This window comes from Blautia sp. HCP3S3_C12 (genome assembly GCF_052064155.1).
Taxonomy (GTDB): Bacteria; Bacillota; Clostridia; order Lachnospirales; family Lachnospiraceae; genus Blautia_A.
Window position 1 is genome coordinate 1 of record NZ_JBQHWC010000008.1, and the last position, 115,343, is coordinate 115,343.

Consider the following 115,343-nt stretch of genomic DNA (forward strand, 5'->3'; position numbering starts at 1 on the left):
TTACCACTGGAAATACAAAATGGATGATATTGAAGAGACTGAGTCTGCATCTGTTTAATATGGTACTTATTAAATGGTCGATGTACTAGATAGAAATGTGCTGCTCTTCAATATGATGTTTCTTTGCATAGCCGGTAAGAATCAGAGTGAGTGCGCCGTCTCCGGTAATATTGCAGGCAGTTCCGAAGCTGTCCTGAAGTGCAAAAATCGTGAGCATTAAAGCAGTGGCGTAATCTCCGAATTTCAGTATACCGGTGAGAAGTCCGAGAGAGGCCATGACAGTTCCACCGGGAACTCCGGGAGCACCTATGGCAAAAACTCCCAGAAGAATGCAGAAAAGAGCCATAGTCCCGGGCGCCGGTACAGCACCATACAGGATTTTGGAAATTGTCATGCAGAAAAAAACTTCTGTCAGCACAGAGCCACAGAGATGAATGTTGGCAAATAAAGGAATACCAAACTGAACCATATCCTTTCTCAGGGGCTTAGCTTTTCCAGCACACTGAAGTGCTACGGCAAGGGTGGCTGCTGAGGACATGGTGCCTATTGCAGTAAGATAGGCGGGAACATAGTGGCGTATAACTTTCAGAGGATTTTCTCTGGCATAGATTCCGGCAGCAGTATACAGGAGAAACAGCCAGATAAAATGACCCAGTAATACAATGACAATAACTTTCAGGAATACAGGAAGCTGTCTGGTAATAGTTCCTTCGTAAGCCAGAGAACAGAAGGTCAGTCCAATGAACAGAGGAAGGATCGGAATAAGGATCCGGGATACCAGGGAAAGAACAATATTCTGAAATTCCTTCAGCAGGGAAGTCATCAGCTGTGCTTTGGTCCATGCAGAAGCCAGACCCAGCATAACAGCCAGAACCAGAGCACTCATGACAGGCATGATCTGTGGAATAGAAAGCTGAAAAATCACATCAGGAAGACTTCTCAGGCTGTCTGCACTGGAGCGGATAGATAAATGTGGAATCAGCAGGTAGCCTGAAGCTGTAGAGAATAAAGCTGCCCCTATGGAAGAAAAATAGGCGATAAAGACAGCAATCCCCAACATGCGGGAAGCATTGTTACCAAGCTGGGTTATGGATGGGGCGATAAAACCGATAATGATCAGAGGAACACAGAAATTGATCAACTGCCCCAGAATATATTTCAGAGTTACGATAACATTTAATGCAGTCGTGGTGAAGGCGGATTCAGAGTTGAAATTTAAAAGCAGGCCGAATCCCATACCCAAGGCTACACTAACCAGAAGCTTAAATGGCAGACTATATAAAAATTTGCTTTTTTTCATAAAAATACCTCCTTTTAAGACAATTATAATATGAAATCGAAAAATCTACAATGGCTGATTGATACTTGCAAGTTTTTGCCAAATCGTGTATATTAAAGGATAGTATAGCATTGAAAAATGCAAAAGGAGGATTACTTACTTATGAAAAAATCACTTTTGCTGGTTCTGGTATTGGGCCTGGCTTTTGCAGCTTCCGGCTGTGGATTTGATCCTACCATTGATTCCAGTGTTATGATCGTAAAAGTTACCCCTACACCGGAGGTGACCCCTACACCGGAAGTGACACCTACACCGGAGGCAACTCCCATACCGGAGGTGACCACAGAGCAGACTGCCAGTGGGGTAAAGGTTGAGGTGAAAAACGGTACCTATTATGCAGCTTCTGAATTGAATCTTCGCTCAGATGCAAGTGCAGATGCAGAACTGGTGACAAGTGTAGCAGCTGGTACAACCTTAAACAGCACGGGGGTATGTGAGAATGGATGGATTCGTGTAGATTACAATGGACAGGTATGTTATGCAAGCGGTGACTTTGTAACAACTACAGCACCTGAAGGAACTCAGGACGGATCAGCAGACCAGGCAGCAGCACAGGATGAGTACGCAGAGCAGTAATCAATAAAAAACAAAATTATAAAATAAAAAGAGGAAGCGCATTGTGACGGAATGCGTTTCCTCTTTTTTAATCCAAACAAACAAGTAGGGAAGCGGATGATTTTATCCTCTTGACTTGGAACAACCGGATTATTGTGGGTAAACCAGCCTGTCCGGTTTGATATCGTAAAGTACTTCTTTCAGAAACTTTCCGGCCAGATATTTTGCCATTGGAAGATTCATATCCAGATAATTACCGCAATCTTTTGCAGCGGCACCGGGGACTTCTCCCTCAAAATCACGGATGAACTCAAAGGTCTCGGTCATCAGGGGTACAATATCACTGGATTCATAGTCTCCAATTAGCAGGAGATAATTGCCGGTGCGGCATCCCATTGGTCCCCAGTAAAGCATTTTTGACCCGAATTCTGGGTGGTTCCTGAGAAATGTGGCAGCCAGATGCTCGATGGTATGAAGCTCTGCTGTATTCATGACAGGCTCTTGGTTTGGGGAGGTCATACGGATATCAAAGGTAGTGACCACGCTGTCACCTGCTTTATCCTTGCGGGAGACATAAATACCGGGCTGTAATTTAATATGATCTATGGTGAAACTTGTTATTTTTTCCATTTGGATTCCTCACTTTCCTATATGATACGATGGTCACAGGCGATATGCCTGTTTTGTCGCTTTTTATTGTAGCAGTCCCTGGGATTTATTTCAAGAGCCTACTTTTTGACTCTAACATCATTATATACGCATGAAAAATATGTGAAAAGAGTTGTTTTTTTTTAATGATACGTTATAATGCAATAAGGAAGCCTGGCGATTTCACAGTAAAACCGGGTATGAAAAAATAGTAAGAATCGGAGGTATAGATTTATGAAGAGAAAATTACTGGCAGCACTTTGTATTACAGCTATGTCAGCAGGACTGCTTGCAGGCTGCGGAAGCAGTGAAAAGGCAGAAGATACATCAAAATCACAGGAAACATCTGCAGAAGATACTTCTGAGCAGGAAAGTAAAACGGATACAAAAACAGAATCCGGGACATCAGACAGTGATGAGGCTGTAAGCGAGAAGGAAGCAGAAGAGGCAGGCTTCTCCGATGGTTCAGAAAGCGAATCAGCAGACAGTTCAGATACTGAAAGCAAGGATGCAGATAAGGAGAGCGCAGATGCTGCGCAGGGAGTACTTCTGGATACCTCAAAAGAGCTTACAGGAACACATCATGCAGAGATAGAGGTCAAGGATTACGGTACCATTGAGGTAGAGCTGGATGCAGATTCTGCACCTGTTACAGTGACAAATTTTGTAAAGCTTGCCCAGGATGGATTTTATGACGGACTTACTTTCCATCGTATTATTGAGGGATTTATGATCCAGGGCGGAGACCCTAATGGAGATGGAACCGGTGGATCTGATGAGAACATCAAGGGAGAATTCAGCAACAATGGCGTGGAAAATAATATTTCCCATACAAGAGGAACTATTTCCATGGCAAGAGCCCAGGACCCGGACAGTGGAAGCTCTCAGTTCTTTATTGTACAGGCAGACAGCACCTTCCTGGATGGGGATTATGCCGGATTCGGACATGTAACAGAGGGTATGGATATTGTGGATAAGATTTGTGAGGATGCAAAACCTACAGATGATAATGGAACCATTTCAAAAGAGGAGCAGCCTGTGATCGAGAAAGTTACGATTATAGACTGATGGAGAATTTGAAAATGCTTGAGGGAAAAACTGTATTACTGGGTGTGACGGGCAGCATTGCGGCATATAAGATCGCCAGTCTGGCCAGCGCATTAAAGAAGCGTCATGCAGATGTGCATGTACTGATGACAGAAAACGCTACAAATTTTATCAATCCCATTACTTTTGAAACTCTCACAGGAAATAAATGCCTGGTAGACACCTTTGACCGGAATTTTCAGTTTCAGGTAGAGCATATATCCATTGCAAAGAAGGCAGACCTAGTGATGATCGCACCGGCAAGCGCAAATGTGATTGGCAAGCTGGCTCATGGGATTGCAGATGATATGCTTACCACCACGATCATGGCATGTAAATGTAAGAAATTCATTTCACCAGCCATGAATACAAATATGTTTAAAAACCCTGTTGTACAGGATAACCTTAAAATTCTGGAGCATTATGGATATGAAGTGATCGCACCGGCAAACGGATATCTGGCATGTGGTGATACAGGTGCGGGCAAGATGCCTGAACCAGAGACATTGCTTGCTTATATTGAAAGAGAAACTGCCTGTGAAAAGGATCTGAAGGGTAAAAAAATTTTGGTAACAGCAGGTCCGACACAGGAGGCAATTGACCCTGTGCGATATATCACGAATCATTCTTCCGGAAAAATGGGATATGCAATTGCGAAAATTGCCATGCTTCGTGGCGCAGATGTTACGCTGGTGAGTGGATGCACTGCTATCGAGCCGCCAATGTTTGTAAATCTGGTACCTGTTGTGACTGCAAAGGATATGTATGAAGCAGTGACTTCTATCAGTAATGAACAGGATATTATCATTAAAGCGGCGGCAGTTGCGGATTATCGCCCTGCAAATGTCAGCGACGAGAAAGTCAAGAAGAGAGAGGGACAGATGTCCATAGAATTGGAGAGAACAGATGATATTCTGAAATATCTGGGAGAACATAAGCCAACGGGACAGTTTTTGTGTGGATTTTCCATGGAAACCCAAAATGTGATCGAGAATTCCAGAGCAAAGCTGGTAAAGAAAAACTTGGATATGGTTGCAGCAAACAATGTAAAAGTAGAGGGTGCCGGATTCCAGGGAGACACAAATGTACTAACATTGATCACCCGGGAAGAGGAAATTTCACTTCCTCTTATGACAAAAGAAGGTGCGGCTGGCAGACTTCTGGATAAAATTCTGGTTATGACAGCGGGCAGCAAATAAAGAAAAGGATAGAAAGGGAGGCTGTTGCACAAAAGAGATTTGCGGCAGTCTCTTTTCATGTTATATAATTTATAGTAAATTGTAAAAAAGATAAGGAAATGACAGAATGATTTTAGCAATTGATATAGGAAATACGAACATTGTAGTTGGATGTATAGATGAAGAAAAGATTTATTTTACAGAGCGGCTTTCGACAGTGCACACAAAGACAGAGCTGGAGTATGCGGTAGATCTTAAAACTGTACTGGATATTTATCATATAAAACGGACAGACATTGAGGGGTGCATTATTTCTTCTGTTGTGCCTCAGATTACAGATATTGCAAAACTGGCAGCAGAGAAAATTCTGAAAAAAGAGGTTATGGTGCTGGGGCCTGGTGTAAAGACTGGTTTGAATATTGTGATGGATAATCCGGGACAGCTGGGAGCTGATCTGGTGGCTGATGCGGTGGCAGGACTGGCTAGCTATCCGGTTCCTCTTGTGGTGATCGATATGGGCACTGCTACTACAATATCAGTGGTGAACAGCAAGAAACAATATGTAGGTGGTATGATCATGCCAGGTGTGGGAATTTCTTTGGATGCGCTCACTGCCAGAGCTTCCCAGCTTAGTGGAATCAGCATCGATGCACCCAGACATATTATCGGAAAAAATACAATTGAGTGTATGAAAAGTGGGGTGCTTTATAGCAATGCGGCGGCTTTGGACGGAATTATTGACCGCATAGAAGAAGAACTTGGAGAAAAAACAACTGTGATTGCTACCGGCGGTCTGGCAAAGAAGATTGTGCCTCACTGCAGAAAGGAAATCATCCTGGATGAAGAACTGCTTCTCAAGGGCTTGATGTTGATTTACAGGAAAAATAAATAATTCGGGTAAAGTAAAAAAGAGGAATTGACGAAAATGGAAGAACAGCAACATATTTTCACGAACAAAATGCTCCGAACCCTGTTGATACCGGTTATTTTTGAACAGGTACTGAATTCCCTGATGGGAACTGTGGATACCATGATGGTCAGCAATGTAGGCTCTGCTGCAATATCCGCGGTATCTCTGGTGGATTCCATCAATGTATTGGTGATCCAGGCGTTCTCGGCGCTGGCAGCAGGCGGTGCAATCCTCTGTTCACAGTACATAGGTCAGAAAAATCATGAAATGGCAAATAAATCAGCAAGACAGGTATTATTTATCATTACTGCCATATCCGTAGCAGTGACTGCTCTGTGCCTGCTGTTTCGTGTGCTGCTGTTAAAACTGATATTCGGAAAAGTAGAAGCAGATGTTATGACTGCCTCTCAGGTGTATTTCTTCTATACGGCATTATCCTTCCCATTTATAGCACTTTATGATGCGGGAGCATCCATATTCCGGTCCCAGGGAAATACCAGAGGGCCAATGACAGTATCGGTTATTTCAAATGTGATTAATATCGGCGGAAATGCGGCGCTGATCTGGGGATTCAATATGGGAGTGGCAGGAGCTGCCATCGCAACTCTTGCATCCAGAGTCTTCTGTGCTGTAGTGGTACTCTGGCAGCTTCGTATGGACAGACAGCCTATTGTAGTCAGAAATTACAGACAGATCCGTCCGGATGGAAAAATGATTAGAAGAGTTCTGGCTCTGGGAATCCCGTCCGGCATAGAAAACAGCATGTTTCAGCTTGGAAAGCTGGCAATACAGTCTTCCGTATCTACACTGGGGACGGTAGCCATTGCAGCTCAGGCAATGACGAATATCCTTGAGAACCTTAACGGTATTGCAGCTATCGGTGTAGGAATCGGTCTGATGACTGTAGTAGGACAGTGTCTGGGAGCGGGCAGAAAGGATGAGGCAGTTTACTATATTAAGAAATTAAGTGTTCTGGCAGAAATCATTGTTGTTGCAAGCTGTCTTTTGGTGTTTGCCTTAACCATTCCGGTCACAAAGCTGGGTGGTATGGAACCGGAAAGTGCAAGAATGTGTTTCCATATGATATCCTGGATAACGGTTGTCAAACCTATTGTATGGACTCTGGCATTTATCCCTGCCTATGGCCTCAGAGCAGCCGGAGATGTAAAATTTTCTATGATCACATCCTGTATCACTATGTGGACATTCCGTTTTTGTCTTTGTGTATATCTGATCCGTTTCAGAGGCTTCGGCCCAATGGCTGTATGGATTGGAATGTTTACTGACTGGACAGTGCGGGGAATCGTATTTTCTCTTCGCTTCCACAGCAGGAAATGGCTGAAGCATAAGGTAGTATAACAAGGCGGTATAACCATGAAATGCGTTGACTTTTACTGCTCAAAATTATATAATGATTCTCGGAAATAATTCTGGAAAAGCATTACAGGAAGTCAGGTGAAATTCCTGCGCAAGTCCGTTACTGTAACAGCCAGATACTGTCTGCTTTTCATTGTAGAGAGGAAATATGATCTGCGGCAACCAGAGGATATTTCGGGAAAAGAACTTTCAGGAGGGATTTTGTTGCACACAGAAATCCCTCCTTTTTATGTATAGCAATGCTGTGGAGTAATCTGCAGACAGAATGTGACAACAATGCAGCAAGGGAGGCGTCATGAAAAACGGACTGGAAGATTACTACGTGATACGTGGCAATAAAAAAATGAGGTTTGGCTATACAACAGGCTCCTGCGCAGCAGCTGCATGTAAGGGTGCTGCAGAGATCCTGCTGGGTGGTGTCATGCAGAAGGCTGTCACCTTGATGACTCCTAAGGGAATCCTGCTTACACTGGAACTGAAAGATATCCGAATTGAAGAGGATAGAGTGACCTGTGCAATTCAGAAGGATGCAGGAGATGATCCAGATACTACCAATGGAATTCTGGTCTATGCCACAGTGCAGAAGACAAAAGAACCGGGAATCATCCTTGACGGAGGCATTGGCGTGGGAAGGGTAACAAAAGCCGGACTTTCCCAGAAAATCGGGGAAGCAGCTATTAATCCTGTGCCAAAGGCCATGATTTTGCGTGAAGCCACAGAAATCGCTGAGAAATATGATTATGAGGGTGGTCTGAAAATCATCATTTCCGTTCCTGAAGGTGTGGAAATTGCAAAGAAAACCTTTAATCCACGTCTGGGAATTGTGGGAGGAATCTCCATTCTGGGAACTTCCGGGATTGTAGAACCTATGAGCGAAGCTGCTCTTGTACAGAGCATCAATGTAGAGATGAAGCAGCATTTTTTCCAGGGAGAAGAATATCTTCTGGTAACACCGGGAAATTACGGGGCAGATTATCTGCGGGAGCATATGGATCTCCCTTATGAAAAAAATATTAAATGCAGCAATTATGTAGGTGAGACCATTGACATGGCAATTGATATGGGAGTTAAGGGAATCCTTTTCATTGCTCATATCGGAAAGTTTGTAAAAGTTGCAGCAGGAATCATGAATACCCATTCCCACAGTGCAGATGCCAGGATGGAAGTGCTGGCATCCAATGCGATCCGGGCAGGAGCATCGTTGGAGTGTGCAAAGGAAATCCTGAATGCATCTACTACAGATGAAGCAATAGACATTCTGGAAAAATATCAGATACTTCAGAAGACCATGAAAGAGATCCTGGACAGGATCCAGTTTTATTTAAATCACAGATCCTATGAGCAGATCCTTCTGGGGGCAGTGATTTTTAATAATACTTATGGGTATCTGGGGCAGACTGCAGATGCAGAGAAGCTGATAAAGCTGATTAATGCACAGAATGATGAGGCACAGTAAAGATCCTATCGCAAAGGCGATTTTAACCGAATCAAGTAAGTCCCCTGCTTCAATTGCGAAAAGCAATAAGCAGTGGGTGGGGACTTGCTTGTATCAGGAGGAGTGCAAGCTCCTTCTGATAAACTGCGGAGCAGTTATTCGGTTATGAGCAAGTAGCGAAGCGGATTGCGAATATCCGCTTGAATGGATTTTGACTCACAACTGTGAAAGTATTGAACAGTTGAAATAAATTTATAATAAGGAGAATGATAGATTATGGTACATTTCGTAGGAGCAGGTCCGGGAGCACCGGATCTTATCACAGTAAGAGGAAAACAGTATCTGGAGGAAGCAGATGTGGTGATCTATGCAGGATCACTGGTAAATCCAAAGCTTCTGGAATATACAAAGGACATCTGCACTATCCACAACAGTGCAAAAATGACACTGGAGGAAGTGATCCATGTGATCGAGAAGGCGGAAGCAGAGGGAAAGACAACTGTCCGCCTTCATACCGGAGATCCATGTATTTACGGTGCGATCCGTGAACAGATGGATATTCTGGATGAGAAAAATATCGCTTATGATTACTGTCCGGGTGTCAGTGCATTCTGCGGTGCTGCAAGTGCCCTGAATCTGGAATATACTCTGCCGGATATTTCCCAGAGTGTGATCATTACACGAATGGAAGGCAGAACTCCGGTTCCGTCCAAGGAAAGCATTCAGTCATTTGCGGCTCATCAGGCAACTATGGTTGTATTCTTAAGTACAGGAATGCTGGAAGAACTGAGCAGACGTCTTATTGAAGGCGGTTACACAGCAGAAACACCTGCAGCCATTGTATATAAGGCAACCTGGCCGGAACAGAAGACCTTCGTCTGCACAGTGGGAACACTGGCAAAAACGGCTGCAGAAAATAATATTACAAAAACTGCTCTGATGATCATCGGAGATACAGTTGTAGCAGCACACTATGACCGCTCCAAGCTGTATGATCCGGAGTTTACTACAGAATTTCGTGAAGCTGTGAAATCAAAAACACATCACTCATAGAATCTGGTAACCTTAAGGAATTGCTATCGTTTATGAGATTACTGTAAACAGGAGAAAGAGAAGGAATATAACAGTGAAGGTTGCACTTATATGCTTCAGCCTTACCGGTCAGCAGACCGGGGAGAGATTATGCCGGGGTCTGGAAGCTGCCGGTATGACAGCAGAACTGGATAAAAAAAGTAAATATCTTCCGGATTCTATTCAGATCAGTACCTCTGCATGGGCAGGAGAGAAATTTTCTGATTCAGATGCACTGATCTTTATCGGTGCCACCGGAATTGCCGTCCGCAGCATTGCGCCTTATGTAGCGTCAAAGAAGTCAGACCCTGCGGTGCTGGTCGTAGATGAGTGTGGAAAGTTTGTCATTTCCCTTCTGTCAGGACATCTGGGCGGTGCCAATGAACTGGCGCTAAAAACAGCAGAAATTCTGGATGCTATACCAGTGGTCACAACAGCCACAGACCTGCATCGTCGTTTTGCAGTAGATGTTTTTGCAAAGAAAAACAATTGCAATATCTTTAACATGAAAGCAGCAAAGGAAGTCTCTGCTGCACTTCTGGCAGGAAAGAAAGTTGGATTTTACAGTGAGTTTCCGACGGACGGCGAACTGCCAGAGGGGCTGATCCGGTGTGACGAATATGGGAATCCTGTCAACAGTACGGATGACAGATCAGAAGAGGAAACACAGAAAAGCTCTGATTTTGATGGAACAGGGACAGACTGTACGAATATAGACTGCGGAGTTGCGGTTACTGTACATACTTCCTGTAATCCTTTTATTTCTACCACACAGGTAGTTCCGAAATGTCTGACTCTGGGCATGGGCTGCAGGAAAGACAAGGATGCCCGTGGAATCGCAGAGGAAGCGCAGAAGGTGCTGGACAGATCAGGATTTTATAAAGAAGCATTTGAGCAGATTGCAAGTATCGATCTGAAGAAAGAAGAACAGGGAATCCTGTCATTGTCACAGGACTGGCAGATTCCTTTTGTGACTTATACAGAAGAAGAACTGAAACAGGTGCCTGGAGAATTTACTCCCTCACCTTTTGTAAAAAAGATCACAGGTGTGGACAATGTCTGTGAGAGAAGTGCAGTCCTTGCCAGTGGAAATGGCAGGCTGCTGCAGAGAAAAACAGGAGAAAATGGTGTGACCACAGCAGTGGCTGCCAGGGAATGGAGGATACATTTTGAGTAAAATATATGTAATCGGAATCGGACCGGGAGCTTATGACCAGATGACAGGAAAAGCGATCCGCGCCATGAATGAAAGTGATGCGATCATCGGATATACCGTATATGTAGACCTGGTGAAGGAATATTTTCCGGGAAAAGAATTTATGACTACACCAATGAAAAAGGAAGTGGACCGCTGTGTACTTGCTTTTGAAGAGGCAAAGAAAGGCAAAACTGTTTCCATGATCTGCAGCGGTGATGCAGGAGTTTACGGTATGGCAGGTCTGATGTATGAGGTTGGTGTCAATTATCCGGAAACAGAACTGGAGATCATCCCGGGTGTGACAGCTGCAACAGGTGGAGCTGCTGTTCTGGGTGCACCTCTGATCCATGACTTCTGTCTGATCAGCTTAAGCGACCTTCTCACACCATGGGAAAAGATAGAGGCAAGACTTCTGGCAGCAGCCCAGGCAGATTTTGTTGTATGTCTTTACAATCCGTCAAGTAAAAAACGTCATGATTATCTGCAGAAAGCCTGTGATCTGATGATGAAATACAAATCACCGGATTCCATCTGCGGAACCGTTTCCAATATTGCAAGAGAAGGCGAAGAAGCTCATGTAATGACATTAAAGGAACTGAGAGATACACAGGTGGATATGTTTACCACAGTATTTATCGGTAATTCTCAGACAAAGGAAATCAACAATAAGATGGTAACACCGAGGGGATATAGGAATGTATAAAGTTCTTGTTTTTGCGGGAACAACAGAAGGATACGAGATCTGCCGGTTTCTGGCAGATCATAAGATAGAGACAAAGGGATTTGTTGCCACAGAATATGGCAGCAAATCTCTTACAGAAAGTGAATTCCTCACTGTGCAGACCGGAAGACTGGATGCAACGGCCATGGAGGAGACCTTTTTACAGGAGAAACCGGAAATGGTGCTGGATGCCACTCATCCTTATGCTGCTGAGGTGACTGTAAATATCAGGACAGCCTGTGAGAATACGCAGACAGCATATTACAGGGTGCTGAGAGAAGCAGGAGAACATGAGGACAGGGCAGTATATGTGGACAGTGTTCAGGCTGCTGCAGATTATCTGGATCAGATCCAGGGAAATGTACTGCTGACAACAGGAAGCAAGGAGCTGGCCGGCTTTACAGGCATGAAGGATTATCAGAACCGTCTTTATGCAAGAGTCCTTTCTCTGCCCAATGTGATGAAAGCCTGTGCAGAGCTGGGATTTGAGGGAAAACATCTGATAGGAATGCAGGGGCCTTTTTCCAGAGAGCTGAATGCTGCAATGCTCAGACAGTATGACTGCAGATATCTGGTCACAAAGGATACAGGAAAAGCAGGGGGATTTCAGGATAAGATCGATGCTGCCCTGGAATGTGATGCAGTTCCTGTGATCATCGGGCGTCCTCTGAAGGAGGAAGGCATGTCTGTGAGAGAATGTAAGAGATTTCTTACAGAGCATTTCGGTTTAGCCCACAGACCGCACATTACATTGCTGGGAATTGGAATGGGAAGTCAAAAACTTCTCACTGTCCAGGGTAAGAACAGCCTGGATCAGGCGGATCTTCTGATCGGTGCCAGGAGGATGGTGGATTCTGTGAAACGTCCGGGACAGGATGTGTTCGTGGAATACAGAAGCCAGGAGATCAGGGATTATATTGATGCACACCCGGAGTATGACAATATTGTGATCGTCCTTTCCGGAGATGTGGGATTCTACAGCGGGGCCAGAAAACTTCTGGAAGTACTGTGTCAGGACAGTGCGGATCTGAGAGTACAGAGAAAGAACAGATCAGAGAAGGGTGAGGAAGAACGGGATAGTTCAGCACAAAATAATACAGAGATAGAGATTCAGTGCGGGATTTCCTCAGTTGTATATTTTATGTCCCAAATAGGATTGTCCTGGGATGATGCCAAAATCGTCAGTGCACATGGAAGAGGCTGTAATCTTATCTCACATATCTGTAATACAGAGAAAGTTTTTTCCATACTCGGAACTTCAGACGGTGTAGCAGTTCTGGCAGAGAAACTGGTAAAATACGGGATGGGTGATGTGATTCTTTATGTGGGAGAAAATCTGTCCTATGAAAATGAGAAGATTTTTGCAAAGCCTGCCAGCGAACTGACAGAATATAAGGGTGATCCTTTGTCCGTCATCTGTGCAGTAAATGAAAATGCAGGAACACGTCTGGAGACGCATGGGATTAGAGATGAAGAATTTATCAGAGGCAAAGCGCCTATGACAAAGGAAGAGGTGCGTACGGTATCCCTTTCCAAACTGCGATTGACTGCTGATTCCGTCTGCTATGATGTGGGCGCAGGAACAGGCTCACTGTCAGTAGAGATGGCACTTCGTGCTCATCAGGGACAGGTCTGGGCAATCGAGAAAAAGGAAGATGCAGTTGAACTGATCCAACGGAATAAGTTGAAATTTGCAGCGGATAATCTGGAGATCGTGGAAGGACTTGCACCGGAGGCTCTGAAAGATCTTCCGACACCAACCCATGCTTTTATCGGAGGCTCGTCAGGAAATCTGAAAGAGATCGTGAAGCTGCTGGTTGAAAAGAACCCTCAGGTCCGGATCGTGATCAACTGTATCACTCTTGAGACTGTGTCTGAAGCATTGGAAACAGCGAAAGAGTTTGGATTTGAAGAAAATGAAATCGTGCAGTTAAGTGCGGCACGTTCAAAGGCAATCGGACGTTATCATATGATGATGGGTGAGAATCCTATTTATATTATTACACTTCAGAATCCCGGGAAATAACAAATGATGCAGATATCAGGGATTACAAATTAACAGTTAAGGAAATACAGATTAACAGTTAATAGATTGGAATGCCCTGAAATTGTTGAAAAAATATAGGACAGAAACAGAGGAGAACAGGGATGGATATTCCAAGAATACTTCTTGCGGCAGGATCCAGCGGCAGTGGCAAAACACTGATCACCTGCGGACTTCTGCAGGCACTGGTCAATCGAAAAATGAAAGTGGCATCTTTTAAATGCGGACCGGATTATATAGATCCCATGTTTCATTCCAGAGTCATCGGGACGAAATCCCGTAATCTGGACACCTTTTTTACAGATGCCCAGACAACCCGATACCTGCTTGGGAAAAATGCAGCAGACTGTGATATTGCAGTGATGGAAGGTGTTATGGGCTATTATGACGGCGTGGGTGGAATATCCACGAAAGCAAGCGCCTATGATCTGGCAGATACCACAGATACTCCGGTCATCCTTGTGGTAAACAGCAGAGGGATGAGTATTTCCCTGGCAGCTTATATTAAAGGTTTTATGGAGTACAAAGAGAACAGTCATATCAAAGGCGTGATTTTTAACCAGATGTCCCCCATGCTTTATCCCAGAATGAAGAAGCTGGTGGAAGAACAGCTTGAGGTGGAGGTTCTTGGATATGTGCCAAAGGTAGAGGACTGCGTGATCGAGAGCCGTCATCTGGGTCTTGTGCTTCCTGAGGAGATTTCTGATCTGAAGGAACGTTTGCAGAAGCTTGCCGGAATATTGGAAGATACACTGGAGATTGACAGGATTCTTGCACTTGCCAGGCATGCAGAGGAGCTGCAGGTGCCGGAATCGCTGGTACAGAAAGACGAGACATATGGATATTGTCTGCCACAGAAGCTGCGTATCGGAGTGGCAAAGGATGAAGCCTTTTGTTTCTTTTATGAAGACAATTTCCGTCTCCTGCAGGAAATGGGTGCAGAGCTGGTTGATTTCTCACCAATTCATGATGAACATCTTCCTGCAGATCTGGATGGGCTTCTTCTCTATGGCGGTTATCCGGAATTAAATGGAGAGGCACTGGAACGCAATACATCCATGAAAGAGGAGATTGCACAGGCAGTTAAACAGGGTATGCCATGTATGGCAGAATGCGGAGGCTTTATGTATCTTCATGAGCAGATGGAGGATATGAATGGAGTGTTCCGGAAAACCTGCGGAGTGATCCCCGGAAAATGTTTCCGTACTCCCAGACTGACCAGATTTGGATATATCACATTAACTGCCGGGAAGCCTGTTTTCGGCAGAAGTGCAGAGGAGATCGGTGAGATTCCGGCTCATGAATTCCACTATTTTGATTCTGATAATTGCGGAAGTGACTTCCATGCGGCGAAGCCTTTAAGTAAAAGAGGCTGGGACTGTATACATAGCAGCAGTAATCTGCTGGCAGGATATCCTCATATCTATTATTATGGAAATCCCCAGATTCCCAGGGCTTTTCTCATGAAATGTCTGGAATATCATAACAAGGAGTTTTAAAAATATGTTATATTACAGTATGCCTGCTCTTGCTGCAGGCTTCATACTTGATCTTATGATAGGAGATCCCAGATGGCTGTATCATCCGGTATGTCTGATCGGAAATCTGATCGCATTTCTGGAAAAAATACTCCGAAAGATTTTTCCGAAAACAGATAAGGGCGAACTGGCTGCAGGTACAGTGGAAGTGATCCTTGTCTGTCTGTTAAGCGGTGGAATCCCATTTCTGATCCTGCACATTCTCTATGGAATTTCAGTATGGGCGGGATTTGCACTGGAAACCTTCTGGTGTTATCAGCTTCTGGCAACGAAATCTCTGAAAACAGAGAGCATGAAAGTCTATGACAGACTGAAAAACGGAACTTTGGATGAGGCCCGTTATGCAGTATCCATGATCGTAGGCCGTGATACCCAGTCGCTGACAGAGGAGGGGGTTACAAAGGCGGCAGTAGAAACTGTGGCAGAGAATGCTTCAGACGGTGTTATAGCACCGATGTTCTATATGGCAATCGGCGGAGTGTGGCTGATGTTTCTTTACAAAGGAATCAATACCATGGATTCCATGCTGGGTTATAAGAATGATAAATATCTGTATTTTGGTCGCTGCGCTGCAAAGCTGGATGATGTGGCCAATTATATTCCAGCCAGACTTTCAGGATGGCTGATGGTGGCAGCCTCTGCATTTGTAAAAATGGATGTGAAAAATGCAGCGAAGATCTACCGCAGAGACAGAAGAAATCACGCCAGCCCCAATTCTGCACAGACAGAGGCAGCAATGGCAGGTGCGCTGGAGGTACAGCTTGCAGGCAATGCTTACTATTTCGGAAAGCTTTATGAAAAACCAACCATCGGAGATGGAATCCGCCCTGTGGAGGTGGAGGATATCAGACGTTCCAACCGCCTGCTTTATGCAACAGCGATCCTGGGGGCTGTGATATTCCTTCTGATCGGAAGCGCGGTGCGATATTGTTTCTTTTTATAATTCCGGTAACGTGGATTGCTGAATAGTTGTTAATATAAAACATGTATAGTAAGACAGGAGACAACTGATGACAAAACATATACATGGCGGTGATGTTTATAAATATGATCACTGTCTGGATTTCTCTGCAAACTGTAATCCGCTGGGAACACCGCAGAGTGTAAAGCAGGCGATCATAGACAGTGTAGAGGACCTGAGTGATTATCCCCGTGTAGGATGCGGACCTCTGAAAGAGGCAATCGCAGATTATGAACATACAAAAAAAGAATATCTGATCTGCGGGAATGGAGCCGCAGACCTTATTTTTTCCCTCAGCAGGGCATTGAATCCAAAGAAGGCCCTTCTTCCTGCTCCTACCTTTGCGGAGTATGAACAGGCACTGATCAGTGTTGGCTGCGAAATCAGCAGATATTATCTGAAAGAGGAAAATGATTTCTGTATACAGAAAGATTATCCGGATGTTCTGAAAAGAGAAAAGCCGGATATTATTTTCCTGTGTAATCCCAATAATCCTACAGGGATCACCATACCTCAGGACCTTCTGGAAGAAATTCTGGAAACCTGTGCCATGCAGGGAATATTTATGGTAGTAGATGAGTGCTTCCTGGATTTTGTAAAAGATCCGGAGAAACATACGCTGAAGGAAAAACTGGCAAAATATCCGGGACTTTTTATTCTTAAGGCATTTACCAAAAGATATGCGATCCCCGGTGTGCGGCTGGGCTATGGATTCTGTTCGGACGGGGAAGTACTTGACCGGATGGAGGCAGTCACCCAGCCCTGGAATGTGTCTACCATGGCACAGCAGGCAGGAATGGCAGCACTGAAGGAAGCAGAATATGTGGAAGCAGGACGGCAGATCATTTTCTGTGAATCTGCATGGATGAAGGAAAAGATGAGACAGCTTGGGCTGACGGTATATCCTTCTGAAGCAAATTATATATTCTTTTACGGACCTGAGGATCTCTTTGAAAGATGTGTTGCAAAGGGAATCCTGATCCGGGACTGCAGTAACTATCCGGGGCTGAAAAAGGGATATTACCGTGTGGCAGTGAAGCTGCATGAACAGAATAAAAAGCTGATAGAGGTACTGGAAGAAGTGCTTTCATAAGTATTTATACAGGAGAAAAGGGGAAACAAAAAATGGCAAAAGCAATTATGGTGCAGGGGACAATGTCCAATGCAGGAAAAAGCCTTCTGGCAGCAGGGCTTTGCAGGATTTTTAAACAGGATGGATACAGGGTGGCACCCTTTAAATCCCAGAATATGGCACTGAACTCTTTTATTACAGAAGAGGGGCTGGAGATGGGCAGAGCTCAGGTGATGCAGGCGGAGGCAGCCGGAATTAAGCCTTCTGTGCTGATGAACCCCATTCTTCTGAAGCCTACCAATGATGTAGGCTCCCAGGTGATCGTAAACGGAGAAGTCCTGGGAACCATGAGTGCCAGAGACTATTTTAAATATAAGAAAAAGCTGGTGCCGGATATTATGAAAGCTTATGATAAACTGGCATCAGAAAATGATATCATTGTGATCGAGGGGGCCGGAAGCCCGGCGGAGATTAATCTGAAAACAGAAGATATCGTAAATATGGGAATGGCAAAGATGGCAAAGGCACCGGTGCTTTTGGTGGGAGATATTGACAGAGGTGGTGTTTTTGCACAGCTGATCGGTACAGTGGAGCTTCTGGAAGAGGATGAAAGAGAGATGGTAAAGGGTCTGATCATCAACAAATTCCGCGGCGACAAGACCATCCTTGATCCGGGAGTGCAGATGCTGGAGGAGAGAAGCCATATCCCTGTAGTGGGAGTGGCTCCGTATCTGGATATTCAGGTGGAGGATGAGGACAGCCTCACAGAAAGATTTGACAGAAAACAGGAAGTGGATCTTATTGATATTGCGGTGATCCGGGTACCAAGGATCTCCAATTTCACAGATTTTAATCCACTGGAAAGTATCCCGGGAGTTTCCCTGAGATATGTGCAGCATGTCAGTGAACTGAAAAATCCGGATATGATCATCCTTCCAGGAACAAAAAATACAATGGAAGATCTGCTGTGGATGCGGGCTAATGGTCTGGAAGCTGCAGTTTTGAAGGAAGCTGCAAAGGGTAAGATCATTTTTGGAATCTGTGGCGGTTATCAGATGTTGGGTGAGACCTTAAGTGACCCTCATCATGTGGAAGCCGGAGGAACCATCAAGGGAATGGGACTGCTTCCTATGGATACTGTTTTTGCGGAAAAGAAAACCAGAACCAGAGTTTCCGGCAGATTTCTGGAACTTGAGGGAGAGCTGCAGGCACTTTCCGGCGCAGAACTGGAGGGTTACGAGATCCATATGGGAGAAACTGTGTTAAAAGGCGAGGCCGGACACAGTGTATCCATTGAAGATCAGGTGTCAGGAGAGTGTAAGGAAGACGGTGCATACTGTAAAAATGTCTGTGGAACCTATGTCCATGGAGTTTTTGACAGGGAAGATGTGGCAGAGGCTGTTGTACGTGTCCTGGGTGAGAAAAAGGGAATCGATGTATCTCAGATGACAGGAATCGATTTTGCAGCATTTAAAGAAACCCAGTATGATATTCTGGCAGCAGAACTGAGAAAACATCTGGATATGAAGAAAATCTACGAAATTCTGGAGCAGGGAATCTGATCCGGAACTGTATGGTGAAAATCCAGATAAACCAATGAGTGATAGATGTAACTATTGTATACGGGAATTTATGGAATTTGGGAGATAAGGAATGAAAGTAGAACTGGAAAATGTAAAACCAATGGATATAGAGAAACGCAGCTTTGAGATCATCACAGAGGAACTTGGAGATAAAAAGCTGGTTCCCGGAACAGAGCTGATCGTAAAAAGATGTATTCACACAAGCGCAGACTTTGATTATGCAGAGAACCTCTGTTTCTCTGAGAATGCAGTTGAGAAAGCAATTGCTGCTATCAAAGACGGTGCCTGCATTGTGACAGATACACACATGGCAGAGTCCGGGATCAACAAGAGAGTCCTTTCCCGTTACGGCGGAGAAGTATTCTGCTTTATCTCTGATGAGGACGTAGCTGCCACAGCCAAAGCCAACGGAACCACAAGAGCTACAGCCAGCATGGATAAGGCTGCTGCCATGGGAAAGAAGCTGATCTTTGCCATCGGAAATGCCCCCACTGCGCTGGTACGTCTCTATGAACTGATTGAGGAGGGCAAGCTGGATCCTGAGCTGATCATCGGTGTGCCGGTAGGCTTTGTAAACGTGGTTCAGTCCAAGGAACTGATCATGCAGGCAGACGTACCTTATATTGTAGCCAGAGGAAGAAAGGGCGGAAGCAATGTTGCCGCATGTATCTGTAATGCATTGCTTTATATGATTGATAATAACAGAGGATACTAATTCTGTATCTGACTGATATCCTTTAACAGCTTGCATGCCGGGACGAAATCTGCCACAGGCATGGAGGAGCAGGAGAGAATCAGGGTAATCTTACCGGGAGTCTCTCTCAGAAGCTGCAGGCGCAGACCATTGGTCTGTGCCTTTTTTTGAAGCTCCTGCCAGGTAAGAGTTGTGGACAGAGTCAGGGCCAGGCTGGTACCTGCGGCTCCGGTCTGGATCTGGGAATCTTTTCCAAATACTTCCCGCACAGCACTGCGGAGTGCTTTCAGCTTTACAGAATACAGACGTTTCAGCTTACGGGTCTGTGCTGACAAGTGACCATCCCGGATAAATTGGCACAGAGCAATCTGCTCTGTTTTTGATGCTGTCTGATTATATTGGGCTGCTTTTTTTCTGTACAGTACAGACAGCTCCGGAGGAAGGACCATAAAGCTGATACGGATGGAGGGCAGCAGAAGTCTGGAAAAGGTTCCCAGATACACCACATTCTGACCGCCTGCCAGACCAAAAAGAGAAGGGGTAGGCTTCTGCAGATACACAAATTCATTTTCAAAATCATCCTCAATGACCAGACTGCCATGTGCAGCAGAGTAATTCACCAGCTCCAGGCGTCTGGAAACAGGCATAATATCACCCCATTTTGTCATATGTGCAGGAGAAACATAAATAATATCACAATCCTTATTCCTGTAATCTACCTGAAATCCATAGTCATGAAATACAGTGCTTCCTTGTACAAAAGAAGGATTGGGGAAAGAAACAGTCTGGCGTTGCTCAAGGAGCGGGCAGAGGATGTGCAAAAGACTCTGAATACCTGCACCGATCACAATATCCTCCCTACTGCACAGCACGTTTCTACGTTCTCTCACATAATCGGCAAGTGTATCTCTCAGGTCAGCCTCACCCTGAGGCTCTCCATAAGACAGTAATCTTTCATCCTGGCGAAGAGCGCTTTTGATATAACGTCTCCAAAGGTCAAAACGGAAACTCTCCCGATCTACTCCTGAAGAAGCAAAATCAAACCGGCAAGGTGTCTGAGCATGTTTCTCTGTTTTTCTGACAGATGTGTGTTGTCTGTCAGCTATATCTGTCACATAGTATCCGCTCTGGGCTTTGGAAATAATATATCCCTCCGCAGCCAGCTGAAGATAGGCATTTTCAATGGTGGTGCGGCTCAGCTTCAGTTCCTGCGAACATTTTCGAAGAGAGGGCATCCTGCTTCCGGGCGGGAGCTTTTTCTCCATGATCAGTTCCCTGTAATAGTGGAACACCTCCAGATACAGGTGCTCCTTTTTTTTATTCTTATCTAAAATCAATTCCATATGTAAAACTCCGATCCTTCAAACATGCTGATGGCATTCTTGAATTGCTATAGGGTTAAAAATAAACTGACCCTTAAAAAAACATTAAATCTGGCTATATTCATATATCCACTGTGATGCTATATTAATACAAAGCATAAAAGAAAGCAAGAGGAATAAAAAATTGAAAAAAATTGCAGTAATTCATGATCTGTCCGGTCTGGGAAAATGCTCTCTTACAGCGGCGATTCCTGTAATTTCCGCCATGGGAGTCCAGGCTTGTCCGCTGCCCACCGCAATATTGAGTAATCAGACAGGATATGGATCTTATTTCTGGGATGATTATACAGACCGGATGGAACTGATCATGGATGAGTGGAAAAAAACGGGATTTACACCGGATGGTGTTTATACAGGATTTCTGGGAGATGCCAGACAGGTGGATCTGATCCTGAAATTTGTAGATATGTTCTGCACAGAGGGAACACATATCCTGGTTGATCCGGTTATGGGAGACAGAGGGGAAACATACAAAACCTATTCAGAGACTCTCTGTGAAAAAATGCGGACTCTGGTCAGAGAAGCTACAGTGATTACGCCGAACCTGACAGAGGCACTTCTTCTTCTGTATGGAGAAGAGGGGATGAAAGAAAGAATGAAAGCACTTTCTGATATGGAAGAAACACAGTTGCTTAAGGAAATTGAAAAATCTGGAAGAGATCTGACTCTGCGTTTTGGGCTGGAATCAGTTGTGATCACAGGAGTAGAGGTGTCCGGCAGTGACGGCAGAGCGAAAATGGGAAATCTGGTTCTGGAAAAAGAAAAAGCGGACTGGTGTTTTTCTGTAAAAGAGGGTGGCAGCTATTCCGGAACAGGAGATCTTCTGGCATCTGTTCTGAGTGCGGGAATGGTGAGAGGGATTCCCATGAAAGCATGTGTGGAGAAGGCTGTTGAATTTCTGGGTGGAGCTATTCACGATGCAGTGGAAGAAGGAACTGACAGAAATGATGGAGTCTGCTTTGAAAAATATCTGGGGATACTGACACAGATATAAGACAGGAAATCATAGATACTAAATGCCGGACAGTTAAGTAAAATATATAACAGGAGGGATCATATTATGTCTGAATTAACAGCAAAAGAAAACATCAAAACAGCCGACACAGTGAAAAGGATCACAGCCACAGCGGTAATGGCAGCATTGACTACTTTAATGACAGCTTATATCTTCCACATTCCGGTAGGGGTGAACGGAGGATATGTACATCTGGGAGATACTATGATCTATCTGGCAGCAGCGTTTCTGCCATTGCCTTACGCATGTGCGGCAGGAGCGATCGGAGGTGGCCTGGCAGATCTTCTGACAGCACCTGTATGGGCGCCTGCAACCATAATTATCAAAATGCTGATCTGTCTTCCGTTTTCTTCTAAGGGAACAAAGCTGATCACAAAGAGAAATGTAGTTGCATTACTTCTTGCATTCGCCATCTCAGCAACAGGATACTATATTGCAGAAGGAATTATGTTTGGATTTACAGCATCCTTCTTTACTTCTGTCAGTGGAAGCATTGTACAGTCAGGGGGAAGTGCCATTATGTTTGTGATCATCGGTACTGCACTTGATAAAATCGGATTTAAGACTAATATTGCGAAATAATAGGAAAAATAAAATAACTGAAGTTAACCGGATCAAGTAGCGAAGCGGATGATTTTATCCGCTTGAAACTGAGGAGAATATAAAATGACAACAGATATCATATACAGATATAAAAACCAGATATATTTTAACATTACCAATAAATGTCCATGCAGATGCACTTTCTGCATCCGAAATACAGAGGATGCCATCGGTGAGGCATCCAATCTCTGGTTTGAACATGAACCAGCATTGGAAGAGATTTACAAAGCCATTGATGAGTTTGATTTTTCAGACTGCAATGAAGTGGTTTTCTGCGGATACGGAGAACCGACCATGGCTCTTGAGAACCTTATAGCAGTAAGCAAATATATCAGGGAAAGATACCCATTCCGGATCAGGCTGAATACCAACGGATTATCTGATCTGATTCACAAACGTTCTACTGCAGAAGAAATCTGTCAGGCTGTAGACAGTATATCCATCAGCCTGAATATGCCGGATGCAGCTTCCTACAATGAAGTAGTCCGTCCTGCATACGGCGAGAAATCCTTTGATGCCATGTTGAAATTTGCAAGAGACTGTAAGCAGTATCTTGATGATGTACGCTTCACAGTTGTAGATGTGATCGGCGAGGAAAAAGTAGAGCAGAGCAAAATCCTGGCTGCTCAGAATGGGATTCCGTTAAGAGTGAGAAAATATTCACCGTGATACAGAATAGAAAGTTTCTGTTTTTGACTTTTGAGTTTGTCTGAAAACTACAGCAGTCATGCACCTTACCGTGCGTGGCTGCTTATTTTTTATATTATAGGAAATTACTCCGTAATGTTTCTATAACATAAAAAGCCTTCCGGGCAGGATGAAGTCCCCTTCTTCGAAAATTGCAAAAAGTAATAAGTAATAAGCAATAAGCAATAAGCAATAAGAGAGTGCACTTGACATATGATATTCTTTATACTATATTATATTTAACAATTAGGTTAAATGTTAAATGAAAGGATGTGATGAACTATTGGGATTACAGGATACATTGAAAGCACTGGCAGATCCAATACGACGTGAGATTCTAAATTTGTTAAAGGGCGGACGGCTTTCAGCAGGAGAGATATGTGAACATTTTTCAGTGACGGGGGCGTCCATATCCAGACATCTGGCAATATTAAAGGATGCTGATCTGATCAGGAGCAAAAGGGAAGGAAAATTTATTTATTACGAACTAAATACTTCTGTATTGGAGGATGTTATGTTGTGGATCACAGACTTAAAGGGGGTATCGGATTATGAAGGAAATGATTAAAAAATATAAAGGTACATTGATCTGTTCTGTACTGGTAATGCTTGCAGGAATTTTGGTGGGTTTTACGATGGCGCAGAGCATATGGATAAACGTGTTTTTTGTAGTGACAGATTGTATACTGGTGACAATCATCTTTTATGACAACAGGAACAGACAGCAGAGCAGCAAGGTTATAGGGATGATCATATGGATGATACCTGTTACCGCGTTAATCTATAATGGTATGGCAAGACTGATCAGTATGGATGCGGACAGTGAGAATCTGTTTATGGCAGTAATTTACTTTGGAACAGGATTACTGTTTATGATCATAGGAAATTATTTGCCAAAGGTGAAACAGAATAACACCATAGGAATCAGGGTTGTATGGACATTGCAGGATGAAGAAAACTGGAGTGCAACTCATAGATTCAGTGGAAAATTATGGGTGGCATCAGGTGTCTTATGTATGCTTTGCGGCCTTTTTGGAGAAAGCATTGCTGCTTTGGTTTTGTATATTGTGAGCATTATGGCTGCTGCAATTGTCAGCATTCTTTATTCTTATCTTTTTTATAAGAAAAAAATGGCAGCCGGAGAAAAATTAAAAATCCAGTATAACAAGAAGACAATCGTGATATATGTAATCGTATCAGTTTTTGTCGTAATATTTACTATATGGACTTTGTTCTGGGGTGGTATTGATATCAGTTTCCATGATAATGATTTTACTGTTGAGGCACAGGGATGGAGTGATTATACAGTGGATTATGAGCAGATTGACAGTATCTCATACAAAGAAAATTCATTTCAAAATTGGAATGACCGCAGAACAAATGGTATGGGAAACCTGAAGTATGGTATGGGAAATTTCAGAAATGATATTTATGGAGATTATATCCGCTACACCCATGCATCCTGCCACTCATATGTAGTTATGGATATAGGCGGAAAAATATTGGTGGTAAATGGCGCAGATGAATCAGAAACAAAGAAAATTTATGACACTCTCAGAGAGAAATGTCAGATGAATTAGTGTGTATTTAATTATAAAAAATAACCTTTTTGTATGTATGGCTGGTGCTGTAAGAGTACAAAAAGGTCATTTTTATAGAAAAAAGATTCTTCTGATAATAATAAATCATTTATTTCTAACAACCGTAGCAAGAATTCCCTCACCTATAGGTGAGGGGATGAATTGCACATTCGAGCATGTCTGCTCAAATTCATAAAAAATCGCAAAAACACTTGTTCTGATACAATAAATATATTATAATAGAAAAAAGAACAATATGCTCTTGAAATTTGGACGGTCGAAATAAGTAATAAGTGAGTGTACATAATGAGTTTAGATAATAATTCTCATTCAGTGTTTTTGTTTGATTCTGGTTATGAAATATAGCAGAAAGATGCTGGACGATAAGATGTCAGAGAGAACAAAAGAAATCTTTGAAATATAGCACCTGTTGAAACAATCCATCAGTATATAGAGAGTCAGGGTGAGAAAGATAAACCGGGCAGTAAAAATAAGGATCTATCCAAATAAAGAACAGATAACCCAGATAGAGAAGACAATCGGCTGCAGTCGTTTTCTCTATAACCGGATGCTTGCGGATAAGATCCGTTATTATCAGGAAGAAAAAAAGATGCTGAAAAATACGCCGGCCGGATATCCCATGTTTTACCGGAATGCAGAGAAAAAACTTGCCCGGGAACAGAGAAAGCTTTCCAGATGTGAAAAGGGCAGCCGTAACTATCAGAAACAGAAGAAAAAGATTGCATTATATCATGAAAAGATAAAGAACCAGAGGAAGGACTTCCAGCATAAGCTCAGCCACAGCCTTGCAGAAGACTATGACGCGGTATGTGTGGAGGATCTGAACCTGAAGGGGATAGCCAGAGGCCTGCATTTCGGAAAAGGGATACAGGATAACGGATACGGTCAGTTCCTTTCCATGCTTGGATATAAGCTGGAAGAACGTGGAAAATATCTGATAAAAGTAGACAGATATTTTGCATCCAGCAAGATATGCAGTGTATGCGGGCATAAAAAGAAAGAGCTGGCATTATCAGAACGGACATACCTGTGCGAATGTGGAAATCGGATGGACCGGGATGTGAATGCGGCGGTCAATATTCTGGAAGAAGGAAAAAGAATATATAAAAAATGTGCATAATAGCACAGAAAAGATCCGTAACCGGATAAAAAAGAACCGCGGGACACGCGGGGATAGCCCGTTTTAGCTTTGCCCTGAAGGGCAATTGAGCAGGAAGCTCCCACTTCAAAATCTGTAAGATTTAAGTGGCGAGAGCATGTCACAAGCATTTCTAAACTGTTTTGGAGTCATATGATAGTGTTCCTTAAAACACTTATAAAAATGAGTTGTGTTAGTAAAGTTTGGTTGGAGAGGCTGCCCTTTGCCGGGATATCCTCTTTTCTATTTTACAGAAGAAATCAAAAATTACAGGTATTCAACCTAACGAAATCGTGATATAATGAGCGTGAGAGAGCCAACATGCTTGCATGATTGGCGAACGGCGAATTGGATCATGATAGTTGCGAAGCAACGGTAAGCACCGAAGGTGCGAATCATGATATAATCAAAATATATTTGAATGAGAAATATTGAGGTAGCTTATGGGCGTAAGTTATAACAGATTGTGGAAAATGCTCATAGATAAAAATATGAAGCGGATAGAGATGCAGTACCTCACTGGAATCAGTGGAAACATTCTTGCCCGGATGAGAAAAAACCAGTATGTATCAATGGAGACGATTGAGAAGATCTGTAAGAAACTGGACTGCACCGTTGATGAGATGATGGAGTTTACAGATGATGAGTAACAGGAGCAGACATGTCAAATTATTAAAACTGGCAGAATGCACCAGAAGTCGAAAAAAGAATTTGAAAAAAAATAACACGCCGGATACGGCATAAATCTCTTAGCAAAGCTAAGAGCGCACTTCTATACAGGCAATTTCATCTGCCTGTATCGTGCGACCTGCGGTGCTGCTCCCGGTTTTGAGAAATCTCAATCTGGGAAATACAGCGAAATCAGAGATTTCGTACAAGGGGCTGTTTCCCCTTGCGGCACAGGTGCCTATCCCCGAAGTTTGTGACTGAATACCTCAGATACAAACATATGGGGTGAAAAAAAGCGTGAAATCGGGATTTAACGCTTAACGAGGAGGAATAAACATGGCAAAGAAAGAAGAAAGATTTGAAGTTATATTTAGAGATGGAAGTTCGCTTAAAGATGAAGGGATTCGACAAATTCTTGTAGATAAGGAGACTGGAGTTAATTATCTTTGTTGGAAATCTGGATACGGGGCTGGTATTACACCTCTTCTGGATTCTGAAGGAAAAGTCATAATTACAAAGTAAAATTCAGTGTTTTCAAGGGTTTGCAGAGAATTTAATAACAAAATATAACAGTTATTAAATCGCTTAAAACAGGTGAAATCTCAATCGGTATTTGGAGGAACATAAATGAAACAAACAACAAAGAATACGGGAACAGATATGGCATTAGGGATGTGCTTTGGTGCAGCTGTTGGTTCTGTGATTGATAGTTTAGTTTAGCAGGAAAAACTGAATTGTCCTGCAAGATTATAGATGCAGATGATGAATGGATAAAAATTTGCTATACAGAGAAAAAAGATAAACAGGTAGTTAAACTGATGCGGATTGAAAATGTTGACTCAATAGAAGAACAGTAAGTTTCGTTTTGGAAATTCAAGGGCAGCATCGTTTAAAACTTTACGAAATGTGAGGTGGAACGTATGGGAATAAACTATACGTTCTCTTTTTTTGCTCATTTTCGAGAAAAAGTGATTAAAAAACTATTGACATTTTGTTGAAGGATTGTCCAGATTGTTTGTAAGAAACTTCAATATAGGGTGTGAACCCGGTTGTTCGATATCTGGAAAATAGCCCTTCTGTTCATCGTCAGACTGTCCGCATGTCTATTGATTTTTTACCCTTTTGCAGTTGTATGTTCCAATAGAAAATCTTTATACAATCTTAATACGGAATCATAGACTTTTATACTATCTTTGAAAGCAATTGTATATAATAAAACGCATTATGAAGATATTGCTATAGAATCATTAGTAAGGAGTTATGATCATTTATGCCGGAAAAAATGTGTAGGAAAAAACACCTGACATCTTTTCAGCTGATTATTCTGGGATTTGCAGGTGTGATCCTTTTGGGAAGCATTTTGCTGATGCTTCCGTTTTCTTCTTTGGAGAAAGTGCCGACGCCATTTCATGAGGCACTTTTTACAGCCACTTCGGCAGTATGCGTTACAGGGCTTGTAGTAAAGGACAGCGGAAGTTACTGGTCTGTGTTCGGACAGACGGTTATTCTTGCGCTTATACAAATAGGTGGATTTGGAGTAGTAACCGTAGCGGCAGCGGTTTCGCTTCTTTCAGGGAAAAAAATATCTCTCATGCAAAGAAGTACAATGCAGGATGCAATTTCAGCACCTAAAGTTGGAGGAATCGTCAGATTGACAAGGTTCATTTTAAAGGGGACTCTTTTGATTGAAGCAGCAGGAGCTATGTTATTGCTGCCGGTTTTTGTATCGGATTATGGCTTAAAGGGAATCTGGATGGCAGCCTTTCATTCTGTTTCTGCTTTTTGTAATGCAGGATTTGACATTCTGGGAACGGCAGATAATGCCTTTCCGTCTTTGACAGGGTATTCTGGAAATATCCTTATAAATGTGGTAATTATGCTGCTGATCATCACAGGAGGAATCGGTTTTCTCACCTGGGATGATATTTATAGGAATAAAATGAATTTTAAACGTTACCGCATGCAAAGCAAGATTATTCTCATGACTACTGTATGTCTGATTATTTTTCCGGCAGTTTTTTTCTTTGCCTGTGATCTGAAAAACCTGCCTGCAGGAGAACGCCTGTTAGCTGCCATGTTTCAATCGGTAACTACAAGAACTGCCGGCTTTAATACCATAGACATTTCAGAGATGAGCGAGGCATCAAAAGCGGTTATGATACTGTTAATGCTGATCGGTGGTTCGCCGGGTTCTACAGCAGGAGGAATGAAAACAACCACTTTTACGGTACTGATTCTGAATGCAATTGCAACCTTTCGCAGTCAGGAAAATGCAGGGGCTTTTGGACGGAGACTGGAGTATCATGTGATAAAAAATGCAGCCACAATAGCTATGCTCTATTTTACATTATTCTTTTGTGGAGGTGTTGCAATCAGCGTATACGAAGGTCTTCCCCTTTTGGATTGTCTGTATGAAGCAGCTTCAGCTGTGGGCACGGTAGGTCTGACCTTGGGAGTCACACCGGGACTTCATGTTTTTTCACAAGTTGTGCTGATCATACTGATGTATCTGGGACGCGTAGGCGGCCTGACCCTGATTTATGCAGTATTCTCAGGAAGAAATAAGGGAAATGCAAAGCTTCCTCTGGAGAAAATCACAGTTGGATGAGAAGGAGAAAAGTAATATCATGAAGAATGTATTGATTATTGGACTTGGAAGATTTGGAAGACATATTGCCATGCAGCTGAATCAGCTTGGGCATGAAATTATGGCAGTTGACTGGAAGGAAGAAAGGGTGGACAAAGTGCTTCCGTTTGTGACTAACGCCCAGATCGGGGACAGTACCAATGCTGAATTTTTACAATCCCTTGGAATTGGAAACTACGATATCTGTTTTGTGACTATTGGAGGAAGCTTTCAGAATTCTCTTGAGACCACTTCCCTTCTGAAAGAACTGGGAGCAAAACTGGTAATATCCAGAGCTGAACGTGATGTCCAGGAAAAATTTCTCTTACGTAATGGTGCAGATAAGGTGGTTTATCCAGAAAAGCAGGTTGCAAAATGGGCATCTATCCGTTACACAGATGATCATATCCTTGATTATATGGAGGTGGATGCTTCTCATGCGATTTTTGAGGTAGAAGTGCCGGAGGAATGGACTGGAAAAACTGTAGGCGGACTGGATATCAGAAAGCGTTACAATATTAATATTCTGGCAGTAAAAAATGAAGGAGAATTTAATATTGCAATTTCTCCGGATACGTATTTGGAAGAGAATAGTAAATTACTGGTGCTGGGAGAATACAGAGCTCTTCAGAAGTGCTTCCACATATAGTAAAAAAGATTTTTGACCACAACACAGCCCCATGATATAATTTTCAAAACAGTAAAAGGTGGGGGACAGGATGAATTTAAAAAATGTGAATCATCAGAAACGATCATTTACATGGTCTATGGAAAAACCGTCTGCAAAGGATTATTTTCTGACAGTATTTATATTTGTGGTATGCACCTTAATTGGTCTGTTGTTTCAGAAACTGAATTTTACGGATACGAATATTGTAACCATATATATTCTGGGGGTTTTGATTACTTCGATTGTGACAGATGGCTATCTTTGCAGTGTGGCAGGCTCTTTTTTAAGTGTATTTTTATTTTGTTTTTTTCTGACAGAACCAAGGATGTCTTTCAAAACCTATGCGGTGGGTTATCCGGTGACATTTTTCATAATGCTTATTTCATCCGTACTTACGGGAGCACTTGCAGCAAAGCTGAAAACACATGCAAAGCTGTCTACACAGCTTGCTTTTCGTACACAGATTCTGTTCGATACAGACCGTCTGCTGCAAAATGCAAAAGGGGAAACAGAGATTCTTGATGTCACCTGTACACAGCTTCTCCGTTTATTAAACCGCAATATTACAGCATATGTAGTAGAAAATGGAACTTTATCAGAGGGAAAGCTTTTTTCCGGGGAAAAAGAGGACACAGAAGATTTTTTGATACCAGAAGAGCAGCAGATAGCCAGATGGGTCTGTGAAAACAGACAGCATGCCGGTGCGTCCACACACCATTTTCCTCAGGCTAAATGTTTATATCTGGCAATCCGGAGCGGGGATAATGTTTACGGTGTGATCGGGATACCATTGCAAAAAGAAACACTGGACTCTTTTGAATACAGCATCCTGTTGTCTGTAATAAATGAATGTGCGCTTGTAATGGAAAATGCGAAAAATGCATTAGAAAAAGAAAAAAATGCAGTTATGGCCAAAAATGAACAGCTGCGGGCAGATCTTCTTCGGGCGATTTCGCATGATCTTCGTACGCCGCTTTGCTCCATTTCCGGTAATGCAGATATGCTGCTTGGCAATAGTGACCGTCTGGACGAAGCTACAAAACATCAGATTTATAGCGATATCTATGATGATTCTGAATGGCTGATCGGAGTTGTGGAGAATCTGCTTTCCATTACCAGACTGAATGACGGAAGACTGAAATTTAAATTTACAGACCAGCTTCTGGATGAGGTGATTGCAGAATCCCTGAGGCATATCAGCCGGAAACATGATGATTATAAAATTGTGACAGACTGCGAAGAACTTGTTCTTGCACGTATGGATGTACGTCTTATTATGCAGGTTCTGGTAAATTTAGTTGACAATGCAATAAAATATACACCACCGGGTTCTGTGATCTGCATTCGGGGAACGAAAACAGATGGAAAAGCGCAGATAAGTGTGGAAGATAATGGACCGGGAATTCCGGAAGAAATGAAAACATATATTTTTGAGATGTTTTATACAGGGAAAACAACAGTTGCGGATAGTCACCGAAGTCTGGGACTTGGACTGGCACTTTGCCACTCTATTATAGAAGCACATGAAGGAACCCTGGTTTTGACAGATCATGATCCTCATGGATGCAATTTTATTTTTACTTTACCCTTAAGCGAGGTGACATTAAATGAATAAAACATTAATTCTGGTGGTTGAGGATGACAGACCCATACGTAATCTGATCGTTACTACATTAAAAACACATGACTATAAATATCTGGCTGCAGAAAACGGATTTTCAGCCATTCTGGAAGCTTCGTCCCACAATCCGGATATTGTTCTTCTGGATCTGGGACTTCCTGATATGGAAGGGGTAGAAGTGATAAAAAAAATCCGTACCTGGTCGAATATGCCTATTATTGTGATCAGCGCCAGAAGTGAGGACACAGATAAAATAGAGGCGCTGGATGCAGGAGCAGATGATTATATTACGAAACCGTTCTCTGTTGAGGAATTACTTGCGCGTATCCGTGTCACCCAGAGGAGACTTGCGGTTATGCAGAGCGGAGAGCAGATAGAAAGCTCTGTTTTTGAGAATGGTGGATTAAAGATAGACTATACTGCAGGCTGCACATATCTGAAGGGAGAGGAATTGCATCTGACACCTATAGAATATAAGCTGCTCTGTCTTTTGTCCCGCAATGTGGGGAAGGTATTGACACATACCTATATTACCCAGCAGATTTGGGGACGATGTTCGGATAATGACGTTGCTTCTCTTAGAGTTTTTATGGCAACATTGCGAAAAAAACTGGAGCCTGAGAAAAATGGAGTGCAATACATCCAGACACATATTGGCATTGGATATCGCATGCTTAGAATTGAGAAGTAAAAAGCTGGATACGGAGTATGTCACATACAATGACTGTCTTTCCATCGTTTTCCGGGTCGATCGTATCTGCTGCATCAACGTAAACTGCGTCTTTCAGAGCTGCTTTTGTTTTGGGGTTATCCACAAAGATCATCTTTAAAGCAGATACAAAAAAGAATATTCCGATTATTACAAGGAGAACCCCTCCTGCTTTCTTCAATATCTTCACAAATTTCATCACCTTCCCTTTCTGTTAATATTTTCTGCAAGTATCTCAATCATATTATTACATATTTTGCTTCGTTTGCCACTGTCACTTGCGATAGTAACAGGTTAGATTATTTTCTGGAATTACCATAGGATTCATGCTATTATGAAAAGTAATAAGACGGATAACAATAATAAGGTATGCTTTATAAATGGAAGGGGCGATAAGATGGCAGGATTAAAAAAACTTCCAATTGGAATTGAAAATTTCGAAAAGCTGCGGAAGGAAGATTTCTATTATATAGATAAGACACGACTGATTGAACAGCTGCTTACAAGATGGGGTGAAGTAAACCTGTTTACCCGCCCAAGACGCTTCGGAAAATCCCTGAATATGAGTATGCTCCAGAGTTTTTTGAGATTGGAAAAGATAAGGCTCTGTTTGATGGGCTGAGGATTTCAGATAATCAGGAATTATGTGAAAAATATCAGGGAAAATTTCCGGTGGTTTCTGTCAGTCTGAAGGGAATTAATGGTGCCACATATGAGGAAGCCCGAAGATTTCTCATAAAAACAATCAATGAAGAAGCCCGCAGACTATCCGTACTTTCAGACAGCACAGAGCTTGATGAAACAGATCACGAATTACTGACACAGTTAAAGAAAAAAGAAATGACAAACGATTCTCTGGTGTACAGTATCCGTGAACTGACAGAATTGCTGGAAAAGCACTTCAGCAGATTATAGATATCAGATATACTGAGTCGTTGGAACAGGAAGGGATTCATACAATTATAAAATATGGAATCGCCTGTTACAGAAAGAAATGTAAGGTGCTGATGAGAATAGACAAACAGTGAACACAGAATATTCAGACCTCATTACCGGATGCAGAACGAACGGTAATGAGGTCTTGTCACGTTATCCTTTAGTTACTGTTCACTCCGTTCACAGTAACTTAGCCAAAATTTATTCCAGATTGCCTGCGGCAATGGAATTTTGGCTTGTATGTCTCGGGATTTTGGCATATTCATGCCAAAACACCTCGCGGGATAGTGGTATGTGAACAGTAACATCCTTTACTCTAATGCTGAGCTTTTTCCATGTTTACAATTGACATCTTAACAGGAAATGATTATGATATTTCTGACAGCGCTTTTTAGCTGTCCTGATTTCATATCAAATCAAATACCCTGTTGCCAGTGGGATATTTGATTTGATATGAAATGAATGAGGAATGGTGAAATACGAAGGAGAGTTAGAGTTATGAGTATTTCCATGATTGGAATTGACCATAATATGGCACCGGTGGATATTCGTGCGAAATTTGCATTTACAAAGAAAAATGCCGGTGAAGCAATGGAAAAAATAAAGAATCAAAATGGAATATATGGATGCGTGATCCTGTCCACCTGTAACCGCCTGGAGGTCTGGGCAAGTGTGGATGATGAGGTGGATGTCTGTCTTTATGACTGCCTCTGCAGGATAAAGGGAATCACTGAGGATTCTTACAGACAATATTTTGTAGAGCGTAAGGATCAGGAGGCAGTTGAGCATCTTTTTTATCTTACCAGTGGTCTGAAATCACAGATCATAGGGGAGGATCAGATCCTTACACAGGTGAAGGATGCCCTGAATCTGGCAAGAGAGAATTTTGCGGCAGATGGTGTTTTGGAGGTTTTGTTCAGAATGGCTGCCACAGCAGGAAAGAGGATTAAGACAGAGGTTCCTTTTTCTCATGGAAATCCGTCAGTGATCCATCAGGCCATCGGATTTCTGGCAGAGAAGGGGTATTCTCTCAGGAATAAGACCTGTATGGTCATCGGTAACGGTGAGATGGGCAAGGTGGCTGCTCAGGCCTTGCAGGAGGCAGGTGCAGATGTAACAGTGACCATCCGTCAGTACAGAAGCGGAGTTGTGAATATTCCGCTGGGCTGCAAGCGTATTAATTACGGTGACAGAATGGAGTATATGCCACAGTGTGATCTTGTAGTAAGTGCAACTGCAAGCCCGAATTTCACATTAAGAGAAGAATTATTCCAGGGAATCCGGACAAAGGATGACCTGATCCTGATCGATCTGGCAGTTCCCAGAGATATAGAGCCATCTGTTGGAAAGATCCAGGGGGTCACACTTTATGACATGGACAGCTTTCGTATAGAGGAGGTTCCTGCAGAACTTCAGGAAAATCTGGAGGCAGCAGGCGCGATCGTAAGAGAGCAGATGGATGAATTTTTCCAATGGCTGGATGGAAGGGACCTGATTCCAAGAATTCAGGATATTAAAGATGAGGCAGTCAATGACCTGAATTTAAGGATTGCAAAGATATTAAAGAAAACACCCATGGAAGAGGATGACAGGCAGAATCTGGTCCATGCAGTGGATACGGCAGCAGGAAAAGTAGTAAATAAACTGATCTTTGGTCTGCGTGACAGTCTGAATCAGGAGATTTTCCTTGAGTGTGTGGCAGGACTGGAGAAAATATATGAAGAATAAGCCGTATTTTCCAATGTTTATAGATTTATCAGACAAGAATATCGTGGTTGTGGGCGGCGGAAACATTGCAACCCGTCGAGTGAAAACCCTTTTATCATTCACCAGAAATATCAGAGTCATTGCTCCGAAGGTCACCATGGAGATGATGGAGCTTGGCAAAGCCGGCTATGTAGAGCTGATCACACGTCCGGTGAAGCGTACAGACTTTGCGATGGCATATATGGTGATCGCAGCTACTAATGACAGAAAGTTAAATGATGAGATCCACAGGATCTGCAGGCAGGAAGGCGTTTATGTTAATGTAGCCAGTGACAGGGAGCAGTGCGATTTTTATTTCCCGGGAATTTATATGGAAGAGGGACTGGTGGTGGGAATCACAGCCAGCGGTCTGGACCATAAAAAAGCGCGCAGGATAAGAGAAGAGATTCAGAATGCCCTGGAGAGAGTTGCGCAGGAAGATGATAATGAGGAGGAAAATGATGACTGAGGTGATCATTGGAAGTAGAGAGAGTAAGCTGGCAGTTCTCCAGAGTGAGATGGTAAAAAGCTACATAGAACAGAAAAACCGTGAAGAAAATGCCGGCTCTGAAATAACAGTAAATATCCTGACTATGAAAACGACAGGAGATATTATTTTGGATCGTACCCTGGATAAGGTGGGCGGAAAAGGACTGTTTGTAAAAGAACTGGACAGGGCATTGCTGGATGGTAAAAGTAATCTGTCTGTACACAGTCTTAAAGATATGCCTATGGAGGTTCCAAAAGAGCTTCCGCTTCTGGCCTTTTCAAAGCGTGAGGATCCAAGAGATGTACTGGTGCTTCCTGAGGGAGTGGCGGAGCTGGATCCGGATAAACCTCTGGGATGTTCCAGCTTAAGGAGAACTCTTCAGTTAGAGAAGTTGTATCCTGAGATGGAGGTAAAGAGTATCCGTGGAAATCTGCAGACAAGGCTTCGCAAGCTGGATGAAGGAGAGTATTCCGGGCTGATCCTGGCAGCGGCAGGTCTGAAACGACTGGGGCTGGAAAGCAGGATCAGCAGATATTTTACACCGGATGAGATGATTCCTTCAGCAGGTCAGGGAATCCTGGCTGTGCAGGGACGCAAAGGTGAGGATTATGGGTATCTGGACGGATACTGTGACAGGGATGCCTGGATTGCAGGAACTGCAGAGCGCGCATATGTAAAATATCTGGACGGAGGATGTTCTTCGCCTGTAGCTGCATTTGCAGAGGTGGACGGAGATGAGATCTTTATCCGCGGTTTATATTACAGTGAAGCTACAGGAAAGTGGCTTACAGGTCAGATCAGAGGTGCAGCAGAGGATGGAGAGAAGCTTGGAATTGCACTTGCAAAGCAATTGAAATCTGACTGTGAGGGAAGATAAAAAAATTTATAAAAAGAAAATTCTTGTGATGCAAAAAGGAGAAGAAACATGGCAGCTGGCAAGGTTTGGCTGGTTGGTGCGGGACCGGGTGATATCGGGCTTTTTACATTAAAGGGCGCAGCGGTTCTGCAGCAGGCAGATGTGGTAGTATATGACAGTCTGGTAGGCGAAGGGGTTCTGGCAAAGATCCCGGAGCATGCCAGACTGATTAATGTAGGCAAAAGAGCAAATCACCATACCATGGTGCAGGAGGATATTAATAAGGTTCTTCTGGAAGAAGCTGAAAAAGGAAATAAAGTAGTAAGACTTAAAGGTGGAGATCCCTTTCTCTTTGGAAGAGGCGGGGAGGAACTGGAACTTCTTTCTGAGAATGGAATCCCTTATGAGATTGTACCCGGAGTGACATCTCCCATTTCTGTTCCTGCTTATAATGGGATTCCTGTGACACACAGGGATTTCTGTTCGTCCTTACATATTATTACAGGACATAAACGTGCAGGGCAGGAGTATGATATAGATTTTAAAGCACTGACTCAGACAAAGGGAACACTGGTATTTCTAATGGGAATTGCAGCACTGGAGGATATCTGCAAAGGGCTTCTTGCAGGCGGCATGGATCCGGATATGCCGGCAGCAGTTCTTCAGAAAGGAACAACAGCAGGACAGAAGCGGGTGGTTGCTACTGTAGGTACACTCAAGGAAGAGGTGGACAGACAGGGGATAGAGACACCTGCCATTATTGTTGTGGGAAAGGTATGTTCTCTGGCTGACAAATTTGCCTGGTATGAGAAGCTTCCTCTGGCAGGCTGGAAGGTTCTGGTCACAAGACCAAGACAGCATATTTCAAAGACAGCAGATCTTCTCCGCCAGAAAGGTGCCGAGGTTCTGGAACTGCCGTCTATCTGTACAGTACTTGTAGAGGATAACAGCAGACTGTATGAGGCATTTGAGAAACTGGATACTTACCAGTGGATTATTTTTACAAGTCCTGCAGGTGTGGAGATCTTTTTCGATGAGATGGACAGAAAAGAGATGGATGTGCGCAGTTTGGGACAGGCGAAGATTGCAGTGATCGGTGAAGGAACGAAGAAAAAGCTGAAAGAGCATCACCTGCTGGCTGATTTTGTGCCAGGTGTGTATGATGGAGATACTCTTGGAGCAGAACTTGCAAAAGAACTTCAGGGAAATGAAAAAATTCTGATCCCAAGAGCTGAGGCCGGAAATAAAAAGCTGACAGAATTGCTGGAGCAGACAGGTGCGAAGGTAGATGACATTGCTACTTACACAACCTGTTATGAAAAGAGCAGGTTGATCGATGAGAAGAAAGAGCTGGAGACAGGAAGTGTGGACTGTGTAGTATTTACCAGTGCCTCTACTGTAAAGGGATTTGTGGAAGGCACAAAGGGACTGGACTATACGAAGGTAAAAGCTGCCTGTATCGGAAAACAGACCAAAGCTACAGCAGATGCTTATGGTATGCAGACCCGCATGGCAAAGAAGGCTACCATCGAAAGTCTCATAGAGCTTGTGGAAGAGATGAAACAGGAAAATTGATAACTATTCTGCAAAAAATGGAACAGTTATGAGAATTGTTGATAAAAGGAGCAAAAAGACATGGACTTAATTCAGAGACCAAGAAGGTTAAGAGGCAGTGAAAACTTAAGAAAAATGGTAAGAGAGACCAGAATGGACAAGTCTTCTCTTATTTATCCCTTATTTGTAAAAGAGGGAACAGGGATTGAAGAAGAAATCCCTTCTATGGAAGGACAGTTCCGCTACAGTGTAGACCGTCTTCCTTTTGAACTGGAACGTCTGCAGAAGGCAGGAGTAAACAGCATTATGCTGTTCGGCATCCCGGATCACAAGGATGAGGTGGGAAGCGGTGCATACGATCCCAACGGAATTGTACAGAAGGCCCTGAGAGAAGCAAAGAAACAGTTCCCGGACATGTACTATATCACAGATGTATGTATGTGTGAGTACACTTCACACGGACACTGCGGAGTGCTCTGCGGTCATGATGTAAATAATGATGCAACACTGGAATTACTGGCTAAGACAGCTGTTTCCCATGTGGAGGCGGGTGCAGATATGGTAGCTCCTTCTGATATGATGGACGGACGTGTACGTGCTATCCGTGAGGCTCTTGATGCAAACGGACATTATGGAGCACCGATCATGTCCTATGCAGTAAAATATGCATCTGCTTTCTACGGACCATTCCGTGATGCTGCAGGCTCTGCACCGTCCTTTGGTGACAGAAAGAGTTACCAGATGGATTTCCACAATAGAAGAGAGGGAATGAAGGAAGCTCTTACAGATGTAGAAGAGGGCGCAGATATCATTATGGTAAAACCTGCCATGTCTTATCTGGACATGGTCTCTGAGGTATCAAAGGCTGTAAATGTGCCGGTTGCAGCATACAGTGTAAGTGGTGAATATGCAATGGTGAAAGCAGCTGCAAAGATGGGCTGGATCGATGAAGAACGTATTATGTGTGAGATGGCAGTCAGTGCATACCGTGCAGGTGCCCAGATCTATCTTACTTATTATGCAAAAGAACTTGCGAAATGCATGGATGAAGGGAGAATCGGCTGATGGGTTTATCAGAAGAATTATTTGACAGAGCAGTAAAGGTAATTCCGGGAGGAGTAAACAGTCCTGTACGTGCCTATGGCGCTATCGGTATTGCACCGAGATTTATCGACCGTGCAGACGGATGCCATATTTATGATGTTGATGGAAAAGAATATGTGGATTATATCGATTCCTGGGGACCTATGATCCTGGGACATAATTTTCCGGAAGTAAAAGAAAGTGTACTGAAGGCATGTGAAAAGGGCCTCAGCTTCGGATGTGCAACTGCAATCGAAGTGGAGATGGCTGAGTTTATCTGTGACCATATTCCACATGTGGATATGGTGCGTATGGTAAATTCCGGTACAGAAGCTGTTATGAGTGCAGTCCGTGTTGCCAGAGGATTTACAGGAAAGAATAAGATTATTAAATTTGCAGGATGCTATCATGGACACAGTGATGCCATGCTGGTAAGCGCAGGCTCCGGTGTGATGACAAGCGGTGTTCCGGACAGTGCCGGTGTTCCTAAGGGATGCACAGAGGATACCATGACTGCTGTTTATAATGATCTGGACAGTGTACGTGCACTGATGGAGCAGGCTGACGGACAGACTGCTGCTGTTATTGTGGAAGCTGTAGGCGCCAACATGGGTGTGGTTCCCCCGAAAAAGGGGTTTCTGGAAGGGCTGAGAAAACTCTGCGATGAGTACGGTGCTCTTTTGATCTTTGACGAGGTTATTACTGGCTTCCGTCTGGCTTTTGGCGGTGCTGCAGAATATTTTGGCGTGACCCCTGATCTGGTTACCTATGGTAAGATCATCGGCGCAGGTATGCCGGTTGGTGCATATGGTGGACGCAGAGAAATCATGGAACTGGTTTCTCCTGTTGGAAAGGTTTATCAGGCCGGTACCTTAAGCGGAAATCCTATTGCAATGGCAGCAGGACTGACACAGTTAAAATACCTCTATGAGCACCAGGAAATCTATAAAGATCTGGAGGAAAAAGGAAAACGTCTCTATGGCGGTATGGAGAAAATCCTGGCAGAGAAAAATCTGCCTTACCATATCAATCACGTATCTTCCCTGGGAAGCCTGTTCTTTACAGAGCAGGAGGTTGTGGATTATACCTCAGCCAAATCCTCAGATACAAAAGCTTTCTCTGAATATTTCAAGGGAATGCTTGCGCAGGGAATCCATATGGCTCCGTCACAGTTTGAGGCAATGTTTTTATCTGTTGCCCATACAGATGAGATCATAGACCAGACATTGGAAGCTGTCAGAAATTATTTTGCCTGAATCAGAGGAAAATACAGTTTTTGCCCTATGGATCTGATATTTTATTTTTACCCATGGACAGGAAAAAATACATAAATCTAAGCTTCGGAATCTTGTTCTGATTGGAAAAATGTGCTATAATCTTTCTATTGTATGACATATATTATTGTTCACTGACAGTAACCGGAAACGGAGTGGACAATGAAGTAAAACTTCAGGACAGTAGGAGGCAATGGCTTTATGAGTGAGAGAAAATATGTAGCCTATGTGGGATCCTATACACATGGCTCTTCCAAGGATGGAATTCATGTTTATGATGTTGATGTAGAAAAGGGCACTCTTACAGAGCGCAGCGGAGTGGAAGTAAGCAATGCATCCCATACAGCAATATCAAAAAACGGCAGATACCTGTATTCTATCGAAGATGAAGGTGTAGCAGTATTTGAGAGAGATTCTGAGGGTGACCTGTCACGTATCAACAGTGTAAATATTGATGGCATGAGAGGCTGCTATCTGGCTACAGATGTAGATGGTAAATATCTCTATGTAGCAGGCTATCATGACGGTAAGGTGACCGTTGTACATACTCATCAGGATGGACGTCTGGGAAGTTTGATGGATGGTGTATTCCATAAGGGGCTTGGCAGTGTGGCAGAGCGTAATTTCCGTCCGCATGTAAACTGCGTACGTCCTACACCGGATAACAAATATCTTTGTGCAGTAGATAATGGAATCGATCAGGTGAAGATTTATAGGATCAATAAGAGAAGACATAAATTGGAACTTGTGGATATTCTGAGATGTCCCAGAGAGAGTGGACCGCGTATTATCCGTTTCAGTGATGACGGCAAATTTGCATACATTCTTTTTGAATTGACAAATGAGATCAAGACCTATAAATATGACGGTAGTGGCAAAACTCCGGAATTTGAACTGATTCAGAGTATTCCTACCATTGTAGTGAAAGATAAGGATACTCACAATGCATCTTCAGGACTGGCTATGTCTCATGATGGCAAGCATCTGTTCTGCACCACAGCCGGTATAGATACTGTGACTATGTTTGAGAGAGATGAAGAAACAGGACTTCTGGACAGAAAGTTTTTCCTGCCTGTAAGTGGCGAATATCCCAAAGATTTGGTGCTGTTTCCGGATGATAAGCATCTGGCAGTGGCAAATCATGCAAGTAATACGGTTACGGTATTTACCATTGATTATGAGAAAAATATCATTGTAATGAATGGAAAACCATTAAAAGTGGAAACACCGAATTCCATTCACATCTGGTCAGTGCCGGAGAAATAAGAATTACAGAGAAATCAAAATTACAGTTTGCTTTGATAAAAGTATTATTTGTCAAAGCAAACTGTTTTTTGTTAGTAGAACTAAATGGGGTCATGTTAATTCATGTAAAAATCCCGAACCCTGTCCATCTGGGAGCTCATATTGACAAAGAGTGCATCTGCCAGTGTAATTGCTGCCATGGATTCTACTACAACTACAGCTCTTGGAACAATGACCGGATCATGGCGGCCGTGGATTTCAAGAGAAAGAGTTTCCTTATCTTTGGTCACAGTCTGCTGGGGCTGACTGATGGATGGAGTTGGCTTAATATGGGCGCGGAGTATAATCTCACTGCCGTCGCTGATTCCGCCCATGATTCCCCCTGCGTGGTTAGAGGTTTTGACAATTTCACCATCTTTGATTGTGAATCCATCATTGTCAGTGGAACCGTTTAAGGAAGTCACTGCAATGCCATCACCGATTTCAACAGCCTTGACTGCGCCGATGGACATCAGGGCGTGGGAGAGAAGAGCACTGAGTTTGTCAAAAACAGGTTCGCCAAGTCCGGCCGGTGTTCCGGTAATGCGGCATTCGATCACACCGCCGGCACTGTCCTGGTTTTTCATACATTCTTCCAGATACTCACCGGCTTTTGCTGCTGCCTGGGCATCCGGCATGTAAAATGCATTCTGGTTGATTTCTTCTTTGTCAAAAGAAGAAATTTTGACAGGTCCGATAGATTTGGTATAGGTGCAGATGGAAATGCCAAGCTCACCTAATATTTTAGAGGCAATGGCACCTGCTGCAACTCTTCCGATAGTTTCCCTCCCTGAAGAACGTCCGCCTCCGCGGTAATCCCGGAAACTGTATTTCTGGTCAAAAGTATAGTCTGCATGTCCCGGACGGTAGGAGTATGCAATATTTCCGTAGTCTCTGGAGCGCTGGTCAGTGTTTCTCACCATCAGAGAAATGGGGGTGCCGGTAGTTTTACCTTCAAAAACGCCGGAAAGGATCTCGACCAGGTCTCCCTCTTTGCGGGCAGTGGTATAACGGCTCTGACCAGGTTTTCTTCGGTCAAGGAAAATCTGGATATCGTCTTCAGAGAGAGAGAGGCCGGCAGGACATCCGTCTACTACAGCTCCAAGGGCTTTTCCGTGGGATTCGCCCCAGGTGGTTACTTTAAATTTATTTCCAAATGATGACTGGCTCATATATTTTGTATCCTTTCGTACTGTCATTTTTGTGTGATATATATATGAATGTGGAATATATATGACTTTATTATAGCGAAGTGTAAAAGTTTTGTAAACCGGAACCATTGGAATTGACAAAAATTAATGTTCAAATTATAATGTATGGTGTGTTTTTGGCAGCTTTGGGTAAGCTGTCTGATGAGGGGAAAGATAGACTGCTGTGTAAACTCTTACAGCAGTAATAGAAAAAGAAGGGAAGTGTGAATCGTGGTAAGGATTTTTAAGACAATCGATGGCTCCATCCATGAGATCCAGGAACCTCAGGAGGGATGTTGGATTGCATTGACAAATCCTACAGCAACAGAGATATTTGAGATTTCTGAACAGTTTGGGATAGAGGTAGACGATTTGCGCGCTCCGTTGGATGAAGAGGAACGTTCCCGTATCGAAGTAGAGGATAATTATACGTTGATCCTGGCAGATGTGCCTACCATTGAGGAGCGGAATGAGAAGGACTGGTATGTGACCATTCCTCTTGGTATCATCGTCACTCAGAAGATGATTTTTACTGTTTGTCTGGAGGATACACAGGTTCTGACCAGATTTATGGAGGGCAGAGTGCGGAATTTCTTCACATATATGAAGACAAGGTTTATTTTACAGATTCTGTACCGTAACGCCAGCATGTATCTGAGATATCTGCGTATTATAGATAAAAAAAGCGAACAGATTGAGGAAAAGCTTCATCTGTCCACCAGGAATCAGGAGCTGATGGAGCTTCTGGAACTGGAAAAATCACTGGTATACTTTACAACCTCTCTGAGATCAAATGAAATGGTACTGGAGAAATTGCTGAAGGTTGAAAGTATTAAGAAATATCCGGAAGATACAGAGCTTCTGGAGGATGTTATTATTGAGAACAAGCAGGCGATTGAGATGGCCAATATTTATAGCGGAATCCTGAGCAGCATGATGGGAACCTTTGCTTCGGTTATTTCAAATAACCTGAATATTGTCATGAAGGTTCTGGCTGTAATTACCATTGTCATGAGTATTCCGACTATTGTATTCAGTGCCTACGGTATGAACCTCAGTGCTGCGGGAATGCCCTTTTCCAGGACACCCTGGGGATTTCTCATAGTGATCATTCTTTCTGTAGTAGCAAGTATCATTGCAGCGATATTTCTGTCCAAGAAGAAATTTTTCTGATGAGAGAAACTGGTTGTGGAGAGATGCTGACTGTGGCAGATTTCCCGGATAGTAAAGGAGAGTTATGAGATTTATTGACAAACTGGAACGAAAATATGGAAGGTATGGAATTGAGAATCTGACGATGTATATTATCATCAGCTATGTGCTGGGATATGCACTGATGTATATTAATCCCGGTGCACTGTCAATGCTGAGCCTGAATGTTACGAAGATACTTCAGGGACAGGTATGGAGGTTGATCACCTGGATCGTATATCCGCCAAGTACATCATCACCTCTTTGGTTTGTGATCGCGATTTTATTTTTTTATTATCCGATCAGTGCTTCTCTGGAGCATACCTGGGGAAAATTTAAATTTACCTTATATATATTGTCAGGAATGATTTTTACTGTAATCGCTGCATTTATCCTTCATTTTGTGATGGGAGGCGTATTAGATGGGCTGGGAGGAATTATTTTTTCCACATATTATATTAGCTTATCTATTTTTCTGGCATATTCATTGACATATCCTGATATGACAGTGTTACTTATGTTTGTAATACCGGTTAAGATGAAATGGATGTCAATTGTCTATGCTGCGATTGTGATCTATGATGTTGCCAGATATTTTATGAATGGAGCATGGTTTATGGCACTTCCGATCATTGCATCATTGCTGAATTTTGTGATCTTTTTCCTGGGAACCAGGGATTTCAATCGTTACAATCCCAAGGAAATCCACAGAAAGAATGAGTTTAGGCGTGCAGTGAACGGCGGAAGTAAAACAGTGCCTTTCCCTGGAAGCAGCAATGCGGTTACCAAGCACAAATGTGCAGTCTGTGGACGTACGGAAAAGGATGATCCTAATCTGGAATTTCGTTTCTGTTCCAAGTGTAACGGAAATTATGAATACTGTCAGGATCATTTATATACACATATACACAAGAAATAGGGCATAAGAGGAGAGAAAATTATTATGAAAAAAGTACCATTCGTTACTCTGGAAAAACTTCAGGAGATTACATCACAGTTTCCAACACCTTTTCATCTCTATGATGAGAAGGGAATCCGCGAGAATGCCAAAGCAGTGAAGGAAGCATTTGCATGGAATAAAGGCTTCAAAGAATACTTTGCAGTAAAGGCTACACCAAATCCTTTTCTGATCCAGATTCTTCAGGAGTATGGCTGTGGCTGTGACTGCTCGTCTATGACTGAGCTTATGATGTCCAAGGCCCTTGGCTGTAAAGAGGGAGATGTAATGTTTTCTTCTAATGATACTCCGGATGAAGAATTCAAATATGCCAATGAGATTGGCGGAATTATTAATCTGGATGACATTACTCACATTGAGAGTGTGGAGAAAGCAGTGGGATATATTCCCAAAGTGATCAGCTGCCGTTATAATCCGGGCGGATTATTCAAGATCAGCAATGATATTATGGACAATCCGGGAGATGCAAAATATGGTATGACCACAGAGCAGATCTTTGAGGCATTTAAGATTCTGAAAGCTAAGGGAGCAGAGGAATTTGGTATTCATTCTTTCCTTGCAAGTAATACAGTGACTAACGAGTATTATCCTATGCTTGCCAGAGAATTGTTTAAGCTGGCAGTTGATCTGCAGAAGGAAACAGGCGCTCATGTGAAGTTTATCAATCTTTCCGGTGGTGTGGGAATCCCTTACAGACCGGATCAGACACCTAATGATATCCGTGAGATCGGCGAGGGCGTCCGCAAGGTTTATGAGGAAGTTCTGGTTCCGGCAGGAATGGGAGATGTGGCAATCTATACAGAGATGGGACGTTTTATGATGGGACCTTATGGCTGCCTGGTAACGAAGGCAATTCATGAGAAACATACTCACAAGGAGTATATCGGAGTGGATGCCTGCGCTGTAAACCTGATGCGGCCGGCAATGTATGGTGCTTATCATCACATTACAGTAATGGGCAAAGAAGATCAGCCGTGTGATCATATGTATGATATCACAGGTTCTCTCTGTGAGAATAATGATAAATTTGCCATCGACCGTTATCTGCCCAAGGTTGATATGGGAGATTTGCTGGTGATCCATGATACAGGTGCTCATGGTTTTGCAATGGGATATAATTATAATGGTAAGCTGAAATCTGCTGAGATTCTTCTTCATGAGGATGGAAGCTTTGAAATGATCCGCCGTGCTGAGACACCAAAGGATTATTTTGCAACATTTGATTGTTTTCCGATTTATGAAAAATTGCTGGAAGATACGAAATAAGTCTGAAAGGACTTGTGATTGTCTGGAGTTTCGTGAATAGGAACATCAGACAGTTACATAAGCTTTTGTGAAGTCAAGGATATACCGGTCTGCTCGGAAAGGACTGCAGACCGGTTTTCTTGCGCCTTTATGGAGAAGACAGGAAACTGCATGATTATGGGATTTGGAGCGAGAAATATGAAATTGAAACTGAAAATAAAATTATCCGGAATGATAATCCTGCTTGGATTATTATTGATAGGAAATTTCTGCTGTCAGGTACAGGCTGCAGAAGAATATTATGTGCCTTATGGGACGATGGAGATTAAAGCAGGAAAGTCCAAAGCGATGGATATTTACTGTGATAATGTAAAGCTGAAACCATCCGGATTTAAATGGAGCAGCAATAAACCGGAATGTGTGTCTGTTGTGGGCGGTATTGTAAAGGGGAAAAAGACTGGATATGCCAGAGTCACTGCCGAAAAAAACAAAAAAACCGTAAGCTGTATGGTGTATGTATACAATAAAACACAGACAGTACCCTTTAAGAATTACCGGGGACAGGTGAAGATTACCAGAGATTCGGATTTGACACTAAAACCGGAAAAGCTTGGAAAAGGAATTACGTATACATCTTCTGATTATAATGTTGCAAATGTGACGGCTGATGGAAAGGTGATTCCATTTAAAAAGGGAAAAGTAACGATTACCTGTTGCTCCTATGGTACCAGCAAATATGTTTCCAAAATAGTAGTAGTAATTGGAAAGGCTGCCCGGGATATCAGTATAAAAAAACAGCTTTCTTTGGAAACCGGAGAGAAAATCCAGCTAGATGTAAAGGCAGTTCCTGCGAATAGGGTTTTATCTGCAATCAAATATTCTTCCGATGACAGCACAGTAGCATCTGTGGATAATAAGGGGCAGATTATCGGTAAATCTGCGGGAAGGGCCAATATTACAGTGACTGCTGCTGGTGCTGACGGGACAATTCAGAAGAATGTGGAGGTATATGTAGCGGAGGCAGATAAGGAAACAGACATTACCCAGGGAACGGATACCGGATATATCTATCACAGAGGAGATCCCACCAGTGCTCCTGAGAATACTCTTCCTGCTTTTGAAATTGCAGGAAAAAATGGGGCCCAATATGTGGAAACAGATGTATATGAGACAAAGGATGGTGTACTTGTGATTTTCCATGATACATCTCTGAAACGAATGTGTGGTGTAGATAAAAATATTCTGGATATGACATATGCAGAACTTTGCCAGTATCCGATCATTTATGGCAGAAATGCGGCTATGTTTCCCAACAATGTGGTTCCAACGCTGAAGCAGTATATTGACTGCTGTAATACCTATAATATGACACCTGTGATTGAGATCAAGCAGATTCCCAGTGCCAATGGGATGAAACAATTTAAACAGCTTTTATCTATATCTAAAAAGCAGCCGTTGATCATTTCTCTGAGGGACAGTCATCTGATCACATTGAGACAACTGGGAATTCCGTATAAAATGCAATGGGTGATCAAGGAGCCGATCACAGACAGCATCATTCGCCGATGCTCACAGTATAACTGGGATGTAAGTACCATGTATAACTTTGTGAAAAAAGAAGATATTCCCAAAGCACATCAGATGGGAGTAGGAGTTGCAGTATGGCTTTGCAAAGACCGGAAAATTGCAGATTTATTTGAAACCTGGGGTGTGGATTATATCACATGTGAAATAAATATGGAGGAGATGCTTTAGAGCGTTTTTTAAACACGCTCTAGAACATATAGAAAAAAAGGCCTGTAAAATACTTGATTTTACAGGCTTTTAAATATAATATACAAATTAAAAGAAGTGCCGGCAGTGGGACTTGAACCCACACGATGTTGCCACCAACAGATTTTGAGTCTGCCTCGTCTGCCAATTCCGACATGCCGGCGTTTGAACTTTTACTATGATATCATGATTCTGACAGATTGGCAAGAAAAATTTTACATATTTTTATAAGATATTTTTTTATAAGATACTTTTATAGTTCATTGACAATGTGATGAACGGAAACAGGGAGGGGAAAATGAAAAAAAACAAAACAATAAGGATACTTCGGATTTTATGTGCAATGCTTTGCTGTATCTGTCTGGTGGGAACGTTGCCTGTGGAAAATGTGAGTGCAGCCACCACACCGGTGAAGAAAAACGGACGCCTTAGTGTAAAGGGTACGAGACTGGTCAATTCCCAGGGAAAGGCTGTGGTATTAAAAGGGGTCAGTACCCATGGAATCAACTGGTTTCCCCAGTATGTGAATAAGGCTGCGTTTAAAACACTGAGGGATAACTGGGGTGTGAACTGTATCCGGCTGGCAATGTATACGGAAGAATATAATGGTTATTGTTCCGGAGGAAATCAGGCAGAACTGAGAAAACTGATCAACAATGGTGTGAAATATGCCACAGAACTGGGAATGTATGTGATCATTGACTGGCATATTTTAAGCGACGGAAATCCTGTGAAAAATAAAAAGCAGGCAATGTCATTTTTTAAATATATGGCAAAGAAATATAAAAACCAGAACAATATTTTTTATGAAATCTGCAATGAGCCTAATGGGGATACATCCTGGAACAGGATCAAAGGCTATGCCTCATCTGTTATAAAAATCATCCGCAAATATGATAAGAAAAATATTATTCTGGTGGGAACACCTACCTGGTCCCAGGATGTAGATGTGGCAGCAGACAGTCCTATCAAAGGATATTCCAATATTATGTACACTTTTCATTTTTATGCAGCTACTCACGGTGACAGCTATAGGCAAAAAGTGCAGGCTGCTATTCAGAAGGGACTGCCGGTTTTTGTCAGTGAATTTGGAATCTCTGAAAGTTCCGGGAATGGCAGAATTGACAAAAACGAAGCAAATAAGTGGATGCAGTTTCTGAAGAAAAATAAGATCAGCTATGTCTGCTGGAGCCTGTGTAATAAAAATGAAAGCTGCTCACTGCTGAAAAGCTCCTGCAGCCGGACGGGAAATTTCAAAAAATCGGATTTGTCCCAGGCTGGCTTGTGGTATAAGTCTGTAAAATGACAGAGAGATGGAAGAATCTGATTTCTAAAAAGTTTATGAAATTCTCATGAAATTTTCGGCCTTTTATTGAAAATTACATGAATAAGTGATATGGTACTTGTTACAAAATAACAAATGGAGGAATTGCCAATGAACTTTGATAATAAAAAGCCAGGCAGAAAACCGCTTTATGTCTATTATATTATTGCTGCGGTTATTATAATTCTGCTGAATGTGCTGCTTCTTCCTGCAATTGAGGGAAGAAAGGTACAGACCACAGATTATAACACCTTTCTCACTGGCGTAGAAAAAAATTATGTAAAAGCAGTTGAGATTCAGGATAATTATATTTATTACGAAGTTGAGAGTGATGGACAGGAGTTATATTGCCGGACAGTAAAGGTGAATGATCCGGAGCTGGTAGACAGACTTCACGATGCAGGCGTAAAATTTGAAGCAGTTGCACCTCAGCAGACATCTATCTGGGTGAGTATTCTGGCTGGATATGTACTGCCTATCCTTATCTTCGTTCTTCTGGGACGCTGGCTTAGCAAGAAGATGATGAGTTCCATGGGCGGAGGACCGGGAGGTGCTATGTCCTTTGGAAAAAGTAATGCCAAAGTATATGTAAAATCATCTACAGGTATTAAATTTGCAGATGTTGCCGGAGAGGAGGAAGCAAAGGATCTGTTAAAGGAGATAGTAGATTATCTTCATAATCCTCAGAAATACAGAGAAATTGGTGCGTCCATGCCAAAGGGAGCCCTGCTAGTAGGCCCTCCGGGAACAGGTAAAACTCTTCTGGCAAAGGCTGTAGCAGGCGAGGCAGAGGTTCCTTTTTTCTCTATTTCAGGTTCAGAATTTGTGGAAATGTTTGTTGGTATGGGAGCAGCCAAGGTTCGTGATCTGTTTAAACAGGCTAATGAGAAGGCACCCTGCATTGTATTTATTGACGAGATAGATACCATTGGTAAGAAACGAGATGGTGCAGGATTTACAGGTGGTAATGATGAGCGTGAGCAGACATTAAACCAGTTGCTGACAGAGATGGACGGTTTTGATGGTTCCAAGGGTGTTGTGATCCTTGCCGCCACTAACAGACCGGATTCTCTTGATCCGGCTCTTCTCAGACCTGGCCGTTTTGACAGACGTATTCCGGTAGAGCTTCCGGATCTGAAGGGAAGAGAGGATATCCTTAAGGTTCATGCTAAGAAGATTAAAATTGCAGATTCTGTCCGCTTTGATGAAATTGCCAAGGCTGCAGCAGGAGCTTCCGGCGCAGAACTTGCCAATATTGTAAATGAAGCTGCGCTCCGTGCAGTTCGTGACGGAAGAAAATTTGCTACACAGGCTGATTTTGAGGAGAGTATTGAGGTAGTTATTGCCGGATATCAGAAGAAGAACAGAGTTCTTTCCAACAAGGAAAAACTTATTGTAGCTTATCATGAAATCGGCCATGCGCTGGTTGCTGCAAAACAGACAGAATCCGCACCTGTTCATAAGATCACAATTATTCCGCGTACTTCAGGTGCCCTGGGATATACCATGCAGGTAGATGACGGTGACCATTATCTTATGACAAAGGAAGAATTGGAGAATAAGATTGCTACCTTTACAGGCGGCCGTGCAGCAGAGGAACTTATTTTCCATTCCATTACTACAGGAGCTTCCAATGATATTGAGCAGGCTACCAAGATTGCCAGGGCTATGATCACCAGATACGGTATGAGTGAGGATTTCGATATGGTTGCTATGGAAAATGTTACCAACCAGTATCTGGGAGGAGATTCCAGTCTTGCATGTTCCTTTGAAACACAGACACTTTTGGACAAGAAGGTTGTGGATCTGGTGAAAATGGAGCACCAGAAAGCACTGAAGATTCTGCAGGACAATATGGGAAAGCTTCATGAGCTTGCAAAATATCTGTATGAACATGAGACTATTACAGGGGAAGAGTTTATGAAAATCCTGAATGATCCCCTTCCTTCTGTGAATACCGGGACTGCAAAGCAAGAGAATACAGAAGAAAATACAGAAGAGAATACAAAAGAGAATACAGAAGAATAGAAGACATATTGACAAAAAGTTATGTAGAGAAAGCAGCAGGAGAAGAGTGCCTGCTGCTTTTTTCGGTGGTCAGGATTCTTGTTACTGTTCACTGATAGTATCCCGCGAGGTGTTTTTTGTGAGCGAAGGTCACAGAAAACCTGAGACATACCGCGCGAATTTATGCGATTAGCATAAATCCTGTGCATCGCGAAGCGTGTTATTGGGCGCGGAGTGAACAGTAACGGATTCTTCCTTGTAAATCAGACCGGGTTCAGTTATAATAGGAACAATGAAATGAAGTTTAGCCGGTTGACAGAGAAAACAGGACAGTCAGAAAGAAGGGACGTTATGAACTGCCGTACTGCAGAGGGAATGGTAAACGGATATATTAATCATGAACTTTCTTTGAAGGAGCTGGAGGAATTTTTGGATCATATCCAGACATGTTCTTCCTGTTATGATGAATTGGAGACATATTTTATTGTTTATGAGGCCATGCAGCAGTTGGATGACAATGACAGCGGATCAGTGATGGATTTCAAGAGACTTCTGGAACAGGATATTCGGAAATCCAGACGATATATCCGTAAGAAAAAATTAGGCCGTTTTTCAGTGGGAGTCCTTTTGTGTATACTGATCGTGGCTCTGGCAGCGTTTATGGTATATGTGGTGATGCAGATAATTCGTATTATCTGATCGCTAAATGAAGAGGTTGTTGTATGATTGGAGGAACTTATGAGTGAAAAAATATTACTGATCGACGGACATAGTATTTTAAACAGGGCTTTTTACGGTCTGCCGGATCTGACTAATTCTGAAGGAAAGCATACAGGGGCAGTCTATGGCTTTCTGAATATTCTTTTCAGAATTCTGGAGGAGGAAAAGCCACAGTATCTGACTGTGGCCTTTGATCTTCACGCACCTACCTTCCGTCATAAAATGTATGAGGCATACAAAGGAACCCGTAAACCCATGCCTGAGGAACTGAGAGAACAGGTGCCCTTGATCCAGGAAATACTTACTGCCATGGGTGTAAAAATTGTTACTATGGAGGGCTATGAAGCAGATGATATTCTGGGAACTTTGGCCGGTAGAAGTGAGAAGAAAGGGATGGATGTGATCATTCTCTCAGGAGACAGGGATTTACTACAGCTTGCCACTGAGAAAGTAATGATCCGCCTTCCAAGAACTGTAAGAGGGAAGACTACCATAGAGGATTTTCATGCAGAGCAGGTGCTGGAGAAATATCAGGTAACACCACCTCAGATTGTTGATCTGAAGGCTCTTATGGGAGACAGCGCAGATAATATCCCCGGAATCCCGGGAGTTGGTGAGAAAACTGCTACAAAGATCATAGCGGAATATGGCTCTGTTGAAAATGCCCATGAACATCTGGAGGAGATCAAACCCAACCGCGCAAAGGAATCTCTCAGAGAGCATTATGATCTGGCACAGCTTAGTAAAGCATTGGCTGCAATTAATACAGACAGCCCGGTGGAGTTTGACTATGAGCAGGCGAAGCTTGGAAATCTTTATACACAGGATGCATTTTTGCTTTGTAAGCGATTGGAATTCAAAAATTTACTGGGTCGTTTTGATTCAGAAAATGCACAGCCACAGCAACAGATGCAGGAATTTTTCAGCTGCAGTGATCTGTCCGGATGTGAAACCCTTTTTGACAGAGCTGCAAAGCAGGAATATGTGGGAGTTTCGCTGGTTGCAGAGCAGGGACAGGTATTTGGTGTGGGACTGGCACTGGATAGCGAGGAAGTTTATTTTATACCTGTGGAGGGACTGCTTACAGAGAATTATCTTTGTGGAAAGCTTCAGCAGCTTTTACAGAAATCCTCCCATGGAGCTTTGACAATCTGCTCCATGGATGTGAAATCCATGCTGAAATATGTAGATGGTGAGGATTTTGGTGAGATTTTTGACACAGGAGTAGCTGCTTATCTTCTGAATCCGCTGAAATCATCATATACCTATGATGATATTGCAAAAGAATATTTAAATGGCCGGCTTCTTCCGTCCAGAGAGGAACTGCTGGGAAAAATGACCCTGGAAAAGGCATGGCAGCAGAGCGAGGACGGGCTGGTAAATATGGCCTGTTATATGGCGTATACGGCACTTGTGAGTAGAGAACCTCTTTGCGAAGCGTTGAAAGAAACGGACATGTGGAGAGTTTACACAGAAATTGAGCTTCCTTTGATTTTTACATTGAATTCCATGGAAAAATGGGGAATCAAAGTAAAGGGAGAGGAACTGAAAAGCTACGGAGAGAGACTGAATATTCGGATCGCAGAGCTGGAACAGCTGATCTGGAAACAGGCGGGAGAGGAATTTAACATTAATTCTCCCAAACAAATGGGAATCATCCTTTTTGAAAAGCTGGGGTTAAAGGGTGGAAAGAAAACAAAAACAGGTTATTCTACAGCTGCTGATATTCTGGAGAAGCTGGCACCGGAGTACCCGATTGTGAAAGATATTCTGGAGTACAGACAGTTAACAAAACTGAAATCCACCTATGCAGATGGGCTGGAAAAGGTGATCGAAAAGGACGGAAGAATCCATTCAACCTTCAATCAGACCATTACTGCTACAGGACGTATCAGCAGTACAGAGCCTAACCTTCAGAATATTCCTGTCCGCATGGAATTGGGACGCCTGATCCGAAAGGTTTTTGTACCGGAGGATGAGTATGTATTTCTGGATGCAGATTATTCCCAGATTGAGCTGCGTGTGCTGGCACATATGTCAGGGGATGAGAAGCTGATTCAGGCTTACCGTGAGGCACAGGATATTCACAGACTGACGGCGTCACAGGTATTTCATGTGCCTTTTGATCAGGTAACTCCTTTGCAGAGAAGAAATGCCAAGGCAGTTAATTTTGGAATTGTGTATGGAATCAGTTCCTTTGGACTCAGCCAGGATTTAAGTATTACAAGAAAAGAAGCGGCTGATTATATTGAAAGATATTTTGAAACTTATCCTAAAATCAAGGGATTTCTGGATGAGCTGGTGGAACAGGGCAAGAAAAAGGGCTATGTGACAACCATGTTTGGAAGACGAAGACCAATTCCGGAATTGAAGTCCAGCAATTTTATGCAGCGTTCTTTTGGGGAAAGAGTTGCCATGAATTCTCCTATTCAGGGAACGGCAGCAGACATTATTAAAATTGCCATGAACCGTGTCTATAAGCGACTGAAGGAAGAGGGATTGCGTTCCCGTCTGGTATTGCAGGTTCATGATGAGCTTCTTATAGAAACTTATAAAGAAGAAATTGAACAGGTTTCTGCAATCCTGGAGGAAGAAATGAAAGGAGCTGCGAACCTGTCAGTAGAACTGGAAGTGGATATGCACCAGGGCAATAACTGGTATGAAGCAAAGTAAGAACCTTTGGGTTACTGTTTACTGGTAATATCCCGCGAGGTGTTTTTGGTGAGCGAAGGTCACAGAAAACCTGAGACATACCGCGCGAATTTATGCGTTTAGCATAAATTAAGTTTGCGAAGCAAACGATACTCCTTGGGCTTTGCACAAGGAGATTCATATTTCCTGCATCGCGAAGCGTGTTGCTGGGAACGGAGTGAACAGTAACACTTTGGGTATTGTAAGGCAGAGGAACCATTGGTGGATATCTTGTTAGGAGTATAAATGATTACAATAGGGATTACCGGCGGAGTGGGAGCCGGCAAGAGTACAGTGCTGGATTTTCTGGAACAGGAATATCAGGCATATGTGATGAAAGCAGATGAGATAGGTCATCTGGTGATGGAACCGGGACAATCCTGTTACGAACCGGTAATTGCATTATTTGGAAAACAAGTTATAAAAAATGACAAAACTATTGACCGCAGACTGGTTTCGGATGTAGTATTTTCACATCCGGACATGCTTGAGAAATTAAATCACATTATTCATCCTGCGGTGAAGGAATACATCCGCAGACAGCTTGCCCTGAAAAAGGAAGAGGGACAGAGAATCTGTGTGGTAGAAGCAGCCCTTCTTCTGGAGGATCATTATGAGGAATTTTGTGATACCGTCTGGTATATCCGTACGGATTCAGAGATCCGTATCCGCAGGCTGATGGAAAGCCGGGGATATACCAGAGAGAAATCAATGAGTATTATAGCCAGTCAGGCACCGGAAGAATTTTTTAGAACGCATACAGATTATGTGGTTACAAATAATACTGATCTGGAGGATACCTGGCAACAGATCAGGGAAGGAATTAAAAAATATGAGACTTTGTAGTATTGCCAGCGGCAGCAGTGGGAACTGTATTTATGTAGGCTCTGATCAGACACATCTGCTGGTAGATGTAGGAATCAGTGGTAAGCGCGTGGAGCAGGGACTGAATGAGCTGGAGCTGACAGGAAGAGATATTGACGGTGTTCTGATTACCCATGAGCATTCGGATCATATTAAAGGACTGGGAGTGCTTGCCAGAAAGTATCAGATACCTGTTTATACCACAGGAGGTACGGTGGATGCCTTGTCCAGAATGAACCTTGGGAAAATGCCGGAAGGTATTTTTCATGAGATCAGGGAAGATGAGACATTCTCGGTGGGAGATCTGAAAATAGATCCTTTTACGATTTCTCATGATGCCGCGCAGCCGGTGGGATACCGTATAGAATGTGATGACCACTCTGTGGGAATTGCCACAGACCTTGGAAAATATAATGAATACATAATTGAGAATCTCCAGAATCTGGATGCCCTTCTTCTGGAGGCAAACCATGATATTCGTATGCTTCAGGTGGGAAAATATCCTTATTATCTGAAACAGAGGATTCTGGGAGACAGAGGACATCTTTCTAATGAAAATGCAGGCAGACTTTTATGCAGGCTTCTTCATGACAACATGAAAGCTATTTTTCTGGGACATTTAAGCAGAGAAAATAACTATGAAGAGTTGGCCTATGAGACTGTGTGCTCAGAAGTAACCTTAGGTGACAACCCTTATAAGTCCCGTGATTTTAAAATACAGGTGGCAAAGAGGGATTGCATATCAGAAGTAATTACAGTGTAGAAAGGACAAAGAACTTATGAAAAAAACAATCATTACCGTAGTAGGAAACGACACAGTGGGGATTATTGCAAAGGTTTGTACTTATCTTGCAGACAACAATGTAAATATTCTTGATATCTCCCAGACCATCGTACAGGGATACTTCAACATGATGATGGTAACAGATGCCACAAAATGTGAAAAAGATAATGGGGTTCTTGCAAAAGAACTGGAAGACCTTGGAAATCAGATCGGCGTAGTGATCCGCTGCCAGCATGAAGATATCTTCAATGTAATGCACAGAATCTGAGAAAACATACAAGGGAGAAAAATAAAATGATCAATATTTTTGAAGTAAATGAAACCAATAAAATGATTGAGCAGGAGAATCTGGATGTGCGTACCATTACAATGGGAATCAGCCTTCTGGACTGTATCGACAGTGATCTTGAGACCTTGAATAAAAAGATTTATGACAAGATCACAACCTGCGCCAAAGATCTGGTATCTACAGGTGAGGCAATTTCCATGGAATATGGGATCCCCATCGTAAATAAAAGGATTTCCGTAACTCCCATCGCTCTGGTCGGTGGTGCTGCATGTAAGACAAAAGAAGATTTTGTGACAATTGCAGAGACTCTGGATAGGGCTGCAAAGACAGTTGGGGTCAACTTCATCGGCGGTTATTCTGCTTTGGTAAGCAAGGGAATGACTCCTGCAGAGAAACTTCTGATCGAATCTATTCCGCAGGCACTGGCAAAAACCGAGCGTGTCTGCAGTTCTGTAAATGTGGGCTCTACACGTACAGGTATTAATATGGATGCTGTCAAACTGATGGGAGAGATTGTTCTGGAAACAGCTCAGGCAAGTAAGGAACAGGATTCTCTGGGATGTGCGAAGTTGGTTGTATTCTGTAATGCACCGGATGATAATCCGTTTATGGCAGGTGCGTTCCACGGTGTGACAGAGGCAGATACGATCATCAACGTAGGTGTCAGCGGACCCGGTGTTGTTAAGACTGCTCTGGAACAGGTTAGAGGTAAGGATTTTGAGACTCTTTGCGAAATGATCAAGCGTACTGCTTTCAAGGTAACACGTGTTGGACAGTTGGTAGCCAGAGAGGCTTCCAAGCGTCTGGGTGTGAAGTTTGGTATTGTGGATCTGTCTCTGGCTCCCACTCCTGCCATCGGCGACAGTGTTGCTGAGATCCTGGAGGAGATTGGTCTGGAGCATGCAGGTGCACCGGGTACAACAGCAGCTCTTGCTCTGTTAAATGACCAGGTGAAAAAGGGCGGCGTTATGGCTTCTACTGCAGTTGGTGGTTTAAGTGGTGCATTTATTCCGGTCAGTGAGGATCAGGGTATGATCGATGCTGTAAATGCAGGGGCACTGACTCTTGAGAAGCTGGAGGCTATGACCTGTGTATGTTCTGTAGGTCTTGATATGATTGCGATTCCAGGAGATACCAAGGCTTCCACTATTGCAGGTATTATTGCAGATGAGGCAGCTATTGGTATGGTAAATCAGAAGACAACAGCTGTACGTCTGATCCCGGTTATCGGTAAGGGCGTTGGAGAGGTTGTTGAATTTGGAGGATTGCTTGGTTATGCACCGATTATGCCGGTGAATCAGTTCTCCTGTGATGCGTTTGTGCAGAGAGGCGGAAGGATTCCAGCGCCGATCCATAGCTTTAAAAACTGATAAAAAAGGCCGGAAACTTCGGAAAAGGAGTTTCTGGTTTTTTTGTTCAAGAGGGACGCGGGGCGGAAAATATTTTGTCTGGGGTGCGGTTTCGGAGCCTAAGATATTCTAAGCCGCCAGAAATCTGCTAAAAGCATGAGCCGTCCTGTCAAACTCGCTCCGCCTCCGACTTCGCTCAGACAGTGAGGCAGACGGCTCATAACGCAGATTTCTGGTGGCTAAGAATATCTAAGACTCCTGCAAATGCACCCCAGACAAAATATTTTCCGCCCCGCTGGTATCTGTTTTTAACTATAGAAATTCTGACGCAGGACTGCACGCTATGAAGGATTGGATTGTTTGCATTATTTTATAGAATTGCTATAAATAAAGGAAGTATTTTGCTTTAAAGGGACTCCAATACATGGAGGAGCCGGGTGTTGTCTTCGGGGTGCATGATGCAGAAGCGGATGTATTCGCCGTCCAAGCATTCGAAGGAGGAGCAGTTGCGGATCATGAGGCCCTGGCGGATGCAGGTGTCGAAGATGTCCTGGGAGGTCAGGCCGGGCTTCTGGATTTTCAGGAGGAGGAAGTTGGCATAGGTTGGGTAGGTTTTGTAAGTGGGAGTATTCTCCAGTGCTTTGAGCAGGCGGGTGCGTTCTGAGAGGATGAGGTCCCGGGTCTGGCGGATGTAGGTTTTGTCCTGGAGCATCAGTTCGCCGGCCAGGGCTCCCAGACTGTTGAGGGACCATGGTACCTGTTTTTCTTTCATTTTTTTGAGAAATTCCAGGTTCCCGGTGATTCCGTAGCCCAGACGCATGCCTGGGGCTGCGTAGAATTTGGATACGCCGCGGAGTACCATCAGGTTCTGGAATTCTCTGGTGAGGCTAATGGCGGTAATTTCATTGATATCCGGGGCAAACTCTACATAAGTTTCGTCGATCATTACGAAAATGTTCCGTTCATTGCAGAAGGAAACGATTCTGCGCAGGTCGTTTACCTTAATTGCAGATGAGGTAGGATTATTTGGGTTGCAGAGGATGAGAAAATCATATTTTCCCTCCAGAGTGTGACAAAGATCATCTACGTTGAGGACAAAGTTATCCTCTTCGCGCAGATGATAATATTCCTGTGTACTTCCGGAGAAGGAGAGCTCCCTGGCGTATTCTGAATAGGTCGGACCCAGGATAAGGGTGTGCTTTGGATTTTGTTCCTGTATCAGCAACGCGATCAGTTCGCTGGAACCATTTCCCGGCAGGATGAATTCAGCAGGAATATTGCAATATTCTGAAATTGTGCTGCAAAGTGAAGTGTAATTTCTGTCAGGATAAGAAGACAGGATATCCAGACGCCCTGCAAGCTGTTCCTTTACATGCTCAGAAAGCCCCAGAGGGTTTACATTTGCCCCAAACATAATGATATCTTCTCTGCGAAGTCCGTAAATCTCGCAGACTTTCTCAATGTCACTTCCGTGAAATTCTATTTTAGCACTCATAATAAAGCCTCACAATCTGTTATAATAGTTCTGAATATGTGATATCTGAAATATAGTATATCATTTTTGTGCTTTTGTTTCCAGAAAAACAAATCATTTCTTGTCATATATTCAGACAGATGGTAAAATGAACCTATAATTATCATATTAAACCTCAGGCAGAAAATTCAAAAAACTCTTGACATATCTGCATTACCGTGGTAAAGTAAACACATCAAAACCGATGAGAAAGAAGAGTAAGCAACCAAGGATCATTACAGAGAGCAGCAGGTGGTGGGAAGCTGCATGAGACTGATTGTTGAATGGCCTTTCGAGGGCGGTCCGAAATCTTAATAAGCGTGAGAGTAGGCACCGACGGGAACCGAACCCGTTATAAATCAGGAGTGTATGTTTGTACATGAGAAAGTGGACGTTTCGTCAATTTGAGTGGCACCGCGATAATAAGATACTTATTACCGTCTCAAGCAAATGCATTGTTTGAGACGGATTTTTTATATATACAAAGCGGCTTTCACATCAGTTGGCACATCCGGTAAAAGGAATCCGGGAGTTCTTTCTCACAGACGGTAACAGGGGATTGGCATATATCCCTGAGGCTACGGCAGTTAAATATTATGAGCTGCTGAATCATTGATGTAGAGAGAGGAAAAAGACTATGAAGAAAAGAGTATTAGCAATCGCAGCAACAGCAATGGCAACTATGATGATGGCATCACCGGTTATGGCACAGGATTTCAAGATCGGCATCTGTAATTATGTAGATGACGCTTCCTTAAACCAGATCGTAGACAATATTCAGTCCCGTCTGGAAGAACTTGGCAAGGAAAAGGATGTAAACTTTGAGGTATCTTATGATAACTGCAATGCTGATGCCAATGTTATGGAGCAGATCATTTCTGATTTTCAGGCTGATAATGTAGATTTAATGGTAGGTGTTGCAACACCTGTAGCAATGCGTATGCAGTCCGCAACAGAAGGAACGGATACACCGGTTGTATTTTCTGCAGTATCTGACCCTGTAGGAAGTGGCCTTGTAGAGGATCTGGAGGCACCGGGAGCAAATATCACCGGAACCAGTGATTATCTTGATACAGCTTCTATTATGAAATTGATCCAGGCAGTAAATCCGGATGTGAAAAAAATCGGACTTCTCTATGATGTGGGACAGGATGCTTCCACTACAGCCATCCAGGAAGCCAAGGATTATCTGGACAAGGAAGGCATTGAATATGTAGAGCGTACAGGAACCACAACAGATGAGGTACAGCTTGCGGCAGATGCCCTGGTGGCAGATAAGGTAGATGCAATATTTACCCCGACAGACAACACCATCATGACAGCAGAGCTTTCTATTTATGAAAAATTTATTGAGGCAGGAATTCCACAGTATACAGGAGCTGATTCCTTTGCATTAAACGGTGCGTTCGTTGGATACGGTGTGGATTATGCAAATCTGGGACAGAAGACAGCAGATATGATCGCAGCAATCCTGGTAGACGGTGCAGACCCATCTGAAACACCGGTAGAAACCTTTGACAATGGTACAGCAACTGTAAATACAGAGACCTGCGAAGGGCTGGGACTTGATCTTGACACAGTTAAAAAGGAATTTGAGCCATTATGCACACAGGTAAACGAGATCGTTACAGCAGAGAGCTTTGATGAAGTAGAAAAATAATAAAGATGTTTGGATTGTGTTTTGATCGGACGTGAATTTGAACAAAATATTTTCTGAATTGAAATGAACAGCAGCAGTTTTTCTGTTGCTGTTCATTGAATGTAATAAAATAAATACAAATTGGAGGAAATTATCGTGACTATTGCGACTATGCTCTCCCTGGGAGAGACTGCGCTGAAGCTTGGCCTGATCTGTTCACTGACAGTTCTTGCCCTGTTTCTCAGCTATTCCATGCTGAATGTCTGTGACCTTTCCACTGATGGCTGTTTCACACTGGGAGCAGCAGTGGGAGCGGTAGTGGCAGTCAGCGGACATCCTTTTTTATCTATTTTTGCAGCCATGGTTGCAGGTGTATGCTCAGGCTTTGTGACAGCCATACTTCAGACAAAGCTGGGGGTTGACAGTCTTCTTGCAGGAATTATCGTTAATACAGGGCTTTATTCTGTGAATATTGCAGTGATGGGAGGTTCTTCCCTGATCAATATGAACAGAACAGATACAGTATTTTCCATGATGAAAGAAACGCTGAAAAATACACCGCTGAAAGGCAGAGGAGATATTGTAGTTGCCCTTATCGCAGTGATCATAGTGATCGCTTTTCTTGTATTCTTTCTGAGAACAAGACTTGGCTTGGCGATCAGAGCCACAGGAAATAATGCAGATATGGTAAAATCCTCATCTATTAACCCGGTGTTTACCACGATCGTAGGTCTCTGTGTTGCTAACTCCTTTACAGCACTTTCCGGATGTCTTCTGTCTCAGTCACAGAAATCCGTAGATATCAATATCGGACAGGGAATGGTTACCATTGCACTGGCCTCCCTGCTGATCGGAGGTACGATTCTTGGCAGAGGCGGAATTTTCGTGAGAGCCGTAGGCATGGTACTTGGATCTTTTATTTTCCGTTTGGTATATACGGTTGCACTGAGATTTAACATGCCGGCATTTATGCTGAAACTGGTATCTTCTGTGATCGTTGTATTGGCTATTTCAGGTCCATACCTGAAGAAACAGTGGCCGCAGATTAAGAGAAGAATGACTCACAGGAAGGGAGTACAGTGATTTATGCTGAAGATTGAACATATTTCCAAGACTTTTAATCCGGGTACGGTAAACGAGAAACAGGCCATCAGAGATTTATCCCTGAATCTGGAGAAAGGTGATTTTGCAACAATCATTGGTTCTAACGGTGCTGGTAAATCCACTCTGTTTAATGCAATCTGCGGAGATTTTCTTACAGATTCCGGCATGATCATGCTGGATGGACAGGATATTACTTTTATGCCCCAGCATGTACGCGCAAAAACCATCGGCCGCCTGTATCAGGATCCTATGAGGGGAACTGCACCTGGAATGACCATAGAAGAGAATCTGGCACTTGCAGCAGGGAAAGGCGGATGGCTTTCCCATGTGTCCAGACAGGAAAAAGAGCGATTCCATGAAGAACTGAAGCTTCTGGATATCGGACTTGAGAAGCGAATGACTCAGCCGGTAGGACTTCTTTCCGGCGGACAGAGACAGGCGCTGACACTTCTCATGGCAACCATGAATCCGCCCAAGCTTCTGCTTCTGGATGAGCATACAGCAGCCCTTGACCCGGGAACTGCAGAAAAGGTGCTGAATCTTACGAAACGGATTGTAGAGGAACATCAGCTTACCTGCCTGATGATCACCCACAATATGCAGTCAGCCCTTGATTTGGGAAATCGTGTCCTTATGATGGATTCAGGAAACATTGTGCTGGATATCCATGAAGAAGAAAAGAACGGCCTGACTGTAGAAAGACTTCTGGATAAGTTTAAGACAGGTGCAGGCAAGATGCTGGATAATGACCGAATTCTTCTTTCCGGAGAGAAATAAACATAATAAAAGAACCATTATATACAGCTGTATAGTCTGATATAATGGTTCTTTTTTTGCAGGTTCTTTTTTAGAGACTTGTTCTAATTTGCAGAAGGTTCCTGCTCTGCTTTAAGTGTAGTAAGCTTGCTTCCAACTACTGCTGCAATGAAAATCCAGATAAACATTTTAACCGGGAAGCAGAGGAAGAGAAGCATGGTTATTGCCAGTGGCTTTTTCATAATTCCGCCCAGAAGTGACGCAGTAACGATTGCAGCTCCAAATACCACATGTCCCCCGTCTGGCCCGCAGGTCAGCATTGCCACGCCGTATCCCATACATACTCCGGCAAAGATGACAGGGAAGAAATGTCCTCCTTTTAAACCGAACTGAATACACAGATTTGTCAGCAGGAGCTTAAAAAACGCAATGCCAATAAGTGCCAGCGGCAGATAAGAGGTATAGGTTTTCATAAGTGTTCCCATCTGTTCTTCTCCGGAAAACATAAGTGCAGGTAAGAATGAACCTGCGATTCCAAGGCATAAACCTGCAAAAATCTCTCGGACAACTGCCGGGAATCTGCTGGAAATACTTCCCGTCAGCTTGTGTGTTGCCTGATAGAAGTATGCCAGGATAAGACCGCACAAAATATACAGAATCATAAGCAGATAGTCTTTTCTCTGGAGTTCCACCATATCAAAGGATGGAAATCCGGAAAGCCCTGCACCAAAAAGTGCAGATAAACCTGCATAAATACCAGTGCCTGCAGCCAGCGCGATTCCGTAAATAAATAATTTAGAACCCTTTGTTAAGGCTGCAAGGTCTTCCTCAGAGTTTTCTTCTACTTCGAAAATGCCGAACAGAGGTGCATGAAACAGCATACTCATGGAGACTGCGGCACCGATCTGCGAATAATTTCTGGTATTTTGTTTGGCAAACTTCAGATTGTCTCCGGCCCAGTAGCATAAACCTACGATAATTCCGGTAAGTCCGGCTTCGGGACCTACACTGCTTCCTATGAGTAATGGCAGCAGTGCTGCCACCATCATTACAAGCATGTTTTTGTATTCGTATCTTTTTTCTGTTCTGACTTTTTCCATAACGGTTTCCAGATCTTCGGGATAGTCTCCGAATATTTTTCGGAAAATACCGATAATTGCCGCACCGGCTACACAGATAAGAATTGTATAATAGGGAACAGAGGTTTTTCCGGGAAGCCATTTCCACAGAAATTCAGTTCCCACTGCCATTATTTTCAGCAGGATCCATACCAGTGCACCGGCAACAGCACCAATGAGTGCGCAGAACAGCCACAATTCAAGTTGATTTTTTAAAGATACGTTTTTGGGGCTTTTTGTGTTATTCATACAGTCATAACCTTTTTGTTAGTTTTCGGTCTTTCTGAAATTGATTCCAAGTACGATCATATTAATACCCTGCATTAAAACAGAAAAAGCGATCATATATCCTGCAGAGATCATGGTAAGCACAGGATGGGTAAATGAAATGATGCTGACAATTACGGATAAAACACCGCACACAATGCTCAGGATACCTTTTCCTTTAGAGGTTTTATATACCTTTGTGCCGCCGGCAATCTGGAAAATACCGTAGATCAGAATGATTGCACCGACCATATAAGCTGCCATTACGTCTGTGATGAACCGCTGAATGCCGCTGAATAATAAGATAATACCTGCAAGTCCTTCTAGAACACCGAGAATACATGCTCCGATTTCTTTCTTTTCTTTGGATAAAGAAAGGATTACAAGTTCAATACCATTTACAAACAGAAGGATTCCCAGGATCCATCCGATGGCAAGAAAAGTTCTCATTGGTCTTACAAGAGTGTAAACTCCTAATAACAATGTTAAAACTCCGGTGATCAAAGTGAGGTATTTTAGTGCTTTATTATCTTTCATACTGTTAAGCTCCTTTCATATTGCAAGTGAAACCGTTTTATACTATACTTCAATTAATTTCAGATAATAGATTATTTCATTGGAGGACAGGTGCATGAAAAGAATTAAAGTATTAGGCAGTGTGTTAAAACGGACTCGCGCAGATAAAATTATCATTGGTTTTATTGTGTTTATTTTTGCTATCGCAGCAGTGATCCAGCTGGTTGAACCGGACATTAACCGATACGGAGATGCACTGTGGTATTGCTATGCGGTGATCTCCACTGCCGGATTTGGCGATGTAGTTGCGGTTACTTTCATTGGAAAAATGTGTTCCGTTCTTCTGACAATCTATTCCCTTTTTGTAGTTGCCATTGCTACCGGGGTAGTGGTTAATTTCTACACCCAGATGGTGGAAATGCAGCGAAAAGAGACACTTGCCATGTTTATGGATCAGCTGGAAAGACTTCCTGAGCTTTCCAGAGAAGAACTGGAGAATATTTCCAGAAAAGTGCGCCAGTTTCGGTAACTGTGGATCTTACTGATCTCTGGAAGAATGTTCTTCTTCCTGCTTGCTGCGTACCTGCGGGATCAGAGAAGCTGCCAGCTTTCCTTTTCCGCGGTTTCGCAGATACAGAATACCGATAACAGAAAATACTACTGCACCGATAAAGTTTACGATCAGATCTTTCATGGTATCAACAATACCAATATCAAGATAGCCTCCCAGATCCCAGGTCTCACCGTTAACGACCAGGGACTGAACATCTACATGGATGGGAACGTTTGCACCGGTAGGATTCAGCTTCACAGAGTTGATGGCCGGTACGATCCAGTCCTTCTGCATATCCATTCCAAAGAACCAGTCCATGCTGAATTCAAAGAATTCCCACATAACACCAACAGTCATTGAAAAACAGAATGCAAAAAAAGCTACAAAATACGGTGACATTTTAATGGAAAACCTGTCACTGCGGTTAAAAAGATCAATCAGTGCAAATCCGATGGCGGCCATCAGAAAACCGTTAGTAGTATGTAAAATGGTATCCCAGATAGGGATTTTTACATAAAAGGCATTGATTTCGCCAAGAATTTCTGCTGAAAAGATAAAGATCAGAATTACTGTCTCCAGTCCCGGTGGTATTGTGACGTTCAGTTTTCTGTCCAGAAACTGTGGAACCATAAAAAGGATCAATGTTAAGATTCCCAGAAACATATTGTGGTAATTTCCCAGGAAAAACTGACGTACAACAGATAAGATTACTAGGGCGCTAAGCACCATCTGAATCTTTGTTCTATTCTTTTTCAAACCTGAATTAGCTTTCATTTTTCTTTTCCTCCTTCCTTATTTTATATCCCTATCCTCACTGTTTTATTCTAACATAAGCGGATTTAAACAACAAGAATTATATGATAATAAGCTGTTTCTGGGACTGGTGGCAGAATTTTCTGCCGGTTTTCAGACACAGAAGTTTTTCATATAAATTGGAAGAAAAAACAGTTTCAGATAAAATCTGATTTCCTTCACTGTCCAAAAGATTTTGTGCATCTGCAAGCTTGGTAATGAGAGGGATACTGCTGTGCTTCTTGATCTGGCTTAGCAGTTCACTGCTTTCCTTGCGAAAACCAAGAACCCGGGCAAAGGGAATCTGTGTGGGCGCAGTATGGATATTTAATATAATATGAAGCAATGCTCTCTGTATTCTTGTCTGAGTCAGCTCTCTGGTTTTTAAAACAGATACAGACTGGGAAAAGGACAACAGAAGATTTTGCTGATTTATGATCCGTCGGGCGAGATCCTCGGAAACATCCATATAGGAAGAAAGGCTTTTCACATTTTCCTTCATAAGGCAGTAGGAGAGGATAGAGTCCAAAGAATTTTCTGTGAGAAATTCACCGGAATTTACAGCCTTTTGAAAAACAGGAAAAGCCTGTCCCGGAATCTGGGATGCCAGGGAATCCGGGTCAGGGGAATCCTGAAGAATCAGATTTCGTATAGCAGTTGCAGATGCAAAGAAATCAGTGGGTGACTGTAGATCCGGGGAGGCTACTGCGGAATGTTCATCAGGGACAGTGGTTTCATGATACCCCATTCCTTCCCTGCGGATGGTAACAGGGCGGATCTGGCTGTTCAAGCGGAGAAGTGCCTTGCAGTATTCGATTCCCAGAATATTATTTGGTGTATTCAGGATCTGTGTGACTTCATTTAACAGAGGCGTAAGTACCCCGTCAAAATCGTCACCGCTGAAGTTGCGCGGATTTTTAAAATATTCTGTCAGTGCCTGGCTTCTGGCAGCCGGAAAAGTCAGCCCTTCGCTTAAAAAGCTTTTCAGCAGCTTTTTATATTCTTCAGGTTCTTCTACAAGGATCTCAGCCAGTTCTCGCAGTGCGCTGATCTCTCCGGATTCACTTCCAAAACAGAGCATATCAACAACGCCAAGGCTGTCCAACAGGGAAACACCTCCCATTGCGAAGGCTTCCGCACTTGCTGTAGAGATGGATACCGGCATTTCAAGTACAAGGTCAGCGCCGCACCGCAGAGCCATTTCTGCACGTACGTGTTTGGAGATGAGAGCGGGAGTGCCGCGCTGCACATAATCTCCGCTCATGGCAACAATCACATAGTCTGCCTTTAGCTTTTCTTTTGTATACCGGATCTGATATTCATGTCCTTTGTGAAAAGGATTATATTCTGCAATAATTCCTGCTGTTTTCATAAATTTAGACAGAAAGCTCCTTTCTGAAATTTTGTAGAGTTCTCTCTTTTTTACCATATTGCATCTTAAAAAATACTTTTTTATGTCATATTCTACCATTCAGATGCTTGAAATACAAGGCTTCAGGAGTTATAATGAAAACAGCGCAGATAATTGATAGAAAATTGATATTGGATATCAGAACTGCTATATGAAAGGAGCCATTTTAATCATGGGATTTATTGACACACTCAAAGAAAGAGCAAAAGCAAACGTAAAAACAATCGTACTTCCGGAGACAGAGGATAAGAGAACTCTGGCAGCTACAGAGAAAATTTTAAAAGAAGGAATTGCAAAGGTTATCCTTGTTGGTAACGAAGAAGCTGTTAAAAAGAGTGCAGCTGAAGACGGATATGACATTTCCGGCGCACAGATCGTAGATCCTGCTACATCAGAGAAAACACAGGGATACATTGACAAGTTAGTAGAATTAAGACAGAAAAAAGGCATGACACCGGATCAGGCTAAAGAGATTCTTCTTAACCAGTATCTGTACTATGGTGTAATGATGGTAAAAATGGGCGATGCAGACGGTATGGTATCCGGTGCATGTCACTCTACAGCTGATACCTTAAGACCATGTCTTCAGATCCTGAAAACAAAACCAGGTACAAAACTTGTATCCGCATTCTTCTTAATGGTAGTTCCGAACTGCGAATACGGCGCAAACGGCGCATTTGTATTTGCTGATTCCGGTCTGAACCAGAACCCGACTTCAGAAGAGCTTGCAGCAATCGCAGCATCTTCTGCAGAATCCTTCGAACTTCTTGTTCAGGAGAAACCAATCGTTGCAATGCTTTCACACTCCACTAAAGGCAGTGCAAAACATGCTGACGTAGATAAAGTAGTAGAAGCTACAAAGATCGCAAAAGAGCAGAATCCGGAACTTGCACTTGACGGAGAATTCCAGCTTGATGCAGCTATCGTTCCAAGCGTAGGCGCTTCTAAAGCTCCTGGAAGCGAAGTTGCAGGTAAAGCTAACGTACTTGTATTCCCAGACCTTGATGCAGGTAACATCGGATACAAACTTGTACAGCGTCTTGCAAAAGCAGAAGCTTACGGACCTGTAACCCAGGGTATCGCTAAACCTGTAAATGACCTGTCCCGTGGATGCTCTGCAGACGATATCGTTGGTGTAGTAGCTATCACAGCAGTACAGTGCCAGGCTGATGACAACAAATAAGATTTCGGTCAGACAGTAAAGCAGAATTATTTTATCGACTACATAATTTATTGATATTATAATATGAAAGGAAAAGCTGGCAGAAATATTCGGAATTTATTGCCGGCAGAATATGAAAATGAACGTATTAGTAATCAACTGTGGAAGTTCATCCCTGAAATATCAGCTGATCAACTCTGATTCAGAAGCAGTTCTTGCAAAAGGTCTCTGCGAGAGAATCGGTATCGATGGAAGATTAGTATATCAGAAAACAGGCTGTGACAAAGAGATCACAGAAGCTCCTATGCCTACACATAAAGAAGCAATCCAGATGGTTCTGGATGCCCTTACAAATGACAAAACAGGCGCTATCGGAAGCCTGAAAGAAGTAAACGCTGTTGGACACCGTGTTGTACATGGTGGTGAGAAATTTGCCAAATCTGTAGTAATCACAGATGAAGTGATCGCAGCAGTAGAAGAGTGCAACGATCTTGCACCGCTTCATAACCCGGCAAACCTGATCGGTATCCGTGTATGCTCCGAGCTTATGCCAGGAGTACCTCAGGTAGCAGTATTCGATACCGCTTTCCATCAGACAATGCCTGCAAAAGCATATCTCTATGGCCTTCCACTGGAATATTACAAGAACTACAAAGTAAGAAGATATGGTTTCCACGGAACCTCCCACAGCTTTGTTTCTAAACGTGCTGTTGAATTCCTTGGCCTTGACAAAGATAACTCAAAAGTTATCGTATGCCACCTTGGAAATGGTTCTTCCATCAGTGCTGTTGTAAACGGTCAGTGTGTTGATACAACAATGGGTCTTACTCCGCTTGAAGGTGTTGTTATGGGAACACGTTCCGGTAACATTGATCCTGCTATCATGGAATTCATTGCTAAGAAAGAGAACCTTGACATCGCAGGTATGATGAACGTTCTCAATAAGAAATCCGGTCTTCTTGGATTATCCGGCGGATTATCCAGTGACTTCCGTGATCTGAACGATGCAGCTCAGAGCGGAAACGAAGATGCAGCTAACGCAATCGACGTTCTCTGCTATGGTATCGCTAAATTCGTTGGCGGATATGTTGCAGCCATGAATGGTGTAGATGCGATCGTATTTACAGCAGGTATCGGCGAGAATGCTATTCCTGTACGTGAGAAGGTTGTAAGCTATCTTGGATACCTTGGAGTTACACTTGACAAAGAAGCTAACGGAGTTCGCGGAGAAGAAATCGTTATCTCTACACCGGATTCCAAAGTTAAAGTTGCTGTAATTCCTACAAACGAAGAACTTGCAATCTGTAGAGAGACAGTAGCTCTGGTTTAATTTTCACAGATAATAAAGTGTCTGTTTTGTGTCCGGACGAGAGAAATATAGTTGGATGAAACTATATTTATTATAGAAAGGAAAGGTGCATCTGTTAGGAGCACCTTTCTTTCTGTCTGTGCCTATAGCGGATTCAGACGGGATAATATCCGCTGCTTTTTACAGGAAATATGCCGTAAAGGAATATTACTTGACAAAATGTGAAATTTTTCTAATTTATCGTTGACAAAAGCAGAGGCGGTATGTATAATAAAACAAGTGTGGATAGGAGAAAAGTATGCAGATACATTTATCAGATATTTCATCCAGTGAAGGAATGCGTATTCAGAAGACTGTAGAGTTTGGAATGGATACGATCACCTTTCAGTCAGGAAGCTTTCCGGTACTTGCAAAAGAGCCTATAGAGCTTACGATTACGAATATAGGTGACAGGAATCTTGAGATCAGAGGAACAGGTAAGATTACCGTAGGTATTCCCTGTGACAGATGTCTGGAAGAGGTTTCCACAGAGATTCCTTTAGAGATTGAGCGAAAACTTGATATGAAGCTTACGGATGAAGACCGTGTGAATGATCTGGACGAGAGTTCTTATCTCACAGGTATGGACCTGGATGTGGACCAGCTGGTCTATCTTGAGGTACTGATGAGCTGGCCTTTGAAGGTTTTATGTAGAGAAGACTGCAAAGGAATCTGTAGCCAGTGCGGGAAAAACCTCAATGACGGTCCTTGCGGATGCGTCGAGGGACCAAAGGATCCCCGTATGGCAGCTATCAGTGATATATTTAGTAAATTTAAGGAGGTGTAACATATGTCCATCTGTCCAAAGAATAAATCTTCTAAAGCAAGACGTGATAAGAGAAGAGCAAACTGGAAAATGAGCGCTCCGAACCTTGTAAAATGCAGCAAATGTGGCGAACTGATGATGCCGCACAGAGTATGCAAAGCTTGCGGAAGCTACAACAAAAAGGAAATCATTAAAGTTGAAGACTAATTTTTAATGATTGCAAAGTATGGCAGGTTCTCCCGTTTGGGATGCCTGCTTTTTTGTATGTTAAAATATAATGCCATGGAACCCATGGTGCTCGGACTGCGGCAAAATGCAGAAATATTTTTAAAATGTGGATGAGGGAAAAGAAATGGAGAAAAAGGAAAAGGTAAATCAGATTACAGAAGGAGTGATCTGGAAACAATTGCTGTTATTTTTCTTTCCTATTGTATTTGGAACGTTTTTTCAGCAGATTTATAACACTGCAGATACAATTGTTGTAGGCCGTTTTGTAGGAAAACAGGCACTTGCTGCAGTCGGAGGCTCTGCCAGTCAGATTTCCAATCTGATCGTGGGATTTTTTGTAGGCCTTTCTTCGGGGGCTGCAGTTGTAATTTCACAGTTTTATGGAGCAAAGGATAAAAAGAATGTAAGCAAGGCGTTGCATACGGCATTTGCATTTTCCATTGCTGCCGGGATTTTTCTTACAGTAGCAGGAATTCTGCTGACAAGACCTGCATTGCTGCTTATGAAGACGCCGGCAGATGTTGTGGAGGATTCGGCCATTTATCTTCATATTTATTTTGGAGGGATGATTTTTAATCTGATCTATAATATGGGGGCTTCTATTCTGCGTGCAGTGGGAGATTCTAAAAGACCACTTTACGTGTTAATCATTACCTGTGTGTTGAATATTATTCTGGACCTTTTGTATGTGGTAGTTTTTGGTATGGGAGTAACAGGTGTGGCAGCAGCAACCGTTACTTCGCAGGTGATCAGTGCATTGCTTGTAGTGGGTATGCTGCTTAAGACAGAAGAAATTTATGTGTTAAAACTGAGAGAAATCCGATTTGATCAGAGAATGCTGTCTTCAGTGCTCAGGATCGGAATTCCGGCAGGACTGGAATCTGTCATGTATAATATCTCGAATATTGTGATTCAGGTATTTGTCAATAATCTTGGCACCGATACTGTGGCAGCGTGGGGTACACTTGGAAAGATTGATGCCATTTTCTGGATGGTGATCAATGCATTTGCGATTTCCATTACTACCTTCGTCGGACAGAATTACGGGGCAGGAAAGTATCACCGTATGAGAAAGAGCGTGCGTGTCTGCATGACTATGAGCATGGTTGGAGCGACGGCTCTGATCGCGGTTATGTATGCGTTTGCGCCGTGGATATACAGTCTGTTTACTACAGACAGTGCTGTTATTGGGCACGGTGTTCATATGAGTCGTTTTTTACTGCCGTCCTATTTCATTTATGTGATCATAGGAATTTTGTCCGGGGCACTGAGGGGTACCGGAAAGGTTCTGGTGCCTATGATCCTGACCTGTGGCGGAGTGTGTTCTCTGAGGATTCTGTGGCTTTTTACAGCAGGACAGATGTATCCCGGAATTAATACGATCATGCTTAGCTATCCGGTTTCCTGGAGCATTACGGCAGTATTATTTATTGTATACTATTTTATGAAATTTCCGGGAAAGAAAAAGGAGAATTAACCATTTTCCGGCACACCATTTTTCATGAAATAATGCAGTTTATCCTATGTCTGTTGCCGAAATCCGCCAGATAAGGTAAGCTAAGAACAAAGGAAATTGAGAATAAAGATAACAGATCGAGCAGTAACGTAAAATGAAAGTATGGAAAAGCATGAGAAAACAGAAAATAACAGTTCTGATTTTTATGATAGCCCTGTGTCTGACTGGCATATGGGGAATGAAAAAAAATACCACAGTATGGGGCGCGGTGATCCAGGTAAATGATGTGATCGTACCTCATGATATTCCTGCAGTAGCTGTAGAAATAAATAAAAGCAGCGAACTGATCGCTGAGAAACTGTCCCAGGTTTTCTATACAGTTTATACAGATGCAGATACACTGCATATTCCGGTTTTATGGGATGTTTCTTCTGTGAATATGAAACTGGCAGGCGTTTATACAGTGAAAGGTGTATTTAAACTTTCGCCTGAGTATGCTTTTGAAGAGAGTGAAAGTCTGCAGGTGCAGACAACTGTTTCTGTGCAGTACCCGGACAAACCGGATATTAATACATATTACAGGCTGACTGCGGCAGGAATCTATATATTTCCCTGGTTGAAACAGGAAAATTCCGATTCCATGGAAGCTTATCTGAAGAAAGAAAGCGGACAGTGGATCAATCTTACTGAGGAGGGCTTTGCTCTCTGTGAAGAGGAGGGGCTGTATGTATCTAACCAGAGTATGGTTGTGGGTAATACCTATTCCCTGCTGGTAACCTATGATAATGGAAAGAAGCAGACCAATACTCTGCGGTTTCAATACCAAAAAGACGGCAGTCTTAAAATTTACGGTTATCAGCACAGTTTGCTTGGAAACACACAGAAGCCTGGAAAGATCATCTGTTCTTATGATACCGGAGATGAGAAATATCTCAGCAGATGTGCTGCCTATGCAGTAAAAACGGGGGGAAGCCTGAAGCAGATTGAGAAAGAATTGAAGGAGAATATCAGACTGAGGGTCAGTACTGCTGAAACATTTGAAAATACAGCCGAGAATCCGGAGCTGATTCTGGAATCCTCCTGGGATCTGAGCCAGGTAAACAGGGAAAAACAAGGTGTGTACAAGGTAACCGGATCATTTGTAATCCCAGAAGGATATGAAGTAGCTGACAGCCTGGTGCTGCCAGAGGCATATGCATATCTTTCTGTACAGAAAAAAGGAGAACCACAGATTAATACCTACAGTATGCCAACTGTGGATCTGCTGGAATTTCCTGTGCTACTGGATGGATTTTCCACAGAGGAACGCCGGAATATACAGGTTTATCTTTCTGAGAATGAGGGGAATTACTGGAAAATAGATGATGACCTGGTGGAAGTGACTTCTGATGGAATTCAGATTTATTACAGAGAGATATTAAAGAAAGGACAGAACTACCAGATCTGTGCTGTCTATGAGAATGGGAGCACGGGAATTTATTCTTTTTCCTATAATGATGCCTTTATTGTCAACGAATACTGGCATGAGCGGAATTTTTCAGACAGGGAGGAAAAAGATCTTCCTGACATTGTGCAGAAAGCACCTGCTTCGTCAGAAGTAGTACAGGGAGAAAAGGAAGAGAATCTGAATACGGGAAGTGCCGGATATCATTATGACAATTCTTACGGAACAGACAATAATACAGACGGACAGAATAGCAGCAGTAACAAAGCTTCTGATGCAAAATCTGCTGAAATATCGGATACAGAGAATTCTGTGACAGAGTTAAGCACCGACACCATTACTGCAGTCAGTGGAAAGAGAATGCTTCTTATGATCCAACAGAATGGAAGTGCAAGGTATGAGAAACAGGGAATCTCTGTAACATTTTCTCCGGATACAGTGAACGGATGGAAGATCAATGCAGAGGATGAAATCCAGATAGGAATCGAGAAAACGTCAGAAACTGCATTTTCTCTGCGGATTTTTGTCAGAGGTGAGGAGGTAACAGAAGTTCCGGGAACAGTGGTGGAATTTCAGATATCTGTGTTTGGCGGAATCCAGTCACCTGAAACAGTAAAAGCGGAGGATGTGCAGGGAAATCAATATACAGTGAGCTATCAGGAAAAGCAAAATGTTCTCCGTGTGGAGATCAACCAGACAGGGGATTATTTTTTGACAGATGGAAAGTCAGAAAGTATAGGAAATCAGACGGATGAAGAAAGCGTGGAAGCTGTTTCAGACGGAGAAGATATAGGTTTTACAGAAGAGCCAATGCCAGAGGAGGAAACGGGGCAAAAGACAGAGCAGAAAACAGAGAATTCCGCCAAACAGTTTCTGATGATAATACTTACATTATCGGCAGTATGTATCGTGGTGGCTGCCATTATTTTTGCAATTCGTAAAAAACGCAGATAAGCGACAGTGGAAAGGCAAACAAAGCACCTGAAAACAGAAGGAGGTGTCAGCAATGAAGAAGAACTGGAAATATTCATTACTACTTATAGCAACTGTATTTGCATTGGCTATGGGCGTATTCTTTCTGTTTTACTGCTTTGATAACAAATATACGGCCAGGGGAGATCAGGCCATTCAGGGAATCCTCTATGTGCCTGATGATGATTCTGTGCATTATCTTGCCAGGGAATGGGAATATTATCCGGATGTATTGCTGACACCGCAGGAAATAAAGGAAAAGAAGGATAAATACTACAGCTGTTATGTTTCCATTGGCGAGTACGGTGGAATGGACCTGGGCGACAAAAATAAATCTCCTTTTGGAAGTGGTACCTATCGGATGACCCTGGTGTTTCCTGAAAAAGAAAAACAATATGCTATTGGCCTGACAGAGATTTTTTCTGCTTACAAGCTGTATATTAATGGGGAATTGATGGGGCAGATGGGAAATCCGGATCCGGACAATTACCAGGAGCAGATTCAGAACAGGGTATTTACCTTTGAGGGAAAAGGAACTGCAGAGATTGTGATCGCAGTGACAGACAAACATTCGGTGTCATCGGGAATTCAGTATGTGCCGGTTTTGGCTTCTCCTTTTAAAGTGAATCTTATCCGCGGGTTGTCACTTATGATTGCTGTGGTATTTATGGCTTTTACATTTTTTATCCTGATTTTTTCAGTGTATATGTATATGCGAACTAAAAAAGTGGAGTTTGGACTTTTTGCCCTGCTTTGTATCTGTGTGCTGGGATATGGTTCTTATCCGATCCTGCATTCCTTTGTTGCAGTAAAAGTACAGCCTTGTTATGGAATGGAGGCATTGTTCTATTATCTGATGTTTGCCGGTGTTATGATGGTCCAACAGAAGATCCTGGGAGGTGAGGAAAGGATTCCGGAAATTCTTGCAGGTGTGGCCGCAGCAGCCGGAGTGATGGTTTTTGTGGCAGAAATGCTGTGCAGCAGGGCCCAGTCTGCAACAGGGCTGTATCTGATCTCTGAGCTTACAGAGATTTTGAAGTGGGCAGCAGCCGGTTATCTGCTTTTCAGAAGTGTAAAGGAGATAAAACAGAAGTACAGTAATGTACTTTTAGTGGGAATTGTTGTTTATGCAGCGTCTCTGGCAGCAGACCGGATATGGAGATTATATGAGCCGATCATTGGCGGGTGGTTTACGGAAATTGGTGCAGCAGTGCTTGTAGCCAGTGTGGGACTGACTCTGTGGATGGAGATTGCCAATGCTTACAGATTTCAGCTTACCTATAGAGAATACAGCCGTCAGATGGAACAGAAACTGCAGATACAGAAACAGAATTATGAGGAACTTACAGAAAAGGTGGATGAGATCAGCAGGATGCGCCATGATATGAGACACCATCTGCGCACCATCATGTCTTACACCCAGCAGGGAAAATATCAGGAGATGATGGAATACCTGCAGGAGTATGCATCCGTTATAACAGAAGAGGAAAAGCTAATCTGTTATTGCAGAAACATGGCCGTAGATGCAGTGATCCATTTTTATGCAGGAGAACTGAGAGAGAAAGGGATTCCTTTTGAATGTGATATGATGCTGCCGCAGAACATTGGCATTTCAGATACAGATCTGTGCAAAATATATGGAAATCTTCTGGAAAATGCCGTAGATGCAGTAAAAGATCTGTTGCCGGAAAATAAGCCTTATGTAAAGATGCTTACAAAGGTTAAGAACAAGAAGCTTCTGATAGAGATTTCAAATCCATATTCCAATGAAATCCAGCGAAGAGAAAAAGTTTTTTATTCAACAAAGCATGAAGGCTTTGGAATCGGAACAGCATCTGTGGCAGAAGTGGTACAACGAATGGGCGGATATGTAGTTTTTAATACAGAAGAGGGTATTTTTAAAGTAAATATCTTTCTGCCGGTGAAAACAGTACAGTAAATAAATAGTTACTGCCCGGAGGGGGAAAGGCATATCGGAAATACTTATTTATCAGAGTCTGAAGAGAATAAGTATTCCAGATATGCTTTTTTTATTGCGTTGGAGCCACGTTTGCGTACAGTGACAAGCTCCTGATTGTCCATAACAAAGCCTTCATCTGTGGATTTCTCGATGTGATCCATATTTACGATACAGCCTCTGTAACAGGAGAGAAAACATTTCATTCCCTCCAGAAGCTCTTCGAATTTCTGGAAGGTTATGTAGGAGCGTATGATACCTGCATCTGTGGTATGTACCTGAACTGCATTGCGGTAGGTATCCACGTACAGAATGCTTCTGATAGGAATCTTTACAGGGGTGCGGTCGGAGATCAGCTCTATATATCTGGAATTCTGCGACTGCCTGAACTGGATCGTTGAGAGGATCCGGCAAAGCTTCTCCGGGTCAAAGGGCTTCAGCAGATAGTAGGATGCCTGTACATCATAGCTTTCCACAGCAAAGGAATCACTGCTTGAAATAAAAATCAGAGCAGCTGTATCCCTGGCTTCGCGGAGCTTTCTGGCTGCATCCATACCGGTCATACTGCCCATATAAATATCCATAATGATCAGGTCGTAAAATCCGGGTATGTATTTAGTAAAAAAAGCTTCTGCGCTGGAATACAAATGGATGTCTGCGGATGTATTCTGGGATTCATAATAAGAAGAAATGACAGATTTTACCTGACGCAGATCTTCCTTTGAATCGTCAAGGATTGCAATATTCAAAAGGGGTACCTCCTAAATTAACTTAAACATAATTTGTATTTTAGCGTATTTTCATGAGTTATTCAAGTACGGATTCCTTACTGAAAGCAAGTAATACCATAAGTATTTATTCATTTTTCCATATTTCATGAAAAATGTCATTTAATCCCATGTATCTTGAAAATAAGACTGAAATTTTTTATAGTAAGAACATAGAAATTCAGTTTAGAAATATGTACACACATTTTAAGAAAGGATGGTAAAAAAATATGAAAAACTGGAAAAAAATAATGGCAGGTCTTTGTGCTACTGCAATGGTAAGCTCTATGGTTGTTCCGGTATGGGCAGCAGAGGAGACTACAGAAGAAGCAGCAGATGACGGAGATGTCGCGGATGTATCAGAGGCAATGTTAGGACTCTGGAAGGACAGCGCAGGAGATATCTACGGATTCTACAAAGATAATTCGTTTTTTGGTCAGTGGAAGGATGAAGAACAGGATATTTTAGGCGTATATGCGCTGAGCTCAGATGGAGAGAATACAGCGCTGGTAATGCAGCTTGCAAATGACGACGGCACGTATGATGATGAAAATATGGTATCTTATTTGGTACAGGCAAATGAAGAGGAAAATCTTCTGGAGCTTTATGACCCAGATACTGAGGAGCTGACAGCAACTCTGGAACCTTACGAGGGAACCGGCGATGAGGCAGATTACAACAAGACCTATCAGGATATGGGTGATCTGCTTACAGAATGCTATTCCGGTGAGACAGAAGCAGGTGAGACTTTTATTTATGCAGCAAATGAAGATGGAACTTTCTGCTCAGTGCTTGTGATCGACCAGGATGATAATTATGTAAGCTTCATCGGCAAAGGTACTTTTGATGAGGAAAATGCAACAGTAACTATTGAGGATGAAGTATCTGAAATGTCACTTACCTTTGGTGTGACTGCAAATGATGATGATACTCTGACACTGGATATGGGTGATCTTGGAAGTGCTACTGTACAGGAAGCTACACTGGCAGTTGCAGTTCAGGGACTGAAATATGCAGTTGAGAACGGAACAGAGATGAACTAATGCTCTTTTCTTGAAAATGAATAGTGTTTGGGATGCTCCTCTTCGGGTTTGCCTGGAGAGGAGCTTTTTGCGTATCTTTGAAAAGGGACGCGCAGAAAAATAGTTTGTTTTGGGTGCGGTTTCGGGCACTAAGATATTCTAAGCTGTCATAAATCTGCTAAAAGCATGAGCAATCAGAGCCAAACTCGCTGCGCTCAGACAGTGTCTCAGATTGCTCATAACGCAGATTCCTGACGGCTAAGAATATCTAAGAACCCTGCAAATGCACCCAAAACAAACTATTTTTCTGCGCTGGGTATTGAACGTCGAAAGTTGTTTTGGGAGGGAGATGTTCTGGATAACTGGGGGTTTTAGAAAAGGGAGAAAAATGGTATAATAAGGTGCAAATTTGTTTTCGGATAAGTAAAAACAGGTAGAAAATGAAAATTACGAGAGAGGTTTGGACTTATGAATATTCTGAATATAGAGCATGTTTCCAAGGTGTTTGGCGAGAAGACGGTTCTGGATGATGTTTCCTATGGAGTGCATCAGGGGGATAAGATTGGGATTATCGGGATTAACGGAACCGGGAAATCTACGATCTTAAAGATTATCGGTGGTCTGGAGGAGCCGGATGAGGGACAGGTGATCACACAGAATGGTCTGCGGATTACCTATCTGCCGCAGATGCCGGAGTTTCCCCAGGGAGCTTCTATCCTGGATTATGTGGCTGAAGGAAAATGGCAGAAGGACTGGAGTACAGAAAGCGAAGCAAGAAATGTGCTGAATAAGCTTGGGATTACGGATCATGAGGAAAAGATTGATCATTTGTCCGGCGGGCAGAAGAAAAGGGTGGCGCTGGCCAGGACGCTGGTGAATCCCTGTGATGTGCTGCTTCTGGATGAGCCCACCAACCATCTGGATAATGAGATGGTGACCTGGCTGGAGGATTTTCTGAGAAGCTTTAAGGGGGTTGTGATCATGGTTACCCATGACCGATATTTTCTTGACAGGGTTACCAATAAAATTCTGGAGATTTCCCATGGAAATCTGTATGCTTATGAGGCCAATTACTCGAAATTTCTGGAGCTGAAGGCAGAACGTGAGGAGATGGAGCTTGCCAGTGAGAGGAAGAGGCAGAGTGTGCTCCGCATGGAACTGGAGTGGGCGAAACGTGGCTGCAGGGCCAGAAGTACCAAGCAGCGAGCCCGTCTGGAACGTCTGGAAGCTCTGAAGAATGGAAAGGCACCTGTGAGGGATGCCAGTGTGGAGCTGGATTCTGTGGAAACCCGTATGGGAAAGAAGACCATTGAGCTTCATCACATCAGTAAGAGCTTTGGCGAAAAGAAGATTCTGGATGATTTTAATTATATTGTGCTGCGTAATCAGCGTCTGGGAATTATCGGCCCCAATGGATGCGGAAAGTCAACTTTAATCAAGATTATTGATGGGATGGTACAGCCGGATGCAGGGGATGTGGAAATCGGGGAGACTATCCGCATTGGGTATTTTGCACAGGAGGTACCGGATATGGATACGGATCAGCGTGTGATCGATTATATCCGTGATGTAGCGGAATATATTCCTACCAGAGATGGGAAGATTTCTGCAACAATGATGCTGGAGAGATTCCTTTTTGATTCAGCCATGCAGTATGCGCCTATTGCCAAGCTGTCAGGGGGAGAGAAGAGAAGACTTTATCTGCTGAAGGTTCTGATGGAGGCGCCCAATGTGCTGCTTCTGGATGAGCCAAGCAATGACCTGGATATCCCCACATTGACAATCCTGGAAGACTATCTGGATTCTTTTGCAGGAATTGTGATCGCAGTCTCTCATGACAGATATTTTCTGGATAATATTGTGGACAGGATTTTTGCGTTTGAAGGGGAGGGACGCCTCACTCAGTATGAGGGCGGATATACGGATTATGCCCAGGCAGTAAATAAAAAAGGCGCTGTCTCTGATATGCAGGGAGGAAAGTCTGCTACTGACAGTGAAGAGGATAAAAACAGAAAGAAGGCTTCCCAGGCAGATTGGAAGCAGAACCGTCCCCAGAAGCTGAAATTCAGTTACAAGGAGCAGAGAGAATTTGAGACCATTGATGATGAGATCGCTGCTCTGGAAGAGAAGCTGGAGAAGCTGGACAAGGACATGGAGGCAAATGCCACCAATTCCATGAAGCTTCGGGAGATTATGGAAGAGAAAGAAAACACCCAGCAGAAGCTTGATGAAAAAATGGACAGATGGGTGTATTTAAATGATCTGGCAGAGAGAATCCAAGCCCAGAAAGCGTAAATAAAATACAGCAGAAGTATTGACTTGCAGAGGTTTTCTTTAGTATGATACAGATTATGGATTATTGACAGATATGGAAGAAGAGTAATGATCTGACAGAAACGGAATCATTACAGTGAGAGAAACAGGAGGCAGAAAGCATGGCAGAACAGGTCAGGGTAGTGGTAGATGCAATGGGCGGGGATAATGCCCCCGCAGAACCTGTCAAGGCAGCAGTGGAAGCTGTAACTGAGAGACAGGATATAAAAGTAATACTTACAGGAAAACAGGATGTGATAGAGGGAGAACTGGCAAAATACTCCGGATATCCCACAGAACAAATCCAGGTCGTTCCTGCCTCAGAGGTGATCGAGACAGCAGAACCGCCTGTATTTGCAATCCGTAAGAAAAAGGATTCCTCCATTGTAGTGGGGCTGAAGCTGGTTAAGACACAGGAAGCAGATGCTTTTGTTTCCTCAGGAAGTACAGGAGCTGTGCTGGTAGGCGGACAGGTACTGGTAGGCAGAAGTAAGGGGGTGGAGAGACCTCCTCTTGCACCGCTGATCCCTACCACCAAGGGAGTGGCCCTGCTGATCGACTGTGGCGCAAATGTGGACGCACGTCCCTCTCATCTGGTACAGTTCGCAAAGATGGGATCCATCTATATGGAGAATGTAGTGGGAATCAAAAATCCAAAGGTGGCCATTGTTAATAATGGAGCTGAAGAAGAGAAGGGAAATGCACTGGTAAAAGAAACTTTCCCGCTGCTTAAGGAATGCAAGGGAATTAATTTTATCGGAAGCATTGAAGCCAGAGATATTCCCTATGGATATGCAGATGTGGTAGTATGTGAAGCCTTTGTGGGTAATGTTATCCTGAAATTATATGAAGGTGTAGGCGGCGCACTGATCCAGAAGGTGAAGGAAGGACTGATGACCAGTCTGAAGACAAAAATAGGAGCTCTTCTGATCAAGCCTGCACTGAAATCCACTTTGAAATCCTTTGATGCCAGTGAGCATGGAGGAGCACCGCTTCTGGGCCTGAAGGGTCTGGTGGTGAAAACCCATGGAAGTGCAAAGGCAATTGAGATCAAACATGCTATTTTCCAGTGTGTGCAGTTCAAACAGCAGAAGATTAATGAAAAAATCGCAGAACATATTCTGGAGGACCAGCCGGATAAGACTGCAGAGAAGCAGGAGTAGTAGCCAGGCTGTCAAAAAGGGAAGGAGGATGAAGGATGGAACTTGAAAAGCTCAGAGAGATTATTGGGGAGGTCCTGAATATTGACCCGGATACCATAACTGCAGATACTACCTTTGTGGATGATCTGGGAGCAGATTCTCTGGACATTTTTCAGATAATCATGGGAATGGAAGAGGAATATGATATTGAGTTGGAGAACGAAGCAGCAGAGCAGATCCGGACAGTAGGAGATGCTGTGGAAGCAATTCGTGCGATCCGATAACCGGGCTGGAATTCAGACCGGAGAGCAATACAAAAAGTAACAGGAAATAACAGACGAAGCGAAGAGGCAGGGGGCTGTGAGGACAGCGCCCTGTAATCGCATTAAGGAGAATGATGTTATGAATAAAAAGACAGAAGAACTGGAAGAAATCATAGGATATCATTTTAAAAATAAACACTATCTTACCCAGGCCCTTACCCACAGCTCTTATGCCAATGAAAAGAAGCTTGGCAAGCTGGGCTGTAATGAGAGACTGGAGTTTCTGGGAGATGCTGTGCTGGAGCTGATCAGCAGTGATTTTTTGTATGCCAGGTTTTCCAAGGTTCCTGAGGGAGAACTGACAAAAAAGAGAGCCAGTCTGGTATGTGAGCCAAGCCTTGCTTATTGCGCCAGAGAGTTTGGCCTGCCCCAGTTTCTGCTCCTTGGAAAGGGTGAAGATATGACAGGCGGCAGAAACAGGGATTCTATTGTTTCAGATGCTACAGAAGCTCTGCTTGGAGCTATTTATCTGGATGGTGGTTTTGCTAGTGCAAAGGAGTTTGTACTGAAATTTATTCTGAATGATATTGAACACAAACAGCTCTTTTATGATAGCAAGACCATCTTACAGGAAATCGTCCAGGAAAAAGGCACCCAGCCGGTGGAATATGTGCTGATTGCTGAGGAAGGACCGGATCATAACAAAAGCTTCACAGTGGAAGCAAGAGTGAATGGCAGACTTATGGGAACAGGAACCGGCCATACCAAGAAGGCAGCAGAACAGGCTGCCGCATATCAGGCGATCCGTGAGATAAAAAAATAGACAGGTGAACTATGTATTTAAAGAATATTGAGGTACAGGGCTTTAAATCCTTTGCCCAGAAGATCAATTTTGAATTTCATAACGGGATTACCGGTATTGTAGGGCCTAATGGAAGTGGTAAGAGCAATGTTGGTGATGCAGTGCGTTGGGTATTGGGAGAACAAAGCGCAAAGTCTCTTCGAGGGGGGAATATGCAGGATGTTATATTCTCGGGAACAGAGACCAGAAAGCCCTTAAGCTATGCTTCTGTTGCCATTACGCTGGATAATTCAGATCATAAGCTTCCTGTAGAATTTAATGAGGTTACTGTTACCAGGCGGCTTTACCGTTCAGGGGAAAGTGAATATCTGATCAATGGCAGTAACTGCAGACTGAAGGATATTAATGAAATGTTCTATGACACAGGTATCGGTAAGGAAGGATATTCCATTATCGGCCAGGGTCAGATCGACCGTATTTTAAGTGGTAAGCCGGAGGAACGCAGGGAGCTTTTTGATGAGGCAGCAGGAATTGTCAAATTTAAGAGAAGAAAAAATACAACAGTAAAAAAGCTGGAAGAGGAACGTCAGAATCTGGTTCGTGTGACAGATATTCTGTCAGAGCTTACCAGACAGCTGGGACCTTTGGAGAAGCAGTCTGAGACAGCGAAGATTTATCTGGCAAAAAGAGAGGCTTTGAAGGAACTGGATGTAAATATGTTTCTTTTGGAATATTCCTCCACAGCAGAGAGCCTGAAAGAGCTGGGAGAGAAGCACAGGCTTGCTCAGGAGAATCTGGAGGATACACAGAAGGAATATGAACAGACCAGAGTGGAATATGACAGGCTGGAACAGGAACTGGAGGAATTAAATACCAGAATGGATGCCCTGCGCATGGAAAGCCAGGAGCAGGCTTTGCACAAGCAGCAGCTGGAAGGCCAGATTAATGTACTGAATGAGCAGATTCTGGCCGGAGTCCAGAATGAGGACCATTACAGGAGCCGCCTGAAAACCATAGAGGAGGAGCTGGCTGCAAGAGAGACTTCCAGAAAAGAGCTGGAAGAAGAGAAATCCGATCTTTATTCACAGTTAAAGGAAGTGCGCAGCAGACTGAAGGATGAAGAAGAGAAGCTTAATACTGCCCAGGAAAATATCCGGACCTGTACCCAGGCTGTGGAGGAAGGCAAGAATGAGATCATAGAAATTTTGAACAGCCGTGCCAATACTAAGGGAAAATCCCAGAGATTTGATGCAATGATGGAGCAGGCGGATATCAGAAAGGCTGAGATCAGCCAGAGGATCCTCCGCTTAAAGAGTGAAGAGGAGGAGCAGCAGACCATCCTCAGGAAAGCCCAGGAGCAGTATGATTCCATTACAGAATCCATCCGTTCTGCAAACGAGGAATGTGACAGACTGAATCAGGAAGTGGGAAATATCCAGGAGAAATTAAAGGAGCAGACGGTTGAGCTGGAAAAGGAGCAGACCTCTTATCATAGAGAAGCCTCCAGACTGGAATCCTTACGTAATCTTACAGAGCGCTATGATGGTTACGGCAACAGTATCCGCCGGGTAATGGAACAGAAGGAACGGGTTCCCGGTATCCAGGGTGTTGTGGCGGATCTGATCCAGGTAAACAAGGATTATGAGGTAGCAATTGAGACTGCTTTGGGAGGTAGCATCCAGAATATTGTCACAGATAATGAGCAGACAGCCAAAACCCTGATCGAGTTTTTGAAAAAGAACCGATATGGAAGGGCAACCTTCCTGCCTATGAGCAGCATCAGTCCCAGAGGGGAGTTTTCACCCAGGGAAGCACTGAAAGAACCGGGAGTGATCGGTGTGGCCAGTGAACTGGTGACTACAGCACCTCAGTATCAGCAGATTGCCAGATTTTTACTGGGAAGGGTACTGGTGGTGGATCATATTGACCATGCCATTGCTATCGGCAGAAAGTACAGACATAGCCTGCGAATGGTTACCATAGAGGGTGAGTCCTTAAGCCCGGGTGGTTCCATGACAGGTGGTGCTTTTAAGAATAACAGTAATCTCCTTGGACGAAGGAGAGAGATCGAGGAACTGGAAAAAGGCGTTGCAAAGCTGAAGTCAGAGGTTGCCATGATCCAGAAGGCAATGGAAGACAACAGAAACAGGAGAAATGTACTTCGGGATGCCATTGCAGATTTTCAAGACAAGCTCCGCCAGCAGTATATAGAACAGAATACTGCAAAGATGAATATTGCCCAGCAGGAAGAGAAAGCAGAGGAAATCCGCGGAGGCTATGAGCAGATCAACAGAGACAAGGAACAGATCAGACGCCAGATGCTGGAAATCCGTCAGGATCATGAGCAGATTGCCAGGGAGCTGGAAAGCTCCCGCCAGGATGAACAGGAGCTGGAAAGCTTCATAGAGGAGAAACAGGCAGAGCTGGATCAGTGGAAGGAAGAAGAGACAAAGCTAACCAGAGAGTTGGAGGAAATCCGTCTTCAGGCTTCTTCCCTGGATCAGAAGAACCGGTTTGACCAGGAAAATCTGAACCGTCTGAATTCGGAGACCCAGACTCTGGAGAATGAGCAAAAAAGTATCTATGAATCTCTTGCCCACAGCAGTGAGGAGATGGAGCAGAAGAAACTGACGATCCAGGAGCTGAAAACAGAGGCTGCCAACTCCGGTATCCAGGCGCAGGAAGCAAAGCTGCAGCTGGAGAAATGGCAAAAGGAGAAAGAGGAGAGAAACGGAAAGCATAAAGAATTTTTTGAAAAAAGAGATCAGCTTTCCGGTCAGATCGGTCTTCTGGACAAAGAGTGCTTCCGTCTGAAAAGCCAGATGGATAAGCTGGAGGAGAGCAGGGAAGAACGTATTTCCTATATGTGGGAGGAGTATGAGATCACTCCCAACAATGCCCTTTCCTACAGAAAGGAGGAGCTGACCGATCTGCCTGAAATGAAAAAGCAGGTAGCTCAGATCAAGGAGGAGATCCGCAGACTGGGTTCTGTTAATGTTAATGCCATTGAGGATTATAAGGATCTTCTGGAACGGCACACCTTCCTTTCCGGACAGTATAATGATTTGATCACTGCAGAGAAAACTCTGGAGCAGATCATACAGGAGCTGGATGAAGGAATGCGTAAGCAGTTTACAGAGAAATTTGCAGAAATCCAGAGAGAGTTTGATAAAGCCTTCAAAGAGCTTTTCGGAGGAGGAAAAGGAACTCTGGAGTTGGACGAGGAGGCAGACATCCTGGAAGCAGGAATCCGGATCACCTCTCAGCCGCCAGGGAAAAAGCTTCAGAATATGATGCAGCTTTCCGGTGGAGAAAAGGCACTGACAGCCATTGCCCTGCTTTTTGCCATTCAGAACCTGAAGCCCTCTCCTTTCTGTCTTTTGGATGAGATCGAGGCAGCGTTGGATGACTCCAATGTAGGAAGATTTGCAGGATATTTACAGAAGTTGACGAAAAACACACAATTTATTATAATAACCCATAGGCGTGGGACCATGAATGCAGCCGACAGGCTTTATGGTATCACCATGCAGGAAAAAGGGGTATCTACGCTGGTTTCCGTAGATCTTGTAGAGAACCAGCTTACCCAGTAACAGGAGGAGTATTATGGCAGAAGAGAAGAAAGGCTTTTTCAAACGACTGGTCAGCGGACTGGCCAAGACCAGAGATAATATCGTTGCCGGCTTTGACAGTATTTTCAGTGGCTTTTCCAGTATTGACGAGGATTTCTATGAGGAACTGGAGGAAATCCTGATCATGGGAGATATTGGTATTAATGCCACTACTTCTATTATAGAAAATCTGAAAAAAGAAGTTGCAGAACAGCACATTAAGGAGCCAATGGAATGCAAACAGCTTCTGATCAATGAAATCAAGGAGCAGATGCGTGTGGACAGCACAGAATATGAGTTTGAGAACCGTAAGTCCGTGATCCTTGTGATCGGTGTCAACGGTGTGGGAAAGACTACTTCTGTAGGCAAGCTTGCGGGCAAGCTGAAGGATCAGGGCAAGAAGGTGATCCTGGCAGCTGCGGATACCTTCCGTGCAGCAGCAGGTGAGCAGCTGACACAGTGGGCAAACCGTGCAGGAGTGGAGATCATTGGCGGACAGTCCGGTGCAGATCCGGCTTCTGTAGTTTATGATGCAGTTGCAGCAGCAAAGGCGAGAAATGCAGATGTTCTTCTGTGTGATACAGCAGGACGTCTTCATAATAAGAAGAATCTTATGGAGGAGCTGCGTAAGATTTATAAAATTCTGGAGAGAGAGTATCCGGAGGCTTATCTGGAAACTCTGGTGGTGCTGGATGGTACCACAGGACAGAATGCCCTTTCCCAGGCAAGACAGTTCTCAGAGGTGGCAAATGTAAATGGTATCATCCTTACCAAGCTGGATGGAACAGCCAAGGGCGGTATTGCAGTGGCGATCCAGTCTGAGCTGGATATACCGGTAAAATACATTGGTGTAGGCGAAAGTATTGACGATCTTCAGAAATTCGATGCAGATGCATTTGTAAATGCATTGTTTGATGTAGACCACAAGGATGAGCCGGACAACTAAAGGAGGAAAAACAATGCTTACATTAGAAAGCTTTGAACAGGCAGCAGAGATTGTAAAACAGGTGACACAGGAAACAAAACTGATCAAAAGCAGTTATTTCAGCGATCTGACCGGCAATAAGGTTTACCTCAAACCGGAGAATATGCAGCGCACAGGAGCATACAAGGTTCGTGGCGCTTATTATAAGATCAGCACTCTTTCGGAAGAAGAGAGAAATAAGGGACTGATCACAGCATCCGCAGGAAACCATGCCCAGGGTGTGGCTTATGCGGCATATAAATACGGAGTGAAGGCAGTGATCGTCATGCCTACCACTACTCCGCTGATCAAGGTTGAGAGAACCAAAAGCTATGGCGCACAGGTAATTCTTCACGGTGATGTATATGATGAGGCCTGCGCCCATGCCCTGGAACTGGCTGAGAAAGAGGGTTATACCTTTATCCATCCTTTTGATGATCCGGCAGTTGCCACAGGTCAGGGTACCATTGCCATGGAAATTGTCCAGGAGCTTCCGCTTGTGGACTATATCCTGGTTCCTATCGGAGGCGGCGGTCTGGCAACAGGTGTCTCCACTCTGGCAAAGCTTCTCAATCCACACATTAAGGTGATCGGTGTGGAACCGGCAGGAGCAGCCTGCATGAAGGCTTCCCTGGCTAAGGGTGAGGTGGTGACTCTTCCCCATGTAAATACCATTGCAGACGGTACTGCAGTACAGACACCGGGCAAGAAAATCTTCCCATATATCCAGCAGAATCTGGATGACATCATTACTATTGAAGATGATGAGCTGATTGTAGCTTTCCTGGATATGGTGGAAAATCATAAGATGATCGTTGAGAATTCCGGCCTTCTTACAGTGGCTGCCCTCCGTCATCTGGATGTAAAGAATAAAAAGATCGTTTCTATCTTAAGCGGAGGAAATATGGATGTGATCACCATGTCTTCTGTTGTCCAGCACGGACTGATCCAGAGAGACAGAATCTTTACAGTTTCAGTGCTGATCCCGGATAAGCCGGGTGAACTGGTGAGAGTTGCCAGTGTGATCGCCGGACAGCAGGGTAATGTGATCAAGCTGGACCACAACCAGTTTGTAAGTACCAACAGAAATGCAGCTGTGGAACTGAAGATCACTCTGGAGGCCTTTGGCACAGAACACAAGAATCAGATCGTGAAGGCACTGGAGGATGCAGGCTGCAGACCCCGCCTGATCAGACCAAGTTTATAAATATTTTTTCTGTCAAGAAAAAATACTTGACACAGGTAAAATTATAAGGTATGATAGCCAAGGTGATTACAGATGGAGAAGTTTGTAGAGCAGGGTTATTTGTATGATTTTTATGGTGAGCTTCTGACAGAGAGACAGCAGCAGGTTTATGAGAGCGTGGTGCTGGAGGATTATTCTCTCAGTGAAGTGGCAGAGGATCTGGGAATCAGCCGCCAGGGTGTGCATGATATGGTAAAGAGATGCAACAAGACTCTGGAGGAATATGAACAGAAGCTCCATCTGGTTGAGAAATTCCTGAATATCAGAGCCCAGGTGAAAAGAATACGGGTTCTGGCGCAGGAGTATCATTCCGAGGAAATTGCAAATATATCCAGCGAGATTTTAGAGGAGTTATAATATATGGCATTTGAGAGCTTGACAGATAAACTGCAGAATGTGTTTAAGAAGCTTCGAAGCAAAGGCCGCCTTACAGAGGAGGATGTGAAGCTTGCCCTTAAGGAAGTTAAGATGGCTCTTCTGGAAGCAGATGTTAACTTCAGGGTTGTAAAGCAGTTTACCAAGTCCGTACAGGAGCAGGCAATCGGACAGGATGTTATGAATGGTCTGAATCCCGGTCAGATGGTGATCAAGATCGTAAATGACGAGCTGGTAAAACTGATGGGAAGTGAGACTACAGAGCTGCCCATGCATCCGGGAAATGAGATCACTGTATATATGATGGCAGGTCTTCAGGGCGCAGGTAAGACAACTACGGTTGCCAAGCTTGCAGGTAAGCTGAAATCCAAAGGTAAGAAGCCTCTTTTGGTAGCCTGTGACGTTTACCGTCCCGCAGCGATCACACAGCTGCAGGTGAATGGTGAGAAGCAGGGCGTGGAAGTTTTTTCCATGGGAGATAAGCAGAAGCCTGTAGACATTGCGAAGGCCGCAATTGAGCATGCAAAATCCCATCAGCAGAATGTAGTCCTGATCGATACAGCAGGACGACTTCATATAGATGAAGACATGATGCAGGAGCTTGCAGATATAAAAGAAAATATTCATGTGGATGCCACTGTTCTGGTGGTAGATGCCATGACAGGACAGGATGCGGTAAATGTTGCCAAAACATTTGCAGACAAGGTTGGAATCGACGGTGTGATCCTGACCAAAATGGACGGCGATACCCGAGGTGGTGCTGCACTTTCCATTAAGGCGGTAACCGGTAAACCTATCCTCTATGTAGGTATGGGTGAGAAGCTTTCTGACTTAGAGCAGTTCTATCCGGAGCGTATGGCTTCCAGGATCCTGGGTATGGGAGATGTAATGAGCCTCATCGAGAAGGCAGAAGCTGCTATTGATAAGGAACAGGCTCAGGATATGCAGAAGAAGCTGAAGAAGATGGATTTCGACTTCAACGACTACCTGACCAGCATGGAACAGATGAATAAGATGGGCGGCATCGGCAGTATTCTGAATATGCTTCCGGGAATGGGAAGCAAGATGAAGGATATTGAGGGAATGATCGATGAGAAGGCTCTGGACCGTACCAAGTCCATTATCCTTTCCATGACACCACAGGAGAGAACCAATCCGTCAATCCTGAATATTTCCCGTAAGAACCGTATTGCCAGAGGTGCAGGTGTGGATATCGCAGAAGTGAACCGTCTGGTCAAACAGTTTGAGCAAAGTAAAAAAATGATGAAGCAGATGCCTGGACTTATGGGCGGCAAAGCCGGCAAGCGAGGCGGCGGATTCAAGCTTCCTTTTGGACTGTGAGCAGGACAGCTGACACAGAAGCCGGGGAATGAGCAGTTAGCGAAGCGAATAACGCTTTGACATAAAACCTAAGAGATAATATATTTAATTTAATGGAGGAAAAGAAACAATGGCAGTTAAAATCAGATTAAGAAGAATGGGACAGAAGAAAGCACCTTTTTATAGAATCGTAGTTGCAGATTCCCGCTGCAAACGTGACGGAAGATGCATCGAAGAGATTGGAACATACGATCCAAATCTTGAGCCAAGCGCAGTTAAGGTTGACGAAGAAGCAGCTAAAAAATGGCTTGCAGCAGGAGCTCAGCCTACAGACGTTGTAGCTAAACTTCTTAAGGATGCCGGAATTGAAAAATAATCAGATCTACCAGTAGGTATTTCTGCAGCGTCCAGCTAGGACGGGTCAGGGAGGTATGTAATGAAAGAATTAGTGGAAGTAATTGCAAAATCTCTTGTTGAAAATCCGGATGAAGTAGTCGTTACTGAGACTGAAAAAGAAGACGCAGTTATTGTAGAACTGAAAGTTGGACCTGCCGATATGGGCAAGGTGATCGGACGCCAGGGAAGAATTGCCAAGGCAATCCGTACTGTAGTCAAAGCGGCCTCTTCAAAAAGCAGCAAAAAAGTGATTGTGGATATTCTGCAATGAAAATAAAAGGGAAAGGAGCTGTGGTTGCCATAGCTCCTTGTTTTTACCATAAATGTCAGGACAGATAGCTTTGTAGCCTGACAGCATTATATATAAAAGAGGAGTCAGCAGATGGAGGATTTATTAAAGGTAGGTGTGATCACCACCACACATGGTGTACGGGGAGAAGTTAAGGTTTATCCTACAACAGATCCGGAGCGTTTTCCGGAGCTGGATTATGTTCTCCTTGACACAGGCAGAGAAAAAAGAAAACTGGAAATTGAAAAAGTAAGATTTTTCAAGAATCTGGTGATCCTGAAATTTAAAGGCATTGATAATATCAACGATATTGAAATGTATAAACAGAGAGAGCTGTGGATTCCCAGAGAAGAGGGACAGGATCTGGAAGAGGATGAGTATTATATTGCAGACCTGATCGGTATGAAGGTAGTCCTGGAGGATGGCAGCAGCTTTGGAACCCTGACAGATGTTATGGAAACAGGGGCCAATGATGTATATGTGGTAGAGAACGGAGAAGGGGAAGAGATTCTTCTTCCGGCCATCAGGGAATGCATTCTGGATGTGGATGTGGAGAAAAATGTGATGACCATCCATCTGATGAAAGGATTAATCTAAATGAATTTTCATGTTTTAACGCTGTTTCCGGAAATGATTGAAAATGGTATGAATACCAGTATCACAGGCCGGGCCATTGCCAAGGGACTTCTTTCTCTGGAAGCCATTAACATCCGGGATTTTGCCTTTAACAAGCACCAGAAGGTAGACGATTATACTTATGGCGGCGGTGCAGGGATGCTGATGCAGGCAGAGCCGGTATATCTGGCCTATGAATCTATTGCCAGCCACACGGCAAAGAAGCCCAGGGTGGTATATGTGACCCCTCAGGGACAGGTGTTTAACCAGAATATGGCCCGGGAAATGGCAGCGGAGGAAGATCTGATCTTTCTCTGCGGACATTATGAGGGAATTGACGAACGTGTGCTGGAGGAAATTGTAACAGATTATGTGTCCATTGGAGATTATGTACTTACAGGCGGGGAACTGCCGGCTATGGTAATGATGGATTCCATATCCAGAATGGTACCGGGAGTACTAAATAACCAGGAGTCCGGAGAGACAGAATCCTTTGCCGGAAATCTTCTGGAATACCCTCAGTACAGCCGTCCGGAGGAGTGGCACGGAAAAAAGGTACCGGAGGTGCTAATGTCCGGACATCATGCAAATATAGAAAAATGGCGCAGAGAGCAGTCCATTCTCCGCACTGTCCAGAGAAGGCCGGATCTGCTGAAAAAAGCAGATCTGACAAATAAAGAATGGAATTATGTACGCCAGTTAAGGAAACAGATGAAGGAAGAAGAGGAGCAGACAAAATGAGAACAGCAGATTTTTATTATGATCTTCCTCAGGAACTGATTGCCCAGGATCCTCTGGAGGATAGAAGTTCATCCAGACTGATGCATATTTCCCTGAAGGATGGAAGTATAGAGCACAGACATTTTACAGATATTCTGGATTATCTGAACAAGGGTGACTGTCTGGTTATCAATGATACCAAGGTAATTCCTGCCAGATTATACGGACATAAGGAGGAGACAGGGGCACTGATTGAGATCCTTCTCCTGAAGAGACGGGAAAATGATATCTGGGAGTGTCTGGTCAAGCCTGGTAAAAAGGCCCGCCCTGGAGCAAAGATCACTTTCGGAAACGGGATTTTGAAGGGCGAGATCCTGGATGTGGTAGATGAAGGTAACAGACTGATCCAGTTCCACTATGAGGGAATCTTTGAGGAGATCCTGGATCAGCTGGGCGAGATGCCTCTGCCTCCTTATATCACCCATAAACTGAAAGACAAGAACCGTTATCAGACCGTATATGCCAAACACGAAGGCTCTGCCGCAGCACCTACTGCAGGTCTGCATTTCACAGAGGAGCTTCTGGAAAAGGTAAAGGAAAAAGGGGTTAACATTGCCCACGTGACCCTTCATGTAGGTCTGGGAACCTTCCGTCCTGTAAAGGTAGATGATGTGGAAAAGCATCATATGCATTCAGAATTCTATATTGTGGAGGAGGATCAGGCAAAACTGATCAATGACACCAAGAAAGCCGGTGGCCGTGTGATTTCCGTGGGAACCACAAGCTGCAGAACTTTGGAATCCGCAACCGGTGAGGATGGAATTTTGAAAGCAGGCAGCGGATGGACAGAGATTTTTATTTATCCGGGATATCATTTCAAAATGATTGATGGACTGATTACTAATTTCCACCTTCCGGAATCTACTCTTCTTATGCTGGTATCCGCACTGGCAGGAAAAGAGACGATTATGCATGCCTATGAAGTGGCAGTGCAGGAAAAATACCGATTCTTTTCTTTTGGGGATGCCTGTATTTTGATCTGACAGAAATATCCAACATTTGTTGGGTGGAGAGATCATACAAAGAACAGAAAGAAACCAGGAGGCAAAACGCTTCCTGGTTATTTTTGAGCTCAAATAACTGTTAATTATCTGTGTTTTCTACGTCTTCGGCATCGTCCGGATCATCGATGGATTTCATATCGTCATCTGAAGTATCTGCATCCATGGCGTTCAGCTCGTCCTCTGTAAGGGGCTGCAGATCATCTTCGAAAATCTCCTTGTTTGTAATATCATCCTCTGCCTTCTTGCCACAGCCGGACAGACCGATTGTAGCCAGAAGCATTCCTGTGAGTAAAAAATATTTAAATTTCTTCATAAATTTCATCCTTTCCATTTGGGGGTTCATTATTTGCTTATGAAATTTTTTGACGTCTGTAATATTAATGTAACCTTTTGTCATAATATTATAACAAAAATGTGCCTTTATGAAAAGACTTATTTATTGACGATTGTGTGAATTCTTTATATACTTTTAATAGTTGTACCCATTTCAGGGTGGCTTCTGTTATACATAATTTCCGGAAAGCTTTCCGGACAGAAAGAGAGAAAGTATATGTCTATACAAAAGAAACCTATAAGGGGAAGATCAGCAGCTTCAAGAAAAAGAAAGCTTCTGAGAAAATCCAGATATTACCAGAAGTCCTGCCAGAAACTGTATCTGGCAGCAGGGGTTGGGATATTTGTTTTTGTCTTTATATTAATCCTGGCAGGAATCAAAGGATGTGGTAATTACCGTCATGCAAAAAAAGCAGCCTCAGATAATGTGATTTCCATGAAAGCAACCCAGGATTCAGCTTCTGACAGCACAGATACAAAAGAAGCGGAGAATACAGTTACAATGTCTGCACCTGTGACTCTTACGCTGAGTGTGGTAGGCGACTGTACCCTGGGAACAGATGAGACCTTTGATTACAGCACCAGCTTAAATGCATACTACGAAAATAATGGAGCTGCCTATTTTCTGCAGAATGTAAAGAGCATTTTTGCAGCTGACGATCTGACCATTGCCAATTTTGAGGGCACTCTCACAGAATCAGATGCCAGGGAGGACAAAACCTTTGCCTTTAAAGGCCCGGCAGAGTTTACCTCAATTCTCACATCAGGTTCAGTGGAAGCAGTTACCACAGCCAATAACCACAGCCACGATTATGGTGATCAGGGCTATGAGGATACCATTGCAGCGCTGGATGCTGCAGGGATCGTAAATTTTGGCTATGATAAAACTGCTGTTATGGATGTAAAAGGTGTGAAAGTGGGACTGGTGGGAATATATGAACTGAAGGATCACCTGGAGAGAGAACAGCAGCTGAAAGATAATATTGCCAAAGTAAAGGCTGAGGGCGCCCAGCTGACCGTAGTGATCTTCCATTGGGGAAATGAGAAAGAGACCTGTCCTGACAGCAATCAGACAACTCTGGGCCGTCTGGCTATAGATGAGGGCGCAGATCTGGTATGCGGACATCATCCCCATGTTCTTCAGGGAATTGAGACCTACAAGGGGAAAAATATTGTGTACAGCCTGGGCAATTTCTGCTTCGGTGGAAACAGCGCCCCCAGTGATATGGACACCATGATCTACCAGCAGACCTTCACCATTGACCAGAATGGAGTAAAGACGGACAATGTGACCAATATCATTCCCTGCTCCATTTCCTCTGCAGCCTATGAGGGCTACAACAATTATCAGCCCACTCCGGAAGAGGGGGATGAGGCTGACAGGATCCTCTCAAAGATCAATGAGCGAACTGCTGAAATTTCCACTGCTGAGGGAACTACCTTTACAGCAGAAACCAGGAGTACAGATACTGTATCCGTTGCTTCCTCTGAGGATGAAAATACAGCAGAATAAGAACAGAAATTCATAATAAAAAGCTCCGTAACAGATACAAGGAAGTATCTTTACGGAGCTTTTTTGTGGGATATTCAAAGAATGTTTATGACAGATCTTCCTGTCCGGTCTGGAACTTATGACAGTACTTCGTTTTTCAGTTCCTCGCCGTTCATGTAAGCTCTGGCATTTTCCATAGTAGTCTCTGCAATATTGGTCAGCGCCTCTCTGGTAAAGAAGCCCTGATGGGAAGTCATAACTACATTTGGGAAGGAGAGCAGTCTCTGGGTGATAGAGCTTGGCAGGATCATTTCGGACATATCCTCAAATACGAAATCTGTTTCCTCCTCGTATACGTCCAGACCTACCGCAAAGAATTTATGCTCGCGGATGCCTGCGATCAGGTCATCTGTGCGGATCAGACCACCTCTGGAGGTATTGACAAGGATCACACCATCCTTCATTTTTTCGATGGTCTCTGCATTGATCAGATGTCTGGTTTCCTTGGTAAGCGGGCAGTGAAGACTGATCAGGTCACTCTGAGCCAGCAGTTCGTCCAAAGATACATATTCCACGCAATCCAGGTTTGGATTTGGGAAAAGATCATAAGCGATAACCTTCATACCAAAGCCTCTGCAGATTCTTGCCATAGCCTGACCGATTTTTCCGGTTCCGATGATGCCGGCGGTTTTGCCGTAGAAGTTTACACCCATCAGACCGCTTAATGCAAAATTATTCTCGCGGCATTTGATATATGCCTTGTGAGTGTGACGGTTGGCTGTGAGAGCCAGAGCCATGGCATGCTCAGCAACTGCCTCCGGAGAATATCCCGGGACACGGAGCACCTTTATACCATATTTATGGGCTGTTTCCAGATCTACGTTGTTGTAGCCTGCACAGCGCATAAGGATTAATTTAACACCCTGGTTATGGAGTTCCTCAATGATTTCAGTACCCAGGTCTGCATTTACAAAAGCACAGATTGCTTCATAGCCCTTGGCAAGGGAAGCAGTTTCCTCATGGATATTTGCTTCTGTAAATTTGATTGTGATTCCCGGGAAAGAGGGAAGAAGTTTTTCGAAAAATTCTTCGTCGTAGTTTTTTGTGCCGTAAAACAAAATTTTCATAAAAATATTCGCTCCTCTCTGGAAAAATAGATAATGGTGTGATATACTCACCGTGAACATCAGGACAGTAATAAAAGTCTGCCCCTGACATGATAATTATATACTATTTCAGACAGTATGAAAAGAGGAAACAGGATAAAAATTATCAAGTATTAAAAAAGATACATCATACGTAATGTGGAGGTAATTATGCAGGAAGTATATGTGAATGGAAGCGAATTTGATAGTGCACAGGAGATTCTGGAATATCTGAGGGATGAGATTGGACTGGATGCAGAGAATATCAATACCCTTTATGATGCACTGACAGCCGTAAGTGATGATACAAAGATCACCATGGATATGTCCGGGGTAACAGATGATGAGCTGCTGGATGCTATGGAACGTATGTCTGAGGTCATGGGAGATGCGGCAGATGACAGTGATTATCTGGAGATCACCTGTATAGAATAAACAGGCACATAAAATAGATAAAAATACATAGACAAAGTCAAAAAGGATTGCCGGTCCATTGTGGATCAGCAATCCTTTTTTTGCAGCAGATCAGCATTCTCCAAGAGAATACAGATCCTTGTAAAATTCCGGATAAGAAATATTCACGCAGTCTCCCTTTACAATATCCATGGTTCCGTCACAGATAGTTCCTGCCACAGCAAAAGACATGGCAATTCTGTGATCTAGATAGGAATTGATCTTGGCACCCTGGAGCGGTTTGCCTCCGTGGATGATCATACCGTCCTCTGTTGGCTGGATATCTGCACCCATACGGCGGAGCCCTTCGGTGACGACTGCAATACGGTCAGACTCCTTTACCTTCAGCTCTGCAGCATCGCGGATCACAGTGGTACCCTCTGCAAAAGCAGCCATTACAGCAATCATAGGGATCTCATCGATGAGCGTGGGGATAATAGAGCCCTCCACTGTTGTACCGTGAAGCTGACTGGAACGGATCAGCAGGTCTGCCACCGGCTCTCCCTCCTCATTAATATTCAGAAGGGTGATATCTGCACCCATGGCCCTGCACACCTTCAGGATTCCGTCTCTGGTAGGATTGATCCCTACATTCCGGAGAAGGATCTGACTGTCCGGGGTGAGAAGCCCTGCTGCAATAAAATAGGCAGCAGAGGAAATATCTCCAGGCACCTGGATTTCCCTGGCCTTTAACAAAGGTTCCGGCTCAATGGAGGCGGTAGTACCCTGTGAAGTAACTTTGGCCCCCAGATAATTCAACATGATCTCCGTGTGATTTCTGGAAAGTACGGGCTCTGTTACCCTGGTGATTCCATCTGCATACATACCTGCCAGAAGTACGCAGGACTTCACCTGGGCAGAAGCAACCGGTGACTGGTAGTGTACAGCCTGGAGAGACTTTCCTGTAATACGCAAAGGTGCACATCCATTTCCTTTTATACTGACAATATCTGCCCCCATAGACTGAAGGGGAGTCATGATCCTCTTCATAGGGCGGGACTGGATGGAGGCGTCACCGTTTAACTCACTGGTAAAAGACTGGCCTGCCAGAATGCCGGAGATCAGCCGGGTGGTGGTACCGCTGTTGCCTACATCCAGAATTTCTGAGGGCGCACTTAGACCGTGCAGACCCTTGCCGTGAACCAGAATCTCAGAAGCATTGCGCTCAATGTCTACGCCCATTTTGCGGAAACAGGAGATGGTGGAGAGACAGTCTGCACCCTCCAGAAAATGTGTGATCCTGGTAGTTCCCTGGGCAAGAGAGCCAAACATAACTGCCCGGTGGGAGATGGATTTGTCTCCCGGTACAGTCAGTTCCCCTCTCAGCCTTGTCTGTTTTTTGATTTCCATTTATGTTACCTACCGTTCGTATACAATATAGTTTCGCTTTTTAAGGAGAGCGGCTCCCTTTTCCATGGAGGATCCGTCATAGAATTCGATTTTTAAGACACCTTCCTCAAATTCCCGGTTATGGATAATGCCGATATTCTTGATACTGATCTTCTCCAGAGCCAGGATAGTGGCGATTGTGGCAATCCCTCCGGCCTCATCTGCAATATCCAGATAGAGCACATAGGCTTTCTTCAGGAGACCGCTGTCCACTACATCAATAGAATCTCTGTAATCCCTGGAGCTTGCAAACATCTGGTACAGGCTCTGGGAATCCTTGTTATCCACAAAGCAGCGGATCTGGATCAGAAGACGGATATAGTCATCCAGCACATTGGAAATATTCTTATTATTTTCCACGCAGATCTGCTCCCACATGATAGGGGAAGAGGAGGCAATACGGGTAATATCCCGGAAACCTCCGGCTGCGATGGTCTTCATATATTCCTGGTCACTGTCCAGCATGCTTACCAGATTTACAAGGGCAGAAGCAATGATATGAGGCAGGTGGCTTACACCTGCGGTGATAAAATCGTGTTCCTCACTGGTCAGTACCATGGGAATGGCACCCAGGGAAGAAATCAGCTCTGTAAAGTCTGTCAGACGGTCCAGAGGAATCTCTCCTCCCGGTGTGATGATATAATAAGCGTTTTCCAGAAGTCTGTCGCTGGAGGATTCAAAGCCGGTTTTTTCAGAGCCGGCCATGGGATGTCCGCCGATAAAGCAGGATTCCATACCCAGACGTTCTACCTCCTTATGGATGATGCCCTTTACACTGCCCACATCTGTGAGAATGGTATTGGGACCCAGGTGCTCCTTGAAATATTCCAGATACTGGACATTAAATTCCACAGGGGCACACAGGAAAATATAATCGCAGCCTGCAAAACGTTCATCATGTTCCTCGCATACAGCGTCGATCATATTGGAGCTTACTGCTGAGGCAAGTGTCTCCCGGTCCTGATCGTAAGCCAGGATCCTGTAATCGCTATGGTATTTTCGGATGGTTTTGACGATGGAACCGCCGATGAGACCAAGTCCGATAAAACCGATGGTTTTCATAAGTTTCTCTGTATCCTTTCAAATAGCAATTTATCAGTTGCGTACACAGGGTGTGCAGCAATTGTCATTCTGTATGACTTATACAGAAACAGTCTGCATATATTTTAAGATAGATAGGAAAAAAAGTCAATCAGCAGCAATACTTTTGCACATAAATAATTTAAAGCAATACAGTAAATAAAAGCCTCTCTGAATGGTGAAAAAACCAGATGATAAAAATGCCAGATAGTATTTTGGAACATAATAAAAAATATTGTTAAAATTACATAAAATGCTTGAAAATTACAAATAAATTTAGTAATATATAAACATATAGTTGCTGAGACAGAAATGAAAAAGATGAACAATCTGACTATTTCGGGGCTCAAACAGAGAAAAGCTCCCACAACAGCAGCGCATATCAGACAAACAGGGAGGTATTACAACATGGATGTATTTAGAACTGACCGAATCAGAAATGTAGTTCTTTTAGGGCATGGGGGTGCAGGCAAGACTACACTGGCTGAAGCAATGGCGTATCTGGCAGGAATGACCAGCAGGCTTGGCAGAGTTGAGGACGGCAATACTGTCAGCGATTTTGACAAAGAAGAGATAAAGAGACATTTTTCCATTTCCACAACATTGATCCCGGTACCATGGGATAAGGTGAAGGTCAATGTACTGGATACTCCCGGATACTTTGACTTTGTAGGAGAGGTAGAGGAAGCGGTAAGTGCGGCAGACGCAGCTGTGATCGTAGTCTCCGGCAAGACAGGCGTACAGGTGGGAACCCAGAAGGCATGGGAATTATGTGAGAAATATAAACTTCCGCGTATGATCTTCGTTACAGATATGGACGTAGATGATGTCAGCTACCGTAAGGTAGTAGAGCAGCTGACAGAACTCTATGGAAAGAAGATCGCACCTATCCATTTCCCGATCCGTGAGGATGGTAAATTCGTAGGTTATGTTAATGTAGTAAAACAGGCAGGACGTAGATTCATTGATAAGGCAGGTAAGGAAGAATGCCCGATTCCTGAATATCTGAATGAATATCTGGAGAAATATCATGAGATTCTTATGGAATCTGTAGCTGAGACCAGCGAGGAATTTATGGATCGTTACTTTGAGGGAGATACCTTCTCTGTGACAGAGGTTTCCGCAGCACTGGCTACCAATGTACAGGAAGCTGCTATTGTACCTGTATGCATGGGATCACCTATTAATCTCCGCGGCGTATCCAATCTGCTGGATGATATCTGTGGATATTTCCCAAGTCCGGACAAGCGTTCCTGCAATGGTATTGCAGTGAAGACAAATGAGATCTTCGAGGCAAATTATGACTTTGCAAAAACAAAATCTGCATATGTATGGAAAACAATCGCAGATCCGTTCCTTGGAAAATATTCTCTGATCAAGGTATGCTCCGGTGTTATCAAATCAGATGATACCTTGTTAAATGTAGAGAAGGGCGAAGAAGAACGTCTGAACAAGCTGTATGTACTGGAAGGCTCCAAGCCTATTGAAGTACCTGAGCTTCATGCCGGTGATATCGGTGCCATTGCCAAATTAAACAGTGTACAGACCGGAGACAGCCTTGCAACCAAAGCTACACCGATCATGTATCCAAAGGCACAGATCTCCGTCCCATATACCTGCAAGAGATTTAAGGCAGTGAAGAAGGGAGACGAGGATAAGATTTCCCAGGCACTGGCTAAGATGATGAGTGAGGACAAGACTCTCCGTGTAGTAAATGACAGTGCAAACCGCCAGAGTCTGATCTATGGTATTGGCGATCAGCATCTGGATATTGCAATGAATAAACTGAAAGAGCGCTACAAAGTAGATGTAGAGCTGAGCAAACCGAAGGTTCCGTTCCGTGAGACCATCCGCAAGAATTCCGATGTGGAAGGCAAGCATAAGAAACAGTCCGGCGGACATGGACAGTATGGTCATGTAAAGATGCGCTTTGAGCCATCCGGTGATCTGGAGAATCCTTATGTATTTGAGCAGGTAGTTGTAGGCGGTGCAGTGCCGAAGAACTACTTCCCTGCAGTTGAGAAGGGTCTGCAGGAATGCGTATTAAAGGGACCTCTGGCTGCATATCCTGTAGTTGGTGTGAAGGCTACTCTTTATGACGGATCCTATCATCCGGTAGACTCCTCAGAGATGGCATTCAAGATGGCAACGATCCTGGCCTTCAAGAAGGGCTTTATGGATGCATCCCCTGTACTTCTGGAGCCAATCGTATCCATGAAGGTTACAGTTCCGGATAAATATACAGGTGATGTTATGGGTGACCTGAACAAACGCCGCGGCCGTGTACTGGGTATGAATCCTGATCATCAGGGTAATACTATTATTGAGGCAGATGTACCTCAGCTGGAGATCTACGGATACTCCACAGACCTGCGTTCCATGACAGGCGGAAGCGGAGAATTTTCCTATGAATTTGCACGCTATGAGCAGGCTCCTTCTGATATCCAGGCAAAGGAAATCGAGGCAAGAGCAAGCAAGGTTGACAAAGCAGACGAATAATAGAATTTATATACCTATGAATTAAGAAGAAAACAGACAGAACTATCTCAGATATAGAGGTAGTTCTGCTTTTTTTTGTAAAAATCCCCTGTCCTGATTGACAATGGCGGGATAAACGATATACTGGACTCATATTAATCTCAGAAAGCAGGAAAATTAGTATGAAAAATAATAGAAAACTGGCTGCCCTGATACTGGCAGCTGCAATGACTGTCACCACACCCTACACAGCCTGGGGCGCAGATGTCTTTTCTGCAGGGGAATCCTTTGGGGATGGCACAGAGAGTATTCCCGGAATCCTGACTTCCATACTGGATTATGGACAGGTGGGAAAAGAATATAAGGTACAGCTGCAGGCGGATTCGGATGTGAGGTGGAGCCTGGCTTCCGACAGCCAGCTTCCCCCGGGCCTGACTTTGTTTCAGACAGGCCTGCTCTGCGGAGTTCCTCAAAAGGATGGTTACTTTCACTTTACAGTACAGGCAGATAACAACACAGGAAGAGCAGCCTGTGATCTGGACCTGACGATCATTGAGGCAGAACGGCCGGAAGAGAGATACAGACTGACCTCAGAGAATTCTCAGATCGACCTGGGAATCTATGCAGAGGGACAGCAGATTAATCGGGATTTTTCCCTTCAGAATACGGGCACAGAAGCACTCCATGTGGGGAAGCTTCCGGAGAGCCGGTATTTTGATCTTTCCTATGCATATGGGGATGAGGATACGGAGATCCCCACAGGAGCCTATGTGACACTGAAGGCAGAACTGAAGAAAAACCTGACTGCAGGAAAATATGAGGAGAATCTTACCTTTACCACAAAGGAGGGCGCTTCCTGCCAGGTAACCCTGAAGGTGATCCTGGGAGCCTCCTCTGAGAAGGAATATGATCTGACAGTAGATCATCCGGAGATATGTTTTACAGAGGATGATTTCTATGATCCGGAATTCCGTGTGGAAAAATATGTTTCTGTGAGAAATTCCGGCAAAAAGGAAACCAGGATCAGCGTGGATGCTTCAGGTCTGGAGCATTTTACAGTTGACGGCCAGAGCGCAAGGAATTCAGAGGATTTTGAAGAACAGGATGTGCAGAGACTGTTGAAGCCAGGGGAAAGCCTCCAGTTCTATATATTGCCAGGGGAGGAATACGGAACCTTTGATGAAACCTTTGATTTCCTGGCAGATGACGGCAGCAGATATCCGGTACATGTTACCATGAACAGAGAGCTGAATCCTGTAGAGAAGAAAAATCTGGAAATTACAGAAAATGACACAGCTGCCTTTCCTGAGCTACAGTGGGGCTACAAAACTTTGCCGGAGGCCAAAATCTATACTCTGAAAAATGTGTCAGACAAGGATCTGGATCTGACCTTCAACCGCAGCCAGGGATGCAGTGTAACCCTTTCCGGTAATACCCGTCTGGCTCCCGGAGAGAGCACAGAACTGCGGATTTTGCCTCAAAAGGGACTGGCAGCGGGAGAGCATTCCTTCCAGGTCACAGTTACTGCCAGAACTGCAGCAGGAGAGAAGACAACAGAAAATCTTTACAGCTCTTTCCGGGTAGGTACCCGTACTTATCAGGGACTGACTGCTTCGGTGGAGCCTGTGACAGGAATTACCAACGGTGTGGCCAAAACAGCAGAGGCTCTTCACCTGCCTGCACAGACCGTAGTCTATGGAGCAGAGAAGAATGGTGAGAAAACAACCTTTCCGGCAGGAATCATCTGGGATGTGGACGGATGTGATTATGATCCCCAAAATAAAGAAGCTCAGAAGTTTACGGTAACCGGTCATCTGGATCTGGAAGACGGGGAAAATAACACGGAAATGGATACCACCCTGCAGATCCAGGTACAGGTAGATGCTTATCAGGCGCTGAACAGACCGGTCTTTGATCTTTCTTGGGTTAAGGTGATCACCAACTATGTGCAGGTCAGCCTGAGGGATTTTTCCAATGAGGCAGAAGGATATGAACTTGTGACAGCTGCCACATCAGAGGATCTGGAAAAAGAGAATTATACAGCCCGGATGACAGTACCTGCAGCCCAAATGGCAGAGGGTACCGTAAATCTGAAATATCTGCCTGCAGGCAGCCATCTTCTGTACTGTAGGGCTTACAGAACTGTGGAAGGACAGCCGGAATACGGCCCATGGTCAGAAGGCACGGCCATTGAAGTAAAGGCAGTAACGCCTGAACCCCCTAAAATCGCAAAAACACAGGTGAAAAAATGTGATGTCAGACTAACACTGACAAATCCTCAGAAGGTGGATGGCTATGATGTGGTTGCAGCCAGAAGCGAAAAAGAAGGGGAACCGATAGATTATGTAAAGGTACAGACCAGATATTCCGGAGACAGCAGTCAGCTGGTCCTGAAGGGACTGCCTGCAGGCACCTGGTATATTGGTGTACACAGTTATACTTATCAGTCAGAATTTTCCACCACCAAGGTTCTGAGCAAATGGGCACCCTTACAGAAGGTTACCATAAAGACAGGGGCAGCAGCCCAGGCACCGACTGTAAAATCAGTAAAAACCTCCGGTCAGGGAAAAACAAGAAACACAACAGTAAGCTTTAAGCTGCCCAAGGGTGCCACAGGCACAGACTGGGTACTCTCCAAACAGGTATATAAAAATGACAAAGGAGCCTATACAGGAGTAGGCAGTTACAGCTACGTAGTAAAAAACCAGACAAAGAGCACCATCACCTTTGAAAAGGTACGCCCGGGAACCTATTACCTTACCGGCCACGCCTATACAAAGGGCTACGTCAAGAATTTCACCCGCTGGTCCCGGATCAGGAGAATTGTAATAAAATAGTAGGAATCGGGAAGGACTTACATTGACAAACGCTCTGTCATGAATTAAAATAAAATGAGTTTTTATAGGTAATGAATGGTTGCTGTGCTTCTATTGGGCAGTGATCATAGTATGTTGGAGGAAATATAAAATGAAATACCTGTTTAAAAAGATCGAGCCCAAGTGGCAGGCAAAATGGGAAGAAGCCAAAGTCTTTGAAGCCAAGGACAACAGCGACAAACCTAAATTCTACGGTTTAGTAGAGTTTCCATATCCAAGTGGTGCAGGAATGCACGTAGGACATATTAAAGCATATTCCAGTCTGGAGGTTATTTCCAGAAAACGTCGTATGGAGGGATACAATGTACTTTTCCCCATCGGATTTGATGCATTCGGTCTTCCTACAGAGAACTACGCAGTAAAGACAGGCACACATCCACGTATCATCACAGATGAGAACATTAAGAGATTCTCCAACCAGTTAAAGAGAGTAGGATTCTCCTTTGACTGGAACCGCGTGATTGATACTACAGACGAGGATTATTACAAATGGACACAGTGGATCTTCCTGAAAATGTTCGAAAAAGGTCTGGTATTCCGTGACAGAACACTGGTAAACTACTGCCCACACTGTAAGGTAGTCCTTTCCAATGAGGACAGCCAGGGCGGCAAATGTGATATCTGCCACAGCGATGTAGTTCAGAAGTCCAAGGATGTATGGTATCTGAGAATTACCCAGTATGCAGATAAGCTTCTGGAAGGTCTGGATCACGTAGACTATCCGGAGAACGTAAAACAGCAGCAGGTTCACTGGATCGGCAAATCCAAAGGTGCTTTTGTCAACTTTGATGTAGACGGAATCGATGAGAAACTGGAAATCTACACAACCAGACCGGACACCCTGTTCGGTGTTACCTTCATGGTAATCGCACCGGAGCATCCGATCATTGATAAATATGCAGACAAAGTTGGAAACATGGATGAGATCACTGCATATCGTAATGAGTGTGCCAAGAAGACAGAGTTCGAGAGAACCCAGCTTGTAAAAGAAAAAACAGGAGTAAGGATCCAGGGACTTGAGGGTATCAACCCTGTAAACGGCAAGAAAATCCCAATCTACATTGCAGATTATGTAATGATGGGATATGGCACAGGCGCTATTATGGCAGTACCTGCCCATGACCAGCGTGACTATGATTTTGCCAAGAAATTCGGCATTGATATTATTGAAGTAATCAAAGGCGGAGACATCTCCAAAGAAGCCTACACAGGAGACGGCGAGATGGTAAACTCCGATTTCCTCAACGGATATACAAAGAAAAAAGACTCCATTGAGCGTATGCTGGAAGAACTGGAAAAGAAAGGCATCGGTAAAGCAGGTGTTCAGTACAAGATGAAAGACTGGGCATTCAACCGTCAGAGATACTGGGGTGAGCCGATTCCGCTGATCCATTGCCCGAACTGTGGTGTTGTAGCAGTTCCGGAAAAGGAACTGCCTCTGCGTCTGCCGGATGTTAAGGACTTTGAGCCAGGGGAAGACGGACAGTCTCCACTTGCAAAGATTGACTCTTTCGTAAACTGCACCTGTCCGAAATGCGGCGCTGCAGCAAAACGAGAAACAGACACCATGCCTCAGTGGGCAGGATCCTCCTGGTATTTCCTGAGATATACAGATCCCCACAATACAAATGCACTGGCAGATATGGACAAACTGAAATACTGGATGCCTGTAGACTGGTACAACGGTGGTATGGAGCATGTTACCAGACATATGATCTATTCCAGATTCTGGCATCATTTCCTGTATGATCTGGGTGTAGTGAACACACCGGAACCATATGCAAAACGTTCCATTCAGGGACTGATCCTGGGACCGGACGGTGACAAGATGAGTAAATCCAAGGGCAACGTAGTAGATCCGCTGGATATTGTAGAGGAATACGGTGCAGATACTCTCCGTACCTATGTACTGTTCATGGGTGATTACGGTGCAGCTACTCCGTGGAGCGAAAGCTCTGTAAAGGGATGCAAGAAATTCCTGGACCGTGTGGCAGGACTGACAGATATCCTCAGCGAAGAATCCGTATCCGATGAGCTTGAAATGAAGCTTCACCGCACCATCAAAAAGGTTTCCGGAGATATTGAGAACCTGAAATTCAACACAGCCATCGCCAGCCTTATGACCCTGATCAACGAGATCACAGCAGAGGGACACTTAAGTAAGGACGACCTGGCTATCTTCATCAAACTGCTTAGCCCATTTGCACCTCATATCTGTGAGGAAATCTGGGAGTTCATCGGTGGAGAAGGCCTGCTGGCAGTAGCACCATGGCCGGAATACGATGAAGGCAAAACTATTGCCAAGACCATTGAAATCGGTGTACAGGTCAACGGTAAGGTAAGAGGCACCATCGTAATCCCTAATGGCTGCGAAAAGGAAAAAGCCTTCGAGATTGCCAAAGCAGATGAAAGAATTGCCTCCTTCCTGGAAGGCAAGAACCTGATCAAAGAGATTTACGTGCCGAACAAGATCGTGAACTTTGTTGCGAAATAAGACAAAAACAGAATATCTGATGCTCTGGGAACCATATGATTCCCGGATATCTGAATCAAAAGGGAGCTGCCGTAAAAAAGCAGCTCCTTTTTTGTCGAAAAAAATGTCATATAAAATGTCTTGACAGCCGTACCCGCGGAGAATATCTGTCTGCCTATCTGAAGTTTACACCATGGTATACGGTATTTTCTGTTTTCGTGTTCTGGATGCTGCGTTTGTACAACAGTGTATGGCGTTTTGCAAGCTACAGTGAGCTTATCAGGGTTGGCATCTCTACGGTGATCACCTTTCTGTTCCAGGCAGTTGGGATTACCCTTGTCATACAAAGATCATATCAAAGACCTCGAACAGCAGATACTGCTCCTGAAGGAACAGGTTGATTTCCTGACCCGTAAGTTATATGGCACAAGATCTGAGAAGGCATCGTCCCTTTCCGTTGAGGGGCAGATGTCTCTTTTTGAGGAGATTGAAAACAATGCAGATTCCTACACAAAAGAACCAGATCTTGTTGCAGTTGAAAAACATCTCCGAAAAAAGAAATATACCGGACAAAAAGTAATCGACCATTACCGTGAAACATACGAATGCAGGACATGCCGGAAAAAAGGCATGCCATATATGGAAAAAGCTCCCGCCCCCGCAGCACCGGTCATGCATTCCCTGGTGTCTGCATCTACGATCGTCTGGCTGATCCACCAGAAATTTGAACTTGGGATCCCGTTATACTGCCAGGAAAAAGAATGGGCGGATATCGGATTATGCATTACGTACTGGTACCGTATTCCATGCAAATACCACCGTCTACGCCCACTGGACGTATACCGGTGGCGGCGGCGTGAGGAAGAATAGCTGCAAATCATCGAAAAGTAAACAGGCTTATCTTAGAGGGATGGACTTAGGGATTTGCTGAAACTAGCGAATCAGCTTTCATAACGAGTTGTCCTTTCTAAAAAAGAAGAATCTACTTTTCAGTAGACTCTTCTTACAAGTAAGCGATACTCTACGCTTTGAAGCCCCCGTCGCTTGCGGAAGTTAAACATATACGTTGACTTCTTGGACGAACTCAAGAAATTGATACAGGGAACATTGCAAATGTATCAAAAATTGGGACGTTTGACTATGATGTATGTTTGTGTAACTATTGTTGGTTGCAAAGACCTATGTAACTATACGGTAAATGCATATGGAGCAAATACACCAACGAAAGTAGACCGCAATCAAATTGTTTGCACTCCAATCGAAATTCGGAATATTCAGGATGATGAGCAAGTAAGAGAAGGCATAGAAAACTGTATTCGGATGACGAAGTATTCACTTGGAATAAGAACCCCAAAATAAGAAAACGGGGGTAAAAAGATGAGGATTAAGTATTTTTCCACGTTATACACCGGCAAAATAATGCTGACTTTGAATAAATTCATCAAAACTCCTCATCCCTAAAATATGACCAAAAGATCACTGAAAAACACGAATTTTGTAATAATATAGTAACAGTTTGCCACAGAGATTTCAAGGAAAAAGGGGAATAAGGGATTATTTTCTGGGGGAAAAAGTCGTTAAAGAAAAAGCTGCACTATTTTGCGGATAACAAAAAAGTGCAATTTTTTTTTGCGCCTGTACAGCAAATTCGCAACATTTTTTGGTAGAACTGCAAATATCTTGAATTTTTTCTAAAGGGCGGCCATGCTATACTGGTATTATCAACAAGGGGAAAGCAAATAAAAGAAAAGGCTTTCCGGGATAACGTTTTTTTTAAATGGAGGAAGAAAAAATGAAGAAAAAAGTAATTAGCGTTCTGGCTGCAGCTGCAGTGGCAACATCCATGTTTGCAACACCTGTATTGGCTGATGGAAGTGCAACAGCGGGTGTTGTATGGTACAATTTCGCAGATACTTTTATCGCAAATGCCCGCCAGTGCTTAAACGGAATCGCAGCAGCAGATGGAACAATTTCCATCACAGACGCTGACAGCGAAAACGATATCAATACTCAGGGAAATAACGTAAACAACTTCTACACACAGGGCGTTAAATATCTGATCCTGAATAACATCAATATGACAGCAACAGATGATATTGCAAAACAGATGAAAGAAGAAGGCGTAGTTGGTATTTTTGCAAACACAACGAGCCCATCTGATGACGCATTTGCAGACAACGAGAATCTGTGGTATGTATCTTCCGTATCCACTCAGTCCGGTGAGAACATGGGTAATGCAATCGTTGATTACTTCAATACTCATGAGAATTGGGACAGAAACGGAAATGGAAAAGTTGATTACATTCTCCTTCAGGGTATTCAGACATTCAGTGATACCATCAACCGTTCTTCTTACAGCCTTGCAACAATTGAGGGTGCAGGATACGAGCTTGGAAGCTGCATCGGTGGTGATGATGTAACAGGCGTTAAAGGTGGAGATTCCATCAACGGTGTACTTTGCAACTTCTCCCGATCTGAAGCGCAGGAAAATGTAGAGGCACTTATTGCAAGCTTTGGTGATGACATTGACTGTATCATCGCAGATAACGATGATGAGGCACTTGGAGCAATCGCAGCACTTCAGGCTCATGGATATTTCACAAGCGATGAGAACACAATTCCGGTTGTTGGTGTTGATGCTACAGCTGCCGGATGTGAAGCAATCAAAAACGGAACTCTTCTTGAGACCAGCCTCAACAACCCTGTAAAACTTGCAAAATCCATTTATAAACTGATGTATCTGTTAGAGAACGGTGAGGAAGTTACCACTGAGTCTATTGGAATGGATGGTGTAAAGGTTGACGGACATAGAATCATGATCGACTATATTTCTATCACAGCTGACAATTTAGATGATGCAAGCTACGACATTACAGACACTTCATTCTAAATAACAAAAGTTTGGCCGCAAGGCTGCATAAAGAGGGACTGTAAAGCGTCCCTTTTTATTATTGCCAAGAGCAGAACAGGAGAGAATAAGCTATGAGTAATTCCGAATACGTGCTGGAAGCCGTAAATCTTACGAAAACCTTTCCTGGTGTAAAAGCACTGGATCAGGTTTCCTTAAGAGTCCGTCCCGGAACTGTGCATGCACTGATGGGAGAAAACGGAGCTGGCAAATCTACGCTGATGAAATGTATTTATGGAATCTATTCCCCGGATGAGGGAAATATTTCCATAAATGGAAAGCAGGTAAGTATTACCAGCCCAAGAAACGCCATGGATCAGGGAATTGCAATGATCCACCAGGAACTGCATCCTGTAAGACCGCAGACAGTGGCAGAAAATATTTTCCTTGGCAGGATCCCTTACAAAAATGTGGCAGGGGTACGTTGGGTAGATAAAGAAAGACTGATAAAAGAAACGGAAGAAGTATTTAAGAAACTGGGACTGGACATCAATCCAAAGCAGAAAGTTGCAGAGCTTTCCACATCCTACTGTCAGCTGATCGAGATTGCACGTTCTGTATCCATTGGTGCAAAGATCGTTATTATGGATGAACCTACATCCTCTCTTACAGAGACTGAAACAGCGATTTTGTTCCGTATTATCGATCAGCTAAAAAACGAAAACGTAGCAATTATTTATATTTCCCATAAAATTGATGAAATCCTTCAGATTTCAGATGACATCACAATTATGCGTGATGGACAAAATGTTGGTACATGGCCTGCAAGTGAAATGACAACAGATACTATTGTAAATAAAATGGTTGGACGTGAGATGACAGATCGTTTTCCACCGAAAAAGCATACACCAGGAGCAGAGTATCTGAAAGTTGAAAACTTTACAAGCACAAATCCTCACTCCTTTAAGGATGTAAGCTTTTCTGTAAAGAAAGGTGAGATTTTCGGAATCGGCGGACTTGTAGGTTCCCAGCGAAGCGAGCTGATGGAGGCTTTATTTGGATTACATGGAATTTCTTCCGGAAAGATTACTATTGAGGGAAAAGAAATCCACAACAGACAGCCCATCGATGCCATTAAAAACGGTATGGCACTGCTTACAGAGGATCGAAGAAAAACAGGTATTATCGGACCTGGATCCATTACAGATAATACTCTTGTTGTAGAGCAGAATGTAAATCCAAAACGGTATCACAAAGCAGGGCTTCCTTTTATTGATAAGGCAAAGAGAAACCAGGATGCACAGAAATATGTAGATATGCTTTCTACAAAAACTCCAAGCCTGAAAACTGCCATCAAAACCCTTTCCGGTGGTAATCAGCAGAAAGTACTTCTTGGACGCTGGCTTTTAAGTGAGCCGGATATCCTGATCCTGGATGAGCCTACACGAGGAATTGACGTAGGAGCAAAATATGAAATTTATGAATTAATGGAAGAAATGGCACAAAAGGGCAAATGTGTAATTATGATCAGTTCAGAGATGCCGGAACTTATGGGTATGTCTGATCGGATCATGGTAATGTGTGAAGGACATAAGTCCGGTATCCTGGATAAATCTGAAGTAACAGATGAGAAGATCATGTTGCTGGCAAGTACATATGAAGCCAATGGGGAGGATAAGAAATGAAATCAAAAAATATGTCAAAAATCCTGATGGATAATATTCTTTATATCTGTCTGTTACTGATGATCGTGATCATTGCGATAATTTCGCCGTCATTTATTTCCGTTCGTGTATTAAGTGATGTATTGACACAGAGTGCCCCGAAAATGCTTCTTGCTGTGGGTATGCTGGTTGTAATCATTGCCGGTGGTATGGATATGACCGTAGGACGACTTGCAGGTCTTGGTGCCGTTGTATCCGGAACACTTGCGCAGCAGTCCACTTATTACATTAAATTCTGGCCGTCACTGCCGGAAATGCCATTGATCGTACCAATCGTTGCTTCCATTATCATTGGTATTATCTCCGGAGTGATCACAGGTCTTATCATTTCAAAATTAAAGGTACCGGCTTTCCTTGCTGGTCTTGGACTTCAGCTGATCATTTACGGTGGAAACCTGTTGTTCATGAAAAAAGCACCGAACAACTCACAGCCTCTTGCAGGATTTAAAGAATCCTTTACAAAATTTGGTACAGGTTCTGTTGCTGGAGTTAACTATCTGATTATTGTTGCCTTTGTAGTTATGATTGCTGTTTACATTATCCTGAACATGACAACATTAGGTAAAAACATCTATGCTACAGGTGGTAACCGTGAGGCTGCAAAAGTAGCAGGTATCAACGTATTCAAAATCGATATGTTTGTTTATATCTTATCCGGAGCCCTTGCAGCTCTTGCAGGATGTATGCTTGCAGCACGTACCGGAAGTGCCAATGCAACATATGCAGAAGGTTATGAAATGGATGCCATCGCAAGCTGTATCATCGGTGGTGCTTCCTTCACAGGTGGTATTGGTAATGTACCGGGAGCTTTCCTGGGAGTTATTATTTTCAGTGTTATCAGCTATGGTCTTACATTTGTAGGTTTAAGCTCCTACTGGCAGAACATTGCAAAAGGACTTATCATCATCGTAGCAGTTGCACTTGATATGAGAAAATACGGTTCAGACAAATAAAAAAATGTATCAGACTATCCGGGATTCTGCTAGCAGGATACCGGATAGTTGCGTTTGGAAAAAACGTAAAAGACGAAAACGTGATCTGGGTAATTGTCTAAAAGAATGAAAAGTGAGATAATGGACACATTCTAAGGAAATAAAGGAGACTGACTATGCCTGAAAAAAAGAAATCGGTGGCAGGAATACTTACGCTTCTGGTTTTATGCTGCGTGCTTGGAGGCTGTAAGGCAGGTATACCGGTTGCCGGAACAGATATAACCAGGGTGACTGTGATCCTGCCTCATTTCGATGATGGATACTGGATGCTGATTGAAGAAGGAATCGAACAATCCGGGGAGAAACTGAAGAAGAGCTGCGGGATGGATATCAAAATACTCAAGCCTCAGCTGAACTACAATATTCCTCAGATGGTGGAGCTTTTGAAGCAGCAGATTGCGGCTAAGGTAGATGTGCTGGTGGTACAGGGAAATGAGGATGAAGAATACATTGATACATTAAAAGAGGCGTGGAGTGAGGGAATTCAGATTATCTGTGTGGATACAGATATTAAAAGTTTTCCGGAGCATCTGTATATCGGAACAGATAATTATGAAGCAGGGAAAATGCTGGGAGAAGAACTGATAAACGTAACAGATGGAGAAGCCAATGTTGCGTTGATTTCCGGTGAACCGGGATTTTCCAATCTGGAGGAAAGACTGGAAGGACTTCAGGACGCGGTCAAGGATTATCCCAAAATCCATCTTGGGGATGTACAGTATGACAATTATGACGGGCTTACAGTTATGAAAATGTACTACCAGAATACAGAAGGCGCAGATACCATTGTCTTTTTGGAGGGAACGGGAGGAGTGACAATCAGTTCCCAGCTTAAACAGAGGGACGATCAGTACGAACATATTCTTGGATTTGATGCTTTTTACGGTGTAATAAGCGGGGCGATAGATGGAATTATCAAACAGGATACCAATATGATGGGAGAACAGGTAGTAGAAGAAATTGCAAATTTTATCCGGAATGGAGAATACAGCTCAGAAACGGTTTATACAGATACACAGTGGCTGACAGTGGAAAATTACCACAGCATTCTTTCCGATGCAGAACTAGAATATGCCCAAAAATGGAACAGCGGAGGAAGAACACAATGAAAAAGGCGCGTTTCCTTAACTCAGTTGGGAAAAAATATATTGTAGGCTATGTCATCGTAGCAGTTTTTTCAGTAATTCTTCTTATGGTCGCTGTTATATGTAACAACTATGTGTCAGGTCAGTATGACAATGCTATCGGTGAAATGATTTCCATAAACAATCTGGAAAATAGCGTAGAAGTCTTAAATGGCGACATAAACATGGCATACCTGTATCTGTTAGAAGAAGGAACCGAAAATTATGAGCAGGACAGGAAGAGTGCTGAACAGTATTTAAAAATAGTGAAGGAGCTTCAGGAGAAAAGCTTTGTCAGGGAGGTAACAGATGCATACTGTACAGTGGAAAGCTTTCTTGGAAAATCTGATTTTCTGACAGATGCCTTGCGGAGATATTTTGAAAGCGATAAGCAGACGGGATTTGAAAAACTGGAAAACAGCTACAATGAGCTTCAGGAGATTTATTCTTACGTTATCCTTCGTTTTCAGAAAGCATATTCGGTAAAACTGAATAAATTAAGTCAGTTGGAAAACAGGCTGAATGCTCTTCAACGAAATATATTGCGGCTGCAGATCGGTATGATCGTGTGTACTCTTATATGCATTGGTCTGTATCTGACCAGGGTTATTATGGAGGTTTCAAGATCTATTGCAACCATGCAAAAGGGTGTGGAATCCATTCAGGATAATGTGCTAAGTGCAGAGCCCATTCAGATTGAAAGCAATGATGAGTTTGAAGAATTTGCAGCTGCTTTTAACAAAATGACCAGCATTATCCAGAAACAGATGCGGGAAATTGAAGAAAATGCAGATATCAAAGAGCGCCTTGCAGAAATGGAAATCAAAAATCTGAAAATGTTCAGTGAATTGCAAAGAAGTCATCTGGACTTTCTGCAGTCCAGGGTAAATCCTCATTTTTTGTTTAATACTTTAAATATGATTTCTTCCCTTGCAAGGATCGAGAATGCAGATCAGTGTGCAGAACTTATGGAAACGACAGCAGCCTTTTTACGGTATAATCTGGATAATATCAGCAAAACCGTTCCATTGGAAAAAGAAGTGGAAAATTTGAAAGACTATGTGGCGATTCAGGAATGCCGTTATGGTGGTCGATACCAGTACACCTTTGAAATTGATGAGCGGTGCCTGGATTATAAAATGCCCTGTATGATCCTTCAGCCAATGGTGGAAAATGCCATTCAGCATGGGATTGCTATGATGCTTGAGAACGGCCATGTATGGATCAGGATATATCCACAGGGGAACTGCGTATGTCTGGAGGTACAGGATAACGGTGTGGGAATG

General features: G+C 43.5%; 99 protein-coding genes, 1 tRNA gene, 1 pseudogene and 1 other annotated feature (1 of these 102 running past the window's edge). Of the genes and pseudogenes, 85 read left to right on the top strand and 16 right to left on the bottom strand.

The features are described 5' to 3' along the window. Positions 1 to 85: 85 nt before the first annotated feature. Positions 86 to 1,300 carry a dicarboxylate/amino acid:cation symporter gene (locus ACTNDS_RS08310; RefSeq protein ID WP_441034973.1) on the bottom strand — a complete coding sequence of 405 codons (1,215 nt, stop codon included), beginning with the start codon at positions 1,298 to 1,300 and terminating at the stop codon, positions 86 to 88. A gap of 141 nt (positions 1,301 to 1,441) precedes the next feature. Here ACTNDS_RS08310 and ACTNDS_RS08315 point away from each other — a divergent pair, with 141 nt between their 5' ends. Then, complete coding sequence (locus tag ACTNDS_RS08315) at positions 1,442 to 1,915, top strand: SH3 domain-containing protein (protein WP_441034975.1); 474 nt, start codon at positions 1,442 to 1,444, stop codon at positions 1,913 to 1,915. A 129-nt stretch (positions 1,916 to 2,044) separates the two neighbouring features. On the opposite strand, the gene ACTNDS_RS08320 is transcribed toward ACTNDS_RS08315, so the two are convergent. Further along, positions 2,045 to 2,524 (bottom strand): S-ribosylhomocysteine lyase, encoded by a 480-nt coding sequence (locus tag ACTNDS_RS08320; RefSeq protein WP_441034976.1) that lies wholly within the window; start codon positions 2,522 to 2,524, stop codon positions 2,045 to 2,047. A 252-nt stretch (positions 2,525 to 2,776) separates the two neighbouring features. Here ACTNDS_RS08320 and ACTNDS_RS08325 point away from each other — a divergent pair, with 252 nt between their 5' ends. The 14 genes from ACTNDS_RS08325 to ACTNDS_RS08390 all read left to right on the top strand — a co-directional run bounded on the left by ACTNDS_RS08325 (position 2,777) and on the right by ACTNDS_RS08390 (position 19,431). Then, a complete protein-coding gene (locus ACTNDS_RS08325) occupies positions 2,777 to 3,610 on the top strand; it encodes a peptidylprolyl isomerase (protein WP_441034977.1) in 834 nt (277 codons plus the stop codon). Between the two features lie 14 nt (positions 3,611 to 3,624). Beyond that, positions 3,625 to 4,827, top strand: a complete 1,203-nt coding sequence (coaBC, locus tag ACTNDS_RS08330; protein ID WP_441034979.1) for a bifunctional phosphopantothenoylcysteine decarboxylase/phosphopantothenate--cysteine ligase CoaBC — start codon at positions 3,625 to 3,627, stop codon at positions 4,825 to 4,827. A 106-nt stretch (positions 4,828 to 4,933) separates the two neighbouring features. Continuing rightward, positions 4,934 to 5,698, top strand: a complete 765-nt coding sequence (locus ACTNDS_RS08335) for a type III pantothenate kinase (RefSeq protein WP_441034981.1) — start codon at positions 4,934 to 4,936, stop codon at positions 5,696 to 5,698. A gap of 33 nt (positions 5,699 to 5,731) precedes the next feature. Beyond that, entirely contained in the window at positions 5,732 to 7,075 is a 1,344-nt protein-coding gene (locus ACTNDS_RS08340) for an MATE family efflux transporter (protein ID WP_441034982.1), read from the top strand. A gap of 313 nt (positions 7,076 to 7,388) precedes the next feature. After that, positions 7,389 to 8,549 carry a cobalt-precorrin-5B (C(1))-methyltransferase CbiD gene (gene cbiD / locus ACTNDS_RS08345; protein WP_441034984.1) on the top strand — a complete coding sequence of 387 codons (1,161 nt, stop codon included), beginning with the start codon at positions 7,389 to 7,391 and terminating at the stop codon, positions 8,547 to 8,549. 255 nt (positions 8,550 to 8,804) lie between these two features. Further along, on the top strand, positions 8,805 to 9,581 hold the full coding sequence (gene cobM / locus ACTNDS_RS08350; protein WP_441034986.1) for a precorrin-4 C(11)-methyltransferase: 777 nt from the start codon (positions 8,805 to 8,807) through the stop codon (positions 9,579 to 9,581). 73 nt (positions 9,582 to 9,654) lie between these two features. Continuing rightward, positions 9,655 to 10,776 carry a cobalt-precorrin 5A hydrolase gene (locus ACTNDS_RS08355; RefSeq protein WP_441034987.1) on the top strand — a complete coding sequence of 374 codons (1,122 nt, stop codon included), beginning with the start codon at positions 9,655 to 9,657 and terminating at the stop codon, positions 10,774 to 10,776. Continuing rightward, positions 10,769 to 11,500 (top strand): precorrin-3B C(17)-methyltransferase, encoded by a 732-nt coding sequence (gene cobJ / locus ACTNDS_RS08360; protein ID WP_441034989.1) that lies wholly within the window; start codon positions 10,769 to 10,771, stop codon positions 11,498 to 11,500. Before ACTNDS_RS08355 ends, cobJ begins: the two co-directional genes overlap by 8 nt. Further along, positions 11,493 to 13,544 (top strand): precorrin-6A reductase, encoded by a 2,052-nt coding sequence (gene cobK, locus ACTNDS_RS08365; RefSeq protein WP_441034991.1) that lies wholly within the window; start codon positions 11,493 to 11,495, stop codon positions 13,542 to 13,544. The genes cobJ and cobK overlap by 8 nt, the downstream gene beginning before the upstream one ends. A gap of 122 nt (positions 13,545 to 13,666) precedes the next feature. Beyond that, positions 13,667 to 15,061, top strand: a complete 1,395-nt coding sequence (locus ACTNDS_RS08370; protein ID WP_441034992.1) for a cobyrinate a,c-diamide synthase — start codon at positions 13,667 to 13,669, stop codon at positions 15,059 to 15,061. A gap of 4 nt (positions 15,062 to 15,065) precedes the next feature. After that, positions 15,066 to 16,043 carry an adenosylcobinamide-phosphate synthase CbiB gene (gene cbiB, locus ACTNDS_RS08375; RefSeq protein WP_441034994.1) on the top strand — a complete coding sequence of 326 codons (978 nt, stop codon included), beginning with the start codon at positions 15,066 to 15,068 and terminating at the stop codon, positions 16,041 to 16,043. Between the two features lie 67 nt (positions 16,044 to 16,110). After that, the gene (locus tag ACTNDS_RS08380; RefSeq protein ID WP_441034996.1) at positions 16,111 to 17,154 is read left to right on the top strand and encodes a pyridoxal phosphate-dependent aminotransferase; all 1,044 of its coding nucleotides are present in this window, start codon (positions 16,111 to 16,113) and stop codon (positions 17,152 to 17,154) included. Between the two features lie 32 nt (positions 17,155 to 17,186). After that, complete coding sequence (locus ACTNDS_RS08385) at positions 17,187 to 18,695, top strand: cobyric acid synthase (protein WP_055152915.1); 1,509 nt, start codon at positions 17,187 to 17,189, stop codon at positions 18,693 to 18,695. Between the two features lie 91 nt (positions 18,696 to 18,786). Beyond that, on the top strand, positions 18,787 to 19,431 hold the full coding sequence (locus tag ACTNDS_RS08390) for a precorrin-8X methylmutase (protein ID WP_118758894.1): 645 nt from the start codon (positions 18,787 to 18,789) through the stop codon (positions 19,429 to 19,431). On the opposite strand, the gene pdxR is transcribed toward ACTNDS_RS08390, so the two are convergent. After that, positions 19,428 to 20,753 carry a MocR-like pyridoxine biosynthesis transcription factor PdxR gene (gene pdxR / locus ACTNDS_RS08395; RefSeq protein ID WP_441034998.1) on the bottom strand — a complete coding sequence of 442 codons (1,326 nt, stop codon included), beginning with the start codon at positions 20,751 to 20,753 and terminating at the stop codon, positions 19,428 to 19,430. The genes ACTNDS_RS08390 and pdxR overlap by 4 nt on opposite strands. A 163-nt stretch (positions 20,754 to 20,916) precedes the next feature. Between pdxR and ACTNDS_RS08400 the strand changes: the two genes are divergently transcribed. The 12 genes from ACTNDS_RS08400 to ACTNDS_RS08455 all read left to right on the top strand — a co-directional run bounded on the left by ACTNDS_RS08400 (position 20,917) and on the right by ACTNDS_RS08455 (position 32,113). Then, the gene (locus tag ACTNDS_RS08400) at positions 20,917 to 21,786 is read left to right on the top strand and encodes a pyridoxamine kinase (protein ID WP_441035000.1); all 870 of its coding nucleotides are present in this window, start codon (positions 20,917 to 20,919) and stop codon (positions 21,784 to 21,786) included. Positions 21,787 to 21,852: 66 nt separating this feature from the next. Then, complete coding sequence (locus ACTNDS_RS08405) at positions 21,853 to 22,389, top strand: TIGR04002 family protein (RefSeq protein ID WP_441035002.1); 537 nt, start codon at positions 21,853 to 21,855, stop codon at positions 22,387 to 22,389. Between the two features lie 84 nt (positions 22,390 to 22,473). After that, the gene (locus tag ACTNDS_RS08410) at positions 22,474 to 23,079 is read left to right on the top strand and encodes a TIGR04100 family radical SAM protein (protein WP_441035004.1); all 606 of its coding nucleotides are present in this window, start codon (positions 22,474 to 22,476) and stop codon (positions 23,077 to 23,079) included. Positions 23,080 to 23,359: 280 nt separating this feature from the next. Further along, complete coding sequence (locus tag ACTNDS_RS08415) at positions 23,360 to 23,665, top strand: autorepressor SdpR family transcription factor (protein WP_196801867.1); 306 nt, start codon at positions 23,360 to 23,362, stop codon at positions 23,663 to 23,665. Beyond that, complete coding sequence (locus ACTNDS_RS08420) at positions 23,649 to 24,677, top strand: SdpI family protein (RefSeq protein WP_441035006.1); 1,029 nt, start codon at positions 23,649 to 23,651, stop codon at positions 24,675 to 24,677. The genes ACTNDS_RS08415 and ACTNDS_RS08420 overlap by 17 nt, the downstream gene beginning before the upstream one ends. A gap of 463 nt (positions 24,678 to 25,140) precedes the next feature. After that, a complete protein-coding gene (locus ACTNDS_RS08425; RefSeq protein WP_441035007.1) occupies positions 25,141 to 25,818 on the top strand; it encodes a transposase in 678 nt (225 codons plus the stop codon). 461 nt (positions 25,819 to 26,279) lie between these two features. Continuing rightward, entirely contained in the window at positions 26,280 to 26,486 is a 207-nt protein-coding gene (locus tag ACTNDS_RS08430; RefSeq protein WP_441035009.1) for a helix-turn-helix domain-containing protein, read from the top strand. Between the two features lie 355 nt (positions 26,487 to 26,841). Continuing rightward, positions 26,842 to 27,027 carry a DUF6440 family protein gene (locus ACTNDS_RS08435; RefSeq protein ID WP_019161960.1) on the top strand — a complete coding sequence of 62 codons (186 nt, stop codon included), beginning with the start codon at positions 26,842 to 26,844 and terminating at the stop codon, positions 27,025 to 27,027. Between the two features lie 748 nt (positions 27,028 to 27,775). Beyond that, complete coding sequence (locus ACTNDS_RS08440) at positions 27,776 to 29,113, top strand: TrkH family potassium uptake protein (protein ID WP_441035011.1); 1,338 nt, start codon at positions 27,776 to 27,778, stop codon at positions 29,111 to 29,113. A gap of 19 nt (positions 29,114 to 29,132) precedes the next feature. Beyond that, positions 29,133 to 29,780: a potassium channel family protein gene (locus ACTNDS_RS08445; RefSeq protein WP_055057568.1), complete on the top strand. Its 648-nt coding sequence runs from the start codon at positions 29,133 to 29,135 to the stop codon at positions 29,778 to 29,780. Positions 29,781 to 29,850: 70 nt separating this feature from the next. After that, positions 29,851 to 31,416, top strand: coding sequence for a sensor histidine kinase (locus tag ACTNDS_RS08450; protein WP_441035014.1), 1,566 nt, complete (start codon positions 29,851 to 29,853; stop codon positions 31,414 to 31,416). Beyond that, on the top strand, positions 31,409 to 32,113 hold the full coding sequence (locus ACTNDS_RS08455; protein WP_025576945.1) for a response regulator: 705 nt from the start codon (positions 31,409 to 31,411) through the stop codon (positions 32,111 to 32,113). Before ACTNDS_RS08450 ends, ACTNDS_RS08455 begins: the two co-directional genes overlap by 8 nt. On the opposite strand, the gene ACTNDS_RS08460 is transcribed toward ACTNDS_RS08455, so the two are convergent. Beyond that, the gene (locus ACTNDS_RS08460; RefSeq protein WP_441035017.1) at positions 32,097 to 32,321 is read right to left on the bottom strand and encodes a hypothetical protein; all 225 of its coding nucleotides are present in this window, start codon (positions 32,319 to 32,321) and stop codon (positions 32,097 to 32,099) included. The two genes, ACTNDS_RS08455 and ACTNDS_RS08460, sit on opposite strands and share 17 nt — an antisense overlap. 144 nt (positions 32,322 to 32,465) lie before the next feature. Here ACTNDS_RS08460 and ACTNDS_RS08465 point away from each other — a divergent pair, with 144 nt between their 5' ends. The 9 genes from ACTNDS_RS08465 to ACTNDS_RS08505 all read left to right on the top strand — a co-directional run bounded on the left by ACTNDS_RS08465 (position 32,466) and on the right by ACTNDS_RS08505 (position 41,336). Then, positions 32,466 to 32,753: an AAA family ATPase gene (locus ACTNDS_RS08465; RefSeq protein ID WP_441035019.1), complete on the top strand. Its 288-nt coding sequence runs from the start codon at positions 32,466 to 32,468 to the stop codon at positions 32,751 to 32,753. Positions 32,754 to 32,803: 50 nt separating this feature from the next. Continuing rightward, a complete protein-coding gene (locus tag ACTNDS_RS08470) occupies positions 32,804 to 33,046 on the top strand; it encodes a hypothetical protein (protein ID WP_441035021.1) in 243 nt (80 codons plus the stop codon). Between the two features lie 519 nt (positions 33,047 to 33,565). Then, positions 33,566 to 34,795, top strand: a complete 1,230-nt coding sequence (hemA, locus tag ACTNDS_RS08475) for a glutamyl-tRNA reductase (protein WP_441035023.1) — start codon at positions 33,566 to 33,568, stop codon at positions 34,793 to 34,795. Then, positions 34,785 to 35,282 (top strand): precorrin-2 dehydrogenase/sirohydrochlorin ferrochelatase family protein, encoded by a 498-nt coding sequence (locus ACTNDS_RS08480; RefSeq protein ID WP_022381476.1) that lies wholly within the window; start codon positions 34,785 to 34,787, stop codon positions 35,280 to 35,282. Before hemA ends, ACTNDS_RS08480 begins: the two co-directional genes overlap by 11 nt. Then, on the top strand, positions 35,260 to 36,180 hold the full coding sequence (gene hemC, locus ACTNDS_RS08485; protein ID WP_330380557.1) for a hydroxymethylbilane synthase: 921 nt from the start codon (positions 35,260 to 35,262) through the stop codon (positions 36,178 to 36,180). The genes ACTNDS_RS08480 and hemC overlap by 23 nt, the downstream gene beginning before the upstream one ends. Before the next feature lie 48 nt (positions 36,181 to 36,228). Then, the gene (gene cobA / locus ACTNDS_RS08490) at positions 36,229 to 37,734 is read left to right on the top strand and encodes a uroporphyrinogen-III C-methyltransferase (RefSeq protein WP_441035025.1); all 1,506 of its coding nucleotides are present in this window, start codon (positions 36,229 to 36,231) and stop codon (positions 37,732 to 37,734) included. 60 nt (positions 37,735 to 37,794) lie between these two features. Beyond that, positions 37,795 to 38,778 carry a porphobilinogen synthase gene (hemB, locus tag ACTNDS_RS08495; protein ID WP_195565688.1) on the top strand — a complete coding sequence of 328 codons (984 nt, stop codon included), beginning with the start codon at positions 37,795 to 37,797 and terminating at the stop codon, positions 38,776 to 38,778. Next, entirely contained in the window at positions 38,778 to 40,052 is a 1,275-nt protein-coding gene (gene hemL / locus ACTNDS_RS08500; protein ID WP_441035027.1) for a glutamate-1-semialdehyde 2,1-aminomutase, read from the top strand. Before hemB ends, hemL begins: the two co-directional genes overlap by 1 nt. Before the next feature lie 219 nt (positions 40,053 to 40,271). Further along, positions 40,272 to 41,336 (top strand): lactonase family protein, encoded by a 1,065-nt coding sequence (locus ACTNDS_RS08505; RefSeq protein WP_441035029.1) that lies wholly within the window; start codon positions 40,272 to 40,274, stop codon positions 41,334 to 41,336. A gap of 95 nt (positions 41,337 to 41,431) precedes the next feature. On the opposite strand, the gene aroC is transcribed toward ACTNDS_RS08505, so the two are convergent. Then, entirely contained in the window at positions 41,432 to 42,526 is a 1,095-nt protein-coding gene (gene aroC, locus ACTNDS_RS08510) for a chorismate synthase (protein ID WP_441035031.1), read from the bottom strand. A gap of 249 nt (positions 42,527 to 42,775) precedes the next feature. On the opposite strand from aroC, the gene ACTNDS_RS08515 reads away from it, so the two are divergent. From ACTNDS_RS08515 to ACTNDS_RS08530, 4 genes are all read left to right on the top strand, one after another. Next, positions 42,776 to 43,717: a magnesium transporter CorA family protein gene (locus tag ACTNDS_RS08515; protein WP_303242541.1), complete on the top strand. Its 942-nt coding sequence runs from the start codon at positions 42,776 to 42,778 to the stop codon at positions 43,715 to 43,717. Between the two features lie 64 nt (positions 43,718 to 43,781). After that, positions 43,782 to 44,654, top strand: a complete 873-nt coding sequence (locus ACTNDS_RS08520; protein ID WP_441035033.1) for a hypothetical protein — start codon at positions 43,782 to 43,784, stop codon at positions 44,652 to 44,654. Between the two features lie 24 nt (positions 44,655 to 44,678). Next, on the top strand, positions 44,679 to 45,959 hold the full coding sequence (locus ACTNDS_RS08525) for a diaminopimelate decarboxylase (RefSeq protein ID WP_441035035.1): 1,281 nt from the start codon (positions 44,679 to 44,681) through the stop codon (positions 45,957 to 45,959). Between the two features lie 177 nt (positions 45,960 to 46,136). Continuing rightward, the gene (locus ACTNDS_RS08530; protein ID WP_441035037.1) at positions 46,137 to 47,693 is read left to right on the top strand and encodes a glycerophosphodiester phosphodiesterase family protein; all 1,557 of its coding nucleotides are present in this window, start codon (positions 46,137 to 46,139) and stop codon (positions 47,691 to 47,693) included. Positions 47,694 to 47,790: 97 nt separating this feature from the next. Here the strand turns inward: ACTNDS_RS08530 and ACTNDS_RS08535 are convergent. Beyond that, a tRNA-Leu gene (locus ACTNDS_RS08535) sits at positions 47,791 to 47,874 on the bottom strand. A gap of 135 nt (positions 47,875 to 48,009) precedes the next feature. On the opposite strand from ACTNDS_RS08535, the gene ACTNDS_RS08540 reads away from it, so the two are divergent. The 8 genes from ACTNDS_RS08540 (at position 48,010) to ACTNDS_RS08575 (ending at position 57,760) form a co-directional block, all read left to right on the top strand. Continuing rightward, entirely contained in the window at positions 48,010 to 49,017 is a 1,008-nt protein-coding gene (locus tag ACTNDS_RS08540; RefSeq protein WP_441035039.1) for a glycoside hydrolase family 5 protein, read from the top strand. 129 nt (positions 49,018 to 49,146) lie between these two features. After that, complete coding sequence (ftsH, locus tag ACTNDS_RS08545; protein ID WP_441035041.1) at positions 49,147 to 51,063, top strand: ATP-dependent zinc metalloprotease FtsH; 1,917 nt, start codon at positions 49,147 to 49,149, stop codon at positions 51,061 to 51,063. A gap of 330 nt (positions 51,064 to 51,393) precedes the next feature. Then, positions 51,394 to 51,741: an anti-sigma factor family protein gene (locus ACTNDS_RS08550; protein WP_441035043.1), complete on the top strand. Its 348-nt coding sequence runs from the start codon at positions 51,394 to 51,396 to the stop codon at positions 51,739 to 51,741. Between the two features lie 39 nt (positions 51,742 to 51,780). Next, positions 51,781 to 54,435: a DNA polymerase I gene (gene polA, locus ACTNDS_RS08555; protein ID WP_441035044.1), complete on the top strand. Its 2,655-nt coding sequence runs from the start codon at positions 51,781 to 51,783 to the stop codon at positions 54,433 to 54,435. A 264-nt stretch (positions 54,436 to 54,699) separates the two neighbouring features. Then, the gene (gene coaE / locus ACTNDS_RS08560) at positions 54,700 to 55,299 is read left to right on the top strand and encodes a dephospho-CoA kinase (RefSeq protein WP_441035046.1); all 600 of its coding nucleotides are present in this window, start codon (positions 54,700 to 54,702) and stop codon (positions 55,297 to 55,299) included. Further along, on the top strand, positions 55,286 to 56,080 hold the full coding sequence (locus ACTNDS_RS08565) for an MBL fold metallo-hydrolase (protein WP_019161326.1): 795 nt from the start codon (positions 55,286 to 55,288) through the stop codon (positions 56,078 to 56,080). Before coaE ends, ACTNDS_RS08565 begins: the two co-directional genes overlap by 14 nt. A 16-nt stretch (positions 56,081 to 56,096) precedes the next feature. Further along, entirely contained in the window at positions 56,097 to 56,369 is a 273-nt protein-coding gene (locus ACTNDS_RS08570) for an ACT domain-containing protein (protein ID WP_019161327.1), read from the top strand. Between the two features lie 26 nt (positions 56,370 to 56,395). Beyond that, on the top strand, positions 56,396 to 57,760 hold the full coding sequence (locus ACTNDS_RS08575) for a PFL family protein (RefSeq protein ID WP_173742971.1): 1,365 nt from the start codon (positions 56,396 to 56,398) through the stop codon (positions 57,758 to 57,760). A gap of 385 nt (positions 57,761 to 58,145) precedes the next feature. Here the strand turns inward: ACTNDS_RS08575 and ACTNDS_RS08580 are convergent, their stop codons facing one another. Beyond that, on the bottom strand, positions 58,146 to 59,234 hold the full coding sequence (locus ACTNDS_RS08580) for a pyridoxal phosphate-dependent aminotransferase (protein WP_441035049.1): 1,089 nt from the start codon (positions 59,232 to 59,234) through the stop codon (positions 58,146 to 58,148). Between the two features lie 214 nt (positions 59,235 to 59,448). Continuing rightward, positions 59,449 to 59,700: a binding site (T-box leader), on the top strand. Positions 59,701 to 59,889: 189 nt separating this feature from the next. Here ACTNDS_RS08580 and ACTNDS_RS08585 point away from each other — a divergent pair. The 3 genes from ACTNDS_RS08585 to ACTNDS_RS08595 all read left to right on the top strand — a co-directional run bounded on the left by ACTNDS_RS08585 (position 59,890) and on the right by ACTNDS_RS08595 (position 62,772). After that, positions 59,890 to 60,912 carry an ABC transporter substrate-binding protein gene (locus ACTNDS_RS08585; RefSeq protein ID WP_441035050.1) on the top strand — a complete coding sequence of 341 codons (1,023 nt, stop codon included), beginning with the start codon at positions 59,890 to 59,892 and terminating at the stop codon, positions 60,910 to 60,912. A 150-nt stretch (positions 60,913 to 61,062) separates the two neighbouring features. Continuing rightward, positions 61,063 to 61,974: an ABC transporter permease gene (locus tag ACTNDS_RS08590; RefSeq protein ID WP_441035112.1), complete on the top strand. Its 912-nt coding sequence runs from the start codon at positions 61,063 to 61,065 to the stop codon at positions 61,972 to 61,974. Between the two features lie 3 nt (positions 61,975 to 61,977). Then, on the top strand, positions 61,978 to 62,772 hold the full coding sequence (locus ACTNDS_RS08595; protein ID WP_441035052.1) for an ABC transporter ATP-binding protein: 795 nt from the start codon (positions 61,978 to 61,980) through the stop codon (positions 62,770 to 62,772). Between the two features lie 83 nt (positions 62,773 to 62,855). Here ACTNDS_RS08595 and ACTNDS_RS08600 read toward each other — a convergent pair whose 3' ends face one another. Continuing rightward, positions 62,856 to 64,118, bottom strand: coding sequence for a chloride channel protein (locus ACTNDS_RS08600; protein ID WP_441035054.1), 1,263 nt, complete (start codon positions 64,116 to 64,118; stop codon positions 62,856 to 62,858). 18 nt (positions 64,119 to 64,136) lie between these two features. Continuing rightward, positions 64,137 to 64,673 carry an HdeD family acid-resistance protein gene (locus tag ACTNDS_RS08605; RefSeq protein ID WP_441035056.1) on the bottom strand — a complete coding sequence of 179 codons (537 nt, stop codon included), beginning with the start codon at positions 64,671 to 64,673 and terminating at the stop codon, positions 64,137 to 64,139. A gap of 94 nt (positions 64,674 to 64,767) precedes the next feature. On the opposite strand from ACTNDS_RS08605, the gene ACTNDS_RS08610 reads away from it, so the two are divergent. Continuing rightward, positions 64,768 to 65,181 carry a potassium channel family protein gene (locus tag ACTNDS_RS08610; protein WP_173701971.1) on the top strand — a complete coding sequence of 138 codons (414 nt, stop codon included), beginning with the start codon at positions 64,768 to 64,770 and terminating at the stop codon, positions 65,179 to 65,181. 9 nt (positions 65,182 to 65,190) lie between these two features. On the opposite strand, the gene ACTNDS_RS08615 is transcribed toward ACTNDS_RS08610, so the two are convergent. Next, positions 65,191 to 65,979: a hypothetical protein gene (locus ACTNDS_RS08615; RefSeq protein ID WP_441035058.1), complete on the bottom strand. Its 789-nt coding sequence runs from the start codon at positions 65,977 to 65,979 to the stop codon at positions 65,191 to 65,193. A 79-nt stretch (positions 65,980 to 66,058) separates the two neighbouring features. Continuing rightward, positions 66,059 to 67,426: a tRNA(Met) cytidine acetate ligase gene (locus ACTNDS_RS08620; protein ID WP_441035060.1), complete on the bottom strand. Its 1,368-nt coding sequence runs from the start codon at positions 67,424 to 67,426 to the stop codon at positions 66,059 to 66,061. Positions 67,427 to 67,580: 154 nt separating this feature from the next. Here ACTNDS_RS08620 and pta point away from each other — a divergent pair, with 154 nt between their 5' ends. The 7 genes from pta (at position 67,581) to ACTNDS_RS08655 (ending at position 76,723) form a co-directional block, all read left to right on the top strand. Further along, positions 67,581 to 68,591, top strand: coding sequence for a phosphate acetyltransferase (pta, locus tag ACTNDS_RS08625; RefSeq protein WP_019161337.1), 1,011 nt, complete (start codon positions 67,581 to 67,583; stop codon positions 68,589 to 68,591). Between the two features lie 118 nt (positions 68,592 to 68,709). After that, positions 68,710 to 69,900 (top strand): acetate/propionate family kinase, encoded by a 1,191-nt coding sequence (locus ACTNDS_RS08630; protein WP_173742980.1) that lies wholly within the window; start codon positions 68,710 to 68,712, stop codon positions 69,898 to 69,900. A 277-nt stretch (positions 69,901 to 70,177) separates the two neighbouring features. Continuing rightward, positions 70,178 to 70,705, top strand: coding sequence for a YceD family protein (locus tag ACTNDS_RS08635; RefSeq protein WP_227218182.1), 528 nt, complete (start codon positions 70,178 to 70,180; stop codon positions 70,703 to 70,705). 3 nt (positions 70,706 to 70,708) lie between these two features. Continuing rightward, complete coding sequence (gene rpmF / locus ACTNDS_RS08640; protein ID WP_008704709.1) at positions 70,709 to 70,891, top strand: 50S ribosomal protein L32; 183 nt, start codon at positions 70,709 to 70,711, stop codon at positions 70,889 to 70,891. Between the two features lie 145 nt (positions 70,892 to 71,036). Then, a complete protein-coding gene (locus ACTNDS_RS08645) occupies positions 71,037 to 72,389 on the top strand; it encodes an MATE family efflux transporter (RefSeq protein ID WP_441035064.1) in 1,353 nt (450 codons plus the stop codon). Positions 72,390 to 72,522: 133 nt separating this feature from the next. Continuing rightward, positions 72,523 to 74,766: a hypothetical protein gene (locus ACTNDS_RS08650; protein ID WP_441035066.1), complete on the top strand. Its 2,244-nt coding sequence runs from the start codon at positions 72,523 to 72,525 to the stop codon at positions 74,764 to 74,766. A gap of 52 nt (positions 74,767 to 74,818) precedes the next feature. Next, a complete protein-coding gene (locus ACTNDS_RS08655) occupies positions 74,819 to 76,723 on the top strand; it encodes a sensor histidine kinase (protein WP_441035068.1) in 1,905 nt (634 codons plus the stop codon). Positions 76,724 to 76,767: 44 nt separating this feature from the next. On the opposite strand, the gene ACTNDS_RS08660 is transcribed toward ACTNDS_RS08655, so the two are convergent. Then, positions 76,768 to 77,490 carry a LytR/AlgR family response regulator transcription factor gene (locus ACTNDS_RS08660; RefSeq protein ID WP_441035070.1) on the bottom strand — a complete coding sequence of 241 codons (723 nt, stop codon included), beginning with the start codon at positions 77,488 to 77,490 and terminating at the stop codon, positions 76,768 to 76,770. A gap of 248 nt (positions 77,491 to 77,738) precedes the next feature. On the opposite strand from ACTNDS_RS08660, the gene ACTNDS_RS08665 reads away from it, so the two are divergent. The 15 genes from ACTNDS_RS08665 to queA all read left to right on the top strand — a co-directional run bounded on the left by ACTNDS_RS08665 (position 77,739) and on the right by queA (position 93,629). Further along, positions 77,739 to 78,551 carry a hypothetical protein gene (locus tag ACTNDS_RS08665; RefSeq protein WP_441035072.1) on the top strand — a complete coding sequence of 271 codons (813 nt, stop codon included), beginning with the start codon at positions 77,739 to 77,741 and terminating at the stop codon, positions 78,549 to 78,551. Between the two features lie 447 nt (positions 78,552 to 78,998). Continuing rightward, positions 78,999 to 80,825: an ABC-F family ATP-binding cassette domain-containing protein gene (locus ACTNDS_RS08670; protein ID WP_441035074.1), complete on the top strand. Its 1,827-nt coding sequence runs from the start codon at positions 78,999 to 79,001 to the stop codon at positions 80,823 to 80,825. A gap of 140 nt (positions 80,826 to 80,965) precedes the next feature. Then, positions 80,966 to 82,006: a phosphate acyltransferase PlsX gene (plsX, locus tag ACTNDS_RS08675; protein ID WP_441035076.1), complete on the top strand. Its 1,041-nt coding sequence runs from the start codon at positions 80,966 to 80,968 to the stop codon at positions 82,004 to 82,006. Positions 82,007 to 82,041: 35 nt separating this feature from the next. Next, positions 82,042 to 82,269 (top strand): acyl carrier protein, encoded by a 228-nt coding sequence (gene acpP, locus ACTNDS_RS08680; RefSeq protein ID WP_441035078.1) that lies wholly within the window; start codon positions 82,042 to 82,044, stop codon positions 82,267 to 82,269. 118 nt (positions 82,270 to 82,387) lie between these two features. Beyond that, complete coding sequence (rnc, locus tag ACTNDS_RS08685) at positions 82,388 to 83,071, top strand: ribonuclease III (protein WP_019161348.1); 684 nt, start codon at positions 82,388 to 82,390, stop codon at positions 83,069 to 83,071. Positions 83,072 to 83,082: 11 nt separating this feature from the next. Further along, positions 83,083 to 86,643 (top strand): chromosome segregation protein SMC, encoded by a 3,561-nt coding sequence (gene smc / locus ACTNDS_RS08690; protein ID WP_441035080.1) that lies wholly within the window; start codon positions 83,083 to 83,085, stop codon positions 86,641 to 86,643. 13 nt (positions 86,644 to 86,656) lie between these two features. Beyond that, entirely contained in the window at positions 86,657 to 87,607 is a 951-nt protein-coding gene (gene ftsY, locus ACTNDS_RS08695; RefSeq protein ID WP_441035082.1) for a signal recognition particle-docking protein FtsY, read from the top strand. A 13-nt stretch (positions 87,608 to 87,620) separates the two neighbouring features. Next, positions 87,621 to 88,832, top strand: a complete 1,212-nt coding sequence (gene ilvA / locus ACTNDS_RS08700) for a threonine ammonia-lyase (RefSeq protein ID WP_441035084.1) — start codon at positions 87,621 to 87,623, stop codon at positions 88,830 to 88,832. A 72-nt stretch (positions 88,833 to 88,904) separates the two neighbouring features. Then, positions 88,905 to 89,228 (top strand): YlxM family DNA-binding protein, encoded by a 324-nt coding sequence (gene ylxM, locus ACTNDS_RS08705; protein WP_019161352.1) that lies wholly within the window; start codon positions 88,905 to 88,907, stop codon positions 89,226 to 89,228. 3 nt (positions 89,229 to 89,231) lie between these two features. Next, positions 89,232 to 90,587, top strand: a complete 1,356-nt coding sequence (ffh, locus tag ACTNDS_RS08710; RefSeq protein WP_186994884.1) for a signal recognition particle protein — start codon at positions 89,232 to 89,234, stop codon at positions 90,585 to 90,587. A 109-nt stretch (positions 90,588 to 90,696) separates the two neighbouring features. After that, the gene (rpsP, locus tag ACTNDS_RS08715) at positions 90,697 to 90,942 is read left to right on the top strand and encodes a 30S ribosomal protein S16 (protein ID WP_019161354.1); all 246 of its coding nucleotides are present in this window, start codon (positions 90,697 to 90,699) and stop codon (positions 90,940 to 90,942) included. A 60-nt stretch (positions 90,943 to 91,002) separates the two neighbouring features. Continuing rightward, the gene (locus tag ACTNDS_RS08720) at positions 91,003 to 91,233 is read left to right on the top strand and encodes a KH domain-containing protein (protein ID WP_019161355.1); all 231 of its coding nucleotides are present in this window, start codon (positions 91,003 to 91,005) and stop codon (positions 91,231 to 91,233) included. A 111-nt stretch (positions 91,234 to 91,344) separates the two neighbouring features. Then, positions 91,345 to 91,848: a ribosome maturation factor RimM gene (rimM, locus tag ACTNDS_RS08725; protein ID WP_173742994.1), complete on the top strand. Its 504-nt coding sequence runs from the start codon at positions 91,345 to 91,347 to the stop codon at positions 91,846 to 91,848. Next, positions 91,849 to 92,607, top strand: coding sequence for a tRNA (guanosine(37)-N1)-methyltransferase TrmD (gene trmD / locus ACTNDS_RS08730; protein WP_441035086.1), 759 nt, complete (start codon positions 91,849 to 91,851; stop codon positions 92,605 to 92,607). Further along, on the top strand, positions 92,604 to 93,629 hold the full coding sequence (gene queA / locus ACTNDS_RS08735; protein ID WP_173742996.1) for a tRNA preQ1(34) S-adenosylmethionine ribosyltransferase-isomerase QueA: 1,026 nt from the start codon (positions 92,604 to 92,606) through the stop codon (positions 93,627 to 93,629). Before trmD ends, queA begins: the two co-directional genes overlap by 4 nt. A 100-nt stretch (positions 93,630 to 93,729) precedes the next feature. On the opposite strand, the gene ACTNDS_RS08740 is transcribed toward queA, so the two are convergent. Then, on the bottom strand, positions 93,730 to 93,963 hold the full coding sequence (locus tag ACTNDS_RS08740; protein WP_173742997.1) for a hypothetical protein: 234 nt from the start codon (positions 93,961 to 93,963) through the stop codon (positions 93,730 to 93,732). A 237-nt stretch (positions 93,964 to 94,200) separates the two neighbouring features. On the opposite strand from ACTNDS_RS08740, the gene ACTNDS_RS08745 reads away from it, so the two are divergent. After that, entirely contained in the window at positions 94,201 to 95,496 is a 1,296-nt protein-coding gene (locus tag ACTNDS_RS08745; RefSeq protein WP_441035089.1) for a CapA family protein, read from the top strand. A gap of 116 nt (positions 95,497 to 95,612) precedes the next feature. On the opposite strand, the gene ACTNDS_RS08750 is transcribed toward ACTNDS_RS08745, so the two are convergent. Further along, entirely contained in the window at positions 95,613 to 96,602 is a 990-nt protein-coding gene (locus tag ACTNDS_RS08750; protein ID WP_433844193.1) for a 2-hydroxyacid dehydrogenase, read from the bottom strand. 189 nt (positions 96,603 to 96,791) lie between these two features. On the opposite strand from ACTNDS_RS08750, the gene ACTNDS_RS08755 reads away from it, so the two are divergent. Continuing rightward, positions 96,792 to 97,055, top strand: coding sequence for a barstar family protein (locus ACTNDS_RS08755; RefSeq protein ID WP_019161362.1), 264 nt, complete (start codon positions 96,792 to 96,794; stop codon positions 97,053 to 97,055). Positions 97,056 to 97,145: 90 nt separating this feature from the next. On the opposite strand, the gene aroA is transcribed toward ACTNDS_RS08755, so the two are convergent. Both aroA and ACTNDS_RS08765 read right to left on the bottom strand, forming a co-directional pair. Next, a complete protein-coding gene (gene aroA / locus ACTNDS_RS08760) occupies positions 97,146 to 98,423 on the bottom strand; it encodes a 3-phosphoshikimate 1-carboxyvinyltransferase (protein ID WP_441035091.1) in 1,278 nt (425 codons plus the stop codon). 9 nt (positions 98,424 to 98,432) lie between these two features. Next, on the bottom strand, positions 98,433 to 99,524 hold the full coding sequence (locus ACTNDS_RS08765) for a prephenate dehydrogenase/arogenate dehydrogenase family protein (RefSeq protein ID WP_441035093.1): 1,092 nt from the start codon (positions 99,522 to 99,524) through the stop codon (positions 98,433 to 98,435). Between the two features lie 426 nt (positions 99,525 to 99,950). Here ACTNDS_RS08765 and ACTNDS_RS08770 point away from each other — a divergent pair, with 426 nt between their 5' ends. The 9 genes and pseudogenes from ACTNDS_RS08770 to ACTNDS_RS08810 form a co-directional block, all read left to right on the top strand. Then, on the top strand, positions 99,951 to 102,041 hold the full coding sequence (locus ACTNDS_RS08770) for an elongation factor G (protein WP_441035095.1): 2,091 nt from the start codon (positions 99,951 to 99,953) through the stop codon (positions 102,039 to 102,041). 161 nt (positions 102,042 to 102,202) lie between these two features. Further along, positions 102,203 to 104,857 (top strand): hypothetical protein, encoded by a 2,655-nt coding sequence (locus ACTNDS_RS08775; protein WP_441035096.1) that lies wholly within the window; start codon positions 102,203 to 102,205, stop codon positions 104,855 to 104,857. A gap of 130 nt (positions 104,858 to 104,987) precedes the next feature. Continuing rightward, complete coding sequence (leuS, locus tag ACTNDS_RS08780; protein WP_173743004.1) at positions 104,988 to 107,390, top strand: leucine--tRNA ligase; 2,403 nt, start codon at positions 104,988 to 104,990, stop codon at positions 107,388 to 107,390. A gap of 303 nt (positions 107,391 to 107,693) precedes the next feature. Continuing rightward, positions 107,694 to 108,149: pseudogene (locus ACTNDS_RS08785) on the top strand (IS66 family transposase); the annotation flags it as partial. A gap of 1,012 nt (positions 108,150 to 109,161) precedes the next feature. Then, a complete protein-coding gene (locus ACTNDS_RS08790; RefSeq protein WP_308782291.1) occupies positions 109,162 to 110,259 on the top strand; it encodes a substrate-binding domain-containing protein in 1,098 nt (365 codons plus the stop codon). 92 nt (positions 110,260 to 110,351) lie between these two features. Continuing rightward, positions 110,352 to 111,902 (top strand): sugar ABC transporter ATP-binding protein, encoded by a 1,551-nt coding sequence (locus tag ACTNDS_RS08795; RefSeq protein WP_441035098.1) that lies wholly within the window; start codon positions 110,352 to 110,354, stop codon positions 111,900 to 111,902. Next, positions 111,899 to 112,894: an ABC transporter permease subunit gene (locus tag ACTNDS_RS08800; protein ID WP_441035100.1), complete on the top strand. Its 996-nt coding sequence runs from the start codon at positions 111,899 to 111,901 to the stop codon at positions 112,892 to 112,894. The genes ACTNDS_RS08795 and ACTNDS_RS08800 overlap by 4 nt, the downstream gene beginning before the upstream one ends. A gap of 155 nt (positions 112,895 to 113,049) precedes the next feature. Then, complete coding sequence (locus ACTNDS_RS08805) at positions 113,050 to 114,042, top strand: sugar ABC transporter substrate-binding protein (RefSeq protein ID WP_441035102.1); 993 nt, start codon at positions 113,050 to 113,052, stop codon at positions 114,040 to 114,042. Next, on the top strand, positions 114,039 to 115,343 hold the 5' portion of the coding sequence (locus tag ACTNDS_RS08810; RefSeq protein WP_441035104.1) for a sensor histidine kinase. It continues 213 nt past the right edge of the window; the window shows 1,305 of its 1,518 coding nt (coding positions 1–1,305); its start codon is at positions 114,039 to 114,041; its stop codon lies beyond the right edge, outside the window. The genes ACTNDS_RS08805 and ACTNDS_RS08810 overlap by 4 nt, the downstream gene beginning before the upstream one ends.

Bases quoted from the DNA above. Each gene is read 5' to 3' on its own strand.
- ACTNDS_RS08310 (WP_441034973.1), bottom strand. From the start codon at position 1,300: ATGAAAAAAAGCAAATTTTTATATAGTCTGCCATTTAAGCTTCTGGTT.
- ACTNDS_RS08315 (WP_441034975.1), top strand. From the start codon at position 1,442: ATGAAAAAATCACTTTTGCTGGTTCTGGTATTGGGCCTGGCTTTTGCA.
- ACTNDS_RS08320 (WP_441034976.1), bottom strand. From the start codon at position 2,524: ATGGAAAAAATAACAAGTTTCACCATAGATCATATTAAATTACAGCCC.
- ACTNDS_RS08325 (WP_441034977.1), top strand. From the start codon at position 2,777: ATGAAGAGAAAATTACTGGCAGCACTTTGTATTACAGCTATGTCAGCA.
- coaBC (WP_441034979.1), top strand. From the start codon at position 3,625: ATGCTTGAGGGAAAAACTGTATTACTGGGTGTGACGGGCAGCATTGCG.
- ACTNDS_RS08335 (WP_441034981.1), top strand. From the start codon at position 4,934: ATGATTTTAGCAATTGATATAGGAAATACGAACATTGTAGTTGGATGT.
- ACTNDS_RS08340 (WP_441034982.1), top strand. From the start codon at position 5,732: ATGGAAGAACAGCAACATATTTTCACGAACAAAATGCTCCGAACCCTG.
- cbiD (WP_441034984.1), top strand. From the start codon at position 7,389: ATGAAAAACGGACTGGAAGATTACTACGTGATACGTGGCAATAAAAAA.
- cobM (WP_441034986.1), top strand. From the start codon at position 8,805: ATGGTACATTTCGTAGGAGCAGGTCCGGGAGCACCGGATCTTATCACA.
- cobK (WP_441034991.1), top strand. From the start codon at position 11,493: ATGTATAAAGTTCTTGTTTTTGCGGGAACAACAGAAGGATACGAGATC.
- ACTNDS_RS08370 (WP_441034992.1), top strand. From the start codon at position 13,667: ATGGATATTCCAAGAATACTTCTTGCGGCAGGATCCAGCGGCAGTGGC.
- cbiB (WP_441034994.1), top strand. From the start codon at position 15,066: ATGTTATATTACAGTATGCCTGCTCTTGCTGCAGGCTTCATACTTGAT.
- ACTNDS_RS08380 (WP_441034996.1), top strand. From the start codon at position 16,111: ATGACAAAACATATACATGGCGGTGATGTTTATAAATATGATCACTGT.
- ACTNDS_RS08385 (WP_055152915.1), top strand. From the start codon at position 17,187: ATGGCAAAAGCAATTATGGTGCAGGGGACAATGTCCAATGCAGGAAAA.
- ACTNDS_RS08390 (WP_118758894.1), top strand. From the start codon at position 18,787: ATGAAAGTAGAACTGGAAAATGTAAAACCAATGGATATAGAGAAACGC.
- pdxR (WP_441034998.1), bottom strand. From the start codon at position 20,753: ATGGAATTGATTTTAGATAAGAATAAAAAAAAGGAGCACCTGTATCTG.
- ACTNDS_RS08405 (WP_441035002.1), top strand. From the start codon at position 21,853: ATGTCTGAATTAACAGCAAAAGAAAACATCAAAACAGCCGACACAGTG.
- ACTNDS_RS08410 (WP_441035004.1), top strand. From the start codon at position 22,474: ATGACAACAGATATCATATACAGATATAAAAACCAGATATATTTTAAC.
- ACTNDS_RS08415 (WP_196801867.1), top strand. From the start codon at position 23,360: ATGAAAGGATGTGATGAACTATTGGGATTACAGGATACATTGAAAGCA.
- ACTNDS_RS08420 (WP_441035006.1), top strand. From the start codon at position 23,649: ATGAAGGAAATGATTAAAAAATATAAAGGTACATTGATCTGTTCTGTA.
- ACTNDS_RS08430 (WP_441035009.1), top strand. From the start codon at position 26,280: ATGGGCGTAAGTTATAACAGATTGTGGAAAATGCTCATAGATAAAAAT.
- ACTNDS_RS08435 (WP_019161960.1), top strand. From the start codon at position 26,842: ATGGCAAAGAAAGAAGAAAGATTTGAAGTTATATTTAGAGATGGAAGT.
- ACTNDS_RS08440 (WP_441035011.1), top strand. From the start codon at position 27,776: ATGCCGGAAAAAATGTGTAGGAAAAAACACCTGACATCTTTTCAGCTG.
- ACTNDS_RS08445 (WP_055057568.1), top strand. From the start codon at position 29,133: ATGAAGAATGTATTGATTATTGGACTTGGAAGATTTGGAAGACATATT.
- ACTNDS_RS08450 (WP_441035014.1), top strand. From the start codon at position 29,851: ATGAATTTAAAAAATGTGAATCATCAGAAACGATCATTTACATGGTCT.
- ACTNDS_RS08455 (WP_025576945.1), top strand. From the start codon at position 31,409: ATGAATAAAACATTAATTCTGGTGGTTGAGGATGACAGACCCATACGT.
- ACTNDS_RS08465 (WP_441035019.1), top strand. From the start codon at position 32,466: ATGAAAAGTAATAAGACGGATAACAATAATAAGGTATGCTTTATAAAT.
- hemA (WP_441035023.1), top strand. From the start codon at position 33,566: ATGAGTATTTCCATGATTGGAATTGACCATAATATGGCACCGGTGGAT.
- ACTNDS_RS08480 (WP_022381476.1), top strand. From the start codon at position 34,785: ATGAAGAATAAGCCGTATTTTCCAATGTTTATAGATTTATCAGACAAG.
- hemC (WP_330380557.1), top strand. From the start codon at position 35,260: ATGAGGAGGAAAATGATGACTGAGGTGATCATTGGAAGTAGAGAGAGT.
- cobA (WP_441035025.1), top strand. From the start codon at position 36,229: ATGGCAGCTGGCAAGGTTTGGCTGGTTGGTGCGGGACCGGGTGATATC.
- hemB (WP_195565688.1), top strand. From the start codon at position 37,795: ATGGACTTAATTCAGAGACCAAGAAGGTTAAGAGGCAGTGAAAACTTA.
- hemL (WP_441035027.1), top strand. From the start codon at position 38,778: ATGGGTTTATCAGAAGAATTATTTGACAGAGCAGTAAAGGTAATTCCG.
- ACTNDS_RS08505 (WP_441035029.1), top strand. From the start codon at position 40,272: ATGAGTGAGAGAAAATATGTAGCCTATGTGGGATCCTATACACATGGC.
- aroC (WP_441035031.1), bottom strand. From the start codon at position 42,526: ATGAGCCAGTCATCATTTGGAAATAAATTTAAAGTAACCACCTGGGGC.
- ACTNDS_RS08520 (WP_441035033.1), top strand. From the start codon at position 43,782: ATGAGATTTATTGACAAACTGGAACGAAAATATGGAAGGTATGGAATT.
- ACTNDS_RS08525 (WP_441035035.1), top strand. From the start codon at position 44,679: ATGAAAAAAGTACCATTCGTTACTCTGGAAAAACTTCAGGAGATTACA.
- ACTNDS_RS08530 (WP_441035037.1), top strand. From the start codon at position 46,137: ATGAAATTGAAACTGAAAATAAAATTATCCGGAATGATAATCCTGCTT.
- ACTNDS_RS08540 (WP_441035039.1), top strand. From the start codon at position 48,010: ATGAAAAAAAACAAAACAATAAGGATACTTCGGATTTTATGTGCAATG.
- ftsH (WP_441035041.1), top strand. From the start codon at position 49,147: ATGAACTTTGATAATAAAAAGCCAGGCAGAAAACCGCTTTATGTCTAT.
- ACTNDS_RS08550 (WP_441035043.1), top strand. From the start codon at position 51,394: ATGAACTGCCGTACTGCAGAGGGAATGGTAAACGGATATATTAATCAT.
- polA (WP_441035044.1), top strand. From the start codon at position 51,781: ATGAGTGAAAAAATATTACTGATCGACGGACATAGTATTTTAAACAGG.
- coaE (WP_441035046.1), top strand. From the start codon at position 54,700: ATGATTACAATAGGGATTACCGGCGGAGTGGGAGCCGGCAAGAGTACA.
- ACTNDS_RS08565 (WP_019161326.1), top strand. From the start codon at position 55,286: ATGAGACTTTGTAGTATTGCCAGCGGCAGCAGTGGGAACTGTATTTAT.
- ACTNDS_RS08570 (WP_019161327.1), top strand. From the start codon at position 56,097: ATGAAAAAAACAATCATTACCGTAGTAGGAAACGACACAGTGGGGATT.
- ACTNDS_RS08575 (WP_173742971.1), top strand. From the start codon at position 56,396: ATGATCAATATTTTTGAAGTAAATGAAACCAATAAAATGATTGAGCAG.
- ACTNDS_RS08580 (WP_441035049.1), bottom strand. From the start codon at position 59,234: ATGAGTGCTAAAATAGAATTTCACGGAAGTGACATTGAGAAAGTCTGC.
- ACTNDS_RS08585 (WP_441035050.1), top strand. From the start codon at position 59,890: ATGAAGAAAAGAGTATTAGCAATCGCAGCAACAGCAATGGCAACTATG.
- ACTNDS_RS08590 (WP_441035112.1), top strand. From the start codon at position 61,063: ATGCTCTCCCTGGGAGAGACTGCGCTGAAGCTTGGCCTGATCTGTTCA.
- ACTNDS_RS08595 (WP_441035052.1), top strand. From the start codon at position 61,978: ATGCTGAAGATTGAACATATTTCCAAGACTTTTAATCCGGGTACGGTA.
- ACTNDS_RS08600 (WP_441035054.1), bottom strand. From the start codon at position 64,118: ATGAATAACACAAAAAGCCCCAAAAACGTATCTTTAAAAAATCAACTT.
- ACTNDS_RS08605 (WP_441035056.1), bottom strand. From the start codon at position 64,673: ATGAAAGATAATAAAGCACTAAAATACCTCACTTTGATCACCGGAGTT.
- ACTNDS_RS08610 (WP_173701971.1), top strand. From the start codon at position 64,768: ATGAAAAGAATTAAAGTATTAGGCAGTGTGTTAAAACGGACTCGCGCA.
- ACTNDS_RS08615 (WP_441035058.1), bottom strand. From the start codon at position 65,979: ATGAAAGCTAATTCAGGTTTGAAAAAGAATAGAACAAAGATTCAGATG.
- ACTNDS_RS08620 (WP_441035060.1), bottom strand. From the start codon at position 67,426: ATGGTAAAAAAGAGAGAACTCTACAAAATTTCAGAAAGGAGCTTTCTG.
- pta (WP_019161337.1), top strand. From the start codon at position 67,581: ATGGGATTTATTGACACACTCAAAGAAAGAGCAAAAGCAAACGTAAAA.
- ACTNDS_RS08630 (WP_173742980.1), top strand. From the start codon at position 68,710: ATGAACGTATTAGTAATCAACTGTGGAAGTTCATCCCTGAAATATCAG.
- ACTNDS_RS08635 (WP_227218182.1), top strand. From the start codon at position 70,178: ATGCAGATACATTTATCAGATATTTCATCCAGTGAAGGAATGCGTATT.
- rpmF (WP_008704709.1), top strand. From the start codon at position 70,709: ATGTCCATCTGTCCAAAGAATAAATCTTCTAAAGCAAGACGTGATAAG.
- ACTNDS_RS08645 (WP_441035064.1), top strand. From the start codon at position 71,037: ATGGAGAAAAAGGAAAAGGTAAATCAGATTACAGAAGGAGTGATCTGG.
- ACTNDS_RS08650 (WP_441035066.1), top strand. From the start codon at position 72,523: ATGAAAGTATGGAAAAGCATGAGAAAACAGAAAATAACAGTTCTGATT.
- ACTNDS_RS08655 (WP_441035068.1), top strand. From the start codon at position 74,819: ATGAAGAAGAACTGGAAATATTCATTACTACTTATAGCAACTGTATTT.
- ACTNDS_RS08665 (WP_441035072.1), top strand. From the start codon at position 77,739: ATGAAAAACTGGAAAAAAATAATGGCAGGTCTTTGTGCTACTGCAATG.
- ACTNDS_RS08670 (WP_441035074.1), top strand. From the start codon at position 78,999: ATGAATATTCTGAATATAGAGCATGTTTCCAAGGTGTTTGGCGAGAAG.
- plsX (WP_441035076.1), top strand. From the start codon at position 80,966: ATGGCAGAACAGGTCAGGGTAGTGGTAGATGCAATGGGCGGGGATAAT.
- acpP (WP_441035078.1), top strand. From the start codon at position 82,042: ATGGAACTTGAAAAGCTCAGAGAGATTATTGGGGAGGTCCTGAATATT.
- rnc (WP_019161348.1), top strand. From the start codon at position 82,388: ATGAATAAAAAGACAGAAGAACTGGAAGAAATCATAGGATATCATTTT.
- smc (WP_441035080.1), top strand. From the start codon at position 83,083: ATGTATTTAAAGAATATTGAGGTACAGGGCTTTAAATCCTTTGCCCAG.
- ftsY (WP_441035082.1), top strand. From the start codon at position 86,657: ATGGCAGAAGAGAAGAAAGGCTTTTTCAAACGACTGGTCAGCGGACTG.
- ilvA (WP_441035084.1), top strand. From the start codon at position 87,621: ATGCTTACATTAGAAAGCTTTGAACAGGCAGCAGAGATTGTAAAACAG.
- ylxM (WP_019161352.1), top strand. From the start codon at position 88,905: ATGGAGAAGTTTGTAGAGCAGGGTTATTTGTATGATTTTTATGGTGAG.
- ffh (WP_186994884.1), top strand. From the start codon at position 89,232: ATGGCATTTGAGAGCTTGACAGATAAACTGCAGAATGTGTTTAAGAAG.
- rpsP (WP_019161354.1), top strand. From the start codon at position 90,697: ATGGCAGTTAAAATCAGATTAAGAAGAATGGGACAGAAGAAAGCACCT.
- ACTNDS_RS08720 (WP_019161355.1), top strand. From the start codon at position 91,003: ATGAAAGAATTAGTGGAAGTAATTGCAAAATCTCTTGTTGAAAATCCG.
- rimM (WP_173742994.1), top strand. From the start codon at position 91,345: ATGGAGGATTTATTAAAGGTAGGTGTGATCACCACCACACATGGTGTA.
- trmD (WP_441035086.1), top strand. From the start codon at position 91,849: ATGAATTTTCATGTTTTAACGCTGTTTCCGGAAATGATTGAAAATGGT.
- queA (WP_173742996.1), top strand. From the start codon at position 92,604: ATGAGAACAGCAGATTTTTATTATGATCTTCCTCAGGAACTGATTGCC.
- ACTNDS_RS08740 (WP_173742997.1), bottom strand. From the start codon at position 93,963: ATGAAGAAATTTAAATATTTTTTACTCACAGGAATGCTTCTGGCTACA.
- ACTNDS_RS08745 (WP_441035089.1), top strand. From the start codon at position 94,201: ATGTCTATACAAAAGAAACCTATAAGGGGAAGATCAGCAGCTTCAAGA.
- ACTNDS_RS08750 (WP_433844193.1), bottom strand. From the start codon at position 96,602: ATGAAAATTTTGTTTTACGGCACAAAAAACTACGACGAAGAATTTTTC.
- ACTNDS_RS08755 (WP_019161362.1), top strand. From the start codon at position 96,792: ATGCAGGAAGTATATGTGAATGGAAGCGAATTTGATAGTGCACAGGAG.
- aroA (WP_441035091.1), bottom strand. From the start codon at position 98,423: ATGGAAATCAAAAAACAGACAAGGCTGAGAGGGGAACTGACTGTACCG.
- ACTNDS_RS08765 (WP_441035093.1), bottom strand. From the start codon at position 99,524: ATGAAAACCATCGGTTTTATCGGACTTGGTCTCATCGGCGGTTCCATC.
- ACTNDS_RS08770 (WP_441035095.1), top strand. From the start codon at position 99,951: ATGGATGTATTTAGAACTGACCGAATCAGAAATGTAGTTCTTTTAGGG.
- ACTNDS_RS08775 (WP_441035096.1), top strand. From the start codon at position 102,203: ATGAAAAATAATAGAAAACTGGCTGCCCTGATACTGGCAGCTGCAATG.
- leuS (WP_173743004.1), top strand. From the start codon at position 104,988: ATGAAATACCTGTTTAAAAAGATCGAGCCCAAGTGGCAGGCAAAATGG.
- ACTNDS_RS08790 (WP_308782291.1), top strand. From the start codon at position 109,162: ATGAAGAAAAAAGTAATTAGCGTTCTGGCTGCAGCTGCAGTGGCAACA.
- ACTNDS_RS08795 (WP_441035098.1), top strand. From the start codon at position 110,352: ATGAGTAATTCCGAATACGTGCTGGAAGCCGTAAATCTTACGAAAACC.
- ACTNDS_RS08800 (WP_441035100.1), top strand. From the start codon at position 111,899: ATGAAATCAAAAAATATGTCAAAAATCCTGATGGATAATATTCTTTAT.
- ACTNDS_RS08805 (WP_441035102.1), top strand. From the start codon at position 113,050: ATGCCTGAAAAAAAGAAATCGGTGGCAGGAATACTTACGCTTCTGGTT.